Genomic DNA, 115,343 nt, shown 5'->3' on the forward strand with positions numbered 1-115,343 from the left:
CTGCGTGGCTGGCGGCTCGCGATCCTCGTTTGGATGACCCTCTTCTTCGCGCAATCCTTCCTGCTGATGATGGAGGCCGCATATTTTAGGGATAGCTTGCAGATCTCGACAGCCCTGCTTCTTGAAGGGTGCCTGCACGTCCTGATCGGAGGCGCCATGATCGGCGCGGCCGCGGCAATGTTATGGCGGGTGCCAGCAGAACGGTCTACATTCGTCCCCGAACCGAAAACGCTCCCGATCCGCTTGGTGCTCATCGCTGCAATCTACGTGATGTGCTATTTTACCGCAGGCTATTACATCGCCTGGCAGGTAGGCGATGTGCGGCAATATTACAGTTTTGGCGAAGACATCGCGCTGGCGCCCCTGTTGCTGTTTCAGGTGCTGCGCGGTGTGATGTGGGGTTTTCTCGCCTATCTTCTGGTCAGAAACATGGTCGGCAGCGTGAATTCCCGGGCCGTTATCGTTGGCATGTCGTTCTCGGTGCTGGCTGCTGCTCAGCTTCTTTACCCGAACACGATTATGCCTTGGGAAGTGCGCTTTCCGCACCTGATCGAGGTTGGGATCTCAAATTTCGTCTTCGGTTTCGCGGCATCAAAGATACTGTTGGCTTGCAGGGCGGAGGCGGCGGCAGTGTCGTCTACCGATATAGTAGGGCAAGCGACTTAACTGAGCGAAACGGCCGCTCGACTGATACTTTGCTCAAGGCGTTGCGCGATTTCTTACAAGTCAATTGTGGGCGTGCGCCGACATTCGACCGGACGCTAGCGAAAGAGGTGTCACGCGCTCCAGGAAACTAACTGTATCTGCAATCTGGGATATCAAACGGTCCGCTATCCGCGTTCCATCACACGACAGCGGATGCCAGGAGGTACCGGGGAGATACCAGGGCGATTCAGGACCGCGCCCAGCCGTCCGCCATTTGCGCAATGTGCCGCTCGTCGGTTCCGCAACAGCCACCGACAACGCGCAGGTTCGGGACCGAACGGCCCAACTCGGTGTGTCGGTCACCAAGCTCAACCGGGTCGCCTTCATCGAGATCCTCACGGTCGTTCAGCTCCTGGTGACTGAGCTTCGAGGCGTTGGTCCGAAGGCCGCCCAGCCGTTCAAGCCAAGCTGAACCTTCTTCCAAGACTGGCTGGAAATGGCTCGGATGCGCGCAGTTGATCATGTACTGTATCGGCGCAGCGGTTCCGTCTGCATCTACCGCCTCGATTGCATCTTTCAGAGACATGCCTGTCGGCAGGCAGCCATCGGTCTCGACGGTAAAGGAAATCGTGCACGGCAGGCCCGCGTCATGAGCTGCCAACGCCAGGCCACGCGCCTCAGGAGTATTGGTCATGGTGATCGCAGTGATCATGTCGACGCCTTCATCGGCGAAGATTGCCGCTTGGAAAGTGTGATAGCTCCGCGCTTCATCGACCGACATCTCCTTGCCAGGATCGTAGCCATCACCTCGAGGGCCTATGCAGCCGCTGATCAGGATGTGCGGGATACGTTCAACATACTCTTCACGTAGCTTGCGCATCATTGCAATTGCGTCGCGATTGTACTGCGCCAGTTCGTCGCGTGTATAGCCGAGCGGTTCTGCCCAGTCGCTGCTCGCCCGCCATGTCGGGCTTTCGAGCACGAAGCCGACCTGTTTGTCCGCAGCAACCTCCAGATACTTGCGGAAATAGGCTTCAAGGCCAGTACGGCCTTCTTCGTTGCGCATGAGATCGATGGCAGCGAACAGTGGCAGTTCGAAACCACCATGGAAGATCAGATCGGTCTCAATTCCACCGTCGGTCAGATACCGTTCCATCCGAAATGGGGCGTTCATGTCTCTCTCCAAGGAAATGCCGGTGCGGCTTACGGCCGCGATGGTCGGCCCTTTCATAGAAAATTCGAGAGCGTGGATTGTAGGAACCCGTCAACTTGCGTGCATTGATCGAACCCCGTCGCCGTTCTTCGGGTGCCGCATGTGGAGAGCGGCTAACGCCCGACTGACTGCACCACCGACAGCACCATTAGGACTGAAAGGTCGCTGCAACTTTTACCCTTGCCAAAGCGAACATGAATAATTCGCTATGTCGCTCATAGTTCAATTCTGACCCAATCCCTGCGTGAGGAGAACCAGGCACCTTCGGGTGAAACTTAGGTCAGGAAGGGAAACCCATGAAACTTGTCGGCAAGCGAATTCCAAGGAAATCCATGCTCGCCATAGGCGCAAGTGCATTGGCATTTGTGCAGGCGCAACCAGCGTTTGCTCAGGACCAAACGGCGCAATCCGATGAAACCGGCAACAGGAGTTCCGAGATCATCGTGACAGCACAGCGTCGCGCTCAATCGGTCAACGACGTCCCTTACAATATCAGTGCCGTCAGCGCGGAAGCGCTCGAAAAGGCGAACATATCGGATTTTGCCAAGCTGGCGCGCGCCGTACCCGGCCTGGTCTTCACCGAATCCGGGCCGCGCGATAGCGGACTGAACAGCGGGTTGATCATGCGCGGTCTCAATGTCGAGGGGTCGGGCAGCAGCGACTTGCTGTCGATCGCAGCGCCGACGGTCTCAACCTACGTCGGCGAAACACCGATGTTCGTAAACTTGCATCTCAAGGACATCGAACGGGTCGAAATTCTGCGCGGCCCGCAGGGCACGCTCTATGGCTCTGGCTCGCTGGGTGGTACGATCCGCTACATTCCACAAAAGCCCGTGATGGGCGAATTCTCGGTCGAGATATCAAGCCGGATCGGCCACACCCAGCGTTCCAGCGGCGTGAATACGGACACCTACGGCATTGTAAACGTTCCGTTCGGCAACAACCTCGCGCTGCGCGTCGTAGGCGGATATGTCGAGAACAAGGGCTTTGTCGATGTGCACGGCCTCGCAACCTTCAATGACCAGGGCCATGTACTCGACAAGGATGGTGTGGATCGCGTTGCGCAAGGCGATTTTGCCGGACAGACCTGCCTGGGATTTGATTCCAGCAGCTATTGCACTGGCTGGGATATCGGTGGGCTGAACTTCGTAAATGGAGGAGTCGGCCAGAAATATCAGCCGATGTTCCACAGCAAGAAGAACGTCAACCGCAACACAATCACGCATGTTCGCGCCGAACTGGCATGGGAACCCACGGACGATCTCCGCGCCCAGATCACCTATCAGCATCAGAAGGACTTCGTTGGCGGTCGCCAGGTCGTAAATCCCTGGAACGACTATGCTGGCGAATGGGCATATAATGCACATGTCCTCGAGACGCTGGAGCGCAAGGTCGATCTCTATGCGCTGGATCTCGAGGCCGACCTGGGCTTCGCATCGTTGAGTGGGTCCGTTTCCCACTACAGCAATGATGCAAACTTCATTTCCGACCAATCAGGACTCTATGTAAACAACTTCTTCCACGCTTCGGCCTATTACGCGAACATGCCGATGGACGTGATCTGGGGCGATTACAGCCAGCGCGACAAAGGTACTTCGGCCGAATTGCGGCTGGCATCCAACGGCGACGGCCCATTTGAGTACCTGCTCGGTGCATTCTGGCTGCGGCAAAAAACGGCAGCGAACCAGAACGACATGATTCCGGGCGTGTACGAGATTGTCACGGATTACCTGCAGCGGACATGGGGATCGAGTTCGACGGTTTCTCCGCCTGATCCGTCGCTCGGTTTCGGACCGAATCTGGGCTTCGTTCAACACGTAAGGCCCAAATATACCGACAAGGCGATCTTCGGCGAAGTTACCTATCACCTGACCGACGATTGGCAGGTTACCGGTGGCGCACGCGTTTTCGACCAGACTTTCGAAGTCCAGAATGACCTGTTCCTGCTGGCCTGCGGCGCGTTCTGCGATTCGAGTGATCCGGACCGGCCGGTGCCACCAGAATTCGAAGGGACAGGCTATCAGGTCACGCATTCGAAACAGAACTTCAAAGACCAGATTTTCAAGGTCAACACGTCATATAGCTTCGCCCCAAGCCAGATGGTTTATGCCACTTGGTCCCAAGGCTTCAGGCATGGTGGAGCCAATGCGATTGTAGAACAGTATGGCGACGATCCGGCAACGGAAGGCGCCTACAAGTCCGACCGGGCAACCAATTACGAAGTCGGCATCAAGGGAAGCACTGCGGGTCGCTGGCTGGATTACTCGCTGGCCTTGTTCAACATCGAATGGAAGGACATGCAGTTCTTCACTCTAGCGCAGGGTTCCGGCGTGCCGGTCGTGCTGAATGCCAACAAGGCGCACACACGCGGGATCGAGGCGGAAGGCTCATTCTATCTCACAGACAACTTCACCGCCCGTCTCGGCATGACCTATATCGATGCCAAGCTGACCAAAGACACGATCTTGCCGCAACTCGTGGCCTATGCGGGGGACAAATTGCCCGGCGTTCCGGAATTCAGCTGGAATCTGGGAGCCGAATATACCAGGCCGTTGAGCAACAGTCTCGACTTCGGCCTGCTGTTCAACATGGCGCATGTCGGCAAGGTGCAAACCGATTTCAATCCGGATGCCCCGAACTACACGGTCTCAAAAGCCTACACGATTGCGGATATGTCGGCCCGCCTGTCAGCCGAACGTTGGGAACTCTCTCTGTTCGTCGACAATCTGTTCAACAAACGGGCATTGACCAACGCCCGCTCGCCGAATTCCTGGAATGGCGCACCTTACACGCCGGATAACATCCCGTGGAGCGAACATTCCCAAAACGGATATTATCTGTTCGCGAACGTCAACAGGCCGCGAACGTTCGGGCTCTCGGTAAAATACAGATACCGGTAGGCGAAGCGAAGGGAGAGGGGCCGGAAATCCGGTCCTTCTCTGTCTTGCGTTGCAATGTTAGGATCACCCATGCCCACTGTGACCGGTAAACAGGTGGCGCCAGACGCTGCACGCGACGAATTGATGGCGGCCATCGAGGCTGCAATGGCGCGCGAAGACCGGGACGCGACCCTAGGACTCGTGATCGAACTCACGCAGCGGCACCCCGAATTCCAGGACGGGCATTTGTTGTTTTCCCAGATCATGGTCGAACTGGGCCGCAACACACTGGCGCTGGACAGCGCCAGAAAAGCGGTAGCGCTGGACAAGTCGAATGCGCGAGCGATGATGAATTTGAGCCGCGTCTATTTCTTTGCCGGCTTTCTCGAACAGGCGATCCAGGCAGCGGTCAGCGCGACCAATCTCATAGGCGAAGATGCAGAAGGCATCACGGCCCTGGGTGGCCTGTTTTATCGCTACAATGATTTTGAGCAGTCGATCGCAATGCATGAAAGAGCGATTGCGCTGGACCCCGGTAATACGACCTTCTGGTATAATCTTGCGATCAGCGTGCAGGCGGCGGGGGACCTGGACAAAGCGGAGAAGCTTTTTCTCAAAGTGATCGAACTCGATCCCGACAACGCCAAGGCCTACACCAATCTGTCGCGGATCAGGAAACAGACGCCGGACCGCAATCACATTGCCCAAATCGAACGATTGCTGACCCAAGGCAAACCAGATCGCGAGACGGCGATGCATCTGAGCTATGCGCTCGCCAAGGAATACGAAGATATCGAGGATTTCCCGATGTCTTTCGCCTTTCTCAAGGCGGGGGCCGATATCAAGAGGCAGGACCTAGGGTACAGTATCGAGCGCGAATTGCGTTTCGTCGATGATCTGATTGCCTGCTTCCCGCCCGGTTGTTTCGATGATTACCGCTTCGGCCACCTCAGCCAGGAGCCCATCTTCATCGTCGGCATGCCGCGTAGCGGCACGACCCTGACCGAGCAGATCCTGGCCAGCCACAGCGATGTGTTCGCCGCTGGCGAATTGCGCGACTTCGGCATGAATCTGATCCTCCAGTCGGGCAGCAAGAAGCCGCTCGAGGATCTGGGTCAGGATGGCCTCAAGCGCTTGCTGGGTACCTCGGGCGCGCAGGTGGGCGAACGCTACATCGAAAAGACCAGGCCGCGCACCGGACACACCAGGCACTTCATCGACAAGCTACCGCGAAACAGCCATTTGTGCGGCTTAATCCATTGGGCCTTGCCGCAGGCGAAGATGGTATTGCTGGACCGCCATCCGGTGGATGTCTGTTTCAGCAACTACAAGGTGCTGTTCAAAAACGGTTATGAGTATTCATACAGTCTGGAAGAGATTGCTGATTACTACATCGCCTATCGGCGCCTGATGGACCACTGGAAAACAGTCATTCCGGCCGAGAGTTTCTATGAAATCAGCTACGAGAAACTGGTCGCAAACCAGGAAGAGGAGTCTCGCAAGCTGGTCGAGTTCTGCGGCCTCGAATGGCAGGATGCTTGTCTGCAATTCTACAAGAACAAGGAAGGCGTAACCACGGCCAGCCTGGCGCAAGTGCGCCAGCCGATCTACAAGAGCGCCGTCGCGCGCTGGCGAAATTACGAACGGGAACTGCGGCCTCTGACCAGCCGGCTGGAAGCCGCAGGGATCGATTGCTCGTAGGACTGGTTACTCGCTGTCCAGGCGACGGCGTTCCAAAGTGATTTCCTTCACAAGATCGACGAATTTGCTCAGCGCGAGTGACTCTCTGTGGCCTTGCCGGGTGATGAGTGCGTGTTGAGAGTCATAGCTGAATTGATCTTCGCCTAATCGAAACAGCTTGCCTGCATCCACCCATGGCTTTGCATAGTGGCGCGGAAGAAATCCGATGTAGCTGCCGGTCAACAAGAGGATCAACATCGCCTCAATCGTGCTCACGCTTGCTTCCTCGCGAACGGTACCGAACTGGTCGCGATCGAATTCTTGCCGGAACGAGCGCAACACCGCGGGAAAGGCCGAGATATCTGTCTTGGTGATCAGTTTCCGCGATGCATTGAACAACGGATGGCCCTCACCACAGAACAGATCGTGTTGCTCCATGAACAAGGGGATGTAGTTCAGGCTTGATTTGGTCCGCGGAAAGGGGCCGATCGCGGCATGAATTCGGCCGTCAACAACGTCGCTTTCAAGGTCCTGCATCGGCGCCACTGCCAGCTGGAACCGCACTTCATTGGCGCTCTGGTTAAAGCGCCGAACAGCTTCGCTGATTGCGAAGTGTGGATGAGTGACCAATGCATCCGACATTCCGATCACCAATCGCCCTGCGAGCAGGCTCTTTACGCTCGCGATCTTGCCAGCATAGTCATCCAGTGATTTGAGAATCCTCTTCGACTCTTCGTAGACTATCGCTCCTCTTTCGGTGAGCTTGAAGCCGCCGCGTCCACGTTCGCAAAGCCTGATGCCAATCCGCTTTTCCAGGTTGGAAATGTGAATCGAAATCGTTGATGTCGAAACGTTGAGATAGGATTCGGCTGCTGCAAATCCTCGCGCTTCAACCACCACTACGAAGACTCGCAACAAACGAAGGTCGATGTCGGATACCTGCTTCATTCTTCAATCTCTCATCGAGCCTAAGATCATTTGAAATCACTAAAAGTGAATTCGCATGAATCGGCATATAACTTCAAGTGGCGTGAGCGTAGGAGGCATACCTTGGGACGCTGCTGTGTCTTGCAGTCTTCGGACAGCTCCCGAACGGACAAACGCGCTGGAGTAGCAATGCCAAAGATCAAGATCCTGTCCGAAAAGGTATTGCGAGACCTGGTTGGCCTGGAACTGCAAGCCGTCTCCTGTATTGAAGTGGCGTTCAAGACGCTCGCGTCAGGCAATGTCGTGATGCCGCCGATCCTATCCTTGCCGGTAGAGGAGCAAAACGGCGATGTTTGCATCAAGACTGCCTATATCCCCGGGCTGGAATCTTTCGCGATCAAGATTTCGCCAGGCTTCTTCAACAATTCGGCAAAGGGGCTGCCCAGTTCGACCGGATTGATGGTGGTGCACTCCTCAACAACGGGCTTCGTCGAAGCCTTGCTGCTCGATAACGGCTATCTGACAGACATACGAACTGCGGCAGCCGGTGCCGTCGCAGCGCGTCATCTATCGAACGAAGGTTCGACCAGCGCGTGTATAGTCGGCGCTGGCGTCCAGGCGCGGATGCAGCTTGAAGCACTCTTGCTGGTGAGGCCGATCACCCGGGCGACAATCCATGGTCGGACGCTTGAAAAGGCGATTGTCGCGGCAGAGGAAATGAGCGAACGCCTCGGAATCGAAGTTTCCGCCTCCGACGATCTCGAAGCCGGAGTTTCGCAAGCCGACATTGTGATTACAACCACGCCCTCCAAAGCTCCCCTGATCAAGCCGGAGTGGCTGCGTAAGGGCCAACTTGTAATCGCGATGGGATCGGACCAGAAATCGAAGGTCGAACTCGAGGCGGAATGCATCAGACGTGCGGATCTCTTCGTTGTCGACCGCCTGTCGCAATCGCAGGCCCAAGGCGAATTGCGCCATGCAATAGAGGAAGGCATCGTTCGAGAGGACGAGATCTTTCCGGAGCTTGGCGAGATCGTGGCCGGCAGGGTGCTGGGACGGCACGCACAGGAAGATATCGTAATCTGTGACCTGACCGGAACCGGTATTCAAGACACAGCGATCGCCAATCTTGCCTGCGAACTCGCCGAGAAAAAGAATGTCGGCGAAATTATCGAAACCTGATCCCCGGAGCTACGAGGAATTGCAATGACCGGCCCAACTCAGTCGACGAGTTCTCGCTTTTCCCGGAGTGACGTTTTCTCCCTTTTGGCGATTGCTGCCGCTGTCTTCATCGGGTGGCACGGCGTCATGGCAGTGCCGATTCAGATCGGTGCGACCATCGAAGGCCTTGGCCTGTCCGAGCAATCCAGCGGGACTTTGGGGACGGCCGAAATTACCACGGTCGCCTTGGTGGCAATGCTGCTTGCGACGGGAATAGATCGTTGGTCAAAACCCAAGGTGGCGATGATCGGACTGGCCCTGGTCATACCGGCACAACTTCTTTCTACCCTTGCGCCCGGCTTCGCTGTCCTGTTGCCCTTGCGCTTGCTTGTGGGCTTCGGAGCAGGCCTTATCTACGGTGCCGCTTGCGCATCGATTGCCGGCCATCCTCAAGGTGACAGGCTTTATGCCTGGGGCATGTCGTTGGGTCAGGTTGCGCTTGCGACCATGCTGTTCTTTCTCCCCTCTATTGCCGATCACTATGACCAACAGCGGGGTGTATTCGCCACGCTTGCCATCCTGAGCCTACTTGCCGGCGCGTTCCTGCTCAGGCTCCGCAATCCCAGCCGGTCAGCGCCGCAAGTGATCGCTGCGGTTGAAACCGATACGAAGAGGGTTGCCTGGGCTACGATCATTTTGTTCTTCGTTGCCCTGACATTGTTCAATATCGCGATCGGAATGGTCTGGGGCTTCGTTGAACGCCGGGCAGAGGAGCTGGAAATGGCCGCAACGCAAGTTGGCCTGCTTCTTGCCGCTCTGCCATTTGGCGGTGTGCTCGGAAGCCTGATCGCCGGCCTGATTGGTGGGCGCTTTGGTCGAATGTTGCCATTCGTCGTCGCATTGACATTCTGCACGCTGGCCTGCTTCACTTTCGCATATTCGGAAAATCACATGGTCCTGCTCGGCGCTATGTTGGCCTTGGGCGTGTTCGAACTCTTCGTAGTGGCGTTCTTCATCGGAACGGCTTCGGTTATGGACGACGTTGGCCGCATCGCGACTACGGCGGGTGGGGCGACTTTACTGACCTACGGATTTGGCCCGGGAATAGGAGGATTCCTGTCCCCCTATTTCACAGTATCGGAAATTTGCGTGATTGCCGGCATATTCTGCCTTGCTGCAGCAGCTGTATCCTTGCCGCTGGGACTTGCGCTGAACAAATCGGAACGGCGGGTTGCTGCCTAGCAGTTTGGGCCAATCAGGCAGGGCCGACCATCTTCCCTTCGAGATTGATCGGGCGTCCAGCCATTACGTTGGAAAACTGCTGCATATCGACATTGGCGCCAGAGATGATCATGGCAGCCGGACCATCGAGTTTGAGCTTGTCCGAAATCAGCGCGCCATGCCCAACCGCCGATGCGCCCTCGGCCACCAGCCGATCATCGAAGAAGAGCGAGCGCATCCCGGCATAGATCTCTTCCTCGCTGAGCAGGATCACATCATCGACATGACGCTGACAGAGCGTGAATGTGTGGCGATTGTCGAGCCCGATTCCACCACCAAGCGAGTCCGCCAGCGATGCAACTTCCTCGACCTCGACCGGCTTTCCCGCGGCAAGGCTTTCGGCCATGGCGGCGCCTCGATCCATGCTCACACCGACGACCCGGATGGCCGGATTGATCGATTTAGCTGCCATGGCGATGCCGGCGATCAAACCGCCACCCGAAAGCGGGACGACGATGGTTCCGAGATCCGGGTGATCTTCCAGTAGCTCGAGCGCGATCGTACCCTGGCCGGAGATGACATACGGGTGATCGAAAGGCGGGATATTGATCATGCCCTGATCTTCGACGAGCCGCTGCGCTTCCTCACCGGCTTCGTCTTGCGACTTTCCGATCCGGACCACTTCGGCACCCAGCGCTTCGATGGCCGCAACCTTGACCTCGGGAACCAGTTTCGAAAGGCAAACCACCGCGCGTGCGCTGTGCTTCTTCGCGGCATAGGCGACCGCACGGCCGTGATTGCCGGTCGAACAGCACACCACGCCACGCTCGCGTTCCGCCTGCGAAAGCCTGGCGATCGCATTGGCCGCGCCCCTGATCTTGAACGCTCCAATCGGTTGCAGCGTTTCCAGCTTTAGCGCCACCTTGTGGCCGACCCTCGCCGACAAGGCTGAAACTATCGTTGGCGTACGCATGGCGGTGCCAGCGATGCGTTGCCTTGCATCATAAACGTCTTGCAGCGTGAGCGGCATTGCCCTCATGCCCCTTCGGGCTTGCGTTCAACCCGTCTCATGACAGCGAGATCCAGACGGTCTTGGTCTCCAGGAAATGGTCGAGTTGTTCCGGCCCCAGATCCTTGCCTACGCCCGATTGCTTGTAACCACCAAAGGGCAATGCCGGATCGACCTGTCCATCGCGATTGACCTTGACCGATCCCGCCTTGAGCTTTGGCGCGACGCGGAAAACCCGGTCGATATCACGCGTGTAGATGGCCGAAGCGAGACCGTATTCGCTGTCATTCGCCAGCGCGATCGCCTCTTCTTCGGTTTCGAAGCTGGCTGTCGCCAGAACCGGGCCGAAAATCTCTTCCCGCATCACCGCCATGCTGTTGCTGCAATCGGCAAACACAGTCGGTTCGACAAAGGCACTTTCGCCCTGATTGGGCAATCCGCCGCAGATCAGTTCGGCGCCTTCCTCTATCCCTTTCCGAATATAGGAAGTGACCGTCTCGAACTGCTTCTTGCCCACCATGGGACAAATGAAGCTTTCCGGTGCCAGGCCCGGGCCGATCTTGAGGCCCTTCGCATAATCGGCAAGCTCGGCAAGAAACTCGCGGTAGATCGAGCGATGGATATAGGCCCGCGATCCGGCGTCGCAGACCTGCCCTGCATTGAAGAAAATACCCTCAGCCACCGCCGCAGCGGCCTGTTTGATATCGACATCCTCAAAGACAAGGACCGGAGATTTTCCGCCGAGTTCGAGCGTGAGATGCGCCATGTTCTGTATTGCGGAGGTGCCAACCAGCTTGCCCACCGCAGTCGATCCGGTGAAGGTAACCTTGTCGATGCCCGGATGGCTGGCGATCGCCTGGCCAACGGTAGAGCCTGTCCCCGTCACGACATTGATCACGCCATCAGGAATGCCCGCTTGCTGCACCAGTTCGGCGAAGCGAAGTGTCGAAAGCGACGTCAGTTCGGCGGGCTTGATGACCGTGGTGCAACCCGTGGCGAGTGTAGCACCCAATTTCCAGATCATGGTCTGAAGCGGGAAGTTCCACGGCGCAATCGATCCGACCACGCCAACCGGCTCCTTCAGCACCAGCGCCAGATGGCTGCCGGGCAGAGCAGCAGGTTCGGCAGTGCGGCCGGTGATCTTGGTTGCCCAGCCCGCAAAATAGCGCAGGGTATCGATCGCGCCCTGAACGTCGATCTCACGGGCAAGCTCTCTCGGTTTGCCTACGTCGATGGACTCGATCTCTGCCAGCTCGTCGATATTGGCTTCCATCAGATCAGCCAGCCGATTTATCAGGATCTCACGTTCGAGCGGCTTGAGGCGCGACCACTCTCCGTTCTCGAACTGATGACGGGCTGCCTTTACGGCGGCATCCACATCTTCGACTGTCCCCGCGGGAATGTGCGTTATCACACCGCCAGTTGAGAACTCGTGGACTTCATGCGCGTCGCGCTTGCCAGCTGCAATCCATTCGCCGCCAATGAACATGTGCTGTGGCCGTTCAAGAAATGCGCGTGTCGCATCGAGCACGCCGTAGCGATCGAGATAATCGGATACTGCCTGATCCATTGACTCTGTTCCTTGTCCTGCGGTTTGGCCCGACCCTCTGGCTAGGCCCGGCCTGCATGATCCGCCAGCAGCATGTCCGCGCATTTTTCGCCGATCATGATCGTTGGGATGTTGAAGCCACCACTTACACCGCGCGGCATGATCGAAACATCGGCAACGCGCAGGTGCCGCGTTCCGTGGACTTTCAATTGGTGATCTACCACAGCTTGCGGATCGCTCGCCGGGCCCATCTTGTTGGAGCCTGAGGCATGATAGTGGTTGGCGAAATAGCGGCTTGTCAGCTCGTCGATTTCCTCATCGCTTTCACAGGCTGTGCCGGGAGTTTCCTCGCCCGCACTGAAACGTTTGAGCGCTGCGGTCTCCATCATCCTGCGGGCCATGCGGAATGCCCAGCGGTTGATTTTCCGGTCACTTTCGTCGGTGAAAAAGTTGTTCACGATGCGTGGCGGGTCTGAAGGATCACTCGATCTCAGCGTGACTTCACCATTGGATTCCGGATGGATCCGCCCCCAATGGATATTGAAGCCGTGGAACTTCGTGTCATATGTGCTGTCTTCATGGGCGTTAACGCCGACAGGAAAGATGTAGAACTGCACATCGGGCTGTAGCAAGCCGTCTTCAGACCTGAGGAAGGCGCTGCAATTCATCGGAAAGACCGTCAGCGGACCACGCCCCATGACCAGCCATTCCAATCCAGCGGCGACCTGGTTGTGGAGCTTGGTGTATTTGAAATAGGAAATCGGCTGCTTGAGATAATGCTGGACGAAGGTGCCGATCTGGTCCTTGAGGTTCTTGCCTACGCCAGCCCGGTGGTTGATGCATTCGATGCCTACCGCTTCAATCTCGGCTTTCGGTCCAATGCCGGACAGCATCAGCAGCTTTGAGCTCATATAGGCTCCCGCGCAAAGGATCACCTCGCGCGCAGCAAAGGCCTTTTCCAACTGTCCATGTCGCTTGAACTCGGCACCCTTGGCTTCGCCGTTTTCGATGATGAGCCGCTGCACTTCGGCATGTTTCAGAATGGTCAGATTCTTGCGGAAGCGTGCCTTGAGAAGATAGGCGTAAGAAGAAGAACAGCGCAGCAGCGGATATTTGTAGTGGGTGTGCTGGCAGTAGCCGAACCCGTCCAGATCGCCGCTATTGAAGTCTTCGATTTCCTTGTAGCCAAGCTCCTTGCCGCACTCGATGAAGGCGTCCCATAGCGGGTGGGTGTGCGTGCTGCCGATGACCGACAGCGGGCCGCTTCCACCACGCTGCTCGCTTTCACCCCCTTCATAGGTTTCCATCCGTTTGAAAAGCGGCAGTACATCTTCGTAGCTCCAGCCCGGATTTCCCATGCGTTCCCATGCATTGTAATCCTCTGGATGCCCGCGAAAGGCGAGCTGCCCATTGATCGAGGATGAACCACCCAGGCATTTGCCGCGTGACAGGTGCAAGGAGCTGCCGCGTAGCATTGGTTCGGGCTCACCAGGGAAGTTCCAGTCCCATTTGCTCTCGAGCAAGGCCGTTTCTCCAAGCGGTGATGCGACGAAGGGATTGATGTCGCTTCCGCCCGCTTCAAGCAACAGAACCGATATGTTCGGGTTCTCGGTCAGCCTGCTGGCAATTGCGCAGCCGGCCGAACCGGCTCCGATAATGATGTAATCATGCGTTGGTTGAACCATTGCTTTTTACCTTGTTGCCGCTTGGGGTTGCATCTTCTTGGCCATCAGGAAGCTGGCCATTGTGTGAAGCAGCACATTCGCGCCCTTGATGAGCTGTTGCGGATCAGTCCACTCGTCCGGATGGTGGCTCAGACCATTGCTGCTCGGTACGAAGATCATCCCGGCCTTGCATATCCGGGCCATCACCTGCGTGTCGTGGCCGGCACCGGACGGCATCACCATGCTCGTAAGACCAAGCCCCTCGGCTGCGCGTCCGATTTCTTCCATGATGTCTGGCGCAAGAATGGCCGCCCGGTCATGCGAAAGATACTCGACATCGGCGTCGATGCCATAATGCAGCGCAACCTGACGGGCGATGCTCTCTAGCTGGTCGACGATTTTCGCTGTGCGATCGTCATCCAAATCGCGACAATCGAGACGGACTGCGGCTTCGCGCGCGATCACATTACCCATATTGGGCTTCACGTGGATCGCTCCGAAGGTCAGGCGGGCCGTCTGCTCTCCTTCCTCCTCGAACCTGGTATAGGCGCGGGTGATGAATTCCGCTGCGGCGCGGAGTGCATCCTGGCGCATGTCCATCGGAGTGGTGCCCGCATGATTGGATTTGCCGAGAAAACGGAAGTTGAGGTTCCGCATCCCGACAATCCCGTTCACGATCCCGATATCCTGGCCTTGCGTATCGAGCACAGGGCCCTGTTCTATATGCAGTTCGACGAATTTCTGGATAGCGCCCGCAGGATAGGCCGCTTCCCGATAGCGCTCCGGATCAAAGCCATATGCGTCCATCGCCTCGAAAAGCGAAGTGCCTTGCCAATTGCGTGATGTTTCGATTTCCTCGGCTGCCAATCCACCAGCTAGCGCCCGCGATCCGAATAGGCTGAGATACGCCCCCTCTTCGTCGGCAAAGGCAACAACCTCTAACGGTGCAGCAAGTTCGAGCTTGTTCTCCGAGAGTATATGGGCGACTTCCACCCCGGCCAACACGCCATAGGAGCCATCGAGCGGCCCGCCATTCCGGACCGTATCGATATGCGAGCCTGTCATGACAATCGGACCGTTGTCTGGGCCCATCCTGCCAATGACATTGCCGACGGCGTCTATTCGCGTCCGGAGCCCTGCGGCCCTCATGCGATCAATCAGCCACTCAACGGCTTCCTGATATTGTGGCGAGAAGGATGGTCGCGTCCTTTCACCGTTCTCGTCAACTCCGATCCCACCGAGCGAGTCGATATCGCCAAGCAGGCGCTGCGAATTGACTTGCAGGGGCGGATGCAATGTCACGACGACTCCCGTGTGGCTTCTAGGCCGAGAACACTTTTTTCTCGAAGTCGAAGAGTGAGCGACAACCGTCTTCGGTCACGACAATAGTCTCGGTAATTCCGACTCCGCCATGACCGGGTACCTGAACCCAGGGGATGAGGTGGAAGGTCATGTTTTTCTCCAGCGGACGGTCATGCCCGCGCATCATGCTGAGAATATGGCCTTCGCCCCAATCGGGCGGAAAGCCGATGCCGATCGAATAGGCTGTCCGGGCCGCCTGTTCGACCGGAGCCTTGGCGATGATGTCGCGTGCGATGACATCGATATCCGATGCCGGCACACCCGGCTTGATCGCCTCCATTGTCGCCTGCATCGCTTCGAGGCAGACCTGTTCGCCGTCGCGGATGGCTTGTGGTGTTTCACCGATCGAAATCGTCCGCATCATCGCGGTGTGATAGCGATTGTAGCATCCGGCCACTTCGAGGAAGACATAGTCCTGCTGTTCGACCTGGCGGTGTTCCCAGGTCATATGGCCGACCGCACCACGCCAGCCGGTTGCAATAAACGGTGCCATGGCGGGCCATTCCGATCCGGCACGAAGCATTGCGTCGTAGATTGACGCCGCGATTTCGTCTTCATTCGCGCCTGGTACAGACGCTTCGATGCCAGCACGCATACCGGCTTCGGTCGCTCTGGCGGAACGTTCCATCTTGGCGATTTCGAGATCGGATTTTACTACTCGGAGTTGCTCGACGATGCCGGTGCAATTGACGAAGGTCGCGTTGGGGAGTTTCTCCTTGAACCCTTTCTGTTCGAACGAACGGAAGAAATAGGCGTCTTCGTCGATCCCGATCCGGCCTTTGTCGAGCCCGAACTCGCGCATTGCATCGGCCAGCGTTCCGGTAGGATCTCCAAAATCGTCATAGGGACGGCTGATCGTGATCCAGGTCCGGGCCGGAATGTTCGAGGATTCCAGCAAGCGGGTGACCATGAAAGGTTCCTTGGCCAGCGGAACGACGAGAACCTGGAACCAGTAATAACCCGGGGTTTGGTACCCTGTCAGGTAGAAAAGGTCGTGCGGCATAGCCAGGACGACAGCATCAAGCCCACGCTTTTCCATCGATGCACGCAGGTTCGCAATGCGGCGATCATACTCTTCGCGGGGGAAGACGAGATCTCCATGATTCGGCATATTTAGCTCCAGCTGAAACGTTCCTCGGGATCGAGATTTCAGTGGAGCTAGGGGGCTGGAACTTTCGTGTCGATTAGTTCCTCTCACTGTTCACTTTTAAGAAAATCAAAATAGACATGAACGCATTCGCATTGATCCGATAGTGTCTCAGACCCCATTTCCGGCCCATCGCCCATGCAGGTGAGGCGGCGAAATTCGCCTCCCTCAGTGCAAGGGCCATGCTGGCCGATGCGGCGATGTCGCTTGTGCCGAGTGTCCATTTTCGGAGCGCGAAGTGACGATGATTGCCGATCATGCCCAGGACAGCCGCCTTATGCGCGAAGCGTCGTTCATCGACGGCTCGTGGTGCAATAGCGAGGCGGGCGACAGGATCGAGGTTCGCAATCCTTCTGATCTTTCGACCGTTGGGTCCGTAGTGGCCTGTGGCGCGCAGGAAGCACAGGCGGCTGTCGATGCCGCCCAGCGCGCGTTTGGGCTCTGGTCCGGTCTGCTTCCCCAGGAACGATCGGCAATTGTGCGCCGATGGTTCGATCTGATCATTGAGAACAAGGAAAGCCTTGCCCGGATCATGGTCCTGGAACAGGGTAAGCCGATTTCGGAAGCGCGCAGCGAAATCGACTATGCCGCATCCTTTGTCGAATATTACGCGGAAGAGGCGAAGCGTCCCAACATAGAAGGCGTCACATCGCATCTGCACGGAGCGGAAGTCGAAGTATGGCGCGAGCCAATCGGCATCGTGGCGTTGATCACACCGTGGAACTTCCCTTGCGCAATGCTCACTCGCAAGGCGGCGGCGGCTCTCGCCACTGGCTGTACGGTGGTGGCCCATCCTTCGCGCGAAACGCCTTATTCCGCGCTCGCTTTGGCCGAACTGGCCGACCGTGCCGGATTCCCGCCCGGAGTTTTCAATGTCGTTGTCGGCAAGTCGCAGGAAATCGTTCCCGCCTGGACCGCCGACAATCGAGTTCGCGCCCTGTCGTTCACCGGTTCTACCGAAGTGGGCAGGCTGCTTTATCGCCAATCTGCCGACACGGTGAAGACGCTCGTCATGGAACTGGGCGGTCATGCACCGTTCCTTGTCTTCGCCGACGCCGATCTGGATCATGCCGTTGAATGCGCGATTTCCGCAAAATTTGCGACCTCGGGCCAGGATTGCCTGGGTGCCAACCGCTTCCTGATCGAACGAAACGTCTACAACGCTTTTTGCGACAAGTTTGCGGCTCGTAGCCAGGAGTTGACGGTCGGCAACGGGTTCGATGATCCCGATATCGGTCCACTCATGAATGAAGCGGCAGTCGCCAAGCAGATCGAGCATGTCGAAGACGCGCTCGCCAGAGGCGCAAGACTGCTTGCCGGCGGTAAGGGCCATCCGGCTGGGCCGCTGTTCTTCCAGCCGACTGTTCTGGCCGATATCTCGCCCGACGCGGCAATTTTTCACGAAGAAACATTCGGTCCGGTCGCGGCAATCGCGCCCTTCGATGAAGAGGTTGAGGCCGTACGCCGGGCGAATGATACCGAATACGGGCTGGTCGCTTACCTGCATACGAAAGATCCTGATCGAATCTACCGACTGAGCCGCGCGCTCGAATACGGGATGGTCGCGGTCAATCGCACCAAGGTGACAGGTGCTCCGATCCCCTTCGGAGGAGTCAAACAATCGGGTCTGGGCCGCGAAGGTGCGCGCTTGGGCATGGAAGCATTCACGGAGATCAAATATGTCTGTCGCAACTGGTCCTGATGGCGCAACCCAGGCCGGCCTCAACGATCGGCTGGCGGAATGGGATCGCCAGAACTTCTTCCACCCTTCTACCCACGCGCGTACCCATGCGCATGGGGAAAGCCCGGCGCGTATCATCACTTCTGCAGAAGGCGTGTTCATAACGGACCGCGACGGAAAGCGCAGCCTGGATGGTTTTGCCGGCCTCTATTGTGTGAATGCCGGTTATGGCCGCACGGAGGTGACCGATGCGATTGCCGAACAGGCCCGCAAGCTGTCCTATTACCATTCCTATGCCGGTCACGGCAACGAACCGGCTATCACGCTGTCCCATATGATCCTGGAGCGTGCACCGGACCATATGAGCCGCGTCTATTTCGGCCTCTCGGGTTCCGATGCCAACGAAACCAACATCAAGCTGGTCTGGTATCTCAATAACGTCTTGGGCCGTCCGGAGAAGAAGAAGATCATCTCCCGCTGGCGTGGCTATCACGGGTCGGGATTGATGACTGGCTCGCTGACCGGACTGGAGCTGTTCCACAAGGCCTTCGATCTGCCGCTTTACCCGATCCTGCACACCGAAGCGCCCTACTATTTCCGGCGCCCCAACCTCGATCAGACCGAGGAAGAGTTTTCAACCTGGTGTGCTGAAAAGCTCGAGGAGATGATACTCGAAGAAGGACCGGAAACGGTCGCGGCTTTCATCGGTGAACCGGCACTCGGAACAGGGGGGCTTGTTCCGCCGCCAGCAGGCTATTGGGAAAAGATCCAGGCCGTCCTCAAGAAATATGACGTGCTGCTAATCGCCGACGAAGTGATCACCGGCTTCGGTCGCCTGGGGTCGATGTTCGGCAGCCTGCATTACGATATCAAACCGGACATCATCACCATCGCCAAGGGTTTGACTTCGGCATATGCGCCTCTTTCAGGTTCGATCGTATCCAAGGATCTGTGGAAGGTGCTGGAACAGGGAGCAGATGAACTTGGCGTATTTGGCCATGGCTGGACCTATTCCGCACACCCGCTTTGCGCGGCCGCAGGCGTTGCTAATCTCGAGGCTGTCGACAAGCTCGACCTGGTCACCAATGCGCGAGAAACAGGCGCATATATGAAGAAGGCACTGCAGGATGCGCTTGGCGACAATCCGATCGTTGGCGATATTCGCGGCGAAGGCTTGCTGATCGCACTCGAATTCGTTGCCGACAGGAATGACCGGACCTTCTTCGATCCAGAGCTGAAAGTCGGGCCACGGATTGCAGCTGCCGCGCTACAGCGGGGACTGATTGGTCGTGCCATGCCGCAAGGCGACATCTTCGGCCTCGCGCCCCCGCTTTGCATTACGCCAAGCGAGGTAGACGAGCTCGTCACCGCCGCAACCGCGGCGGTTGAGGCCGTTGCCAGCGAACTCGCTTAGTGCCCATGCGTGAAGGGCTGTCGTGTGTGGATGGAGGAGTGTTGCGCCACGCGAAGAGCAGTTAGCGCCCGACTGACAGCAACCATCAAGGTTGATGGAGTGCAGCGTGTGCAAGCGACAGGCTGCCCACTACCCCGGAGTTTTCACCGAGCGCCGGTGCGACGATCGACTGACGCTCGCGGCCCGGGAGGTAACTGGCGCCAATTTCGCCAACCAGTTCCTTGATCTTCCCGAATAGCCCAGGGGCCTTGGTCACGCCGCCGCCAAGCACGATGACTTCCACCGCGAGCATGGCGAACAAATTGTGGCAAAGCTGTGCGAGATATCCCGCAACCAGCGCGTGGGCTTCGTGGCCGGGGGGAAGCTCTGAAAGCGAAGCGCCCCAGCGCGCAATGATGGCGGGTCCGCTGGACAGCCCTTCGAGGCAGGCACCGTGATGTGGGCAATTGCCCGGCCAATCGTCTCCCGGCCCGGATCGGCGAACGAAAATGTGGCCCATTTCGGGGTGTGCCGTCCCATGCACAGGCTTGCCGTCAATCACCAGACCGCCGCCTATGCCTGTGCCGATGGTTATATAGACGAGAGAAGTGGCGGTCCGTCCGGCACCATAGGTCGCCTCAGCCAGTGCTGCTGCGTTCACATCGGTGTCGAAACCGACCGGCACGCCCAGTCGGCGGCCGAAATATCCCGCTATGTCGCATTGCGCCCAACCAGGCTTGGGAGTGTTGGTGATATGGCCCCATCCTGACGAGGCCGGGTCGAGGTCAACCGGGCCGAAGCTGCCTATCCCAAGCGCGCTGATCGCACCTTGCTGCGCGAACCAGTCGGCAGCCTGGGCCAAAGTTTCTTCCGGCGCTCGCGTCTGGATGACATGGCGCGCAGTGATGTCCGTGGGACTGGTACCCGTGACAAGGACAAACTTGGTCCCGCCCGCCTCGATCCCGCCGATCAGGGCGCTCATACGAAAGGCGGATCGGCGAGAATGCAGCGGTCGCCATCGATCACAAGTTGCAGCAGTGGGGCCGGAACGCCGCCGAAGTGGCCGTTGGCCTCTGCAGGATCAGCGGGGACAGGCCTTCCTTGCAAGCCCCAGAAGTCGATGAAGCTCGATACTTCGAGGTCGGCCGTCACAAACCAGCTATAGGTCTGGAACGGCTCACTGTCGGGATTGCCGATTACCAGCCCGCTGTCATTGAGCGGGCGGTATTCACCGAAGAGCGTGTCCGATACCATGCCGTAAAGCCCGTTTGGAGCTTGCCGCAGTCCAGGGGCGAATGTGCGGCGCTGTGTCGCCCAGAATGCGTAATAGCGGCCTGCATGGAACACGACATGCGCACGTTCCAGTTCGTTGTTCAAGCCATCGGCATGGATCAGTGGCGGCAAGAGCTGCCAGCTGTCGGCTTGCTTCTTTGCGATGCCAACCGCGCCATTGTATTCGCTCACGGAATTGGCGAGCGATGCGGTGAAGATCAGATATTCTGCGCCGTCGGCCGGATCGCGAAACCAGGCCGGATCGCGGAAAGCCTTGATCTTGCCGGCTTCGCCTTCATGGGCATCGGCAGGCATGTAATCTGTCGTTATCGACCGGAGCGATGGGCGCGGGGGGCTCCAGCTTTGCGGAAGTCCATCTGGCCCGATCTTGCCATGCGCTTCGTACAGCGCCTGCTGGTAGCCGCCCGGACGTCTGGAAGTGCCTGCCGCGGTGAAATAGAGCGTCACATATTGCCCGTCCGTGGTGCAAGAGCCCGCCCATTCGCGTTCGTAGGGAACGGTGAAAGAGGGGAGCACCGGGCCCCTGTCCGCCCAGCCATCGGCAAGCCGTTCGAGCAAGCGGATTTTCGCTTCAAAATGGCGCAGCGAGGGAGCCTGGCGGTCAGGCGCGGTAAGCGCCATCCAGAATTCGCGGCCCATTATCCGGGCCGGACGACCATCAGCATCCTGGACAGGCCACATGTCCCAGTAGATGTTGCCTGCAGCAAGTCCTGTACGGTCGATACCAGTGACGAGCGGAGTTCGCGACGCTGCCTGAAGGTCGAGCTTGTCGAGGTGCCGAGAAGTCCAGGCGGTGGTCATCTTCGCATCCATTCAAATCGCAAACATTCAATTCAACTGGCCAGAATGCCAGACGAAAGAAAAGGGCCAACCGAGACGGGAGGAGCATAGATCCCCGGTCGGCCCTTTCCTGTCGCGTCAGAAGTCGAAACGGACCGAAGCCGAAACGGTACGGCCGTTGATTGAGCGAGCGCGAATGTAGTTATTCGCGCCGGAGACAATCGAACCTTCCTCAGCCTCTGTGATGCCCTTGGCGTTGAAGAGGTTGTTGGCGTTGAGCGACAACTCGACACTGTCGACCGGGCGGAAGGTCACGAAGGCGTTGACCTGACGATAGCCGGGGAAGATCAGCTCGTTGCTGTCCTGGGCATAGGCCTTGGTCGTGCCAACGATGTTCAGGCCAACGCGTGCAACGTCGAAGTCGAGCGCAGGCGTAAGCTGGTAGACAAACCTTGCCTGGCGGCGCGGGGTGTTGCCTTCATTTGCCGGGGTGATGTTGTCCTTCGAAATTTCCGCATCGGTCCAGGTGGCACCGGCGCGCAAATCGAAGATGCCACGGCGATAGGCTGCCTCGAGCTCTAGGCCCTTCGCCTTGTAGGTGCGGTCGAAGAAGCGCTGCGAGGTTGCTTCGAAGTTCTGCTCCTGTGTCCTGGCATAGAAGCCGGTGAGGAACAGGCCGAAGCCGCCCGCACGATACTTCAGGCCCAGTTCGTACTGGTCGACATAGTCGATCGCATCGGCCTTGCGCACAGAACCATCGGGCTGAACGACCCCGAACAGCAGGCGGTCGGCATTGGCACGGCCACCTCGGCTGGCGCGGGCAAAGACTGCCGCATTGTCGCTGAACTGGTAGTTTGCGCCGATCGACCATGACCAATAGCTGACATCGTAGTTGATCGGCATCGGGTTACCATTGTCGATCAGCGAGACGCTCTGTTCGACGGGCTGGATCGTGCCGTCACCATTGACGTCGAAACCACTGGCCTGCAGCGGACCGGCGTAGGAGCCGCGTGCCGAAACATTGTCATAGCGAATGCTGCCATCGACGGTCAGCGCATCCAGCTCGAAGCCAACGGCTACATAGGGAGCGTTGATGTCATATGTGGCGTCATAGCTGCGCTGGCAGCAATTACCCCAGAAGGGAACGCCGTAGGCATAGAGGCCATTGCTCGTGAGCGCGTTGCCGGAAACCGGGTCAACCACATCGACCAGCGCGGCGTTGTTGCCATTCACTTCCATCAGGAAGCTGTCCCAGATCCAGTCCATGTCGATATTCTGGCGGGCCTTGTAGAAACCGGCGGTTACGGTCGCACTGCCCAGTTCCTTCGACAGCTTGATGTCGTTGGTGAAGCCACCGAAATCGTTGATGTCCACATTGAACAAATGGGTGCGCATCAGCAGGCCATTGGCAGGGTTGAAGGCCTGGCCGGCTTTGGCGCCATTGGCATAGACCAGGTCATAGCTCCCCGCAGTGCCAGTCAGGAGTTCGCCGACCGAGTTGCCGATGGCTGCCGCGCCGCCCACTTCGGACGGGAAAGGAGAAACGAAGCGGCCCGAGATATCTGACCAGCGGAAGCGCTCTTCCAGCTTCAGCCCGTCAGCCAGCTCGAACTCGGCTTCAAGGCCGACCGTCGTGACAAGCGGGTGCATGCCGTCCCTGATGTCGGTCGTGCGTGTGTTGTTCTGGCCATCGAGGCCGAAGGCACTGGTGAAAAGCGCGCTCTGCGGAGCATCAGAAAGGATGTTGAAGTTGGTGAAGGATTGGAACTTTGGATCGGAGTTCGATCCGGTCACCAGCATCGGCATCGGCAAATAGCCGACCGCGCGGTCGTTCAGATGCCTGGCATATATACGGATGTAGCCACTGTCGAACTCCTGCGTCAGGTTCGCCTTGATCTGGTAGCCGCTGTTTCCGTTGTAGCCGACCCGGCGCGGACCTTCGCCTTCGCGCCAGAAGCCCCCGATATTGAAACGGGTGTTCTCTCCCAGTGAGGCTCCATAGTTGAAGTCAAGGCGGTAGTCTTCGTAATCAAGGCCGACGGTGGCCATAATGGTGCCGCCTTCCTTGCTGCCGTTCTTCGAAATGAAGTTGATTACACCGCCCGGCGCGTTCGACGCCAGGGTTGAAGCCGAGCCACCGCGCACAGCCTGGATTGACTGTACGGTCTGGTCGGCACGCAGGAAAATGTCGGCATTACCGAACGCAATATCGCCGAATTGCATAACCGGCAGCCCGTCCTCCTGAAGCTGGAGGAACTTTGCGCCGCCTGATGCGACCGGCAAGCCGCGCACCGCAATGTTGGCATTGCCGTCGCCGCCTGTGGATTCCGAACGGACACCGGGAATCTGGCGAAAAATCTCTGCGGTAGTGCGGGGCGCCGCGTCGGCGATCGCCTCCGCACCCAGCGCGCTAACGGAAACGGATGACTGCAGCTTGTTGGCAGGACGCGGCGACGCGGTAACGATGATCTCGTTGAATCCGAGTGCATCGTCTTCGGCGGCTACTTCGCTGGAATCGCTCTGGGCTTCCTCTTGCGCAAGAGCCTGAGTCGAGAAGGCCGACAGTGCGACACCGAAGGCCAGGGCGTGACGAAACTTCATTGAAACTCTCCCACTCTGTCGCGTCTATCACGCGATTCGCCTATTAGGCATACGCCGACTGCAAACGTTTGCAACAGTAAAAATGCAAACGTTTGCAAAAAATCCGTTTCTGTGTCACCAAGACTGCAAGGCGGCCCTTCGGATGCGCGCCAGTGAGAGGATCAGACCTATGCAGACAGCTGGGAAACCGCGGCTTTCGTTGCTGCGAATCATCGAAATGAACATCGGTTTCTTTGGCCTGCAGTTCAGTTTTGGACTTCAGCAAGCGAACATGGGGCCGATCTACGGCTTCCTGGGTGCCGACGAGGCGACCATGCCGTTGCTGTGGCTTGCGGGGCCAATGACCGGGTTGATTGTTCAGCCGATCATTGGGGCGATGAGCGACCGCACGCATTCGCGCCTGGGCAGGCGAACGCCCTATTTCCTCGTCGGAGCGATCATCTGTTCGATCAGCCTCTTCCTGATGCCCTATTCCAGCGCGCTCTGGATGGCCGCGTCGCTGCTGTGGATTCTCGATGCCGGCAACAACATCACTATGGAGCCGTATCGCGCCTATGTCGCCGACCGCCTGCTTCCGGCGCAACGTTCGGTGGGCTTCCTGACGCAGAGCGCGTTTACCGGCCTGGCCCAGACGCTGTCTTATCTCGCTCCTACCTTGCTGACAGCCTTCTTCGCCAAGGATGTGCTCGATGCCAACGGCATTCCGGTAATTGTACGGATTGCCTTCATCATCGGTGCAATTCTATCGATCAGCACCATCGTCTGGTCGGTGTGGCGCGTTCCCGAATTGCCGCTGAATGAGAAGGAGAAGGCCGAATTGGCCGCAAAGCCGCTCACCGTTTCCGCAACGCTGGCGGAAATCGCCAGCGCGATCCGCGAAATGCCTAAACCGATGCGCCAGCTTGCCTTGGCGATGTTGTGCCAATGGTATGCGATGTTTGCCTATTGGCAGTACATCACCTTTGCGGTGGGCCGGGCGATCTACGATACCAGCGACCCTTCCAGCGCCGCATTCCGTGAGGCCACGCTGACCACTCAGCAGGCCGGCGCGCTTTATAACTTCATCGCTTTCCTCGGCGCATTGCTGTTGATCCCAACCGTTGCGAAACTGGGCGCCCGGATGGTCCATGCGGCCTGCCTCACCGCTTCGGGCGCAGCAATGCTGTTGATCCCAGGCGTCGAATCCCCCCTGGGGTTATTCGCGCTGATGGCCGGAATCGGGATTGGCTGGGCGGGTATGATGGGCAACACCTATGTCATGCTGGCCGACAGCATCCCGGCAGAAAGGAACGGGATCTATATGGGCATATTCAACATGTTCATCGTCATCCCAATGCTGATCCAGACATTGACGATGCCACTGATTTATCACCCGGTCCTGGGCGGCGATCCACGCAATGTGTTGATGTTAGGCGGGGGGCTGATGATACTTGGTGCATTGGCCACCCTGGCGGTCGATGCAGGCCATCCTGTGCGGAACGGCATTGCGGCAGCCTGATCAGGAGGTCTAACTGTACTTGTGACCATGACTGACAAGCCTATCCGCACCATTACCGATCTGGCTCGATTGGCAGGGGTGTCTCCCGGCACCGTTTCGCGTGCACTCGCGGGCAAGTCTCTCGTCAATGCAAAGACGAAGGAGCGGATCCAGGCGCTAGCGCGTGAGCACGGTTTCCAGCTCAACCAGATGGCCAGCAAGTTGCGCCGCCAGAAGACCGGGGTGATCGGAGTGGCCATTCCGCTGGGGCATGACCATCGCCAGCATATTTCCGACTCTTTCTTCATGACGTTGCTCGGCCATCTTGCTGACGAACTGACCGAGAGGGGTTACGATCTCATGCTGCGGCGGGTGATCCCCGAAAACAACGAAGACTGGCTCGACCAGTTCATCGGGTCAGGTATGATCGACGGTCTCATCGTCATCGGTCAGTCGGATCAGTTCGACCGGATCGAGGATGTAGCAGACGGCTATTTGCCCATGGTCGTCTGGGGCAACCACCAGGAAGGGCAGCGTCACTGCGTGGTCGGCACCGACAATCGCTTGGGCGGTAAACTCGCAGCAGAGCGGCTTATTGCGGCCGGGGTCACGAGTATCGCGTTCCTGGGCGATGTCGGCGCGATGGAATTTGCCGCTCGTTATGCCGGAGCTCAGGAAGCCGCCGGCAGGCTTGCAGTACCGATCAAGAACTTTACCATCCATCTTTCACCTGACCGCATCAGTAGTGAAATTGCTTCGCAACTCGACGAGGTGCTCAGCAATTCAGATGGCGTGTTTGCTGCAACCGATACCATTGCTTTCGCCTTGCTGCGGGAACTCCAGACGCGCAAGGTCGCGGTTCCTGACAATGTGAAGGTAGTTGGCTTTGACGATCTTCCGATTGCCAGCCAGACCAGCCCCCGCCTGACGACAATCCACCAGGACATTGCCGCTGGTGCCAGGGGAATGGTGGATTTGCTGCTTAGGCGACTGGACGGGAATTCTTCCGAGAGTCTTATTCTGCCTCCGAAGCTGGTCATCAGGGAAACGGCGTAACGATTGGCAAAGCCGGCTAAGTCAGAGCAAGCGCACCCCCAAAAATTTCATCTATTTGCAGCGGACGCGACGTGCCGCTCAGCAAATGCGCGGTCTCGAAATTTTCGCATGGTCTTTCGTGAGACGGGCAACGCTCTAAATTGAATCTGTTGCAGGATGCCGAGTGGGTCGAGACGAAACGCAGAGCCTGACCTTGGGCTTTGAAAGTCCGATTTTGGGCCGTCAACGAACTGACCCGGATCTGGCGTCCCAATCGCGATTATGCACCAGGCACTTGCCCGCTCGATATTGGTGGCAACCCTTCTGCCCTGAGCACGGGGAACTGTCGGACTATCGATTTACCGCGACGCGCTCCAGATCAATCAGTTCCGGAACTGGATCAGAGCTCACCTCTTTCCGGCGCCGTTCCTCGGCGTTCTCGACACAGTTACGGCCCCCTGACTTCGCTCGGTAGAGCGCCTCATCGGCCCGTGCGAAGAGTTGCTCATAGGTTTCCCCTTTGTGCGCCGTTGCCACGCCAAAGCTTGCAGTCAGGCGGATATCGTCATTCAGGCCGGAATGTTTGAGGCCAGCGAATGCCAGCCTGATGCGCTCGGCCAACCGATGGGCCGGTTCATTATCGCAATTCCAGACCGCGATGCAGAATTCTTCTCCGCCGATCCGGCCGGCCGTGTCGCACCCACGCACCATATTTCCAATGAGCTCGCCAAAGCCCGAGATCGCCTGGTCGCCTGCCTGGTGCCCCCAAATGTCATTCACCTGCTTGAAGTGATCGATATCGGCGACCACCAGGCTGAGCGAGCGTCCTTCGATCTGTGCACGTGTAAGCAGGCTGCGCATGACCTGTTCGAACGAACCCCTGTTCCGCAATCCGGTCAAGGCATCGCGCTCGCTGCTTTCGCGCAATTCTGTAGTCCATTCGGCGATCGACGCACCGATCAATACCAGCGCCAAGCTCACGCCTTTCACTCCGAGCGCGAGACCAATCAGGGAGTAATAGATCGAATCGCGATAGACCTCCGCCGGGATGGACCGTTCGAACAGCAAGCTCACAGTGGGCCTCGCCAGAAAATCGAGGGCCTGATACGCTATGATCGCGATGATCCCCATGTCGATGAGCGTTCGACGCCGAGCTGTAAGGAGCGTCGTCACGCCCATGGCGAACATGACGCCGTAGCCAATATTGACGATGACCAGTCGCGGGGCAACGTCGCTGGAAAGGTGAACGGCCAATGCCAGCACCAAGGCGCTGATCAGGTAAATGACCGCCATGCTCCACAAATGAAGTCGTTGCCCTGCGCGTTCGCAGACGGATGCCAGCATGACCACCGAGGCAAGGCTGTAGAATACCTGCGTCGTATGAAACACGTAGAATGTGTCGGCAGGCAGTAAATGGGTAAACAGGAATCCAAGCGCAGACAGAAGATAGGCAATGGCATAGCCGAGCACGTGGCGCCTCAGCCGACCTGCCTTCCAGAGCACTGCGAATGTCGCTGCGAAGGACAGCGCCATCAACGGTGCCAATAGTCCAAGAATTTGCGTCTGCATCGACCCCTGTCGCTCCTGTTCCAGGCTGGATAGGACGATAAGGTTAAGTCGGTCTTTACGTTGCGCCCGCCAGTGACGAATTTTTCCAAGACCTCACAAGTGTTTGACCCTGCCGCCAGTCTTGCCCTTCCTCGTGCTTCGGCGGTCTCCCATTCGTCCTAAACTGGCAATTAACCATTCATAGGTAGCCGATGGAGACGGAACGCGAGGCCTCTTGCCGATGCGTGTGTAGGGGGCATCACAATGCAGCTATGGGGCCGTTCGCCTCCACAGGTTGGATCGGAGAACACTGATTCCGAGGCATGGACGGGCGGCTATGTCGCCGACGGGTTCGAGCCGGTGGCACACGCCTTCCAGGCTTCGATCTTGTCCGGTCAAGCGCTCGGTGCGGCCTGCACTATCATGCATCGGGGCGAAACACTGGTAGATCTGCATGGCGGTTGGAAGGATCGGTCGCTTGAGCGCCTATGGGGCGCCAACGATATCGCGTTGGTCTATTCGTTGACAAAGGGCCTGACCGGAATGGCCGCAGCAGTCGCGGTCTCGCGCGGGCTGTTCGCCTATGACGAAACCGTTGCTCAGATTTGGCCCGAGTTTGCTGCACATGGCAAAGATACAGTTTCAGTGGGGGAGGCCTTGTCTGAACAGGCCGGTCTTGCGGCGATCGATTACAAGCTCAGCCTTGAGAATATTGGCGACGAAGCGGCGATCTGCGCGGCCATCGCCGGCCAGAAACCCAATTGGACGCCGGGCGACTTCGCCGGGAACCACGCCTATACGCTAGGCTGGATTGTCAGCGAGCTGATTCATCGCCGCGATCCCAAGGGACGCCGCCTGCCTCAATTCTTCGCCGAAGAAATTGCCGGCCCGCTTGGGCAAGACGTATTCATCGGCCTGCCCGACACTTTCGACCGTAATCGTATCGCGCGGATTGAGGGGTTCGGGATGCAGGATCTCTACATCCATCACACCACAATGCCCTGGCCGCTCACGTTCGAGATGTGCCTGCCCGGAACGCTTCCATTCCGAACGCTGAACAATCCGCTGATCCTTGAAGGACCAGGTGCGCTCGATTGTGAAGCCTTCTGGCGGGCCGGGCAGGGTGCGGCTGGCGGTATGGCCTCGGCGCGCGGGTTGGCCGCGCTATACAACGTGTTTGCTGGAGGCGGCGAAAGGTTGGGCATCAAGCCCGAAGTCATGGCGAACCTTGCCGAAGGCCATCGCTTTCCGCGCAAAGGGCTGAAGGACCAGGTCCTGACCGCCGAGATGTATTATTCCTACGGCTTTGAAAAACCTTTTGACGCCTGGAAATATGCCCGCACGCGCAGTGCCTTCGGCAGCTTCGCCGTGGGCGGCTCGCTCGCCTTTTGCGACCCGGAGGATGGCGTCGCCTACGCCTGGATCACCAACAGGCTGGGCACCGGAAAATGGGACGACCCGCGCGAGAAGCTCGTCCGCGATGCATTTTACTCATGTCTGGAGAATCACTCGTGAGCATTCGCCACGTCATTCTGTCCGATCTTCACCTTGGCGCGCGCGACAGCCTGCTGACCCATGTCCATGGCAATGGCGCAATCGCCGATGGCCCGTCGGAAGTGTTGGCGGCCTTTGCCAATGGTCTGCGCGAAACACTGGCCGGTCAGGCCAAGCCGCAATTGGTGCTGCTAGGCGATGCGCTTGACCTGGGCCTGTCGCCATTCGGGGACGTTTCCAGGAGCTTTCTCCAGCTTCTGGACGCTTTCTACCCTGTTGGCGGCCCCGACCTGTTTGACCGCGAGATCATCTATATCGCGGGCAATCATGACCATCATTTGTGGCGCATGGCGCAGGACCATGGCTTCATTTCGGCCCTTCAGAACGGAGCGATTCCCGGTGATCTCGATGCGGTGACAAACATCTTCGGAACGCCGTCACTCCATTGCCGCCTGGTGGAATCACTCATCGCTCACCGTCCGCACTTGCAGGGGGCGTCGGTCAGAATGGCCTACCCCAACTGGGGACTTTCGGACAGCGCGAGCGGGCGCGCCGTCGTCATGCATCACGGGCACTATCTCGATGGGATGTATCGCGCGCTTTCCAATATGCGGGCCTTCCTCGGCGACGGCGAGCCGCTTCCCGGCACCATGCGGCAGTTGGAGCAGGAGAACGGCCCGTGGATCGATTTCCTGTGGTCTGACCTTGGCAGTGCGGGCGATATCGGCAGCGAGGCGGGATCGCTTTACGAGGCGATGCTGAGCGCCGGGGCGAGCCATGACTTGGCTGAAAGCATCGCGCGGCGCATCACTGGCGGCCTTCACGCAAAGCTTGGTATCAATCCCGCTATGCCTCTCAAATACGGGGTTACGCTGGACAATATGATCCGTGCCGCCGTCGATCTGACGGCAGGGCGTGCCGCCGAACGGCAACGCTACGGCTATGGGCAGGTGCTGGGAGAGGCCGAGATCGACGATCTGTGCTGGTATCTCGGCACACCACTGGCGCGCGAACTGCAAAACGAGCTGGCAGCGATGCCGCGCGAACTGTCATTCATTTTCGGACATACCCACAAACCGTTTCAGGACGAGCTGTTGGTGGATGGCTACGAAGTACCCGTCGGCATTTTCAATACGGGCGGCTGGGTGCTGGACGAGCCGACCCTGATGCCGGTGCAAGGCTGTGCAGCCATGCTTGTGTCGGACGAGTTGGAAGTCGCTTCGTTGCGGCTGTTCAACGATCCGACCGATGGTGAAATGGTTCCGGTGCATGTCGAAGGCAGCGGGCGCTTGAATTGTCTTGCCGCCACGGCCGCCGAAGCGGTGGAGCGCGCATCCACCCACTGGGCCGATTTCTCGCGCATCGTCCACGCCCGCATTGTTGAAGAAGCCGATAAACGCGTGCGTCAGATGCTTGATCGCTCCAATACCGAGCGGCGGGAGGCAGCATGATGACCCAGCAACAGCCTTTCGTGCATCAGCGCATCGCACGTAATCTTGACCAGGCGAAATCGCATTACACTGTGCTCGTCGTCGGCTCCGGCTATGGCGCGGGTGTCGCCGCTTCACGCCTGGCACGGGCGGGACAGGACGTATGCGTCCTCGAGCGCGGCAAGGAAATACTGCCCGGCGAATTTCCGAACAAACTATCGGACGCACGCGGGGCCATGCAGTTCAACGTCAAGGGCGGGCGCATCGGATCGCCGGATGCGCTGTTTGAAGTGCATGTGAATGACGATCAGTATGCGCTGGTGGGCTGCGGCCTAGGCGGAACGTCGCTTATAAACGCCAATGTCTCGCTGGAGCTGGACAAGCGCTTACTGGATCAGGCCCATTGGCCCGCTGTCTTCAGGGATGATCCGCACGCCATCGATCCGTATTACGAGCGTGCGCGCGAAATGCTCGCGCCAAACGCTTATCCCGATGCGCACCCCAAGCTGGGCAAGCTTGAAGCGCTGGAACATTCGGCCAAGACCATGGGTCGGCGGTTTTACAAGACACCGATCAACGTCACGTTCGAGGACAAGACCAACCGGTTCGGCGTTCCGCAGCCCGCCTGCAACAATTGCGGCGATTGCGTTTCGGGCTGCAATATCGGCGCCAAGAACACCACCTTGATGAATTACCTGCCCGATGCCGCCAATCACGGGGCTGAGATCTTCACCGGCGCAAAAGTGCTGTGGATCGAGCGGGTCGAGGGTGATAGGGGAGATGTCTGGCGCGTTCACATTGCGCGCAATGGTGAGGATACATCGGACAAGCCGCTTTGCATCACCGCTGACCATGTGGTGCTGGGCGCAGGCGCGTTGGGATCGACCGAGATCCTGCTGCGCTCGCGTGAAAAAGGGCTGTCCGTATCTGACAGGCTGGGAACCGGCTTTTCGGGCAATGGCGATGCGCTCGGCTTCGCCTATGACAGCTATCTCAAGGCCGAAAAGGACAGTGACAATGTCACCGCCGGGCCGATTTACGCCATGGGTGTCGGCACATCGGATGTCTCGCCAGAGGTCTATCCCGGCCCCTGCATCACCGGCATTATCGACATGCGCGACAGTGACGATCCGGCCAAGGGGCGAGTGATCGAGGAAGGCGTCGCGCCCGGTATCCTCGCAACCGCACTGGCCCCGGCGTTCTTCTTCGGAGAGGCGCTGGCAGATGGCTTTACCCGTTTCGGGTTTGATCAGGTCAAGCCGCGCCTGCTCGATGCCAAGGCAATGGGCGAAGCACTGCAGACCAATCCCGCGAGCATAGCGGACTGGGCCTACAAGGGGCCAATGGCGCGCACGCAGACCTATCTGGTGATGAGTGTGGATGATGCCGGGGGTTCACTCGCGCTGGAGGATGACCGGATCGCCATTCACTGGCCCAAGGTGGGCGAACAGCGGACCTTCCGCCGTGATGACGACAGCATGTGCGAGGCGGCAGAGGCGATCGAGGCACAATATTTCTCTAACCCGTTGTGGTCTGACCAGATGGGCCGCAAACTCCTGACGGTACATCCGATCGGCGGCTGCGGCATGGGTGACGATGCCACTTCGGGCGTCGTCGATGACAGCTGCCGCGTCTTCGCGGGCAAGAACGGCACCGAAGTCCATCATGGCCTCTATGTCTGCGATGGTGCCGCGATCCCCGGTGCAGTGGGCGTCAATCCCTTGCTGACGATCACCGCCGTGGCCGAACGCGCGGTGGAAATGCTGGCGCAGCGCGAAGGTTGGACGATCGACTACACTCTGGGCGAGGAAACGCAGCTGCCGCAAGAGGTGCCCGTAGAAGAGGCAGCGGCTGAAGCGCAGGCCATTCCGCATGTCGACCATCTGAAACTGTCGGTGGCCAAATGGGTTGGCGGCCACGCCATCGGGCCTATCGCCAACGCCGTTGTCGATGCGGCGAAGCACTTCGAAAGCGGGGCCATTGAAGATGGCGCAGCCGCCATCCGCAAGCTGGTGAAAGAACATCCCGAGGCGATGAGCCCGGGCCTTTCCTTTACCGAGACAATGGCGGGCCATATTAGCGCTACCGGCTGCCACCACCGACCCTGTGGCCATGCCGAACGCATCCGCGACGATTACGTCAACGGCGCGGCCTGGGGGCAGGCCGAGCACGGCGCGTGCAGCTTCAAGCTCACCGTCACGACAGACAACCTTCACCGCATGATCGACGATCCGCAACACCGCGCTCGCATCACCGGTGAGGTGAGTGTGAGCGCCATTTCGCCCGATCCGCTGCCGGTTCGCGAAGGCACTTTCAGCCTGCTGATCGCCGATCCGGACCGGGCAGAAAGCTGGAAGATGCTCTATGACATGGTGTTGGAAGGGCCGGACGGCCCGATCCATTTCCATGGCTTCAAGACTCTGGAACAGCGCGGAAAATCCGATCCCTGGACCGATCTGACGACTCTATTCGTCACTTTGCGCCATGGCGAGGACGAGAGCGGCGCGCTGATCGGGCGCGGCGTGCTGAAGCTGGGAATAGAGGCGTTCATGCACCAGCTGAACACCATCGCCGTGCACGATGCGGATACGTTGGTGGGCCATATCGTCAATCTCGTCCCGCGCGCACGCAAGGCGATCGAAACCTATTTCGTGGCCAAATTCGCAGGGTTCTTCGCGATGACGGTTTTTCGCGCTTATGGCGGAATGCTGGCCACGCTGAACGATTTTGCGGGCAAGGAGGCGAAGTCCCTATGCTTGCGCGAATTGCGCCTGCCGCCGCCCGAACGATATGTCGTTCCAACCGCTGACGGGGTAAATGTGGGCCTCACCCGCTATCGCGGCGGCGCGCGCGGCCCCCTGGTTCTGGCACCGGGTTTCTCTGTCCGGGCATCGAGCTTTGCCACCCCCACGGTGGACGAGAACCTGGCCGAAAGCCTGGTTGCGCAAGGGTATGATGTGTGGCTGTTCGATTATCGCGCCAGCGCGGATTCGGGCAATGACACTGAACACCCGCCGGAATTCACCATAGACGACATCGCTCGCTACGATTGGCCCGCGGCGGTTTCGAAAATCCGTTCTGTCACCGGTGCAGACAGCGTACAGGCGCTCGCGCATTGCGTCGGCTCGATGAGCCTGCTGATGGGCATTGGCGCTGGCTGGGTCCAGCACGTCCGGTCGCTGATCAGTTCGCAGCTCACTCTCCATCCGGTGACCGATTGGCTCAACTACATGAAGGCCGATCTTGGCGTTGCAGACATGCTTGGTCAGATTTCCCTGCTGGACGGGCATATCGACTTTGTGAGCCAGGGAACCGAGGCCGACTACGAGATCGATGCCGTCGCCTATCAGATTCCCGTCCCGGAAGGTCAGGCCTGCAAGAACCCGACCTGCCGCCGTGTATTCGGCGTCTTCGGCCCCAGCTGGGACCATCGCCAATTGGGCCATGACACGCATCTGGCGCTGGGCAGCATGTTCAGCCGCGTCTCGCTTACGCCGTTCAAACAGCTCGGGGCGATCATGCACAAGGGGCTGGCGGTCAATGCGGATGGTCAATCCGTCTATACCGATGAAGCCGCCGCGCACCGCCTGGCCCTGCCGATCACATTCCTGTCTGGTGCGACCAACCAGATATTCTATCCCGAAAGCGGCCAGCGCACGCGGGTGTGGCTGTCGGATCACAATGGCAGTTCGCTATACCGACAGCGGATTATTCCCGGTTATGGCCATATGGACCTGTTCATCGGCCGCAACGCCCATCGCGACGTGACACCGTGCATCCTGGAAGAGCTGGAAAGGCTTGATCGACATGCGGGGGTTGGAACTGATCGAGAGATCGCTTGAGGTTGGAGAGGTATCTCGCCTGCCTTTTCGACGGCCCGCCACCTGTGCACGCGCTTCTTGCGAATCTTGGCTCTAATCCGAGCTGAGGAAGAGGCCACGGCTCATGTCGCTATGAATCCTTCCTGTTATACTGAGGGTAATAGTGAGCCGCTCGCCAGAAGCACAATGCGGACAGGACCGGCGTCACCGCAATGCCCAGCATGGAATAGCGGATTGCCAGATCACCGTAGTGCGGCGAGAGAAGATCGTTGAGAATCCCGACCGCGCTAGGGCCAACAATATTGCCGACCAGGCTTGCCCCCAGAAGGATAACCGCAATTGCCAGCGCGCGTCGGCGTTGCCCCACGATATTGACGGTTGCGGCGTAGATCGGACCCTGGTGTATCAAGGTAAAGAAGCTGGTGAGGGCAAATCCCAGGAACCACATTGACGTAGTATCGCCTAGCAGGAAAAGGGCTTCTGCGGGGCCGACCAGGAAACAGGCGATGGCAGGCACGCCGATGCGCCAAGGCAGGTGAGCAGAGGAAATCCGATCGACCAGGATCCCGCCGATCAGAATGCCGGCAGCCCCTAGAATTCCCCTTGCCGGACCGATGATGGCTGAGGCTTGGCCCATGCCCATATCGTGGACGCGCGCAAAGAAAGTCGGCGTCCAGGCACCCGCTGCCCAGACATTCGCTCCCATGAATGTCACGCCCGCGAAGATCCAGACGAAGCAGCGGTTGGAGAACAATCCGGCCAAATCGTTCCCCATTGAACTGAAGGCAGAAACCTTCTTCGTTTCAGGCTTGGCAATCCGAGGCGGTTCGCGCACCGTCAGAACGAACATGATCGCGATGACTATGCCTGGTGCGCCAGCAGCCATGAACATGGTTCGCCAGCCATAGTTTTCCGTGATCCAGCCCGCGACCGGAAAGAAGATGGCGTAGGCAATGGTCGCCGCAGTTCCATAGATCGCGAGGGCAAGCGGGCGGCGGTCTGCCGGAAAATAGTCGGCGATGACCGAATTGGCCGGAGCGGTGCTGGTCGCTTCGCCAGCGCCCATCAGGAAACGCGTGATCGCCAATTGCCAGATGTTGCTGACCAGCCCGGTGACTGCGGTCATGATGCTCCAGAACGCCAGACCGGCGGCAATGATATTGCGTCGGTTATAGCGGTCGGCAGCCCAGGCGATTGGTATTCCAACGAGGGAGTAAATCACCACGAATGCAAGGCCAGAAACCAGCCCCAACGCTGTATCCGAAACTTCCATTTCCTGTTTGATCGCCGGGAGCGCCAGGCCAAGCAGCGAACGGTCGAGGTAATTGAAGACCGAGACCAGCGTCAGGATTGCGAGCGGCCAGCTGGCCGCCCAAGGCCAGGCTGAATGCCCTTGCTGTTCCTCACAAGCGACCACGCTGTCAGATGCGGCTTGCACGCTTTTCCTTCCCAGTGATGAACTCGAGGAGTGCCGGTGTCCCGCTTTTGACGGCGGCAATCCCGCGGCGGATAGCCGGGATTATGTCCTCTGGCTTTTCAATGCGTTCGCCGTACCCGCCAAGCGACTGGGCGAAAGCTGCATAGTCGCCCGAAATATCCGTGACGCGGAATCGTTCGGTTGCTTCGGGCATCACATCAAGTTCGATCGCCATTGCCGAATTGTTGAGCAGGATTGAAAGAATGGGCAATCTTTCGCGCGCGGCAGTCTCGAAGTCCATGCCGGTAAAGCCGATTGCGGCGTCACCCCAAACGTTTATGCAAAGCTTATCCGGGCAGGCGAGTTTTGCTCCCATTGCCAACCCCAGACCATAGCCGAGTTGTGTCGATTTTCCCCAGCCGATGTATGTTAGCGGCTGCGTACATTTCCAGAATGGGCTGAGTTGGTCGCGCGGGCTGCCGGCATCATGGGTGATTATCGTGTTTGCGACATCGACAGTGTGCTGGAGGTCCCAAAGCACGCGATAAGGGGAGAGAGGCGCGTCCTCCGCTTCGAGCAGAGGCAGCCAGTCTTTCATCCATTGCGTTTCGACGTCTGCAATTTCCGCAGCGACTTCGGTAGCGTCACGGGTCGCGGCCAGACGGCTGCGTACCGCCTGGACCAGTGCGGCCAGGGTCAGCTTGGCATCGCCTGCCAGTGCCACTGTGCACTCGACACCACGATTGAAATCACGGGGATCAAGCGTTGCGTGGATCACGCATTTTCCCTGTGGCATGGAGACGCCGAATGCAGTTTCAGCAAATGAACAGCCGATCCCGAGGATGACATCGGAACGATCGAGGAAATGGCGCAATTGGCCGGGTATTGCCGCTCCGCCGGATCCGATCGAAAGCGGATGGGTCTCGTCGAATGCGCTCTTGCCCTCGAGGCTGGTCGAAACGGGTGCGGCCAGAAGCTCGGCCAGTTGCTTGAGCTCTGAATAGGCTTCGGCCCAGTGCACGCCCTGTCCCGCATGGATCACAGGGCGTTTTGCCTCGACCAGCAATCGTGCGGCTTCATCGATAGATTGCGGGTCGGGCGCACAGCGCGACGTCGCAACCGGTCGGTAGTCGACATCGTCGCCAACGTCTTCTGCCAGCACGTCCCAGGGCAGCTCAACTATAGCCGGACCGCCGCGCCCGTTGCGCAAAGCGGTAAAGGCGCGCCGAAGCACAGGTGCAACCTCGGACGCCAAATTCAGTGCCTCGCAACTCTTGGAGATGTCGAGCATCGATCGCGCGGCATTATAGTTTCCGGGAACATGCGCGAGGCGCCGCGCATACCCCATCGGCATCACCAGGATCGGCACACTTTCGGAAAAGGCCTGGGCTACTCCGCCATATGCGTTCTCGGTTCCGGGGCCGTGTTGCATGGCAAAAGCACCAAGACGCCTGCCGCGCGTCATTCGACTTAGGGCATCGGCCATATGCAGGCCGGTCCTTTCCTGCCGCACGATGATCGGTCGGATGCCCGCCTTGGCAGCATCTTCAATCACCGCATTGCGTGGATAGGCAAACAGAGTATCGATTCCCTCCCGGCGCAGAATTTCGGCGATCGCCTCGCTCGTCTTCATTCCGGCCGCCTCAGTCTTTGGGGCCGATTGGACGTTCGCCGATAACAGTGGTGCGGATGAGGTGGCGACGCTCGTTGGCATAATCGTGCACGCCGCGATGCAAGGTGAAGCGATTGTCCCAGACGATCAGCGTATCCTTCTCCCATTTTACCCGGCAATGGTAATGGAGCCGCTGGAACAGGCCCTGCAGATGATCGAGCAGGACCCGGCTTTCTTCCTGCGACCAGCCGACGAACCTCTGAAAATAGGAAGTGGTGGCGAAGAGGCCCTTGCGCCCTGTTTCCGGGTTGACCCTTACGACAGGATGCGCGCTTTCGAGCTGGTCCTCTGTAAACTGGTGGTGATCGCGGAGCCGAAGCCTTCGTTCGGGTGGCAACTTCTCGTTATTGGCCCAGATGTGCTTGCCCGAATAGACAACCTGAAGCCCTTCGAGCAGTTCCTTCATCGCGTCGGACAAATCTTCATAGACGAGATACGCGTTTGAGAACGCGGTGTCGCCGCCGAAGCGTGGGACGTCGAGCGCACGCATGATAATGCACTTGGGCGGGCGCGGCAGGAATGGGCTGTCCACATGGAAGGTCTCGAAGCTCGGCACGACGCTGTCGGGCTCGTCCGCCTCGCGGCGTACTTCCTGCATGTCCTCGTGATTGCCATAGGTTGGAGCCTGCGGCAGTTCGGTGAGTTCGCCGAAGTATCTGGAGAAGGCCTTGTGTTGTTCGGGAGTGATGTCCTGGTGGCGAAAGACAATCACCCCGAAATGGTTGAACGCTTGCATCACCTCTTCGAGCACGGAATCGGATAGCGGTTCGCGCAAATCGACGCCCGATATCTCGCAACCGCATGCGCCGGTCATTGGCTGGACGGCAATGTGCCGGAACTCAGGAAATGGCAGACCGGCGACGATCGTGCCGCCGGTCCTGATTTGAGTGGTCGTGGTCATAGCGATTTCTTTGTCCTCACCGGCCGAAGAGATACTTCAGCGTCACCGCAAAAGTCCGTGGCATGCCGGGCGTGCCCTGGATGGACTGCGTCGAGCCGCGATTGTCGAAGACATCGGTGTAGTAGAGCTTGTCGGTGAGGTTCTTTCCTTCGAGAGAGATCTCCCAATCCTCGCCCGGTGAACGATAGCTCAGCCTTGCATTGACAAGCACCCGGCTGTCGATGTGCCCGAAGATGTCCTTTGAACCAGTCGCCGCGTCCACATTGTTCGCGTTGCGATCGAAATCGTCTTCGAAGGTGACATCGATGCGCGGCGTCAATGTTCCTGAATCGCCAAGATCAAGGACATATTGCGCGCCGATCGACCACTGCCACTGCTGGATGTACTGGCCGTTGTCTTCAATTCCGATACCGGACGTCGCCGCGACCTCGTTGATGTTCTTGTAGTCGAAATCGAGATAGGCGAGCGAAGCATCCAGCAAGAAGCCGTCGACCGGCTCGGCATTCAACTCCAGCTCAAAGCCCTTTACGTCCGCCTTGCCCGCGTTAAGCGGCAGGGCGCATGGTGCAGGCGGTGCGCCAGGCAAAGGGCAGACATTGGTTGTAACCAATATGTCGCTATATTTGTTGAGAAACGCGGCGGCGTTCAATCGCAACCTGCGGTCGAACAGGCTGCTCTTCAAGCCGACTTCATAGGCATCGAGGGTTTCCGGGTTGTGCGGCAAAGCCTGAGCCGGGAAGAAGGGGCGGGGGTTGATGCCTCCTCCCTTGAAGCCGGTCGAGAACTGTACATAGCCCATCATATCGTCGGTGAACCGGTATTGAGCCACCGCGCGATAGTCGAAGCGATCTCCCTTGAAAGTTTCTTCGCGTCCGTTGAGCGGGGCCACCTGGAATGGAGCGGCACCATCGGTTCCGGGGGAGCCGGGAGGGAAGCCCGATCCGTTGAGCGTACCGTCAGACCCGGGCACGCCGAAGCGACCGTATTTGAAGGTCTTCTCCTGATCCGTATAGCGAACGCCGCCAACCAGTGTCAGGCTGTCAGTGGGCCGAATTTCGACATTGGCAAAGGCTGCGATCGTCTCTGCCGGAATGTGATTTTCTTCGGTGAACGCGAAACTTGAGAGGCCAATGTAAGATGCATTGCGGCTCTTCTTGTCAAAATAGAAGCCACCGATGGTGAAATTGAACGCGTCGCCGATCTCTCCGGACAGGCGCAGTTCCTGACTGAATTGTTCGTTGAAGATGCGATTTATCTGGCTGGTGTTGGTGAAGGGTGAACCTTCGCCAGTGGAATAAAGCCCGTCATACTCGCGATATCCCGTGATCGACGTCAGGTTGAGGCTGTCGCTCAACTCTATAGCGACGTTGAGTGACAGCCCCCAACTGTCGACTGCCGCAGTGAGTGGTGCCTGATAGGGAGGGCTGCCATCTCGAGGGCTGAGGTCAGCAAAATTCTCGTAGTTGATGTACGGACTACTGCTGAAGCTATCGAGCGCATAGTTCCCGTAAGGGGAATATGAGATGAATGGTGACCCGGCGGCTGTGCCGTATTGTACACCATTCAGGACATATGCTGGAGCGGTGGTGGAGCCGGGGAGATCCGTACCCGGAGCGGCCGATCTTCCGACATAGAGCAAGGTGCTGGCGCTCGTCTCGCTATCGTCTTCGACGATATCGCCGACCAGATCCACGGTGACGCTGCTGCTAGGTTCCCAGCGCAACGCGAGCCGCCCGGCCAGATATTCCTTGCCGCCGCTGGTCCCCAGCTTGCAGTTGTCGCTCGGCGTCTTGATGCTCGTCGGGATCGGAGTGCCCGGATGCGAGCAGGCATAATCATAGCGCTTGATGTAACCATCACTTTGCGCACCAGTGCCTGAGATGCGCGCGAACAATCCATCGGCCAGAGCAAAGTCGGCCGCTGCGCGCAGTTCCATCCGGTTGTAAGAACCGTAGGTCGCTTGCACGTATCCTTCGCCCGACCCCGTCGGCTTTTTCGAGTAGAGTTTGATTGCGCCGCCGATCGAATTCTGGCCCGCCAGCGTTCCCTGTGGGCCGCGCAGGATTTCGGCCCGTTCGAGGTCGACAAGTTGGATCATCGATCCGTGCAGTGTCGGGAAATAGATGTCGTCGATGTAGATTCCGACACCGGGTTCCAGCGCAAATGTCGTGTCGCGCTGACCGACTCCGCGGATGTATGCGACAACAGCCGGGCCGTAGGTGGCAGGCGCTTCGCGCAGCGTCACATTGGGGGCAGAAGTGCCAATTTCATCGAGCGCCTCCTGTCCACGTGCTTCAATCATTTCAGCATTGAGCGCGGTAATTGCAATCGGCGTATCCTGAAGATTTTGCTCACGGAATTGTGCCGTTACAATGATCTCGCTTGCACGGTCATCATCGGTCTCGTCTGTCTGTGCCAGCGTGGGCGCAGCGAACGCCAAAGCAACCGAAGACACAGTCCAATGCAATGCGGATGTCGAAAAACGCATTCGTAATCCTCCCCTAAGATTCGAACTTTGGATCGTTGTCGCGCGATTGGACATGTTGATAGATCAACAGTCAACTTGATTCCGATTTATCGAAAGACAATTCCATAATACGGAATTGTAACGACTGGAGGCAGTCGTCCTAGCTGTAGCAAATCCTCGCCATCTCGCTCAGTTTGCGGGCGGCTTCCCGGACTGATCGGGCCTGTTCGTCTTCCAGATCCGGCTGGAAGCGGCTGCTTGGCATTGTCATGCCTATGCAACCCAAGACTTCATCGTCAGCACCGAAAATTGGGGCAGCTACACCAGCGATATCGAACCCCCCGTCGAAATATCGCGCATATCCGTCGCGCCGTATTTCCTCGAGGATATCTTGCATCTCTTCCCTCCGCGGCCGCGGTTTCCCGCTCAGCGGGCCGGTCTTGACCTCGCGCAGGATTGCCTCGACCTCGCCGGAAGAAAGGAAGGCCAGCATGGAGCGACCCAATGCGCCCCAGGCAAGTTCGAACCGCGAGCCTTGTTCGACAGCAAAGCGAAGCGGGTGGTCGGTTTGTACGGTGCGAAGAATGGTCGCCAGATGGTCGGCGGGGCTGTAGGCGCAAACTACGGCGGTCTCCTGCCACTTCTCCACCAGCGCATGAAGGAAGGGCTGGGCGCTGCGCGCGAGGTCGAAGCGACTTACAAGCTGGGAGGCGAGAAGATAGAGTTCACGGCCCGGGCGATAGCTCTGGCCGCGGCCCCGTTCGACAAGGCCCGTCTGGACAAGGTTTTGTAGTAGGCGGTGCAGAGTGCTCTTTGGCAGCTTCGTCGACTCGGCCAGTTCCGCAAGCAAGAAATGGTGCGGCCCGGAAGCGATCGTTTTGAGCAGGAATATGAGCCGCAATGCGGAGCCTCGTGGGCTGTCAGACATAGCTCTTTCACCTTCGTGTTGGCCCATCAACAAAACCATTGATCTTAGCCGAGGTCTAGGTGGGTGACATCGGGAATGTCATTGGATGACACGTCCGGTGCTGCAATCGGCAAGGCTCGTCATGCGCCTTCCTGTGGCGGTACGAATGGCAGGCAGAGGCGGGAGGGATGCCGGCCACCGCTTCGCAATATGGTCACGCCCTTGTTGCGCGTATTCTCGTGCAGTGGGAAGGGTAGCATCACACCTTCTTCCGGGCGATAGATATCGCTTCCCGCTACCACTAGGCGCAGCGTTTCCCCGGGCTTGAAGGTGGTGGAAAAGGGCCAGATTTCCACTGCGACCTCCACACATTCTCCTGGTTCGAGCAATTGCTCTCGATCATGGGGATGGATTGGTCTTTCGGGTGTTGATGCCAAGTCGTCGAGCGCTCGATGGCTCGCACGCTGCCATCCAAGCGCGATCGGCCCGTTTTCGTAGAACGCGTAGAAGGTGAAGCCGACTTCATTCCCTCGCTCATCGAGCTTCTGCAGTGCGACAAACAGATCCATGTCGTTGCTGCTTTCAGTTTCGACCCAGAGGGTCAGCGCAGCATGTCCAGTGATCTCGGTTTCCTGGTCGAAGCGCAGATCGAATGTGGTAACGCCTTCGACTGCATCCATGCGCAACTCGGAGGGTGCGGCAGGTTCGATGGAAAGCGTCCCCCTGGCAGTGTCGAGATAGAACTCACGGTAGATAGTGCGCGCCAGCGGCCATTCGGATTCCGCGCGTTCGCAGGCAGTGCCGTGGCTGTCCCGGACTTCGATCCGGACTTTTGGCCAGCTTTCGACCGTCGTTGGTCTGTCGCGCATAAAATGTTCGAAGAATGCAAATCTGCGTTTGCGACTTTGGTCGAGGTAATAGTGCGCCCATTTTTTTTGACCGTGGATGTCCAGCCATTTGTCTTTGCTTGCCATCCGCCGCCAGGCTTCAATGCTGCCGCGCAGATGCAATCCCTGGTCCGACCAACTCGCCACCACATAGGCAGGCTGGACGATCGCTTCGAGCAACGGTTCTTTCGATTGCCAGAAATGATCGAACAGCGGGTGCGCTTGGGCGTTTTCCCATGTGTCCTCGGTCCGGTTGAGCGAAAAACGGATGTTGTCGGATGCGCGCGGCAGGAAGTTCGTTTCGGGTATCCCGCCATGATAGGCAAACTCGCGGTACCAGTCGGAGAAACCTTCCCACGGGTTCAGCGCTGCAAGGGGTTCGGGTCGCAATGGCGCGACATAGTACTGGATCGCTGCGAGATAGGAGACACCACTCATTCCCACACGCCCATTGCCCCAGGGCAAGCAACCTAGCCATTCGATCGTATCGGCGCAGTCTTGCGCTTCCTGGGCACCATTGTGATGGAAGTTGCCTCCTGAAAGCCACGCCCCACGCGGATCGACAACGGCCACACCGTAGCCTCTTGCGCCCCACCACACTGGATCTGGTCCTTCGAAAGGAGTGAGCGTTGAAAGCCAAGACGGATCGACGCCAGATCGCGGCCAAAAGACGTCGTTGCTCAGCGCGTGCTTTCCATAGGGGCCCCATGCCAGGAGGATTGGAACATCGCGTTGAGCATCCATCGGCCGATAGAGATCGCAGTATATCTCGGTCCCGTCGCGAAGGGTGATGCTTCGATTGCGCTCGATCATCAGGCCCTGTTCGATCCGCCGATCGTATTCGGCAGGGGGCAATGGAGGCTTGCGAGGTGCGCTGAACGGATCGACACCTGGGCGAGTGATCCATTCGTGGCGATCCGCGGGCATTACAACACGACGAAGTAGTGGATGCGATTGGCGCCCGGCAATTTCTCCGCCACGCCCACAAAGACGTGTTTGGACATCCACTCGTGCGGACCAGCCGGTGCGTCAAATTTCGGCGTGACGCGCATGTAGTAGTCGTTGAAGGCAGTGTCTTCATTGCGGCGCATGGCTTCCGCAATCTCCGTATTGCGTGCCCAGCGATAGCCGCGATTTTCAAGGTAGATGATTGCGCCATCGTCGGCTTCGAGCAGATAGCGTGCGTCGAAATCGATCACGCCGTTGTCACGCGTCAGCGGGAAGTCGCCGCCTGACATCGGGATCACTCGGCCATTGAGTCTCGGGCCTTCGACTACCCCCGATGAAGCGTAAATCGCAGCACGCGTTTCTCCCCTGCTGGTCGGCTTGACCCAGAATGGGCGCGACAATTCGATCGAGATCGAAAAGGCGTGTTCCAGTCGAGGCATGAAGGGATGCTGCTCGGTCATTGCATGCCTATGCGCCGATAAGAGTTGATTAGTCAACACTATCCGGCTTGCTTTTTGATCTCGCGGGAGTCACCCCAGCGAAATGGATTTGCCAGAGAGTTGGAATGCTTTCTCGACCGAGCACTTGTCGCACCGCCTCCTGTTGCTCGCGAAGATGATCGACCGCGACACTGCGCGCATGCTGGGCGAGGAGTTTGGCATCTCACTTGCCGAGTGGCGAGTAATGGCCTTCATCGGCATTTCAGGACCATGCACCGCCAGCATGATCGGCCGTGCGGCCGAGATTGACCGGGCGGAAATCAGCCGTGCGGTTGGGAAGCTAGAGGATGCGAAGTTTGTTTCCCGCGAAGCTGACAAGAACCACAAGAGGCGGTTTATTCTTAACTTGACGGCTCATGGAACAGGCATGTTTGAAACGATCCGCGAGAAGCGCAGGGAATATCTTCAAGCGATCCTCGAAGATATCGGTGTCGAGCAGCAGGAGCTTCTGGGAACTGTTCTCGACCAGATAGTTCGCAACGTGCTAATTCAGAGGGAAAGAAGGGCTGAGTAAGATCAGCCCAGGGCACTTTTCAGACGATGGCCGGTCTGCCGGAAAATAGTCGGCGATGACCGAATTGGCCGGAGCGGTGCTGGTCGCTTCGCCAGCGCCCATCAGGAAGCGCGTGATCGCCAATTGCCAGATGTTGCTGACCAGCCCTGCAAATGGCCCAGGAGGTGTACCTTCTGAAGTCGCTGAAGTTCCTTCGTGGGTTGCTTGCCGCTCTGTGTTATGCTCATGCAACACAGTTATGAAGAGATTTCGTCAGCTTGCAGCCATCTTGTTCGGTCTCCTCGCGTGGTACGCAGTGGCGATCGCGGCAGATTTTTTTCTGGTTGGTGTATGGGGACTGACCTCGGGGACACGTTTCGCAATGCTTGGCGCGGCGGAGCTCATCCTCGGCGGCGGCGTCATTATTCTGGCACTTCGACTCGCGGGTATTCGCCCTGCGGAGATAGGGTGGACTTCGCATTGCATCCGGTCGGATGTCCTCGTCGGGCTGATGATTGCCGTCCTGTTTGCAGTAGTGCAGTTTGCCGTGATCATTCCGGCGACTGGCGGAGCGGGGCGAAGCGACATCGTGGCGAATGCCGCACAGATCGGCGAGACCTACCCGGGACTTTTCGGCATGTTGCTGCTCGCGCTGCTCGGTTCGACCAGCGAAGAACTGTTGTTCCGCGGGCTGCTGCTCGGCGGTATCGCGATTGCCTTTAAAGCGGGCACGACGGCTCGCGTACTTGCCACCGCCATCGTGATCGTACTGTTCGCCCTCAGCCATGGCTATCAGGGCTGGGCCGGCATCGTCGATACCGGGTTCTTCGGCGGGCTGCTGTTGAGCGCGATCTACTGGTGGCGGGATATGCGTCTCGCAGGTCCTATAGCCGCGCATGTCGGTTGGAACATAATTGCCTCAATCATCATATTCTCGATCTACTGATTGCAAGGCTGTTCGTCTTGCAGGCTGCAAGTTTGCAGCACCCATCGCCGGTGTCGATTGTATTGATTGTCAATTCATGCGGCAGGGTTGCTCGAGCGCCGTAAAGCCAAGCAAGGCCCGGATGGTCCTGGCGGTGTCGCGCATGATCGCGTCAGTATCCTGTCCGTCCTCGTCAAACACCATTTCGATGGCAGCATAGCCGAACTCGACTGCCAGTCGCGCGCGCCGTTCAGCAGTGGCGCGGCCCAGCGAGGGATCGCGTTCCAGGAGCGTCTCAGCAAGCTGAGATGAAACGGCGTGGTGCGAAGCCAGACGCACCTTCGCCAGTTGCGGCACAGCTCGCAACATCCGCATCACCCATGGACCGCCCGGATGCGCCAGCGTGACCCGCACATGCTCGACCAGCGATTCCGCCAGCGCTGCCTCATCCTGTTCAGGATCGAGCAGCACCAGCGCGTTCTGTTGCTCCATCAGCCGCGCACCAAGTGCGGCCAGCAGGTCATATTTATCGGAAAAGTAGTTGTAGAGTGTCGGCGGACTTACCCCGGCGCGTTCGGCGACAAGATTGGTCGAAATCCGCTCTACACCCAGTTCTTCCAACAGCACCCCGGCGGCATCGAGAAGCCGTTCATAGGTGGCGATTGCTCGCTTTTGGGTGGGTTTTCGCGCCATCTGAATTGCCGTTGACTTAAAATATAGCGATGACTATAAAACTGCAAGAGGTTTTTGGAGGGATTCTACGATGCGTGCATGCGCACCCTTGCTGGCAATGGCACTCGCGGCCTGCGGGGATACCGAAATGCCGCCGCCACCGCTGACCGAAGCGGAAAGCGCAGCCCTCAACCCGTCCGACCCGCGCGTTGCCGCACTCTACGAAGGTTCTTGCAAGGCCTGCCACACGGTCAAGGACGCGCAAGCTCCGCTCACCGGGGACCTGGCAGCCTGGAACCCGCGCTGGGCCAAGGGTGAGGACGCGTTGCTCGCCAGCGCCATGGGCGGGATCAAGGGTATGCCTGCGGGCGGACAATGCTTCGAATGCACGCCAGAGGATCTCAAGGCGCTCATCCGCTTCATGGCAGGGCATGAGCAATGACGACGCGGCGCAATATCCTGCTCGGTTCGGCTGCAGCGATTGCGGTGGGTGCCGGTGGCTTGGCTGGCCGTGTGGCATGGCGTGATCGCGAACCCGCTTCCCTTCCGCCAATCGATAGCCAAGGCCGCGCCCTCTGGAGCAATTGGTCGGGCCTTGAGCACGCCTATCCCGCGCGCCGCGCCGCACCCGCTGACGAAGCGGAACTGGCGATGCTGCTACCTGGCGTCCCAACACCGATCCGCCCTGTCGGCGCGGGTCACAGCTTTACAGCCATCGTCCCGACCGAAGGTACGTTGCTATCGCTGGACCATCTGAGTGGTATCGCCGAAAGCGACGGCGAGTCCGTTACCGCCACTGTCGGCGCGGGCACCAGGCTTTCCGCCCTTGGCCCCGCGCTGGCGGGCATCGGGCAGGAGATGATCAACCTTCCCGATATCGACAAGCAGACGCTTGGCGGGGCGCTGGCAACGGGGACACACGGCACCGGCAAGGGGGTGCCTGCGCTTCATGGCCGCGTCATAGCCATGCGACTGGTCGGACCTGACGGCTCCGTGATCGAATGCAGCCCTGACGAGCGGCCAGAGGTATTCAACGCCGCCCGCGTCGGGCTTGGCGCATTTGGCGTGCTGAGCCAGGTAACATTGCAGAACTGGCCTCTCAGCCGGGTGAAGAAGACGGTCCGCGTGGTTGATACAGAGACCATGCTCAATGATTGGCCCACACTCGCCAGCGAGCATCGCAATGCCGAATTCCTTGTTCTTCCTTTCACCGGCAAGTCGGCGCTGGTGACCCATGATGTCACGACCGAGCCGGTCATGCCGCGCGGCCCCGATGCTGATACCGACGTGCTGATGGAGCTGAAAAGCCTGCGCGACATGTTCGAGTTCACCCCGGCGCTGCGCCGCCGCTTTGCTGCGCATTTCCTTGACCAGACCCCGCCTGAAATCGCCATCGACGAGGGTTGGAAACTGCTCGCCAATTCGCGGCCAGTGCGGTTCAAGGAAATGGAATATCACTTGCCGATCGAGCATCAGGTTGCTGCACTGCGCGAAGTAATCGCGCGGATCGAGCATGAGGCGAAGGATGTTTTCTTCCCGATCGAAGCGCGTATCATCGCGCCTGACGATGCCTGGCTCTCACCTTTTTATGGGCGGGAATGCGGGTCGATTGCGGTCCATGCCTATTACAAGGAAGCGCATGACTGGATGTTCCGCCTGATCGAACCGGTGTTTCGCGAGGCGGGCGGAAGGCCGCATTGGGGCAAGCTCCATTCGCTCGCTGCGCCCGAACTGGCCGCACTTTATCCGATGTTCGGAGAGGCGATGGCGGTGCGCAAATCGCTCGACCCGCATGGCCGGATGCTCAACCCCTTCCTTTTGAAGGTATTCGGCAATGCCTAAGCTCTCACGCAGGACCATGCTGATCGGTGGCGGCACTCTTGCTGTCGCAGGGATAGGTACGATGCTGGCACGTCCAGCAATGGGAGGCGGAATGCACGATCCCTATTTCTCCGGGCTGGCGAAGGCGCTGCGCGAGGCCGACCTTATGCGGCCGACACTGGTAATCGACCGTGCGCGTCTCGATGCCAATATCGCCGCAATTCGAAAGACCACCGATGCATCCAGGCTGCCGCTAAGAGTGGTCGCCAAATCGCTACCCTCTCCGCAACTGCTTGCCCATGTGATGCAGGGCATGGGGCATGACCGGATGATGGTGTTCAGCGCTGAAATGCTGCTCCAGCTCGCTCCGCTTCATCCCCGGGCGAGCTATCTCATGGGCAAGCCGCTGCCGGTCAGCGAGTTTGTCCGCGTCGTCGAAGGTGTCGGGGCCGAAACTGCGGGCCGCGTCCAATGGCTGATCGACACCCCGCTGCGGCTCAGAGAATATACCGCTGCCGCCAGGACGCGCAGCGTACCGCTGAAGGTGAGCTTCGAGATTGACGTCGGCCTTCATCGCGGCGGTTTCGCCGAAACCGCTGTGCTGGCAGATGCAGCGCGCAAGGCACAGGCCGAAGACGTCAGTATTGCCGGGCTGATGGGATATGATCCGCATGTCCCCAAGATGCCTTCGCCCGACAGTGCCTATGAAGCGTCGCAAGGCGCCTATTCCAACGCCATTGCAGCACTGGCCGATGCCGGAGTGGTTGACCCGCGCTCGCTGACGCTCAATGCCGCGGGCAGCCCGACCTTCCGTCGCCATTGCAGGGGGACCGTAGCGAACGAAGTCTCGGTCGGCTCTGCCTTCGTAAAGCCGGGCGATTTCGATTATGATGAGTTGGCTGATCTCACCGCCGCGGCCTTCATCGCTACGCCCGTTCTGAAGCGTGACGGCGATATGAAACTGCCAGGGATCGAACCGCTGTCAGGCCCGATGCATTGGTTCGACCGTAACACGGAGCGCGGGTTCTTCGTTCATGGCGGCCATTGGTTGGCGCAACCCGTCTCCCCTCCGGGGCTGCAATATTCCTCGCTGTTCGGTCGTTCATCGAACCAGGAACTGCTGACCGGATCGCACCGGATTGATCTCCAGCCCGGCGACACGGTGTTCTATCGCCCCGACCAGAGCGAGGCGCTGCTGCTGCAGTTTGGCGATATCGCGATCTATGAAGGCGGCACCATCAGCGAGCGTTGGCCCACCTTGCCTATCAGCGCCTGACAGGTACAATTTTCACGAATTATCAATGCTATGGAACTGCCGGCAACGATCCGGGCTAGCCTGATCCCGAATTTGCCTGAGGGGCTTCCGCTTTGATCCGCCTGTCCGCTACCGGCCCGATCTTTGGCCATCCAAGATAGAGAAACCGCAAAACCATTGGCGAGATGCCCATTGTGAGCTCGAACCGCACCAACTCGGCATATTGCAGTCATTAACCGGTCATCCAACCGAGACTGCGCAGTAACACTGTCACTAAACATTTATTGCACCGCAACAACGCCTTCGCATTCGCACAATAGTGGCGGCCCCTGAAACACAAGATGAGGGGTTTCCAAAATGCGATCTGTACCCAAAGGAAAATCGGCGCTGTTCGGCGCCAGCCTGGCCATTCTGACCTTCCATGCTCCTTTGCATGCCGAAGATTCGGAGACCGACGAAGCAGCAGTGGATGCCGGAACAACGATCATCGTTACCGGCGTCAAGGCGGCTTACACCAACAACGTCACCACAGAGCCGATGATGTTGCAGCAGACTCCGCTCACGTCGCCGCTGTCCATGATCGACAACCTGCCCGGCGTGCAGGTGCAGGAAGGCGATACATTCGGGTTCGACGATTGGTCGACGACGGTCGCGCTGCGAGGATTCCAGACCAATCTGGACGAGCAGCAAGTCGGCATCACGATCGATGGCCTTCCCAACGGCGGCTCCAACTATGGCGGCGGCTCGAAGGCGAACCGCTATATCGACACGATGAACATCGGTTCGGTCGCGGTCAGCCAGGGCACTGCGGACATCGGCTCGCTTTCAAACGAGGCGCTGGGCGGAACGCTTGACTTCCGCACCTCCGATCCGCTCGATGACAGCCGCATCCGATTTTCGACTTCACTTGGCGAAAACGATGCGAAGCGATTCTATGTGCGAGCAGACACGGGCGATCTGGGCGGTGTGAAGGCGTGGGTCTCCGCTTCGCACCAGGAAGCGACCGACTGGATCAACAACGCGGCGGAAAACGAGCGCGATCATATCGCGGCCAAATTCGTCGCCGAGCCGGGCCTGGTTCGAATTTCGGGCTATGCGAGCTATGACGACACGCAAGAAGACAACTACCAGCGCGTCTTCAGCGCAGCCGATTTCGCGGCCTATCCCGAGTGGGACCAACTGACTGCCGAATGGTCGGGTATCCCCTATATCGACCAGAGCTATCGCAAGGGCTGGTCCACGCTGCGGGAGAACGCATTTACCTATCTCAAGGCGGAAGCAGATCTCGACGCGGTCGAACTTAGTGCGGCGGCCTATTATCATCACAACAAGGGGCGCGGCGACTGGGTCCCGCCCTATATCGTCGACGTCGTGGACGACATGGGCGGAGCGGAAAGCGAGATCACCGGCAACAGCACGATCATGGGCGGCAGCCCGATTGGCCGCATCTACTTCATCGACGGCAATGGCGTCGCGCTCACCGCCACGCCCGGTTGCGTCTCTTCGATTACCTTCCCCTATGGCGGAGCCGGCCCCGAGTACGATCCGGCCTGCTACGCTGCAGGTGCGATCGGCGCTCAGTCGTATCGCCACACGCATTACGAGAAGGACCGCTATGGTTTCACTGCCAATGCCTCGTGGACGGCGAGTTTTGGCGGCGTCGACAACCAGCTGCGCGGCGGCATTTGGTACGAAGACGGGAAGCGCAAGGAGCATCGCGACTGGCACCAGATCGTCGATACGCGGGTCGGGTTCGAATATGAAAACCCCGCCTATTGGCGCCAATACGACCGCGAATACCCGCAAAGCACTTTCAAGTGGTTCGCGGAAGACGAGGTCACCTTTGGTCCGGTCACCGCAACCTTCGGCATCAAGCAGTTCCATAACGAAGTTGAGCGCGAAGACAATTTCGGCGCCTCGCCGAACGTCTCACTCAGCAAGACATCCGACATCCTGCTGTCTGGCGGTGTCCAGATCGAAGCCATGCCCGGTCTCGACCTGTTTGCCGGCTATGCCGAAAACTACAAGGCGCTGGGTGACGAGATCCTGGAGCGGCCCAATGCGGACCTCGACCTGCTTGAGCCAGAAACGAGCGAAAACTGGGAAGCCGGCGTGCGATATAGCAGCGGCCGTGTTCAGGCTTCGGCGGTCTATTTCAACACCAAGTTCGACAACCGGATCATCTTCCTGGCCGCCAACACCGATGCGGGACCGGACTATCTGATCGGCACCAACGGTACATATTTCAACGCGGGTGGTATCGATTCCGAAGGGTTCGAACTGCTGGTCAATGCTGAGATTGTTCCCGGTCTCTCCGGCTTTGCCAGCTATACCTATATCGATGCCACCTATAAGGGCACGGGCGATCCGCTGGTCGATGCGGCTGTCGGGATCATCCCGGGCAATCGTGTGACGGGCATCGCCAAGAACATGTTTGTTGCCGGGCTCGACTACAACTACGGACCATTCCGCGCAGGCATCTCGGGCAAGCAGACAGGCGATCGTTTCGTCAATATCGCCAACAGCTTTGTCGCCGAAGGCTACTTCACTGTAGATGCCTACATTGGCGTGCGCGGCGAAGAAATTGCCGACATGCTCAAAGGGATCGATCTCAGTCTCGTCGTCAACAATATCTTCGACGAAGACTATCTTGGTGGCATTTCGGGTGGTGGTGCGTGGATCGGCGCGCCGCGCACGGTGGTCTTCACCGCGACGCTCGATTTCTGATTGGACTTTGGGCGCGGGGGCGGTCCGGATTTTCGGGCCGCCCTTCGCCTATCCGCAACTTTTCTAGCGCATCAATCCTAGCGCATTTCATGCGAGGGAGACCTGACCATGTCTTCATTTGCCGCGGATCGCCGCCGTGTCATTGCCGGGCTTGCTGCTTCTTCCGCTGCTGCCGCGTTTCCCTTTCGAACCAATGCGAGTGAAGCAACAGGCAGCCCTGTCTTCCAGCACGGCGTGGCGAGCGGCGATCCCGATGCAACATCGGTCGTTCTATGGACCCGGATTACGGCTGAGGGTCAGCAGGACGTCGTCTGGGAAGTGGCGAGCGACTTGGGATTTCGCGAAGTGGTGGTGAGCGGATCCTACGCTACCGGGCCGGACCGCGACCACACTGTGAAGCTGCTCGCAACCGGGCTGAATTCCGGTGCAACCTATTACTACCGCTTCCGGCTTGGCAACGCGGTTTCGATCGTCGGATGCACGCGCACCTTGCCAGTGGGAAAGCTTGACCGGTTGGGCATCGCTCTTGTCTCCTGCTCCAACTACCCATTCGGCTACTTCAACGCCTATGACGCCATCGCGAGCGATGCCAGCGTGGAATATGTGCTGCACACTGGCGATTATATCTACGAATATGGCGCAGGCGGCTGGGGTGGAGATCTTGGTGCCAAGATCGGGCGTGTGCATGAACCCGCGAACGAGATCGTCAGCCTCGCCGACTACCGTCAACGCCATGCCCAGTACAAGACAGATGCCGGAGCGCAGGCGATGCACGCAGCGCATCCCTTGCTCGCATGTTGGGACGACCATGAGAGCGCCAACAACCCCTGGACGGGCGGTGCCCAAAACCACCAACCCGAAACGGAGGGGGACTGGCATTCCCGCCGTAGGGCATCGATCCAGGCCTATTACGAATGGATGCCCGTGCGAGAGCCGGAGTGGCTCGATCGCAAGGGAGGCAGCCGTAAGCAGTTCTGGCGCTGCTACAATTTCGGCGACCTGGCCATGCTGCATACACTTGAAACCCGCCACACGGCGCGTGCCAGGCAAATCGACTACGCCGATTTCTCGGACCATGGCCATGCAACGCATGATGCGGTCATGGCGGCTGTGAATGAACCGGGCCGCCGCATGCTGGCCTCTGAACTGGAGAGAGACCTATCCGCTGCGCTCAGATCGTCAGTTGACGCAGGGCAGCCCTGGCGCCTGATTGGCAATCCCATGCCGATTGCGCGTACCGAGGTCCCAGATGTCGTCGCTCTGGGATTGGTCGGAGATCCGGAGGCTACGCCCGGCCTGCCTGAGGCAGCGCAGACGCTGGCATGGAAAGGCAAGCACAGGCTGCCCTTCTATCCTGACACGTGGGATGGCTATGGCTGGGCCCGCGAGCGGCTCTATGACCTCAGCCGGAAAGCAGGTGCAGGCGATCTCCTGTTCCTGACCGGCGACAGCCACAGTTTCTGGGCCAATCGGCTGGGCGATGGCGAGGGCAGGCTGGTCGGCATCGAGTTGGGCACCGCAGGCGTTTCCTCGCCAGGCGATTTTGTGGGCAGCGGGTTCGATGCGTTGACGTCCGCCCAACTCGACAAGGCCTTCGCGGATTTCAACCCAGAGATCGAGTGGACCGACAATCTTCACCAGGGCTATGTTCGGCTTGAACTGTCGCATGGCAGTGCAACGGCCAGCTTTATCGCGGTGGACACAGTCCTATCACCGCAATATCGGACTGATATTCTTCAGCGAATCAACATCTTGCGACGAAACAATTCGGTCGATCTGGCGATTGCATAGTCACCGGGGATACGGTGATGCGATCCCTGCAAAGACTGACAGATCCGTACCCGTCACTTGGCGAACCGCAAGACCGTTGCACGCCCGTCATAGGTGATTGTCCGCGCTGCCGGCGCTTCCGCTATTCCGCCGGGCTGTTTGCTGTCGACTAGGACGATGTTGAGCTTGCGCTGCTGAACCATACCAGGGAAGCTGCCCTCGCGTTCGCCGATCGAAAGGACCCGCTTGGCATCGTTCCAGCGCAGTTCGTAGCGCGCGGACTGGCCGCGCTCATAGGCATAAGTCTCGTTGTCGTCTTCATAGATGATGAAACTGCCATCCGCGCCGGGATAGATTCGGATCTCCAGCGGCGCGTCGGGTTTCTCGGTCGCATATTGCACCACCGGGCCCATCGGGATGATCGATCCGGCGCGGACATATAGCGGAATGACGTCCAGCGGCGTTTCGCGCGTGACCGTCTGTCCTCCCGCATGGCGTTGGTTCGTCCAGAAATCATACCATTCCGCCCCCTTTGGCAGATAGGTGGTCATCGACAGGTCACGCGTGGGTTTGGCGGCCGCCAAGGCCTGGAACTCGCTTGGCGTACGCCACGCCAGCTGCAGCGATCGGCCACCCCCGCTTTGATAGTATTCGATCCGGATGGGGACGCGTTGCCCCTTGCGCAGCGTGCGCTTCACGCCGGCATAGCGATTGCCGCCGTCTTTCCAGTCCTCAAGGACTTTCTCGCCGTCCAGACAGAGGCGATACCCGTCATCGCCCGAAAGACCGATTTCGTACTCTCCATCCTCGGGCGCGAGCAATTCACCTTCCCAACGCGCCGAGAAGTCAGTGAGGGCCGTGAGCCCGGCCGGCATTTCCGCCAGCGGCGGCCCGGGCCAGATATGGTCGACCCGCTCGTCGACCGACCGGGCACCCCTTGGCTCGTCAAAGTTGCGGCCCTGAAAATACTGGACGCTCAGGCCCTGCTTTCCGTCGCTGGTTTGCAGATACGCGGCGGGTATCGTTGCGGGCGGCGGCGGCAGGATGTGGTACATGGGCCGGGTCACGGGGTGGACCAGCATGGAAGAGCCGAACATGAAGCTGTCGTTGATGTCGTAGGTCGCCGGGTCCGCAGCGAAATCCATCGGCAGCGGTCGCATCAGCGTATATCCGTCAGAGGTCACCTTTGCGCTGAGGCTGTAGATATAGGGCAGCAGGCGGTAGCGTAGATGGACTGTATCCAGCAGCGATTTGTACATCGCCGGGTCCATGTCCTTGAAGATATAGGGTTCGCGCTCGATGCTGGTGCCGTGCACCCGCATCAGCGGATTGAACGCACCGAACTGGAACCAGCGAGCGAACAGTTCGCGGTAGGCTGGGTTCCTTTCGCCACCCTGGAAATCGTCGACGAAAAAGCCGCCAATGTCCTGCGTCCAATAGGGATTGCCTGTGACGGTGACGTTGACGCCCCCCGCAACCTGCTTCTTCAGCGTATCCCAACTGGCAATTGTATCGCCCGACCAGGATGCGGCCGCCGTCCGCTGCGCTCCCGCCCAGGCCGATCGCGTCAGTGTCAGTACGCGATTGTCGCTCGTCGCCCGCTGTCCGTCATAGGTGCCCTGTGTCGTCAGCAGGGTGTAGGGGTTCAGATAGCGCGAAAAATCGCCCATGACGTTGCGGCCCAGCGCTTTGGTATCGACGACATTGGAGTGCGGATCCCACATGGCGGAGCTGGCCTCCACCTCGGTTCCATCCATCCACAGGGCATCCACGCCCTTGTCGAGCAGCCCCGATTTGACGTGCTTGAAGTAGATTTCGCGCCCTTTGGGGCTGTATGCGTCATAGACGCGGGCCTTCTTTGAAATCCAGTGCAGCGGCTCGAAGCGCAGTCCATGCTCGTCCAGTTCCTTTGCCAGCGGCGTGTCGTTGCCCACTGACGGCCAGATAGAGATCATGAGCTTCATGTTGAGGTCGTGGACGGCGCGCGTCATCCCCTCCGGATCGGGATAGCGTTCGGGGTTCCAGATCATCCCCGACCAGGTGCCATCCTTGTCGCTTCCCCAATATTGCCAATCCTGCACGATGTAATCGAGCGGGAAGCCTTCCTTGCGGAAGGTGCGGGCTACCTCGACCAGCCGGTCCTGGGTCGGATAGCGTTCCTTGCTCATGAACAGCCCGAACGCCTGTTTGGGATACATGGGCGCCTGCCCCGTCAGCCGGCGATAGGCGCCGACCACATCGTCCATCCTTTCGCCAGCCATCAGATAATAATCGACCCCGCCCGGCGCGTCTTCGGCCCACAGGCGCGCACCCTCGGCATCGTCGGTAAAGCGCATCTGCGAATAGGTGTCCCACATCACGCCATAGCCCTCGGTCGACAGCATGACGGGAATGATGATGCCGATATTGGTCTGGACCAGTAGCAGGTCCTTGCCGCGCCGGTTCACCTCTTCATCGTCGGTAAAACCGAACCCGTAGATTGCCTCCTCCGGCTTCAGCGTGAAGCTGTTCTCGACTTCATAAGTGGGGGTGTCTGAAACCGTTTTGGGCGTGATCTTTTGCGGCACGCCAGCCTTCTCACGGGTCAGCAACTTGCCACCGGCACCGAAGAAGCTGATGGCGCCGTCACGCTTGTCGATGGTTACCCGCAATTTTTCGCTCTTGAGGGTCACCGTGGAAGCGGTTTCGTTTACGGAAAAGCGCGTTTCTGCCGGTTTATCGGTCACGACCAGGCTAGGCTGGTTCCAGTACGAACGACCCAGGCTGGCATTCACGCGAACTGTGTCGGGGGCATAGAAGAGGACGGTCTTCACGGTGCCGTCGAGCTGGTACTGGACGCCGTTCTCCAATCGCACGGATTGGAAGTCTGAACGCGCCGAAACCTTGCCATCCGCAATCTGACCGTTGGCGGTCAGCCCGCTCGGGGGAGCTTTGGCCAGGGCTGGAGCCACTTGCATCGTGGCAAGCGCCAAGGCCACTGATCCGAAACAAAGCCCAACCCTCATCCCTTTACCTCTCTATTTGTCTGAGTAAAGGCTATATGCTCGCTCTTGATGACCTTGTCAAAGCGATGGTCCAGATGGAGGATCAGGCTGACCGGCGTCGAACTGGGCCGATGCCTCGATTCACAATCAATGTGACCTTGGCCACCAGTCAGGTGCTCGACAGACCTGCAATTTCTAAGGTTCGGCCGCTCAGGTCTGATGGCAAGCCCCAATGGCCTGAGGCACAGGGCGGGTAGGAGGCCGCTCCGCCTGGAGGAGACGAGTAGTAGTTGGATTCAGGGCAACGCTCTTATTGGGCTGCCCTTCCTGCAGGCTAGATTGATGCCCAAAAAGCGCGAATTTCGCGCCGCGGGTCATCTTCCACGCGTGGCTCGCGATCGAGAATAAGTGTGCTGCGCTTTTCTTGCGTATAGGCCGGCCAGCTCGGCAGTAATTCGTTATTCGGGTCGCCCGTTGCCGCAAAGCTGGACCAGATTGACGCCGCGCGTTGCATCATCTTCCGCGCTTCGGGTCCAGATCCATTCAGGCCCGACCGCAGTGAGTGGAGGCCAGGCCCGACATCAATGCCATGCACAGCCCCGAATACGCCACCCAAAGCTGGGCTTGGCCACGTCCAAAGATATGTCCACACCGGGGCACGACCTTGGGCGGATTTGCGTTCTGCCATTGCGAAGGCGCCGGGCCGGAATATCCGGTCGCTGTCCATGCGCGCGGCGAGCAGGAATGGCTTCGCATCAGGATCCTCATCTCGGTAGAGTTTGACCGCTTCGGCAGCTCGCTCAGCGGCACGCTCTTTGGCAAAGGCGAGCAGTCCGGCCTCATCCATCCCGAAATCCATCATGCGATAGGCGCGCTCGTCGAGAGCAGTCGATACGATCATGGGAACATCGGCAGAAGTGTCGGGCGCATCCGGATCGAACGGGTGGCGAGGGATGACATTGCCCTCGACCACCGGCGCAAAGGAACCCGGAGCTTCACCCTTGGCGCGTGCAGCCGCTTCAGCCGCGGCCTGAGCTTCCAGAATCGCAAGGAAGGGAACCTCCTGCAGCTTCCGAACGTCCGATATGTTCAATTCCTTGAGCAATTCCGCCGTTCGCTTCGCTGCGACTTCTTCAGGCATCAGTCTCAATGCAGAACCGCTCATGACGCCCGCGCGATGCATCAGTCCCTTCGCGGAAGGCATGGCAAGGAGCGTGCTGGTCTTCGCGCCCCCGCCTGATTGCCCATAAACAAGGACACGCGAAGGGTCTCCGCCAAATTGCTCGACATTATCCCGAATCCATTGAAGCGCGGCAACGATGTCCTGCATGCCGACTGTTCCGGAGGAAGCGAAGTCCGCCCCTCCCAGTTCTGCGAGATGGAGAAAACCGAATGCGCCCAGCCGATGGTTCACGGCGATAACCACGCATTGACCGTGGCGCGCCTGCGATTCCCCGTCCATGCCGACATTGTTTCCCGATCCGCCATAGAATCCGCCTCCATGGAGAGTCACGATCACTGGCAGCTTTGCATCGGATGAAAGATCGGGAGACCATAGGTTCAGCGAGAGACAATCTTCGCCGATACCGCCAGGTTGAACATCGAACTGTATCAAGTCCGCATAGGGACTGCGCCTGTCGGCAGGTACCTGCGGCGTGACGTCCGAATAGGTCAATGCGTCACGGACACCGCTCCATGGGACAACCGGCTGCGGCGGCATGAAGCGGTTACGTCCGCCTGTCGGCGCGCCGTACCGAATGCCCAGGAACTTGGCGACGTCGCCAGGCTTCGCGCCACGGAGCCTGCCGTCTGCCGTTTCCACCACCGGAAACAGGTCTGACGCGAAGACCGGCCGGGAGGTTGCTGCAATTCCGGCAGCCAGGCCGCCCGCCATAATCCCTCGCCTGCTGATACCGACCTGCTCAGACATCGCTATTTCTCCTTTAAGCTCGCTTCCCATTGGGCTTGCGGACTTGACATTAGAACAATTTTGGATGGAATAAAGAGACAAATTTGAAAATAGGGTATGTGATGGGCGCGATATCCCGCACTACTCTGCAAGGTAGGAGGTAGCATATGCCATTCGAAGCTGGGGCGATCGTCCGACACCAGTTGAGTTGGCTTGTGCCGATCATAGGCCTATGTTTTTCTGTCTGTACACCTGTTGCTGGCAGTGAACTGGACGATACGACTCCGGCGGCCAAACTCGATCCCGTTCTTGTTACGAATCTTGGTCCGGTCCGCGGCACGAGTGAAGGCGATTCGGGCGGAGTGCATGTTTTTCGCGGAGTGCGGTATGCTGCATCAACCGAGCGGCGAAGGTTCCAGCGTGCCGCTGATGCGGTTCCCTGGCAAGAAGTGGTAGAGGCCACCAGGTTCGGGAACGATTGCCCGCAATCGGGCGGCGGAAATGTTCCGGTATTCGCCAGTTGGGCAAATCCTCAGCCAAAGAGCGAGGACTGTCTCTTCCTGAATGTGTGGACGCGGGGGCTTGCCGATGATGGCAAACGGCCTGTGATGGTTTGGTTCCATGGCGGCGGATATGTCGCAGGGTCCGGGTCAAGCCACGGTTATGACGGGGCCCGATTGGCAGAGCGCGGAGATGTGGTGGTCATCACGGTCAACCACAGGCTCAACGCATTTGGATATAGCTATTTGGGGGGCTTAACCGACGATCCGCGATATGCCGATTCTGGCAATATCGGTAGCTTGGATATGGTGAAGGCACTTGAATGGGTACGCGACAATGCCGCAGCCTTCGGAGGAGATCCCGAAAACGTAACCATCTTTGGGGAGTCGGGAGGAGCGGCAAAGGTCTCCACTCTCATGGCCATGGAAGAGGCGCAAGGCCTGTTCCATCGCGTCATCGCACAGTCGGGCTCAATGTCTCTTGCCGGTCTGACGCCCAGGATTGCAACGCCATTGGCCGAGAACCTCATTGAAACGGCGGGTTTGCAGCCGGGAGATGTCAAAGGTTTGGCTTCTATGCCAATGACTGACCTGCTCAAGGCCATGTACGCCTCGCGCAGCAGAGGGGCATTCTACCGCCCGGTCGTCGACGGCCGATCCTTGAAACGGCAACCTTTCACGCCCGATGCACCCCCGGTTTCGGCAAAGGTTCCCCTTCTTGTCGGTACCAACCGTACCGAAATGAGGTTGCAGGCCGGGCTGGCTGATCCTTCCGCATTTGACCTGGATTGGGATGAGCTATCCGGGAAGATTGCGCCATATATTGGGAAGGCTGATCCTGAAGAGATCATTGGAGGTATGCGCGCAGCCTATCCGGACGCGAACGCCAGCGAAATCTACTTCCAGATTGCCACTTTCCGAAACTATCGCGGAACCGCGATCCGCCAGGCAGAACGAAAAAGCTCCCAGCCCGCGCCGGTCTATATGTACCGTATGGATTGGGAGAGCCCGGTCGAGGGAGGGCGCCTCAAAGCCGCACACGCCCTTGAGATCGGCTTTGTCTTCGACAATGTGGCTAAGTCGGTAAGCTACACTGGAGAAGGAGAAGCTCAGCAGCGAATGGCAGATTTGATGGCGGACGCCTGGATCGCATTTGCGCGCAAGGGTGATCCAAATACTGCTTCGCTGCCGAATTGGCCAACCTATGAGCCAATCAATCGCGCCACGATGATATTCGATGTCGAGCCCAAGGTTCTAAACGACCCCGACCCTGAACGCGATTTGTTGCAGAGATTGCTGCCTGATGGGCGAGGAAATTGATATGCGTGATCCTGTCGCCCCCAACCCATGGGGCCTTAGTCTGCGCCCGGATCTGCCGTAGGACCCAGGGATGGTGCCGATCAACAGCCGGTCGGATATCCCTTCCATTGCTTGATCGTGCGGATCGCAAAACTGGAGCGCATCGCGCTCACACCTGGTAGACGCGCCAGGCATTCGCGGTGGATTCTGTCGAATTGCTCAAGGTCCTGGGCCGCAATGCGCAGAATGTAATCGGCGTTTCCGGAAGTGAGATGGCATTCCAGGATATCGTCGAACCCAGAAACCGCTTCCTCGAAACTCTCCATCGCGCTTCTGCTCTGGCTCTCAAGTGTGATTTCAACGAAGGCCTGCAGTTTCAGGCCAAGTCGATGCGGGTCTAGCAGCGCGGAATATCCAACGATCAGTCCTGCGGCTTCGAGCGATTTGATGCGCCGGTGGCAACTGGACGATGAAGCACCGACAAATTCCGCCAGTTCGGCGATCGATCGCGACGAATCCAGTTGCAGAGCCTTCAAAATGGATCGATCAATATGGTCCATAAAAATCCCACTATACCATCAAAAACCGGGACAGTATCCCAACTTTTGCGGAAACTCTGCTAACTATAGCAGGATTTTGCAGAATATGAACGGTATATATCCCGGAAGGATACCAGTGGGGATTTGCCATGCGCGTCGGTACAGTCAAGGAAATCAAGAATCACGAATATCGCGTCGGTCTGACGCCTGAAAGCGTCAACGAACTGGTCGTGAATGGCCATGAGGTGTGGGTCGAAGCACGGGCCGGCGAAGGCATCGGTGCCAGCGACGAGGACTACGCTGCGTCTGGTGCGACGATCAAGGAAACGGCCGCAGAAATCTTCGCCGAATGCGAGATGATCGTGAAGGTCAAGGAGCCGCAGGCGGTTGAGCGTGCGCAACTGCGCAAGGGCCAGATATTGTACACCTATCTGCACCTCGCTCCCGATCCGGAGCAGACTGCCGATCTGGTGAAGTCGGGCGTGACCGCGATCGCCTATGAAACCGTGACCGGCCCAGGCAATTCGCTGCCCCTGCTGAAGCCGATGAGCCAGGTCGCCGGGCGTATGTCGATCCAGGCGGGTGCGACCGCATTGCAAAAGGCCCAGGGCGGGCGCGGAGTGTTGCTGGGCGGGGTACCGGGTGTGCTGCCGGGCAAGGTCGTGGTGATCGGTGGCGGTGTGGTCGGGCTTAATGCCGCGCAAATGGCGGTTGGCATGGGCGCAAGCGTGACCATTCTGGATCGTGATCCCTCGGTGCTCGAACGGCTGGACAATCATTTCGAAGGTCGGGCGCAGACGCTGTTCTCGAGCCACGCGTCACTCGCTGCCGAGATCGCCGAGGCCGATCTCATCGTCGGAGCCGTTCTGGTCCCTGGCGCTGCGGCACCCAAACTCGTGACGCGCGAAATGCTCGGGACCATGCAACCGGGCGCAGTCCTTGTCGACGTCGCCATCGACCAGGGCGGTTGCTTTGAAACCTCGAAAGCGACCACGCATGCCGAACCGACATATGTGGTGGACGGGATCGTGCACTATTGCGTGGCCAACATGCCGGGAGCCGTCGCGCGCACCAGCACCTATGCGCTCAACAATGTGACGCTGCCCCATGCTCTGCGGATCGCCAACAGGGGCTGGAAGGCAGCGCTCAAGGCCGATCCTCATCTGGCGGAAGGTCTGAACGTCCACGAGGGGCAAGTGACCTATGAAGCGGTCGCAAAGGATCTGGGATATGACTATGTGCCGGTGGAAGCGTTGCTCGACTGAGTTGGGCAACCTCACCGATGCATTTCACCGGACCTGGCGCCGATCTGAATGCGTCAACGGCCCAGCTATTTTCTGACGAAACCGATTGTGATTGGTTAAACAGTGCCCTCGTGGCCTGAACGGGGGCATTTGGGGCAGCATTGTCGCGCGTAAAGCGGCTGGCTCAGATTGACGGCGCGCCACCGTGCAATGCAAAAAATTGTTATGTCATATACCAAATGGTTCATGCGCCGCTTTTGCGCATGACTAAACATCTGCCCGGAGTCGGCCCTTAGAGGTCAGACTGCAGGGAGATGGACGAACATGAAATTTGCGCTTCGCCTGCTCGGGGGCACGATCGCCAGCCTGCTGGTTGTGACTACCACGGTTCAGGCCCAGCAGCAACTTCCAGCACAGCTCCGGGAAGGTGCCAGTTCTGACGTGCCGGTGGCAACGCAGATCATGCGCTTGCGCATGAATGACGCTGACGTGAATGCCTACACCTTCCGCATAATGGACCAGCTGTTCACCACGCGCACCGTGGCCCATTCTGGCGCGCCTTGGCAATTTCCCAAGGTCGAGCGGCCAATGGACTTCACCTATTCGTTCAACGGTAAGACCCACACTGCCGAAGAAGCGCTTGAGCGGACCTATACCAACGCCCTGCTGATCATGAAGGACGGGCGGATCGTCACTGAAATCTATCGCAACGGGATGAATGAGCGCACGCGCCACATGGGATGGTCGATGACTAAATCGGTCACATCGGTGCTGATCGGCGCGGCGCTGGAAGAGGGGCTGATAGCCTCCCTCGATGACCAGATCACCCGCTACCTGCCGGAACTGAAGAGCAGCGGATATGACGGCGTGACTATCCGCCAGATCCTGGAAATGCGATCTGGTGTAGATTACGAGGAACGCTACGATTTTGCCAATCCGGGTGTCGCGGCGAGCAACCACATCAACGCGCTGGTCAAGAATGTCTCGCGTTTTGCTGACGTCGCTCGCACGCTGAAGCGAAAGTCCAAACCGGGCGATGTCTTCGCCTACAAGACCATCGACACCGCAGTTCTGGGCTGGCTGATCGAACGCGTCAGCGGCGAAACGGTAGCTGCCTATACCACGCGCAAGCTGTGGGAGCCGCTCGGTACCGAGGCGGATGGATTCTACATCATGGATGGTGAGCCGGGCATTGGCCGCGAGTTCAGCGGCGCAGGCTTCAACGCCACATTGCGCGACTGGGCACGGTTTGGCCAGATGATGCTCGACGAGGGCGTGGCCAACGGCAAGCGGGTAGTCAGCGCCAATTGGGTCAAGATATCGCAGGCCCCAGTCGGTTCTGAGGAGGCCATGCGTGGGGGCTATGGCTACCAATGGTGGACCATGCCGAACTCGCCTGCCTACTCGGCGATCGGGCTGCAGGGACAATATGTCTACATCGATCCGGCCAGCCGCACAGTCGTGGTCAAACTCAGCTATTTTCCGCTGCAGCAAGACAGCGCGGCCCAGGAAACGGCGGCATTCCTTGCTGCAGCTTCGGCGTGGGCGCCGGCGCACTAATCAAGAACATCGGGAGGATAACATGAAGATTCAACTCGTGATGGGAAGCGCAATGGCGCTGATCCTGGCAACTCACACTGGCACTGCCCTGGCGCAATCGCAGGATGCGAGTGCAACCGCAGATACCGGCGCGGAGAGCGGCGTCGGCGATATCATCGTCACAGCGCAGCGCCGCAAAGAGAAGCTGCAGGACGTGGCGGTTTCCGCAACGGCTTTCGACGCCAACGCTCTTGCTGACAAGGCTGTGGTCAATCTTGCCGATCTACAGAATGCCAGCCCGGCTCTTTCGATTTCGGATGGCGGCATCACCCAGTCGATCAACATTCGCGGCATCGGCCTTGCCAGCAATTCGCCCAGCGTCACGGCTGGTGTCGCGACCTATGTTGACGGGCTTTTCCAGCCACCGATCGTGCAGGCCAACAGCTTCTATGATCTTGCCAGCGTGGAAGTGCTGCGCGGCCCGCAAGGTACGCTGGTCGGCTCGAACTCCACCGGCGGTGCAATCTTCATCAACACGCAAAACCCGCAGCTGTTCGACGGTGTGGGCGGCTATGCCATGTTCGGCGTGGGCAATTACGATTCAATCCAGTCCGAAGCAGCCTTGAATCTGCCTGTCTCCGATACATTCGGCTTCCGTGCAGCGGGCTTCTATCGCCGTCATGACAGCTACTTCAAGAGTGTCGGTCCGGTGGATACGAAGGCGGGCAAGCTGGATGAAGGAGGCGGGCGCCTGACCGCGATGTGGGATCCCGGTTCCTTCCAGGCGGTGGCCAAGGTCTCGTTCAACGATCGCGACACCGGCGGCTATGCCTATCGCCCGATCCTCGGCACGCCTTATGAAGCGTACCGAGTTGGCGATATCCGTACGCTCAGCTTCGATACGCCCGTCGCCAATCGGGAAAAGGCGTTCCAGGCCAGCCTGGAGCTCAAGCAGGAGCTGGCCAGCGGCATCGTGCTTCGCACTGTCACCGGCTACCAGCACAAGCGCATCAATGCGCTGAATGATGTCGACGCTTCTGCCGGGCCGGATGGAATCGCGGAAGACTATTTTGCGGGAGAGAAGGAGTACACGCAGGAAATCAACATCATCTCGCCGACCGACGGCCCGTTCGACTGGATCCTCGGCGGCTATTTCCAGCGCAATGACATCGCGATCCGTATTCTGGATGATCAGGGCGGTTTCCCGACCGATATCATCGGCGGCAACCAGCGCACCACGACCGGCCTGTTCGCGCAGGGCAATTACGAGCTCGTACCCGGCTTGGAAGCACAGCTGGGCGCCCGATATTCGACCTACAAGGCCACCGGCTATGGCGATGTGACGATCGGCCGGGATATTCCGGGCTTTCCTCCCGACGGCCTCGCTGTGGCCTCGCTGGCCGGCAGGCACAAGGATTCGCTGGCCACCGGCAAATTCGCACTCAACTGGAAGGTTGATCCCGACAATCTGCTCTACGCGCTCGTTGCACGCGGGTACAAGCCGGGCGGCTTCAATTCGCCGACGTCGAATTTCGAGAAGGAGCGCGTGATCAGCTATGAAGCGGGATGGAAATCTGCCTTCCTGAACAACCGTATCCGTACCCAGGTCAGCGCGTTCTATAACAAATATGCCAATTTCCAATTCAACGTGGTTGAGCCGAGCACAGGATTTGCGGGCGTGGAGAACATCTCCACGGTCGAGATCAAGGGTGTCGAAGCGCAGGTTCAGGGGCGCTTCGGCGGCTTCGGTTTCGATGCCAATGTAGCCTTCGTCGATTCCGATCTTGCGAGCGTTACCTTCGTCAATACGCGCACGTTCGGCGGCGCTACCCTTGGGCCGCAGTGCCCTGCCGGAGTGCCCTCATCGCCACCAATATGTTTCGACTATACTCCATTTATCCAGACCACCGGGGGCGGGCCCAATCTTTACGCACCTCGCTGGACCTTTGGCGGCGGCGTGGAATACGAGTTCCTGCTTGGCGGCGAAGCAACTCTCACACCGCGTCTGAACTACGCTTACGTTGGCGAGCAGTTCACCTACATCGGCTATTCGCCGTTGTCTGACCGGCTCAATCCGCGTGGGCTTCTTTCGGCAATCGTTACGCTTCAGCTCAACGACAATCTGAAGGTCGAGGCCTGGGGCACCAATCTGACGAACAAGGACTACATCACCGGGCAACTGAACTCGAACGAGTTCTACGGTGCTCCGCGTGAATACGGCATCAAGCTGGGTGTCACCTTCTGATAGGCAGGGCCGGGGCGGATTGGTTCTTCCCCGGTCGCCTACAGTCGCGCGAGCGATTGGCAGATCTGTCTTACCAAATCAGCTTGGCGACTCACCTCTGCCTTGGCCAATGCGCTTTTCAGCTGCATGCGCGCGGTGCCCTCTGCAATGCCGCGATGGGCAGCATAGTCCTTGACCGTCATGCCTCCCACAAGATGCGTGGCCAAAGTTGCCTCTGCTGTGGTCAGACCGAACAGTTCGGTAACTTCGCCGGGATCGATTTGCGGTGCCGTGCCCGGCGAACACAATGCAAAGAGTGTGAGATTGCGACCCCAGCGCTGGCGGCCGGCCGCTTCGCGCTTCAGTACTCGCAGATGGAGAACCTGAGCCGGCTCATCGCCCATGATGCGGCAGGTGTCTCCGCCTTCGCCCGCGATGACCGCCCTGACAGCAGCCCTTGCATCCGATGAGCGGAAGCAAAGCCTGTCGCGGACAAGCGACAATTGCGGAAGATCGGCGACGAGCGCTTCGGCAGCCCGGTTGATCCAGTGGATGCCAAGATTACGGTTGCACGTGACAAGCGCAAGGCTTGTCGAGTCCATGAAGGCTTCGGTGACCGATAGCCGGGCCTTGTAATCGGCCATCGTAGCTATGAGGCCGGACAGTTGTTGGAAATGGGGCTGCAGCTGCCGGAGGAACTCCATGTCCGCGTCGGTCATGTCGCGGTCATCGCCGGCGTGGCGATGAAGAACCATCGATATGTGTTCATCAGGCGCCGTTCTGTAGCCAAGCCAGAATCCCGCGCCCAGTCCGCATGTTGCCAGCCCGATCCTGAGAGCTTCGCGGTCGGCCGGGGAGAAGTGGATGTTGCGGTGATCGCTGTCGATCTCGAACAGGTCGCGCGGTTCGGTATCGCGCCGGAAGCGTGGATTGTGCAGGGAGTTTGCCCAGGCATCGTGACGAGGTGCTTCCCGTGTTGACCAGGAATCGCGCTGGGAGATCACCGGCACCAGAACGTCCTTGTCGGCGACCAGGCGCTGAAAAACGGCGCTGGCAACGCCGAGACGCAACTTTATCGCATCGAGCACTTCGGTCCAGCGCGCTTCCTCTCCGACCGCACCATACATCTCGGCAATCAGGTTGTTGTCCTGCACTGTCGGATGCCACTCCTCTCTGCCCTGGCGCTGCTTCGTGGCAACGTCCATGCGCATCCATAGCCGATTTGGGCAATAACAGCGAGTTTCAATGAGCGGGGCAGCTTTGCCCGAGAAAACGGGCTGTTCAGGTCTGACTTTCGTCTTGCGATGCAGCCAGGAGATCCATGAAGTTGCGCGCTGCTTCGCGATCTTCTTCCTTCTCGAACACTGCGTCCAGCTCTGGCGCGGCCCCTAGCATATGGAGCAGGGCCCACAGGGCAAAGCGCTTTGGCCCGTCGTGTTCCAATCCAAGTTCGACCTGACAGCGTTCGATCCCTGCAATAAGCACTTCGGGATGGAGCGCTTCAGGATCGGTGGTGCCGAAGTAGCGAAACAATAGGCTGTCGAGGTCCATACCATCGCCATAGGCCAAGGCTTTGGACCGTCAAAGTCGGGATACGATATGGGTGCCAGCGGATGGGATGAACGATTTGCAAAAATTTTGCACTGTTTGACATTTGTCAATTGCAGCGGTGGATCTTGATGCCAGTCTTTTTGGCATAGAGATGTTCCCTGAAGGGCAGCATTGATACACGGACTTCAACTATTGCCCCGCAGTCTCCTCCCTGCTGCGGGGCAATTCTTGCAAGCTTTCAATCATCAGGTTCGCGATGCGTGAAGCCTTGCTTTCCGCTCGATTCATTTCCCCGCACAAAGCTGGTTCACGCGGGCCAAATCTGGGCCGTCATTGCCGCGTGCGCGCGTCACAAGCATTGCCTTACAGACCGCTGAACCGCCGGTTCAGGCTGGATTGCCGCCGCTTCGGCCATGACACATCCCATACAGAGCGTAGGCTGGAGGCGCGCGTGGACGAACGACAGATCTTCAGGAAAACCCGTGAGCAATTGGGGTTGAGCCAGCAGGCACTTGCACAAAAAGCCGGCATCTGCCGGTCGACGGTGCGCAATTTTGAGCTGGGCAAGGGGCGCATATCGATCCGGAGTATTCTGGCAATTTCAAACGCCCTCGCGACCGAACATCTTTCGCAGTATGGATCCCTGGCTGACTTCCCGCCAGATGAACTCGTCTCGGACCACCCGCAAAACCGGGCCAGCGAGCGCCAACTCTCAGAATTGCACTGACCATCGGCAACAGGGATCAAACCGCCCGGTCTTTGCTTGTCACTACTACGAAGCCCAAATTCTCCTTAAATCACAACCTCAAATCTGTGCCATAGGTGCTGACGGGGGACAGCTCGCCTTGGACTGACAATTCAATCGTAAAATCTATTCCTGGGTTCGGACATAGGCCTTCAGCGATTCCGCGACCATTCGTTCCGACAGTTCCTCGGGCTTCAGATCGCCGCCTTGGCGATACCAGACAGCCATCCAGTTGAGCGCGCCCATGATGTGGAAATAGGCGATCGGCAGGTCTTCGATGCCATACATCTGTCCGGCTTCGACGCAGTCCACAATGAACTGGCGGATACGGCTGTCGACTTCATCGCGCTGGGTCTGGAGGAACTGAGTCTCATCGCCTTCCAGCACAATCCGGGCGTCGCGCCACAGGAATTGATAATCGCCCGCGATCGCATGCAAGCCGTACTCGCGCAGGACGAAGCGGAGTCTATCCAAGGGCGATGCGTCCATTGCGTCCGCTTCGTCCAGCTTGCCGATGATGAGTTCCATGAACTGGCGATAGCAATCGAACAGCAGCTGCTTCTTGTTCGGAACGTAGTGATAGAGCGCCGTCTTTGTGACGCCCAATTCCTTGGCGATCTGGTCGAGCGAGGTCCCTTCATACCCCCTCTCGCTGAAGCGGCGGGCCGCGCAGCGAAGTATTTCGAGCCGTTTCAATTCCCGCAATTCTGCGGTCGATGGGAATGCGCTGAGTTTGGTCACATCGCGCAAACTGCACGAATTTGAACTTGTGTCAACTTATCTGAACGCGTGGTCAATTGACAAACCAATGGGAAAGTATATTGTCCAATAGTTCAAATTTGCGGCCGGGAGAGGCTGGATCCGAGGCGGTATTCCTTTCGCGCCGAGGTTCTGGGCACATCGTGCCTTGCAGCGTGTGTTATAGGAGTCTCGCGGATCGACTCCGCCAAGGGCCGCTGTGACAACAGGAAAGAAAGCCAGTGCGCGGAATATTGATCGCAAACCGGGGAGAGATAGCAATCCGCATCGCGCGGGCTGCGCGGAAGTTGTCTGTGAAATCGGTTGCCGTGCACGCCATTGACGATAGCGATTCACTCCATCTTCGTATTGCGGATGAAGTTGCCGCACTGCCCGGTAGCGGCACTGCGGCCTATCTGGATCAGGACGCAATCATAGAGGCCGCCCGATCGTGCGGGTGCGATGCGATCCACCCTGGTTACGGCTTCTTGAGCGAGAACGCCGAATTCGCGCGTCTATGCGCCAAGAACGGAATTCGCTTCATCGGACCTGCACCCGAGATGCTCGATCTGTTCGGAGACAAGGCGCAAGCCCGTTCGCTCGCACAGGAACTCGGCGTGCCGATCATGCCCGGCACAGAGCAGGCGACCAGCCTGGAAGAGGCGCAAGACTTCGCCAAGGCGCACGGCGCGGTAATGCTGAAGGCGCTTGCTGGCGGAGGCGGCCGCGGGATGCGCGCAGTCACCAACCTGCAGGACCTGGCGGACTCCTATGCCCGATGCCAGTCGGAGGCGATGAAGGCCTTCGGCATTGGCGACCTCTACGTCGAGAAGCTATTGACCTCGGCGCGGCATATTGAAGTGCAGGTCGTGGGCGATGGCTCCGGTGCGATATGCCATTTGTGGGAACGCGATTGCACGGTGCAGCGCCGCCATCAGAAGGTGGTCGAAATTGCGCCCAGCCCGGTGCTCGAACCGTCGCTGAGGGACAGGATCATTGCAGCCGCAACAGAAATGGCAGCCCATGTTCAATACGAAAGCTTGGGCACGTTCGAATTCCTGGTTGGCGGTGACGAGTTCTGGTTCATGGAAGCGAACCCGCGCTTGCAGGTCGAGCATACGATCACCGAAGAGGTGACGGGAGTTGACCTGGTCACCACGCAGATTGCCATTGCTGATGGGGCGACGCTTGCCGAAGTGGGCCTTGCCGAGACACCGAAACTTCGCGGATTTGCAATCCAGGCTCGTGTCAATCTCGAAGCCATCGAGAGTGACGGTTCGGTGGTGCCGCAATCGGGTACCATCACGGCGATGCACACCCCGAGCGGACCCGGCATTCGCTTCGATCACTGTGCCTATGCGGGCTACAAGACAAGCCTGCGATATGACTCATTGCTGGGCAAAGTCATTGCTCATGCAGAGAATTTTGTATCTGCCAGCTCGCTGCTGTCTCAGGCCTTGCGCGAATTGCGCGTAAACGGAGTCACGACCAACGTTCCCTTGCTGCGCAATATCCTGGTGCACCCCGATTTCATCGCCGGCGGCTATGACACCCGCTTCATCGGCGACAATCTCCCGCGGCTGCTAGAACCTCTCGGCGATGAACTTGCGCTCGACCTGCCGGAAAGTGCCGACAGTCCCGGAACTGGCAGTCCAAACGGGCCGGACATCGCCGATGGCGCGGGCGACGCCGTTTCTGCGCCCATGTCAGGCATTGTCGTTTCCCTTTCGGTCGAAGTGGGTTCGGTGGTTAGTGCGGGTGAGACTCTCGCTGTCCTCGAAGCGATGAAGATGGAACATGTCGTGCGCGCCGAGCAGGCGGGGCGGGTCACTGTCCTGGCCGTGACAGAAGGTTCATCGATCGAAAAGGGGCAGGGTATGCTCCGTATCGATCCGAGCGATGGCGATGATGCCCGCGCTGAGAATGGGGGCAGAGCTTCAGCTAGCGGAGCGGAGCAAGCCGCCGATCCTGGTTGGCAGGCCGAGGTCGACGAGATTGCGCAGCGACGGGCGCTGGCTCACGCATTGGGCGGTAGCGACAAGGTCGATCGGCAAAAAGCATCAGGCAAGATGCATGCGCGTGAGCGTATCGACCACCTGCTCGATTCCGGTTCTTTCAGCGAGATCGGAGCGCTCACCGGTTTCGGTGTCTATGACGAAAACGGCGATCTGATCGACTTCACGCCTGCCAATTTCGTTGCCGGAGTGGGCGCGATCGACGGGCGGACCGTGATGGTGGGTGCAGACGATTTCACGATCCGCGCCGGTTCAGGTGACGCCGCGATCCATGACAAGCAGATTTTCGCCGAGCGTCACGCCTGCGAGATGAGAATGCCCGTCATCCGGCTGCTTGACGGTGCTAGCGGCGGCGGAAGCGTGAAGATCGCACAGGAAAAGGGATACAACTACCTGCCGGTCAATCCCGGGTGGGATGCTGTCGTCGATCTGCTGTCGGTCACGCCTGTGGTCGCCGCAGCCCTGGGGCCCACCGTAGGGCTCGGCGCTGCACGGCTCGCCATGTCGCATCTGGCGATTCTGGTGGATCCGATCGGGCAGGTCTTCACAGCCGGCCCGCCGATTGTGCATGGCGCAACGGGCGAGCAAGTGGACAAGCACGAGCTTGGCGGCGCGGAAGTCCATCGCGAAAGCGGCGTGGTCGAACGGATCGTAGCGAGCGAAGAAGACGCTTTCGCGCTGATTCACAGGTTCCTGTCATACCTGCCTTCCAGCGTTTACGAATTGCCGCCGGTGATCGCTTGCGATGACCCCGCAGATCGGCGCGAAGACGCCCTGCTGTCCGCTGTGCCGCGCAATGAGCGCCGCGCCTATGAACTCGAGCCGATATTGGAAGCCATCTTCGATCGCGGCTCGATTTTTCCCTATGCCGAATATGGCGGCGGTACCTACACGGCACTGGCCCGACTGGATGGCCATCCGGTGGGCGTTATCGCGACGGATCCGCAGACTGGGCCGACTATGTCGGTCGAAGGCGCGCAGGCGATGGTCCGGCTTGTCGATCTGTGCGAAACGTTCCATCTGCCGATCGTCAGCCTGACCGATCAGGGCGGGGTTTCGATTGGTCGCGCTGCCGAGCTTCGCGGGTCTATCCGCCATGGCGTGCGGGCGATCGCGGCAGTCTATCAGGCGCAGGTGCCGCAGGCCGAAATCATCCTGCGCCGGGTATTCGGCGTGGGCGGAGCTGGCATGATCGACCGCCATCGCGCCAGCCGCAGCTGGGCCTGGCCTTCGGGAAGCTGGGGTTCGCTGCCTGCGAAAGGCGGTATCGAAGCTGCCTTCCGCCGACAGCTTGACGAAGCGGAGGATCGAGAAGCTGAGATCGCCCGCATTCGCCGCGAGCTTGAGCACATCGCCTCGCCGTTCCGCACTGCAGAGAAGTTCGGCATTCAGGATATTATCGATCCAAGAGAAAGCAGGCCATTGCTCTGCGCGTGGGTGCGCGATGCATACAGGGTCCTGCCCCAGCAAATTGGCCGCCCATCGTTCGGAATGCGGCCCTAAAGCACAGGAAAGGTTGATTGACGATGACCGAGAACGAATTGGCGCAGTTGCTCGGCGCTGACGGTGAATTAGTCACCGAGCAGCTCGATCGTTGGTCCCGTGAACGAGGAAGCAACACCTTCCTGTTCTATGGCGAAACGGGAACGGAGATGAGCTTCGCCGACGTCGCACAGCGCACCGATGCGATTTCAGGCAATCTCCAACGCCTGGGTATCGGGAAGGGCGATCATGTCAGCGTCTTCTGCACCAATTCACTGCTGGCGGCGCTTTCCATGTTCGGAATCTGGAAGGCGGGAGCGGTCTATTGCCCGATCAACTTCTCCTACACAGGGCGACTGCTGGAATATCAGTTGAATGACACCAGCCCGCGACTGGTCATTACCGAGCCGGACCTGCTCCCTGCACTGAACGAAGTCGCCTCACTGCTGGAAGATGCGCCGAAGGTGAGCGTATGTGCTGACCCTATCAACCCCAACGACGCAGACGTGCCTTCCATCGATGGAACCTACGGAAGCATCGCGTGGTCGGAGCTGACATCGGATTGTTCGCCAGCCGATGTGAAACTGGATCCCAGTGACGCAGCCAATTTGATCTACACTTCGGGAACGACCGGTCCGGCCAAGGGCGTCCTGCTGCCTCATCGCTGGATGGCGCAGTACACCTTTCTCAGTCGCAAGCTGTGCAATGAAAACGACGTCATCTACAACGATCTTCCGATGTATCACGTCGGCGGCGCGGTCTTTAACATCTGTCGCGCGGCCTGGCTGGGATGCGAAGTCGCGATCTGGAACCGTTTCAGCCCGGACTCATTCTGGTCCCGCATTGCCGAGCGCAAAGCGACCACTGCGGTATTGCTCGATGTCATGATTCCCTGGCTGATGAAAGCGCCGGCCGGCGCTGACGATCGGCGCAACACGCTCAACAAGGTTCATATGCAGCCTTTACCGCTCGACCATGCGGTATTCGCGGACCGGTTTGGCATCGATCACGTGACGGCTGGTTTTGGCCAGACTGAAACCGGCAACGGCTTGATAGTGATGATCCGGCAATCCGGCGAGGGTGAGGGTACGCCGTCCGATCTGTATTTCGGCCCTTCACATGCGGAAATCGCTCAGACCATGCAGGAAATCAATGTGCCGGTCATTTCGCCTGAGCAGGCGGAGCGCAAAGGCATAATGGGGGTGCCGAGCCCATTTGTGGAGGTCTCCGTTCGGCGAGAGGATGACAGCTTGTGCGACACGGGGGAGATCGGCCATCTCACGCTACGCCCGAAATTGCCCAACATCTTCCTGCAGACCTATTGGCGAAAGCCGGAGGCGACTGCCGATGCATTGCGCAACCTCTGGTTCCATACGGGCGATGCTGCCTTCCTCGGAGAGGACGGCTTCTACTACTACAATGATCGCCTGGGCGACCGCATTCGGGTGCGGGGTGAGAATCTCTCGTCCTTCCAGGTCGAGGATCTGCTGAACCGCCATCCGGGCGTAAGAATGAGCGCTGTTGTCGGTGTTCCCAGCGAGGAAGGCAATGAAGACGACATCGCCGCCTTTGTCATCGCCACTTCACCGGACGCGCTAAGCGAGGACATCGTTCGGGCCTACGCCACGGAAAACATGCCGAAATACATGCGCCCGCGGTTCATCCGGATTGTGGATGACTTGCCGCGTACTCCGACCAACAAGGTCGAGAAATACAAGCTCCGCAAACTCATCGTGGAGGGGTAGATTCGCCTTTGAACGCGTTCCCGAAAGGGCATCCAGCCAAACGATTGGAGAGCCGGCTTTGGGCCTGTCTTCCATTCTTGGGAGCAGTTCTTGCCGGGCCCCGCACAGATAGAGTCTCGACCTGAGGGCACCAAAATCTGGCGCAGCCCCTTCGATGCCCGCTTGCTTGAATGCGGCCCAGGCCGTGTAGACATAGCGCAGGTTCCAAGCTTGGCATTCCAAATCGGGGCGCTATTGCAGGGCGGCTTCTGTTTTTGAGCCAAAATGGCTGGCGAGAATCGAAGTTCTGGAACTAGCATTTTATCGAGCGAGAGCTCCCTTCTATCCCTAGGTGCACAAATGTCTGACGGTCACGGTCCTTCCCTTTCTAGCTTCGATGCGGTCGATCCCTTTCTGCTGGAGGAGCAGCTAACGGAAGACGAGCGGATGCTGCGCGACGCCGCGCGAGAGTTCGCGCAGAGCGAGTTGCAGCCGCGTGTTATCGACGCTTATCGGGAGGAAACGGTTGCCCCCGAACTCTTCCCGCTGATGGGGCAGGCCGGTTTGCTTGGCGTCACTATCCCTGAGGAGCTGGGCGGGCTCGGTGCCGGTTACGTAACCTATGGTCTGGTGGCGCGAGAGATCGAGCGCGTCGATTCCGGCTATCGTTCGATGATGAGCGTTCAGTCGAGCCTCGTGATGTATCCCATCCATGCCTATGGCTCGCCCGAGCAGCACCGGAAATACCTTCCTGGCCTTGCCAGCGGAGAATTGATCGGCTGTTTCGGCCTGACCGAGCCCGATGCGGGTTCCGACCCGGCGGGAATGCGTACAGTCGCGCGCAAGATTGAAGGCGGCTACGTCCTCAATGGCAGCAAGATGTGGATCTCCAACGCGCCGATTGCCGACGTGTTTGTCGTCTGGGCGAAATCGGAAGCGCATGGTGGTGCAATCCGGGGCTTCGTGCTGGAAAAGGGCATGAAGGGGCTCTCCGCACCCAAGGTTGCGGGTAAGCTCTCGCTGCGCGCATCTGTCACCGGTGAAATCGTGATGGACGATGTCGAGGTTGGTGAAGACGCGCTTCTGCCTGGTGTCAGCGGGCTCAAGGGGCCGTTCGGTTGCCTTAATCGTGCGCGCTTCGGCATTGCCTGGGGTGCAATGGGCGCGGCGGAGTTCTGCTGGCAGGCAGCGCTGCAATATGGGCTCGATCGCAAACAGTTCGGCAAGCCGCTCGCCGGGACCCAACTGTTCCAGCTCAAGCTGGCCAATATGCAGACCGAAATCACCCTGGGATTGCAGGCGGCGCTGCGTGTCGGGCGTTTGCTCGAAGAAGGCAAGGCCGCGCCGGAAATGATTTCGCTGATCAAGCGCAACAATTGCGGCAAGGCGCTCGAGATCACTCGAAATGCCCGCGACATGCATGGCGGCAACGGCATTTCCGAGGAATTCCAGGTGATCCGCCACATGATAAATCTTGAGACGGTCAATACCTATGAAGGTACGCATGATGTTCACGCGCTGATCCTCGGGCGCGCGCAGACCGGGATACAGGCGTTCTTCTGATGGCGCAGGCGATGGACCGCGTTACGGTTGTTCATGAGAACTTCCTGCGCCGGGTCAGCGAAGGTGATCTTCCACAGGGGCGGCCTGCCACCGGTCCGCTTGACGAACGACTGGCTCTGTCGATCTTCCGCTCGGCCTGTCTGACGCGCGCACTCGATCGGGAAAGCCGCAAGATGCAGGCGGCAGGGCAGGGCTATTACTCGATCGGGCCTTCGGGTCATGAAGGGATCGCTGCCGTGGCGGCGGCGCTGCGCCCGACCGACATGGCCTTCCTCCACTACCGCGACGCTGCTTTCCAGATCCAGCGCGCCGAACAGGTGCCCGGCCAGACGATCGCATGGGACATGCTGCTGTCCTATGCCTGTTCTGTCGAGGATCCGATTTCGGGCGGCAGGCACAAGGTGCTGGGTTCGAAGACGCTAAACATTCCGCCGCAGACATCGACCATCGCCAGCCATTTGCCCAAGGCAGTGGGCGCTGCCTATTCACTGGGTTTGGCGAAGCGGGAGTCGCCCCAGTTCAAGACGATGCCTGACGATGCGATCGTCTATTGTTCCTTCGGCGATGCCTCGGTGAACCACTCCACCGCACAGGGCGCCTTCAACACAGCACAGTGGACCAGCTACCAATCGGTGCCGCTGCCGCTGCTGTTTGTGTGCGAGGATAATGGCATCGGCATCTCGACCAAGACCCCGAGAGGCTGGATCAAGGCGACGTTCGAGCACCGACCGGGTCTGAAGTATTTCGAATGCGACGGTCTCGACATCTACGAGACATTCCGCGTCGCTCAGGAAGCCGCAGAATACGTCCGCAACCGGCGCAAGCCCGCGTTTCTCCATGTCCGCACCATCAGGCTTTACGGCCACGCAGGCGCGGATGTCGCGATGGCCTATCTCTCGCGCCAGGAGGTCGAGGCCGAAGAGGCGCAGGATCCACTGCTGCATATGGTCCGCCAGCTTGACGAAGCGGAGGTGATCGATCCTGCAGGCGCACTCGGCATCTACCAAGACACGGCTGCGCGGGTTGCGCGCATCGCAAGGGAAGTGGTGACGCGCGACCGGCTCAAGACAGCCGAGCAGGTCATGGCCAGCCTCATTCCTCCGAAACGCAAATGCGCCGCGACCAATGGCCCTGCGCCGGAGCAACGTGCAAATGTGTTCGGGTCCGACATGGCGGCGATGTCCAAGCCGCAACCGATGGGCAAACTTGTCAATATGGCGCTGACCGACCTGATGCTTGAGCATCGCGAAATCGTGATGATGGGCGAGGATATAGGCCGAAAGGGCGGCAATTACGGCGTCACCCAGCGGCTCTCGACGCGCTTCGGACGGGCGCGGGTGATCGATACGCTGCTGGACGAGCAATCGATCCTCGGTCTTGCAATCGGCATGGCGCAGAATGGTTTCATCCCGCTGCCGGAGATCCAGTTCCTCGCCTATCTCCACAATGCGGAGGATCAACTGCGCGGCGAAGCGGCGACGCTGCCGTTTTTCTCCGACGGGCAATATTCAAACCCGATGGTCGTGCGGATTTCCGGGCTTGGGTATCAGAAGGGCTTTGGCGGGCACTTCCATAATGACAATTCGCTGGCCGTCCTGCGCGACATTCCGGGCCTGATCCTCGCTTGCCCGTCGAACGGGCGCGATGCGGCAATGATGCTGCGCGAATGCGTGCGTCTGGCGCGCGAGGAACAGCGGCTGGTGGCGTTTCTGGAGCCCATTGCGCTCTACCAGATGCGGGACCTTCACGAGGCTGGCGATGGTGGATGGATGCAGCTCTACCCCGAACCGTGCGAGAGGATTGGTTTCGGGGAGGTCGGCGTGCATGGGAAGGGCACCGATCTCGCTATCGTCACCTTTGCCAATGGCACCCATCTTTCGCATCAGGCATTGCCGATTCTCGCAAACAAAGGCGTGAATGCCCGTATTGTCGACATCCGCTGGCTCTCGCCGCTGCCCGAACAGGCAATCGCCGATGCTGTCGCGGATTGCGGTTCTGTCCTGATCGTCGATGAGACGCGGCGCACGGGCGGGGTGGCCGAGGCGCTGATGGCTACTCTGGCCGAGCACACCAACCTGCCGCATGCCCGCCTGACGGCAGAGGACAGCTTCATTCCAACCGGCCCGGCCTATGCGGCAACCATGCCGTCAAGGGACAGCATTGTCGAAGCCGCGCTTGCGCTAGCCGGAGGTGCAAAATGAACGGCGAAAGGAAGTCCGCTGTCGTCATTTGCCCGGGGCGCGGGACCTACAATTCGGCTGAACTCGGCTACCTCGCGCGGCACTTCCCCGATGCAGGGCTGCTTGCGCGCTTCGATGCCATTAGAGGTGAGGGCAATCAGGAGACGCTGAGCGCACTCGACGGGGCCGATCGCTTCTCGATGGCGAAGCATACCCGCGGCGACAATGCTTCGGGCCTGATCTTTGCCGCATCCTACGGCGATTTCTGCGTCATCGATCGCGATCTGGTGGAGATCGTGGCGGTCTCCGGAAACTCGATGGGCTGGTACACCGCACTGGCTTGCGGCGGAGCGCTATCGGCGGAGAATGGGTTCGTCGTCGCCAACACCATGGGCACGCTGATGCAGCAATCGCTGATCGGCGGACAATTGATCTATCCCTGGGTCGATGAAGACTGGGTGCCCAACCCCGCACGCAAGGCGGAACTGCTTGCGCTGGTGGAGGAGGTTGGAGCGCGTGAAGAGGTTGAACTCTACCTCTCGATCGATCTCGGCGGAATGCTGGTGCTGGCGGGCAATGCGGCGGGACTCGACGCCTTTGAGAAGGCTGTCGAGCCGGTCCAGGGCCGCTTCCCCATGCGTTTGGCCAATCATGCCGCCTTCCACACGCCGATGCAGGAGCCGGTTGCCGCGCAGGGCAGGTCAAGGCTCGATCCAGGTCTGTTCGGTCAGCCGGGCTTGCCTCTGATCGATGGCCATGGCCAGATCTGGTGGCCCGGTGCAACCGATGCCGAGGCGCTGTACGGCTACACCTTGGGGGCGCAGGTCACGCAGCCCTATAACCTCACGCGGGCGATCACCGTTGCCGCGCGCGAGTTTGCGCCCGACCTGTTCATCATTCTCGGCCCCGGAACGACGCTGGGCGGAGCCGTCGCGCAATCGCTGATCTGTGCTGACTGGCGCGGCATGGCAGACAAGGCGGGATTCCAGGACTTGCAGGCGCGCGAGCCCGTTCTTGCGTCCATGGGCATGGCCGACCAGCGCGAGCTGGTGTCGCGCGGCTGAACGTAACAATTGGCGCCCTATGGCGGCATTTCATGGGAACGGAAGCTCGGCGATTCTGCTGATTATGCGCCGGCAGAAGGAGAACCCGCGTCGACAGTATCCTTCGTGGCTGGCTTGCGTTTCTGGTGTTGAATGAAGCTGCCGAATGGCCGCCGGATTGTGGCCCAATTTTCGAACATCATCGAGTTGAGAGCGCTATGGCTGACGAGAATGCCGAGCCAGGACACTTTCGAAATCTTCCCTTTTTCAACCCAAAAGATTGTATTTGATCGATTTTGTATTTTCGGACAGTTGCCGCGCCCGACACCTTGATAAGCGGGCCGAGGGGGAAGCAAGTTGACGCATGAAGATCCAATCGTGGATCGGTCGACCTGCCTTGGCCCTCCGTTGGACGAATGGGTTGAAGCGCGAAACTATCGTGTATCGCGCGCACGTCCGACCTGAATGAACTCAAATGCGTTGAGCGCAAGATCGGCCCACCGCCGCGTCTTTCCGCTCGGTTGCGGCACTCTTGGAACATGGTCTTGCGCCTGGCGCATGACGCCTGAAGACAAGAAATGAGGGTGAATAGATGTCAGACAAAGGGAAGCGGCTCAATCCGCGTATCGCGGTCAACAAAGAGGCCATACTCGCCGACGAGATGGGTGGAGAGGTCGCCTGCACATTGCTCGACCTATCGAGCGATGGATTTCGGGCCAAACTTGGATCTCCTCATAACCCTACCACGCTGGTCAAGCTGGTTTGCGGCGATGAGACCTATGACATTGAGATCCGCTGGGCGACCGGTCTCGAGATAGGTGGTCGCATACTCTAGCTTTCGCGTCCTGGTTTGGCCGATCCGATTCGGTCGACCGGTCAATTCCGGTTCCATGCTTCAGGCTGTGAGATGGGCAGGCCGCAATGGCGGCTCATCCTGTATCTGGAACGGTGCAACCTTCAGTCAATTCGCGGAATTTCTGCCAGTCCGGTCTGGCGCACCGGCCACCGATTGAGGGGTGCCCGGACGCGAACTTGTGTCATTTTCGCAAGTGGGGGCGCCAATAACGGAGAACCCTATGCGTAAGCCAAACTTGCCCGTCAGCCTTGCAGCCGTAGTGATCGGATTGGCGTTTGCCACTTCGGTTGCGGCGCAATCGAAGGGAGAGCCTCAACGTTCATCGCAGATACCGCCTGGATTGGAGAAGGCCCTGTCGAAAGCAATGCCTGGCATATCCCGGGCGATAATTGCGAGCGAAGGTTCGAACAGCCGGTTGCAGGATTTACCGGTCAGTCCCTGAAATTTGGACTTCTGGCGATGGGCTCCGCTTAGGTGGAGCCCATTTCGCATGTTAGACTGAGCCCGGGCAAAGCGGCCTTCGCGACAGATCGAACCGGTAGCAAGTCGTGTCGAGTCAAGCGTTTAGCAGGTTTTAACTTCGCAATGCTGAACTGAAGCATGGAGATTGTCTATGCTTCCAAAGGCCGCTTACATATCGCCAGTTGAACCCTCTGCCGAAAGGCGAGGTGCAGTAAGACGTGTCGTCACACTTGGTCTCGACGTTGCGGAGACGCGGGGCAATACACGCGTCCTGATCCTCAATCTGTCGCGGACGGGATTGCTTCTGCAAACGTCCGCCGAGCTTGAAGTGGGCGAAACGATCCAGATCGATGTTCCCGAAGCGGGGCAGGTCGAAGCGAAGATCGTGAGGCAAAACGGCGACCAGTTTGGCGCAATGTTTGACAATCCAATCAAACAGGCCGCCATCAGCGCAGTCCTTCTGGCGGCTCCTGCCCGGCCCGAGCCGCTTGCAAGGGAAGAGATAGCGGCAGCGCATCGGTCGCATCCCAGCTACGAACCCGTTCCCGATTGGCTCCCCCTGGCAATTCTGGCGGTGACTGCGTGCGCTACGGCTTTCTTTGTCTATGCATTGTCCTTCCTGCCGATCACCGGCTGACCCCTCTGGTCCTGAGCGATACAGAGCCGGATCCGGGACAAATGCGCATCCTGGCGCGAATGGAATGCACCAGCTGCAATTGGCCCAGCATAATTTTTCTCGCTCGGTCGGATTAAAGCCGGTCGCAAGCTCGTTTCCCTTCTGACCGGCCGGAATCCCGGCCAGGATTTGAAGGAGAACGACGTTGAACAAATTTGCAATTCTCACCGGCCTTGCCGCGCTGGCATCCAGCGCCATCGTGCATGCGGCGGCACCGACTCTGCCGGAAGAGTCCTATGCTCGCGAACAGGAGAAGCTGATCTTCAACGCACCCATTGCCGGAATCCAGAACAGCCTGTGGTTCGATTATCGCATCGATGTGATGGAGGCGCAGAAGGAACTTGCCAGCGATCTTCGCCGCGCGAGCGACCTGGAAGATCAGCGTGACGCGTGGGAAGAATATGGCGATGAGCTGCGCAAAGAGCGCAAGCACTATGTCAAGCAGATGGCCAAGCGCGGCTATCGGCAGGGGACAGTGACCGTCGGTTCATAGCTCCAGGGCAGGGCGGGCGGACCTCTCGACTCCCTCTGCATCCGTACCCGTTTTGCCTGGAAGGGCCGGTCTTCGCACCGGCCCTTTTTTTGGCGAGATGAGTGGAGGCATGGCGAGAGCGCCGTTTGCACAGTTCAGTCGCGCCAGCCGTTATCGCGAGCAGCGACTTCATCCTCGGAAGTGAGTGCTGGCCCGTCGGCCATGTCTTGGGCAATTGCCATCAATTCACCATCGCTGCCCGCCATGCGATATTCGCTGCCGCCGCTGGAACTGCCGCTGCCGACAGCCTGGTAGCGCCAGCCTCGATCGTCGCGGCAAGCGATTCCGCTGCCGTCGCTTGAAGTGAAGGCGCGGCATAGCTCGTTCGAACCATTGCGGAAGCTGAGCAATATACGCGTTCCCGCATCGGTGGGCTGGGTAGCAACCAGCTGAGTCTCGAGCGCCGATGCGATATTCGCTCCGGCATAACTCGGACGGTCGCGATCTCCGACTGTAAACACCAGCGCCGCGACGAGCGATGCGGCAATCGCTCCACCAGCCCAACCCCAGGCGGGCAGTACGCGCTTGGCCTGGCGCTTGTCACGGGCCTTGGCGAGATCGACAACGCCGCCATCGCCGTCATGCTCGTCCGCACCTGCAAGCAATTGTGTCAGCCGGTCGGGCACGTCCTGCTCAAGGATCGGCGCAAAATGGCTCGCCAGCTTTGCCTTGAGCGCCCGATGCGCTTCGACCTGACGGGCAAGCTCAGGGTCAGCGGCTATCGCTTCGGCGACGCGCGCTTCGGCTTCGCCCGACAATTCGCCATCTGCAAAGGCGGCCAGTTCTTCAGGCGAAATGCTCATGCTTCAGCCTCCAGGATTTCCATCAGCGCATCGCGCCCGCGCACCAGGCGCGAATTGAGCGTTCCCACCGGGCAATCGACGATCGCTGCGGCTTCCTTGTAGGAATAGCCTTCGACCATCACCAGCAGCACAGCCTCGCGCTGCTCATCGGGCAGCCGCTGCATGGCGCGGTCAATATCGTTCAATGCGATGCTCGCCTCTTGCGCACCGTCAGCGCCGACCGCAAACCCGGCCTCCTCATCGACGAAGGTTTCGGATCGGCGCGAGCGCGCCCTGCTTTCGTCGATCCAGATATTGCGCATGATGCGATACATCCAGCTATCGAGCCGCGTGCCCTGCTGGAACTGGTCCTTTCGGGTCAGCGCGCGCTCGATCGTCATCTGGCAAAGGTCGTCGCCGTCGGCAGGATGGCCCGCCAGCCCGATCGCGAAACGGCGCAATCGGGGCAGCAGCTCCAACACATTATGCTCGAACGACGTGCTCAGTGCCTTTGCCTTCCATGGATTAAACGAACGACCTCGCCCGTTTCATCCATGCTTAATGCGAGATAGTGAAGGGGCACCATATGCACGTGCGGATTTTCCTCATTTCACTGGGCCTGGCCTTGCTGGCGGCGCCGCTTTCGGCGCAGCTCGGGCTGCCGCAGGTGGAATTGCCGCAGACCGGCACAGTGCTCGATCCCGTCACGGGGAGCGTGCTCGATCCGGTCTTGGACGTGAGCGAGGATGTGACGCGGAAGGCCGCAAGACTGGCAGACCTGCGAGAGCGGCGGTTGGACCGGCTGGTGCGGCGCAATCGCGATATCCTCGAACTTGATGCGGCGGGCGCTCCTGCGCGCAAGGGGACGCTGCTGTTGATTGATGCCAGCGCACAAGACATTGCCACGGCTCAATCGCTCGGATTTGAAGCCAATGGCATCGAGCGGATCGACGGTCTGGAGCTTGTCGTGACCAGGCTCGCCTTGCCGGAAGGGCTTACGCTCGCCGGGGCGCAACGCAAACTTCAGGAAGTCTTGCCTCAGGCAGAGATCAGCGCCGACAACCTTCACTTTCGCAGCGGCCCGGCGGCCGCCCTGCCATTGATGGCGCAGCCGGTTGCAAGATCGATTGCAACGCCTGTGGGAATTATCGACGGTGCACCGGGCGATGGGATTGCGGTCCAGGCGGTTCGCGGCTTCGCCGATGGCGCACCCTATCCCAGCAATCACGGCAGCGCAGTGACCTCGCTCTTGCGTTACGCCGGAGTGCGCACAATCCGCGTTGCCGATGTCTATGGAACCGACAAGGCCGGCGGCAATGCGCTTGCCATCGCCAGGGCCCTTGGCTGGTTGGTAGAAAGTGGAAGCAAGGTCATCAATATCAGCCTGGTTGGCCCGCAAAACGCGCTGCTTCAACGGGCCGTGGCAAGCGCACAGGCCAAGGGCGTCGTCGTGGTTGCGGCTGTGGGGAATGACGGTCCTGCATCGCCGCCCTCCTATCCCGCATCCTACAGCAAGGTGTTGGCGGTGACTGCGGTCGACAGGCACGATCGGGCCCTGATCGAAGCGGGAAGGGCGCTTCATCTCGACTATGCTGCGCCAGGCGCGGATATCTATGCGCGCAATGCGAAAGGCGGGCGCATGAAGTTGCGTGGAACCTCTTTTGCGACGCCGCTGGTTGCTGCGCGGCTCGCGGCCGCGCTCGACCATGGGGGCGGCTGGCGCCAGCGGCTTGATGCCGAAGCGCGCGATCTCGGCAAGAAAGGCCCCGACGGGGTTTATGGCCGCGGCCTTCTTTGCGGCGCATGTCGCCCATCCCGATAAAATTCGCGGCTGTGATGAATTAAACCGGCGCGGCCACTCGTTTTGTCCTTGAGCGGGCGGAAATCCTGCTTGCAGACAATTGAAAGGACGAAACGATGAAAAAGCTCCTTATTGCCACAACGGCATTCACTCTCGCGGCGATGCCCGCACAGGCCCAACTGCTCGGTGGAGGCGGTGGGCTGACTGGCGGGCTGGCCGGCGGTATCGGTTCGGGTCTCGACCTGGGCAGCACGATCTCGCGCACCACTGACACCGTCAACAGCACCACGCGCGGCGCCGTTCGCGGCAATGCCGCAACCGATGGCAGCCAATCGGTCGATCGCCGCTCGGGCCGGGTCGAAGCGCGCCGAAGCGCCGACGTTGCAGGTGCGGCCAATGTGGCCCAGCTGGTCAACACCCCGATCGCCCCGATAGGGGCGAATGCAAACGGAAGCGGCAATGCATCGGGCAGTGGCGAGGCCCAGGCGCAGTTGATCGGCACAGACGCCGTTCAATCCCTCACCGGCAGCGCGACCGGCCAGGCGAGCGCAACTGTGAACTCTGCGCAATCCGTAGCTACGCAGGCTGTCGCTCAGACCCACGGCGCTGTCGCTTCGATACCCACCGGGCTCCCAGCTACGAGTGGTTCGGCGAACGGCGAGGGTTCGGCAGAGGGACAAGGCTCGGCCGGATTGACCTCTTCGCCCCTCGCAGTCGCGGGTTCGGCTGCAGGCGCGGCGCAGGGCGCTGCTGCGATTGCGCCGGGAATGCCGGTGGTATCGCCTGAAGGCATGCCGATAGGCGAAGTCCGGCAGATCGTAGCCAATTCGCGCGGCGAGGTCGAAGAAGTGGTCGTCTCGAATGGCGATGCCATGCACACGATCCCGGCTGCCGACCTGACGGCAAATGGTGGCGCGCTCGTCACCGGTGAAGGCAGTGCAGCAGCCAATGCGTCAGACTCCGGCAGTTAAGCCGGTTGAACTTGCCATCGACGGGGTTGCCGGAAGCCAGAGGGTCCAATGTGGCCCTCTGGCTTTCGCGTGCGAGCCGTCCGGTTTGGCGTGTCTCGCCTAGGCTCCCTGCATGAGCAGTTTCGATACCGCCTTGCGTGCAGGCGCCAGGCGCGCGGCGCGCAAGCCCAGTCCTCGAGCCAGGCGACCCGGTGCGCGATCATCGGTATAGAGGCCGACGATGGCGTTGGTGGCTGCATAGAGCGGCCAGGTCGCTGCACGGTGACCCGCTTCGTAGCGACGCAAGGTAACGGGATGACCAGGATCCCCGTGAAGACGGCACCCAGCCGCAACCAGACGCGCAAGGCGTTCCGTCCCGGCTATGCCGAGATTGAAACCATGCGCTGTGACGGGGTGCATGCCGACCGCAGCATCGCCTGCAAGCGCGGCCCGCTTGGTAATGAAACGATGCGAATAGCTGGTAGTGAGCGGATAGTTGTGCATCGGCGTGAGCATGCGCATTTGCCCGAACTTGCGGGCGAAACGCCGCGTCAATTCGTCGCCCAAGGCCCCGGGATCCATTGCCGCGAGCCGCTCCGCATCCCCATCGGGCAGCGTCACCACTGCGGATGCCTGGCGTTCGCCCAGCGGCAGCAGGGCCAGCGTCTGCCCATTGTCGAACCACTCGGTTGCGGCATTGTCATGGTGGCGCTCCAGTTCGACCCGCCCCACCAGCATCGATTTGCCGAGCCGGTTCATCCGCGCGGAAATGCCCAGCTTCCCGCGAATGGTGGAGAAGCGAGAGTCCGCGGCGACCAGAAGACTCCCGACATGTTCCGCGCCGTTGCTCAGGCTCACCTGTGCCGCATGGTCGCTGGTCGAAACTTCCTCGACGCTGACCCCGGCGATCAGTTCGATGCCCGAATGCTCGATCGCGCTTGCGAACAGCGCGCGGCGAATGTCGCAATTGGACACCAGCGAGCCAAGCTGTGCGGTGCTGCGCCGCCCCGCATCGAAAGAGAGTGCGAGCGGTGACTTGCCGTTGAGAACCCTTGCTTCGGCCAGCGGGTGGATATTGCCCGGTGCGATCTTCTCCCACGCGCCAAGCCGTTTGAGCGCAGCAATCGAACTGTGCGTCAGCGCGATTTCACGTCCGTCAAAGGCAGGATCGGAGAGCATGTCTTCCTCCTGTCGTTCGACCAGTAAAATCCGCAGGCCGGTTTGTGCAAGGCCGATTGCCAGAGCGAGGCCGGCCGGGCCTGCACCCGCGATAATGACTGGCTTGGTCATCTTGATAGATCCTTGTTGAGTAGTTGAGATTACCGGAACTGCAATTCCAGCGGGCTTTGCGCGGTTAGTCGTGCAACGTTGATCGATTTCGGGTTGGCTTGGAGATCGCCCAGTGTGGGCCGGTCGGGGCCGGAGATCGCCTGCTGGAGTGCGTATTGGCCGCGATAGCCGCGACGCGAAAGGTCGCTGGCCATCGCCAGCAAGTCGTCTTCTTCGAGGAGATCGGCGTGTACCGTTGTGCGCACTTCGAAAGGCACCCGTTCCTGCTTGCAGAGCAGGTCGAGCGTGCGTTCGAAACGGGAAAAAGCGCTTGTAGCTGTGACCTTCTGAAATTTTGAACGAGGCGCCTTGTAGTCGAGCGCCACGCGGTCGAGCAGACCTTCGCAAAGCAGGCTTTCGACCACATCGGGCCGCAAGCCATTCGTATCGAGCTTGATCGCGAAACCCATCGCCCGGACCTGCCGAATGAAGCCCGCAAGGCCACTCCAGGTCGTTGCCTCTCCGCCTGAGAAAACGACCCCTTCGAGCAAGCCTTTGCGTGACCTGAGGAAATCGAACGCCTGCTCCGTCCCGATGGTCCCTTTGCCCAGCACGATTTGCGGATTGTGGCAGTAACCGCAGCGCATGTTGCAACCGGCGATCCACAATATGCAGGCGATATGCTCGGGAAAATCGAGCATGGTGAAGGGCGTGATGGCGTGAAAGGGAGCTGACTTCCGATGGGGGACACCATGCCCCCCATGCGGTTGCTCATATGCCGTCACGGCCAGTCAGCCCCTTCCAGAGAACAGATCGCCGACCATCGCAGCGTCTTCAGTAAAGTGCCGCCTTTCGCGGTGTTCGCCCTGTTTGCCGCGATTGAAGCTGTCGACCGGGCGGAAGTAACCCATCACCCGCGTCCATACCTTGGTGCGGCTGCCGCATTCGGGGCATTCGGGTTGCTCGCCGTCGAGATAGCCATGCGTGTCACAGACCGAGAACACCGGGGTTAGCGTGACATATGGCAGGCGATAATTGGTCAGCACCTTCTTGAGGAAGGAGCGGGCCGCATTCGCGCTCGACAGCTTCTCGCTCATATAGAGATGCAACACGGTTCCGCCGGTATATTTGCACTGCAAATCGTTCTGCAGTTCCAGCGCTTCGAACGGATCGTCGGTGAGGCCGACCGGGATCTGCGAGGAGTTGGTGTAATAGATGTTCTCGCCGCTGCCCGCCTGGATGATATCGGGGAAGCGCTTCAGATCTTCCTTGGCGAAACGATAGGTTGTCCCTTCCGCGGGCGTTGCCTCAAGATTGTAAAGATTGCCGGTCCGCTCCTGATATCCAAGCAGCCGCTCGCGCATGTGATCGAGAACGGTCAGCGCCATGGCGATGCCCTCCTGATCCGCGAGATCGGCTTCGTCGCCGGTGAAATTGCGGACCATTTCGTTCATTCCGTTGACGCCGATTGTCGAGAAGTGATTGCGCAGGAACGGCAGGTAGCGCGCGGTGTAGGGATAGAGGCCGCGGTCATACATCTGCTGGATGAAGGCGCGCTTCTTCTCGAGCGTCGAGCTGGCAAGGTCCATCAGCCGGTCGATCTCGCGCATCATCCCTTCGAGATCACCTTTGAAACGATACCCCAGCGCGGCCATGTTGATGGTCACCACGCCCAGCGATCCGGTCATTTCGGCCGATCCGAACAGCCCGTTGCCGCGTTTGAGCAGCTCGCGAAGGTCCAGCTGCAGGCGGCAGCACATCGAACGCACCGCGCCGGGCGCATAGGCCTCTGGATTGCGCCGCTTCTCCCCCGTTTCAGGATCGCGGATGAACTGGCTGCCAATGAAGTTCTGGAAATAGGAAGAGCCGACCTTGGCGGCGTTCTCGAAAATCGCGGTTGCCACCTTGCTGTCCCAATCGAAATCCTCGGTGATGTTCACGGTTGGGATCGGGAAGGTGAAGGGCTGGCCGGTCGCGTCGCCCTCGGTCATCACCTCGTAATAGGCGATGTTGATCATCTCCATTTCCGGCGCGAAATGGCTGAAGGTCAGGTCCTCCAGACTACGAATCCCCATGTCGCGCGCCTGGGCACGGGCGAGCAGGGCGTCGTCGTCGATCGCGTGGAACAGGTGCCGGTCGCGATAGGTCGGATAGAGATCCTGCAAGTCCTCCGGCACGACGATGTCGAGCGTGATATTGGTGAAGGGCGACTGGCCCCAGCGTGCCGGGACGTTGAGATTATAGACGAACTGCCGGATCGCCTTCTTGACCTCGGCAAAGCTTAGATCGTCATAGAAGACATAGGGCGCGAGATAGGTGTCGAAGCTGGAAAACGCCTGGGCGCCTGCCCACTCCGACTGGAGGATTCCCAGGAAATTGCTCATCTGGCCGAGCGCTTCGCGGAAGTGGCGCGGCGGGCGGGACGAAACGCGGCCGGGCACTCCGTTGAAACCGTCATTGAGCAGCGCACGCAGCGACCAGCCGGCGCAATAGCCGGTCAGGCAATCGAGGTCGTGAATATGGATGTCGGCCTGGCGATGAGCGAGCCCTTCGGCGGGAGAATAGATTTCGTCGAGCCAGAAATTGGCGATGACCTTTCCTGCAACATTGCTGACCAGGCCGGCATGCGAATATCCCACATTGGCATTGGCCTTGATCCGCCAGTCGGCCCCAGTAATGTATTCGCCTACAGTCTCCGAACAATCGATATTGCGACCATTCCAGAGCGTTGTGGCGTCGGTTAGGTACTCGTCGGTACCCGTGCAATCGGCCAGTGTCTTGCGTTGCAGTTCTGTCGTCATGATCCCTCCTTACCCAAAGAGTGGCCTGGTATGCCTGGAGGCATTAGCCACTAGATGTTGTGCATGGAGGTATTTCTAAGCACAAAATGCAGAGAGCCATTTGACAAATGTCAAATGAGTGGAAATTCCTTCTGCAGGCGAGGCCTCGGGACCTCGCCGCTATGCTTTCAGTTCAGATTTGGCTGGCGTGTCGATCGTTATGCTGGACCAGCGCACCATCGACATAGAGCAGCGGGCTGACTTCGTTGCGCACAAGGACGTCGATCACTTCGCCGATGACGATCGTGTGACTGGAATGTTCGATACGGTCGCCAATCTTGCATACCAGCGATGCCTGCGACCCATCGATGACGGGGACGTCTTCCTCGTGAAGGTGCCAGTCAAATCCGTCAAAGCGCATTTCCCTCAGGCTCGGATCGAGAAACCGTTGAACGACTCCCTCCTGCTCCACTGCAAGGATATTGACACCAAAAACCGGAGCGCGCGCAAAGACCGGGTGCATGAAGGCCGATCGGTTGATGCAGGCAAGAACACTCGGCGGTTCGAGGGATAGCGAACATACGGCAGTGGCGACGATTCCCAGCGGCTGTCCTTTGTCGAATGCAGTCAGGATCGTCACTGTCGACGCGAAACGCCGCATTGCTTTGAGAAAATCGGCTTCAATAGCGATTTCAGCCATCACTCTGTCCCTTTGCCCCCGTCATTCGCCAGTCGTCAGATTGTCGCTCCCCCGTCGACCACTACCATCTGGCCTGTCGTCCATCTTGCTGCAGGCGAAGCAAGGTAGACCGCTGCACCGGCAATATCGCGCGGTTCACCGATCCGGCGCATGGGTAGCTGGGCTTCCACGTTTTCACGCGCCTTTGGGTTTTCCCAGAGTGCGCGTGCAAAATCGGTCTTCACCAGGCCCGGTGCGATCGCATTGACCCGCACACCATATTTCCCGTTCTCGACCGCGTAGTTTCGCACAAGCTGGAAATCCGCAGCCTTGGAGATGTTGTAGGCGCCGATCATGGAGGTTCCGCGCAACCCTCCTATGGAGCTGATTACGATGATCGCTCCGTCCTTCTTCTCCCGCATCCTGGGGAGGGCGAGTTGCATCAGCCAATGGTTCGACAGGATGTTGTTATCCAATACCTTGCGGAACTGTTCATCTTCGATCGTATCCAACGATCCGTAGTGCGGATTGCTTGCCGCATTGCAGACGAGGATATCGACTGCCCCAAGCCGTGCCTCGGTCCGTTCGAAGAGATCCTTGAGCTGCGCCTTGTCGGAGATGCTGGCAGCGATCGCGATGGCTCGCTCGTCATCATACTTCGCATTGATTGCAGAGGCGGTTTCGTCGCAAGCTTCCTGCTTGCGGCTGGATATGACCACTCGCGCGCCGTGTGCAGCGAGTTCTTCCGCGATAGCTCTACCAATTCCCCGGCTTGATCCTGTTATGATCGCGGTCTTTCCCGTCAGGTCGAACAATTCCATTCTGCTTTACTCCCTAGCCGCTACAACTTTGCTTGGTCCGCAAATGCGCAGGCCTGCTTCGCAAGCGGAAGAATGCGAGAGACGGCCGCTTCGGCATTTGCGCTTGAAGCATTACCCTCGATCGCGCGCTTCTTGATGCCCTGGATGATTCCAACCAACCTGAACAGGTTGTAGGCGAAATACCAGTTGAGGTCCGGCACGGAATCTCGTCCGGTTAGTTCGCAGTACTGTTCCGTCGCTTCGTCCAGCGTAGGAATGCCAAGTTCCTTTAGGTCGAGCCCGCCGAGCTGCGCGCCGCGCACTCCGTGCGGCATGGCCCAGTTCATGGCAAAATAGGCGAAATCGGCCAAGGGGTCGCCAAGTGTGGAGAGTTCCCAATCGATGATGGCGAGAATTCTTGCACGATCCGGCGCGAAAATCATGTTGTCCAAACGGTAATCGCCATGGATTATCGACACCCGCTCTTGCCTGGGAAGCGTAGAGGGTAGCCATTCGATCAATCGTTCGATTTCTGCGATGTCGTCGGTCTGCGACGCGCGATACTGCTTCGTCCAACGGCCGACCTGACGTTCAAAATAGTTGCCGGGCGCCCCGAAATCGCCAAGGCCGACTTTGTCAGGCACTATGGCGTGCAGGCGCGCCAGAACACCGATCAACTCTCTGTATGTTTCACGCCCTTGATCGGTTGTGCATTCGGGCAAGTCGCCCTTCCAAAAAATCCGCCCTTCAACCATCTGCATGATGAAGAAGGGTGCGCCGATGATCTCTCGATCCTCGCACAACGCAATTGCTTCTGGGACTGGTACCGGTGTGGAACGAAGCGCTGCCATGAGGCGATACTCTCTTTCCACCGCGTGGGCCGATGGGAGGAGTTTGCCGAATGGCTTTCTGCGCAAGACAAGCTTCCTGCTATCGGTCTCCAGCAGATAGGTCGGGTTGGATTGGCCGCCTGGAAACTTTGTGATGGAGCGCAGGATTGCAGGTTCGTTGAGCTCGCGAGAAAGCCACGACTGAAGGCTGCGGTGATCCAGATCCGCGAAGCGATCTCCATTCATCGAGCTGCATCCGCCAGTTTTCCCTCGTCAGTTCGTGGCGCTAGGGGACGCATCAGATTTTCCTGGGCAACGGTTGCGACCAGCCTTCCGTCTTCGGCAAAGAAGTGACCGCGATTGAGGCCCCGTGCAGAACCCGCCCAGGGGCTATCGGTGGCAAACAGATGCCATCGATTGAAGTCGGGAGTTTCATGAAACCAGATCGCGTGATCGAGCGACGCAGCCTGAAGCTGGTTGCTGCCTGGCCTTATGCTGTGCGGAAGCAAGGCGTTTCGCAAGAACATCATGTCCGAGGCATATGCCAGCAGGGCCCGATGCATCAGGGGACCCGAAGCAGTCTCCGAACGCATCCGCATCCAGCACCCCGTGCGAGGTTCCCGGGACCTTGTACCGAAGATAGAGCCGGGATCGAGGGGCACAATCTCGATCGGCCGACCTTGCAGCCTTTCGACGATCGGCGATTTACCGGCATCCTTGTTATGCGTTTTCCAGCTTTGGAGCGCAGCCAGTGAAGCAGCTATATCGAGCGGGTAGGGCGAGTCTTGCTGGTGGGAATATCCAGGCTCGTTGATATGAAACGATACGGTAGCCGTGAATATGAGCAGTTCGCCCTGCCTTGCATCAATCCGGCGCGTTGCGAAGCTGCGACCTTCCGCCAAGGTCGTGACCTGATAGTTCACTGGCTCTGCAGCCGATCCGGCCTTGAGGAAATGTGCGTGCAGTGAGTGAGGGAGGCGGTCCCCGCATTCTTCTCCCGCAGCCGACAGCAATGCCTGTGCCACCGCCTGACCGCCGAACAGGCGAGGCCCCATCGCGGGCCCCGGGCGGCCATTCCACCTCCCCTCGGACTCGCATGTAGGCGTCAAGATCTCGCCCAGATCGATTTCCATTCCCACCCCCTAAACTCGCCATACCGAGTATTCAAAAAAATCCCATCACGCAACATTCAGAGTCTGAATATGTGACAGAAGCAGCGGAAACGACGGTATTCCGAGATCGAGCGCGTCCCACCGCTACCGAACTTAATGTTCGAATCGATTGACAAGATAACCAATAAGAGAAATATGGGGAAGCAGAACATGGAGGAGAAAAATTGTGACCTATGTCAAAGGCCGCATCGTGAACGACGCAGATTCGCACACAATGGAAACGCAGAACTGGCTCGCGCCCTATCTGGAAGGCGAGTACAAAGAGATGTATTCGGAAGTATATTCCAAGCGTGAAGGTGGTGAGCGGATCACCAAGATGATCGATGCCGCCAAGGCACGCAAAGACGACCCCGAAGCACGCGCAAAAGCGGCTGCCAATCCGATCGAAGGCGCCAAGGGTTGGCTCGGCTATGGCGGGTTCGACAAGGAAGAGCGTGTCGAAGCGCTCGACTGGCTCGGTTTCGAAAGCCAACTCGTCTTCCCGACATTTGGTCTCGGCGCAATCACCAAGGCCAAATCCGACGATCAACGTTATGCCGCCGCGCGCGCGCTGAATCAGGCGCAGCAGGACTTCTGCGATGCGGATCCTCGAATGCTTTGCGTCGCTTTCACTCCGCTGGACGATCCCGAACGGGCGCTGGAGGAAGCAAGGTTCGCAATTGGGAATGGCGCAGGAGCGGTCATGTTCTCTGCAGGTCCGGCCGGCGACAAGAGTCCGGGGCATCCGGCCTTCGATCCGTTCTGGCAGTATTTGCAGGACAATCGGATACCGTTCATGCTCCACATCGGTCCGGGCACGAAACGCCAGCCGTCAAAGTTCATGAACAATGGCCGCGAGCGCGCTCCCGACCTTCATGGCGGAGGCGAGAATCTGCGCTTTGCCGATTTCCTCTGCCTTTGGTACGCGCCGCAGGAATTTCTCACAGCAATGATCTATGATGGTGTGTTCCAGCGGTTCCCAGATCTGCGCGGTGGCGTGATCGAAAGCGGCGCGGGATGGGTGCCTGAATTTTTGCGGATGCTGGACCATGGCTGGTTCTCGTTCCAGAGGACAGATCCCTATCTCCAATCCATGGATCTGAAGCCGTCCGAATACATCCGGCGCGCGGTTCGCTTCACGCCGTTCCCAAATGAAGATGTCGGCCGCATGATCCGGGACAGCGCGCCAGAACTCTATCTCTTTTCGAGCGATTATCCTCACCCAGAAGGGACCAAGGATCCGTTCGGCAAATTCGAAGCTTCGCTCGATGGGTTCGATGAAGCGGTGAAGGACATGTTCTATCGCTCGAACTACGACCACATGATGTACCGCGAAGACGAGGCGGTGGCGGAAGCGGCCGAGTAGCCAGGAAAATCTTGCCAATGATGGTTCCGGCCTGTCCGGGCCATCATTGGTCAGAGTTCTTGGTGCACCAATTTCACTTGCCAAGACCTTGCTGCGGATATGTAGACACCGCCCCCGCACGGCATAGTTGCCAAGCTGCGCTTCCCAAGCGATACGGAGTTCAATGGAGCGACTTCGAGATGATATTGACCGGCGCGAGCAGGTGCTCGATGCGGCGAGGCAGTGCATTCTCGAAACGGGTACATTGCCAGTATCCATGAACGACGTTGCGGAGAAAATGGGAGTGAGCCGCTCGCTCCTGTATTTCTACTTTGAAGGCGTACCGCAAATGGCGGACTGCCTGTTCCAAAGATATGCCGTTGAAATTTCCGGCCTGGTCGAACAAAGCGCCCGGTCCGAAGGCGATTTCGGCGAGCGTTTGCGGTTCCTCTTTCGAGCGTATTTGGCGCACATCATCGAACATGGTCCGCTGATCAATATCATGCTGCGCGAACGCAATATGGATAGCCCCCTGGGCGAAGAAAGCCGGGCAGCATTCAGGAGCGTCCTGAGAATGCTCTCGCAAGATGTGTCTCAATCGCTTGAAGTCACTGCCCGGGAAGCCTTCGTTTTGTTGGAGCTGCTATCTTCGATACCCGAAGGCTTGGCGCGATTGCAGCGCGCTGAGGGCCTGCCCGTTGCGATTGCGGAAGAGACCTGCGATCGGCTTGTCCTCGCGGCAATTGACGAGATGCGCGTCCGTCAGGATTAGGATTGGTTTCGGGAAGCAAGCTCGTCATCGCTGGCAACGCCGGCCATGATGATAGTGAGGCAAATCTGTTCGACCATCGGAAAGGGCGCTCGCCGGGCCGCCACGATTCCCCCGGCCTTGAGCGAAACGGCGGTGAGGGCCGCGGTTGAGGCCTTGGCGGTTTGCCAATCCATTCCACCGCCGCTGGTCAGTTTGCGCAAAATGGGTGCGCGAGCCGAAGTGGCGGCTTCGATCCGCTCTTCCCGCAGGGCCGACTTGACCTCGGGCACACGCAGAAGAATCTTCAGGAGCGGGCCGCGCGCGGCCGCTTCGTGCAAATAGCCGATGGTGGAAAGTGCGACCCGCAAGCGGTGATCGCTACTGCGAGATACGCGTTTTTGCCTGCGCGTCTCGATCGCCGCGATCTCACGCCTGGCCATCGAGCAAAGCAGGTCCGTGCGGCTGCCCATGCTGTTGTTGACCTGAGTCTCGCTGATGCCGATCTCTTTCGCAAGGCGTCGCAAGGTCAATGCCTTCAGGCCTTCGGATAATACTATCCGCTCTGCCAGCTTCATCAATTGTTCGCGGCGTTGAACGGGCCCCATTCGCGTGCGTTGACCGGGAGGGAGGCGAGTTCCCCGCTTTCCAATCGCTACACCCTCGCTCAAACCCAGGGGAGGTGCTGGCAGGGGCGGTTGTGTTGCTCGCGTATCCGGGTTTCGGGTCCAGTGAGAGCGCGGCGGCCTGGGTATGTTGAGCCGGTCGCAAATCTTGGCAAGGCCATTGCCTGTGAGGCCGTAGCGGTCCGCCACCTTGCCAATGGGTTCAGCCCAGATTTGGTCAAAAAGCTGCTTCCGGGATAATTCCATACCGGAAGCATAGCGTTTGCGCTCCAAGGCTGTCCACTCGAAGATTCTCGCAGATTCACGATCATTCTCCACGGCAAGACGTGTCATACCGCAATTTCAAAAAACTTCCTTGTTAGATTGTCAATTTCACGTTATCCATTCAATCGGGAATCAAGGAGGGGATGGTATGCGTGGCCAAAAGTGCACCGCCATCATACTGGCAACTGCGCTAGTTTTGGGCGTAAGCGCTCAAGCGCAAATGCCTGCCGAGATTGAGTCGGTGCAGGTCGAAACTCAGACCGGAACGCTCTCTGGGGAACGGAATTCGGGCGTACTCATATTTCGAGGAGTACCGTATGCCGCACCACCAGTCGGAAGTTTGCGCTGGCGTGCGCCCCAACCTGTGGAGTCCTGGCCAGGTGTCCGGGCCGCGACCGCGCATGAGCCGCCATGTGTGCAGCCGGTCGATCTCGATACCAGGATTGCCAATCCCGGCGGGGTTGTCGGGGCGCAATCTGAAGATTGCCTCTACCTGACAGTTTTTGCGCCAGAGAAGGTGCAGAATGCCCCGGTTCTAGTCTGGTTCCACGGGGGCGCGTTCTTCCTGGGGGCCGGGCATCTCGGTTCTTATGACGGGAGCGCGAATGCTCGCCAGGGTGTTATCACGATCGGGGTGAATTATCGCCTCGGGTCCCTGGCGAACTTCCTGCATCCGTCGTTGGCGGCGGAGCATCCAGACGAACCCCACGGCAACTATGCGCTCCAGGATAGCATTGCAGCGCTGAAGTGGGTGCAGGCCAACATTTCGGCATTTGGTGGTGATCCCGGAAACGTAACCGTCGCTGGTCAATCCGCAGGCGGAGGGATCGTCACCAATCTGCTCAGCCTGCCTGCTGCCAAGGGGCTGTTCGACAAGGCGATCGTTGAATCGGGAAGCCTTCTGCTTCCGGACAAGGCTCCCGCGAAAGCGCAGTCGGAAGCACAGGATGCGCTGGAAGCAATCGGTGTCGACAGAAACGCGAGTGCGGATGAATTGCGAGGCATTTCGGCGCAGACATTCGCTGCGTCGAACGAGCTGCGGCGAGGATTCTTCTTCACGAGCGATCCTGAGTTCAAGCCCTCATCCACGATAGCGGCCTTGATCGCCGGGAATGAATTCGACGTTCCACTACTTGTCGGTGCGAACAAGGGGGAAAGAGGATTTCGGGCCGCCCGCAAGTTTGCCCAGCTGGCCGGGGATGAAGGCGCGCCCGCGTTTCTTTACCGTTTCGACCACGTTCCGGCCTTTCGCAAATCGGAATGGACCTCTGGGCCGATTCATTCGGCGGAACTGATGTTTGCATTCGATTCGATCGACCGATCGAGTTGGGGTGGGGAAAAGGCCGACCAGGTCGACAGAAATCTCGCAAGAACGATGAATGGCTGTTGGGTAGCGTTCTTGAAGATGGCCCCTGGATCGCAGGTTTTGAAATGCGGCGATGGCTTTGAGTGGAAACCGTACCGGGTCGGTGGTGACGCTGCCTTGTTCGACGGAACCGGGCCACACATGGCACCGGCGGATGGTCTGCCTGACGGCCCGGGACAATAATAGGAAACAAGCTGATAATCGAGGGAGAGGAAACTTGAGGCAGAGGTCAAAATTCTTGCTCAACACATGTTTGGGCGCAACAGCTACGATCGCCATGGCTACTCCCGTCTTTGCACAAGACGGATCGGACCCCTCCGACGATGCGGTCATGGAAACGGACACGATTATTGTGACCGGCACCTATATCCGCGGTCAGACGGAAGATGGCCCGCTGCCAGTTGACGTATTTGACACGGAGGAATTGGCGTCTCGTGGCATCGATAGCCCGCTTGAGTTCGTAAGATCTCTGCCATCCGTCGGCATCACTCTCGGTGAATCCAACCAGTATGCGGCAGGCGGTAGCCAGGGTGTGGGGTCACTCAACCTGCGCGGGCTCGGCCGTGAGCGCACGCTTGTGCTGATGAATGGACGTCGCTTCTTTCCAGAACCGGGGGACGGTGCATCGGATACAAACCTTATCCCGATGTTCGCGCTTGAACGGGTTGAAGTTCTTAAGGATGGCGCTTCGACAACCTATGGCTCTGATGCCATTGCCGGTGTGGCAAACTTCGTTACGCGCCGGAATTTCGAGGGTGTTGAGGTCTCGGGTAATTGGCAATTCGTCGATGGCTCGAATGATAATTACCAGGCGAGCATCCTGGCGGGTCACAACTTCGGCAGTGCGAATATTCTCGTCGGTTTCGGCTACCAGCATCGGTCCGAATTGCCGACTGTTGAGCGCGCTTTCACACAGGTGCCCTACTCGGAGAATCCATCGGGTTGGTCGTTCCTGAGCGACGCGGGCACCTATATTCCGCGCGTTGGCACAGTGGCGAGCGGAACATCGGGCACCGCTCTTGGGCTGGCGGTCGATGGACGGCTGGTCAATGCCTGCGAATCAATGGGGGGACTTGACGGAATCTTCCCGGCTGGAGCAGCCGTCTTTCCGGTCTGTCGCTATTCCTACATTCCGTTTGTGAACCTCATCGAAGAGGAGAACCGATACCAGGCCTATGCCAAGCTCGACGTCGACCTGGGCGATAGTGCTCGCTTCGTCGCAGACGTGCTCTATTCACACACTGACGTTCCGCAGCTCGGCTATTCGCCAAGCTATCCTCCGACGCAGGGCCCACGTGGGCCGGGAACTTCGCAAGCGTTCTTCGTGCCCCGCTCCAACCCGGGATATGCAACCTTCCTGGCGCAAACCTTTGATCCGACTGCGCCCGGCGGCGCTTTCCCCTATGCGTCTTTCTCGCAATATTCGAGTATCCTCTTCTCGCGGCCGTTTGCGCTTGGAGGCAACCCTCTCGACAAGCGCGGCGCCGGTCAGGGTGGCGCATTCAATAATGGCTGGAGAATAACGGCCGGGCTCGAGAATGAGTTCAGCGACAATTTCCGTGGTGAGTTCTACGGTACCTATCTTCGCAATCATCGAACGGCATTCAGCTACGACATTATTGGCGACCGCTTGCAGCGGGCCTTGAACGGGCTGGGCGGCGAGGGCTGCGCAGGAACGACACCCGGAGGTGCCGGCTGCGAGTACTTCAACCCCTTCATCAATGGTCGCCCCGGCAATCCGGCCCTGGGTTTGTCCAATCCGGCTTACGTGCAGGGACTTGAGAACAGTCCGACACTTGTCGAATGGCTTCGGGCCAAGAACGGTACGCGAGCCTACGAGGAGCTGTTTGTAGCCGATCTGGTTTTCAGCGGCGAGTTGGAGCTGGGGCTCCCGATTTCTTACGCGTTCGGCGGCCAGTATCGTTCGAGTCACTTTGTGACGCGGCCAATCAACCGGTTCAGCGATCCCAACGCGTTTCCTTGTGCGATCGAGGGCGATTTCAGCTGTCTCGATGATCCGAACGATCTCAACTTTCCGGTCGGCGCCTTCATTTTCCTCGGGCAATATCCCGCGGCCAATCTGACGCAGGACGTCCACGCCCTGTTTGCTGAAGCGAAAATCGAGCCATTCGATGGCTTCGAGCTCAATGTGGCCGTACGCTATGAGGATTACGGCGGGAGAGTTGGATCAACGATCGATCCAAAGGTTTCCGCACGTTGGCAGGTCGCCGACTGGCTGGCCTTGCGCGGTTCGATCGGCGAGACTTTCCGCGGGCCGCTTCCGGGTGATTTGACACCAGGGGGTGCAAGCGCCGTCGCGGGCATTGACGTACTTGGCAACAATTACAAGGCGACCGATTCCGGCGGCAATCCGGACCTCAAACCGGAAACGGCGCTGACCTACAATATCGGTGCGATTCTGGAAGGCGGCGGCTTCACATTTAGCGCCGACTTCTGGACTTATGAATTCGAAGGCCGGTTCACCGATCTGCCGATTCAGGCCATCGCGGCTCAGGTTGCACCTGGAGGGACCGATGGCCAGCAACCGGTAGATTGTGCGAGCCCATTCCTCCAGTTCATCGTCTTGCAAGGCGGCGTCTGCGGGCCGGATACCATTGGTCTGGATATTTCGCGGATCCGCACGCAAACCGTCAACGGGCCGGATATGACATTGCGCGGTCTCGATTTCGCGCTCAACTATGGCAATGATTTCGGTTCGGTTAGCCTCAACGCCGGGGCAAGTGCGACGCACATCCTGAAGTACAGGTTTTCCGACTTTGTCTATCAGGGTCTGACGTTCAGCGAGGGCTATGATGCGGCTGGTTTCTCCAACTACAACCGCGCTCCTGGCACGGTTTCCGATTGGAGAGGCAATGCCTATGCGACGCTTGGTTTTGGCAAGGTCAACGTCACTTACAACTTCACCTATATCGGCGGCGTTACGGATAACCGGTGCGAGCCCAATATTGCCTGTGCATCGACACCGGAGTTCGGCGACACCGATTTCGGTCGGAAGGTCGGCAATTACACGCAGCACGATCTGATCGCGAAAGTCGATCTCGACATGGGCGGATTGGAAGTGACCTTCACCGGCGGCGTCGAGAACATATTCGACAAGGATCCTCCTGCTGCACGTCTTGAATACAGCTACGATCCTTTCATCGGCAGCGCATTGGGACGGACCTTCAGGCTGGGCGCAAAGGCTCGTTTCTGACCTTTCAAGGGAGCAATCACGGCTTTGTAATTGCTTTCCAGGCGGGGCGGTACTTTTCAGAACCGCCCCGTCTTTTTTCGATCAGCGACAGATGAAGGACTGGGGAACGAAACGATGAAGAAGATCATCATTGCGGTGGCGCAAGCTCTGGGGATCATGGCACTGGTGGCGCATGGTCAGGCAGGCGCCCAATCTACGACTCCGGTGGTTGAGACCGACAGGGGCCAGGTGCAAGGATTGGAACAGGACGGTGTCGATGCCTTCCTCGGCATTCGCTATGCGGCGCCCCCGCTCGGGGAGTTGCGGTTCCAGCCTCCGCAACCGGCTGACGCCTGGCGTGGAATTGCTGACGCCACGGGACGCGGTGCGCCTTGCATGCAGCTCTACACTCCAAGTGGAACAAGGACGACTGATCTGACGAGGCAGATCCAGGCTATCTTCCCGACTGGAACTGAAGCCAAGATCGACAATGAGGACTGCCTGTTCCTGAACGTCTGGACGCCAGATGCATCCGCCGGGAAGCGCCCGGTCATGGTGTGGTTCCATGGTGGAGGCTACGTCTATGGGTCAGGCAATTGGCCCGCCTATGACGGTCGCAATCTGGCTGAAAAGGGTGATGTCGTCGTGGTGACGGTAAATCACCGTCTTAATGCGTTCGGCTATCTCAATCTGGCTGAGATATTTGGAGAGGATTTTGCGGCATCAGGTAATGTCGGGAATCTCGATCTGGTGCGATCGCTTGAGTGGGTGCGCGACAATATCGCGGCGTTCGGTGGCGATCCCGACAATGTTACCATCATGGGAGAATCTGGCGGCGGATCGAAGGTTAGCCATCTGATGGCGATGCCAGCTGCCAAGGGATTGTTTCACAAGGCGGTTGTGCAATCTGGCCCCGGCGTCAAAAGCGGCGATCCTGCGAAAGCCACCGACTACGCCAGGAAAATTCTGGAAGCAGCAGGCGTCGCGACGCAGGACGATTTGCGCAACCTTGGTGCTGAGGCGCTGATTACTGCGGTTCGCAAGGCTACTCCGGCATCCCCAGGATTTGGCCAGGGCCCAACGTTCGGCCCGATCGCAGACGGGAATATCGTGCCCCGGGATCCCTTCTTGCCCACGGCGCCCGAACAGTCGCGCGAGGTTCCCTTGTTGATTGGCTACAACAAGGACGAAATGACGATCTTCGTCGCATCGCAACCCTGGTTTGGCGTAATTGACGAAGCGCAGCTTGACGCCATGACCGCAATGATGGGCGATGAGGCGAGCGCTGTCGTTGCTGCATACCGCGAAATGTATCCGGACTATTCCCCTTCGCATCTGGCGGCGATTGCGATGGGCGCACGCTTTGTTCGCGGGACATATTTGCTCGCTGATCAGCAATCGCGATCGGCGAACGCACCTGTCTTTGTTTACCGTTTGACCTGGGAAACGCCGGTGGGAGATGGAATCCTCCGCACTCCCCACACTCTCGATATTCCATTGATGTTCGACAATGCGAAGGAAAGCGCGGCGCTCGTCGGTAGCGGGGAAGATGCGGCGGTCATGGCGGAGATGATGAGCGACGCCTGGATTGCGTTTGCCAAGTCCGGAAGGCCATCGAGCAAGCTCTTGCCCCAATGGGAGCCATATACTCCTGAAGGCCGAATGGTGATGGAACTGGCTCCGACGCCGCGCATTGCCGACGATCCGGAAAGAACGATCAGGACAATCGGACGTTAGCCATCGGGCAATTTGCAGCGTCTGATGAGGGTTCGCAGCCGGTGCCGCAATCCATTGGCACCAGCTGCAAATCAAATTGGAGAATTACGCGGTCAGACGTTGCGCCGACTGGAGCCCGGTCAGCGCCAGCACTACTGCCTGAAACGTCAGTTGAAGCGCTCTCCAGCCTCGGCCTTGCTGCGCAGCGAGGCACTCACTTCGAGGCCGTGGCTGTCAAGTCCGGCGACCACAGCGTCCAGTCCGATCGTATCAGCCCAGAACATCGGTCCGCCCGTGTACAGCGGCCAACCATAGCCATTGATCCAGACGACATCGATGTCGCTGGCACGCTGGGACATTCCCTCTTCAAGGATCTTCGCACCTTCGTTGACCATCGGGTAGAGCAACCTTTCGCGGATCTCGTCCTTGGAGATATCGCGCTGTTCATTGCCTGCCTTGGACGCGAAATCGGCAATAATCTGCTTCACTTCGTCCGACGGAGTGCGGTTGCGCGCTTCATCATAGTCATAGAAGCCCTTGCCGGCCTTCTGTCCGAAACGACCCGCAGCACACAGCGCTTCCCTTACTGTAGTCACTTTTGTGGGATCGCGATGCCAGCCGATGTCTATTCCTGCCAGATCGCCCATCTGGAACGGGCCCATGGGAAAACCGAACTCGAGCAGGACGTCATCGACATCCCAGTAGTTCGCGCCTTCCATTATGAGCTTGTTGGCCTGTTCCTGCCGCTTCGAAAGCATGCGGTTGCCGATAAATCCCGGGCAAACGCCGGAAACCACGGCGACCTTTCCGATCTTCTTGGACAATTTCATTGAAGTAGCCAGCACGTCGTCACGCGTTTCCTTGCCGCGAACCACCTCAAGCAATTTCATGACGTTCGCCGGTGAAAAGAAATGCAAGCCCAGCACATAGCCGGGCCGTTTGGTGGCGGAAGCGATCTCGTCAATGTTGAGATAGCTCGTGTTGGAAGCAAGGATTGCCCCGTCCTTCACTGTCTCATCGAGCTTGGCGAAGACTTCCTTCTTTACATCCATGCTCTCATAGACGGCTTCGATGACGAGATCGCAGTCTGCCAGATCGCCGTAGTCGAGTGTCGGGCTGAGCAGGGCCATGGCACCGTCAACCTGTTCCATTGTCATGCGCCCGCGCTTTGCAGTGTTCTCATAGTTCTTGCGCATGACGCCGGTCCCCCGGTCGAGTGCCTCCTGCTGCATCTCGAGTATTGTCACCGGAATGCCGGCCGACAGGAAGTTCATGGCAATTCCGCCGCCCATAGTGCCGGCACCGATGATCCCCACCTTGTTGATCGGGATCAGGGATGTATCGGCGGAAACGCCATCGATCTTGTTCGCAGCCCGTTCGGCGAAGAAATAGTGCCGCATGGCCCTGGACTGGTTGCCGCTCATCAGCTTCATGAAGAGTTCGCGTTCTTTCGCAGTCCCATCCGCATATGAAAGCTCGCCGGCTGCCTTGACTGCTTCGATGGCAGCGTTTGGCGCATCGAAACCGCGCATCTTGCGGCCATTCTTGGCGCGAAACTCGTCAAAAATGTCGGGATTTTTCACCCCATCCTGGTTCGCAGTCCCTTCACTTGTGCGCGGGATGGATTGCCCGATCTTCGATCTGGCGAAGGCGATCGCGTCCCCAGCCAGACGGCCTTCATCCGCAAGCTGATCGACCAGGCCGATCTTGAGCGCCTTTGCGGCAGGCACTGGATTACCGATCGCAACCATGGGTAGCGCTGCTTCCGCGCCGATCAGGCGCGGCAGGCGCTGTGTGCCTGCGGCCCCGGGAATAAGCCCGAGCTTGACTTCCGGAAGGCCCAGCTTGGCACTGGGAACGGCAATTCGGTAATGGCAGGCAAGGGCGACTTCGCACCCGCCGCCCAGGGCAGTGCCATGAATTGCGGCGACAACCGGCTTGTCGCTCGCTTCGATCGCGTCGCAAACTTCCGGAAGGCTGGGACCTTGAGGGGTTTTGCCAAACTCGGTGATGTCGGCTCCCGCAAAGAATGTTCGGCCATCGCACTTGATCACGACGGCTTCGATGCCGCTTTCTTGCGCTGCAAGTTCGATCCCTTCCTTGAGTCCCTGCCGCACAGCCTGACCCAGCGCGTTGACCGGTGGATTGTCCGATGTGATGACCAGAACATTGCCCTGGATTTCGGTCGAAATGGGGGATGACATTCAGGCTCTCCTTTATGCGTTGCTTTGAGTGAGCGCCGAGTAGATCAGCGTCTTGAGTTGGCGGCGGATTGGATAGGTGGAGGATGGGTACAATTGCGTCATGAAGACCATTGTAATGCGCTCTACCGGATCCACGAAAAAGGCGGTTGAATAGGCGCCGCCCCAATAGAATTCGCCCAGGCTGGCGGGCATCAGGGTCTTGGCAGGATCGATCACCATTGCAAAGCCAAGCCCAAAGCCGGTGCCGGCATTGTTTGCCTCGCTAAACAGGCTCTGGCTCATCTCCGTGAGATCGGCGCCGCCCGGCAAATGGTTCGACGTCATCAGGTCCAACGTCTTGGGCGCGACGATCCTGCTGCCGTCCAGCTCACCCTTGTTTAGCAGCATGGTGCAGAACCGATTGTAGTCTGCAATCGAGCTGACGAGCCCGCCTCCGCCAGAATGGAACGCGGCCTTGCCCAGAAAATCGCTCTCGGTTGCCCTGTCGATCAGGCGCGGCTCCTTCCCTGGCCGGTAGCCATATGCGTCAGCCAGCCGATCGGCCCGGTCCGCCGACACATCGAAACCGGTGTCGGTCATGCCAAGCGGTGCGAAGATGTTCTCCTCGAAATATTCTCCCAGCATTTTGCCGGTGAGGCGTTCTACGGCGATGCCGAGAACGTCGGTCGCAACCGAATAGTTCCATTGCGATCCTGGTTCGAATTCGAGCGGAATGGAGGCTATCGTCCGGACATAGTCGTCCGACGTAATCTGACCACGCGCGAGGTCGAGTTTCGCCTTGCGATAGGCCGCATCGATGCTGCTGCGGTTCTGGAAGCCATAGGTCAGCCCGGACGTGTGGCTCAGCAGATCGACGAACCGCATCGGCTTGCAATGCTTGGCAGGGCCAAAGGGAAGGGACCCACCACCGCCATTATAGACGCCGAGATCGGCGAACTCGGGAAACACGCGCATTACCGGGTCGTCAACGGCAATTTCGCATTGCTCGACGAGTTGCATGAAGGCAATCGAAGTGATCGGCTTTGTCATGCTCGCGATGCGAAACAGGGCATCTTCGCGCATGTCGGTTCCATCGTCGCGAAGCTTTCCGAAATGCGCATAATGCACCGGTTGCCCGTTACGCGAGACCAATAGCTGCGCATTCTTGAGCCGCCCGGTCGCGACATAGTGCTTGTCTAGAAAATCATCGATTCGTGCCAGCCGGCCACGATCGAAACCCAAGTCAAACGGATCACTTACCTCGAACATGATCTCTCCCGCCTATGGCCGCTTTCGGACCATACCATCTATTCTGAAAAATGCTGATACTCACATTTTCATACTTGTAAAACCGCATACCTCAGTTTCGAATCAAATTTCTTCCTGCTTGTATTGCTGTCGATGTTCTGCATAATCGCCTGCAGAAGAATCAACTACAAAGTATGGGAAGGGGATCGGTCCAAAATGCGCGATGCAGTAATTGTGTCTACCGCCCGGACGCCGCTGGCGAAATCCATGCGAGGCGCATTTAACGCCACGCATTCCGTTCAGCTTGGGGCATGGTCAGTCGAAGCCGCTGTCGAGCGAAGCGGCGTGGAAGCTGGCGAAGTCGATGATCTGGTGATGGGCGCTGCAAGCCAGTCTGGGCAACAGAGCTTCAATGTCGGGCGTCAGATTGCGTTGCGAGCGGGGCTTCCGGTCGAGATTGCCGGTATGACCATGGATCGCCAGTGTTCCTCCGGCCTCATGGCAATTGCGACTGCTGCGAAACAGATCGTGGTGGACAGGATGGACATTTGCGTTGCCGGCGGCGTTGAATCCATCAGCGCAATTCGATCAAGCTCGGCCAAGCCTCAGCGCGATGAAGAACTGCTGAAAATGCATCCGGACATCTTCATGCCCATGATCGGGACGGCAGAAGTCGTAGGCAAGCGCTACGGCATCAGCCGCGAAGCGCAGGACGAGTATTCGCTCCAGTCTCAGCAGCGAACGGCTGCAGCGCAGGAGGCTGGCAAATTCGATGACGAGATCATCGAAATCAGCACGATCATGGATGTCGTGGACAAGGAAACCCGTGAAGTTTCAAAGCGGGAAGTGACAATTTCAAGCGACGAGTGCAATCGTCCGGGCACCACACTGGAAGGCCTGGCCAAGCTCGATCCCGTCATGGGAGAGGGCTGTTCGATCACCGCAGGCAATGCCAGCCAGCTTGCTGACGGCTCATCGGCATGTGTTCTGATGGAAGCCAAATTGGCCGAGAGCCGGGGACTGGCACCGCTTGGGCGTTATGTCGGCATGGCAGTTGCCGGTACGAAGCCGGACGAAATGGGCATCGGACCCGTGTTTGCGATTCCAAAGCTGCTCGATCGGTTCGATCTCGGGATCGAGGATATTGGCTTGTGGGAATTGAACGAGGCGTTCGCTGTGCAGGTGATTTACTGCCGCGACAGGCTGGGCATTCCCGATGAAAGGCTGAATGTGAATGGTGGATCGATTTCGATCGGCCATCCCTTCGGGATGACTGGCGCTCGATGCGTTGGCCATGCCTTGCTTGAAGGTAAGCGTCGCGGCGAGAAATACGTGGTGGTGACGATGTGTGTCGGCGGCGGCATGGGCGCGGCCGGATTGTTCGAGGTGCTCTGATCATGGCATCGCAGAAAATGGACATCGCTTCCGCAATCGGTTGGGTCCCGCCCGAAGGCTGGCCTGCGATCAGCCGCGATGAGTGCAAGGCGCGTCTCACGGCTCCGGGTCAAAGATTCGAGATGGAGACGATCGATATCCGCGGCGTGCAAACCCGTGTGTGGAAGAATGCCCCGCCGAACTTGCGCGCGATTGCATTGCTCGCCCGTATGTATGGCGAACGTGAGTTCGTGATCTATCATGACGAACGCGTGACCTATGACGCTTGGTTTCGTGCTGTCGCGGCGTTGGCCCATGAGTTCCAGAAGTGCGGCATAAAGAAGGGCGATCGCGTCGCTTTGGCCATGCGCAATCTCCCGGAATGGCCAGTGGTGTTCTTCGCAGCAGTAACGATCGGTGCCATTTGCGTACCCCTCAACGCCTGGTGGACCAGTGCCGAGCTCGCCTATGGACTCAAGGACTCGGGGACGAAGCTCCTTGTTTGCGATGACGAACGTTGGGAGAGGATTGCTCCACTCCGTGATGAATGCCCGGACCTCGAGACCGTTTTCGTATCGCGGAGGGCTGAGGATGGCGACGGAACGGTATCGCTCGAAACCCTGATCGGTACGCCGAAGGACTACGCATCACTTCCTGAAAACGGGTTGCCGGAAGTGGAGATTGGGCCGGAAGACGATGCCACGATCTTCTACACCAGCGGCACAACCGGGAAACCCAAGGGGGCCCTGGGTACGCATCGCAATCTGTGCACCAATATACTCTCAAGCGGCTACAATGCAGCCTGTGCCGTGCTGCGGCGCGGCGAGCAGATACCCGACCCGGTGAAGAAGACGGGCCTGACGGTCATTCCGCTGTTTCACGTGACCGCTTGTTCGGCAGGCCTGATGGGGAATGTTGCGGCGGGTAACACCATAATTTTCATGCACAAATGGGATCCCGTCGAAGCATTCAAGATTATCGAGCGGGAAAAGGTCAACGCAACCGGAGGCGTGCCAACCATCGCCTGGCAGTTAATCGAGCATCCCGAACGAAAGAACTACGATCTGTCGAGCCTCGAGGCGATTGGGTATGGCGGCGCTCCTTCTGCACCTGAGCTTGTGCGCAAGATACGGGAGGTCTTCGGCGCGCTTCCAGGCAATGGTTGGGGAATGACCGAGACAATGGCCACCGTAACCGGCCATTCATCGGAGGATTACCTGAATCGACCCGATAGCTGTGGGCCGCCTGTCGCCGTAGCCGATCTGAAGATCATGAGTGAAGACGGAACCAGGGAAATGCCGACCGGTGAGATCGGCGAACTGTGGGCGAAAGGTCCGATGGTCGTCAAAGGCTATTGGAACAATCCGGAGGCAACTGCCGAGACCTTTATCGACGGTTGGGTCAAGACCGGAGATCTTGCGCGTTTGGACGAAGAGGGATTCTGCTACATCGCTGATCGGGCCAAGGACATGGTCATTCGCGGTGGAGAGAACATCTACTCGTCGGAAGTCGAGAATGTCCTCTACGATCATCCTGCGGTCATGGACGCGGCCTTGATCGGGTTGCCACACAAACAGCTTGGCGAGGTACCGGCAGCCGTGGTCCATCTGACACCTGGCGAGACCGCGACGGAAGCGGAATTGCAGGCTTGGGTCGGCGCGCGGCTGGCCAGGTTCAAGATTCCCGAGCGAATTGTGTTCAGCGCCGATGTTTTGCCGCGCAACGCCAACGGAAAAATATTGAAGAAGGATCTGGCGCAATTGTTCTGAGGATGGATCAGCAAGTGCAGTAGCGCGAGTTAAGAGACTGATGTAACGATCCGGGAAGTGGGGAACCGTGGTCAGCAAGAACATTGTGACAAAGAAGTTCGGTGAGAAACGTTCGGCAATTGTCCATGCGGCGTCGGTCCTCATTAATGAGGTCGGGCTACAGGCGACGACTCTCTCCGATGTAGCGCGCGCCATCGGGCTGAATGCCACAAGCATAACCTACTACTTTCCCCGCAAGGACTTGCTGGCAGTCGCCGTCTATGAGGAAACGCTGGGATTGATGGAGGCAATGGCGAAGGAAGCCCTTGCCGAACCCGATCCTGAATCCCGTTTACGCAAGTATATTGCGCTGCACGTCGATCTGCGCACGCGCATAAGGAGAGGGGAACGCGGTTTGATCACCGCGTTGTCCGAAATCCGTACGCTGGATCGGGAAGTCCAGGCGCCGCTCCTGGATCGCTACAGCAATGTCGTTGAGCACGTTCGCCAGTTCTTCGGGACGGGCGAAACGCCGGGCGCGCGGGCAATTCTGACCGTGCGCGCTCATGTCCTGCTCGAAGCGATGATGTGGTGGCCGGTCTGGTCGCTGCGTTATTCCTCGCTGGATTTTCCGCGGGTCGAGGAGCGGCTGTTCGATATCCTCGCCAACGGAATACCTGCGCAGCAAGGAGACTGGCACCCACATCCCTTTGAAGCCGGTGACTGGCGAACGGTTGAAGGAGAGGTTCCGTCCCAGAACGAAGAATTCCTGCGGGCCGCCACAGTTCTCATCAACCAGCTGGGCTACCGGGGGGCCTCGGTCAACCGGATTGCAGAAGAGCTGAACGTGACCAAGGGAAGCTTCTACCACCATCATGACGCCAAGGACGAGCTGGTCCTGGCTTGTTTCCAGCGGAGTTATGATCGGCTTTCGGCTGTCCAGATGGCCGGGCTGAGGATGGATGCAAACTACTGGGCGAAGTTCTGCAGCGTTTTTGCAGAGCTGCTCGACCTGCAATTCCATGACCCAATGCCGCTATTGCGAACGACTGCGCTGCAGGCGCTCGCAAGCGAGCAGAAGGTTGACGTGGTCACGCGGTCCAACCGACTCGCTCGACGTTTTGCAGGGATGCTGATTGACGGAATCGCTGACGGTTCGGTGCGTCCAGTCGATCCGCTTGTCGCCAGCCAGGTCATCATGTCGACGCTCAATGCGGCGTACGAAGCGCGCAAGTGGGCGGGGCGCTTCGAAGATAGGGATGCAGCAATCGCAACCTATGCCTCCAGCCTGACAAGAGGGCTGCTGGCAGAAATCGATTTATAGGGGCGTTCGCTGACGCTTGCGTGGTTCTTCAACTCGCAGGACCAATATGCCGAGCGCGAGGCAGACTGCGGCGAGTACGATTGCAAACAGCGGAGCGAAGCCGAAAGTTGCGACCATGAGGCCGGCGAAGATCGGGCCCGTAGCCGCAATCGCTCCTTCGACTGTCGTTACAAGTCCGAGCCGCATGGGCGTATCTTCGAGATTTCCGAATTCGAGCACCATTGTCGCAGATGCCAGCATCCAGCCGGAACCGCCAAACCCCAGCAATATGAAGGCGGTGTAGATCGGAATCTCGCTGCCGCCGAAGATTAGGAACAATATTCCAGCGACTGTGCACAGCAGGGCGCCAGTATAGACCAGCTTGAACCCGTAGCGGTCGCCCAGCGGCCCCCAGAATACATTGGACACGGTGTCGGACCCGAGAAAGACGAAGCTGAGCCCCCCGATCAACGCGCCATCGAGCCCCAAGAGTTGTCCCGCGTAGACAGTCCAGAATGGAGCCCCCACGCGGGCCCCTGTCGAAAAGCTCTGCACCCAAAGGAATGCGGCAAAATCGCGGTCTGAGAGCAGTTCGGGAAACTGCCGAACGCGATCGATCAACCGCATTTCCGGACGGGAGATCGGCGCAGGCGGCTCGCGAATCATGGTCTTCAGGACGACCAGGCCGGCACTTGTCAGTACAAATGCAAACAGGAACGTCGTGGCGTAGCCATTGCCCAGCCATGAATCTGCAATGAAGTAGTTGCCCGCGAACCACGCCAGAACCGCCGCGATCAAACCACCGGCAAAGTTCCGATATCCCTGCAATCGGCCGCGCCTGCTGAGCGGAATGAGCTTGCTCATTAGCATCTGAAAGGCGACGCGCTGTGCACCGGTGAAGAAGCCCAGCAGCAGAAAACAGGCGAAGGTCGCCACCAGCAACAGGTTCCCGGTCAGAAACCAGGCCGACAGGGCAAGGGCGAGGATCATCATTCTCATCAGCGATCCGACCCGGATCGCATAGGGGAGGATATGGCTGCGATGTTCGATCCTCGAGCCGCTTGCGATGGGACTGATTGTCGCACCAAGCTGAAGCAAGGCCGTTCCCAGTCCGACGGCTGCCGTGCTGCCCGTCAAGAGAAGGAGGTAGGCTGGAATGATCGTTGGCGCATAGATCAGGCGAAAGCCTGTCATGCCAAGTACGCCGTGAATGAAATTGGCGCGGAAATTTCGCTTCAGGTTCTCTTCGACAAATTGCGCATGTCTGGCCAGGACGCGCTGTTGCGCGCCTGGCGAGATGTCTGTGCCCTCGGGATCCTCCAGTGGATCCAAGAGATTAGTAGCCGTTGATCTTTGCGAACCGGTCCTTGAGCAGGGAGGTCGATCCCCAGCTCGCTTCGAGCACACGGGACCGTTTGAGGTAGAGGCCGACGTCGTATTCGTCAGTCATACCGATTCCGCCATGAAGCTGGATGCCTTCGCGGCTCAACAGGTGCAGCACACGATTTGCTTCGGCTTTTGCCACCGCTGCTGCCCGCGGGACGCCGAAACCGCTGTCCAGTGCCTGCAGGCCGCCCTCGACTGCCGACCGCATCATGGCCAGGTCGCCAAAGAGGTCAGCCATGCGATGTTGAAGTGCCTGGAACGTCGCCAGTACCTGATTGAATTGAACGCGTTGCTTGAGATAGTCGAGCGTCATGTCGAATATCGCTTGAGCCATGCCGAGCATTTCACAAGCGGTCAGGATACGCGCACGGTCCAGCACTTCGTCCAACAAGGCTTCACCCCCGCTGGCCAGCTTCTCCGCAGCGGCAGATTCGAAGTTGACCTCGGCATGGCTGCGTTGATCGGCCAAGGCGCGGGTCGAAAGGGAGACGCCTTCACCCTTCTCGACGAGATACAGCCCATCTCTTGCCGCGACGACGAACAGGTCTGCCCCATGCGCCTCATGGACGAATGCCTTGGTACCGCTCAACTTGCCATCGCTCGCTTGGGTCGCCAGGTCGCCCCCCCCATGTTTGGCGGTTTCATCGATAGCGAGAGTGGCAATCGTCTCGCCGCTCACGATTCCCGGGAGCCACTTTGCCTTCTGCTCCTCGCTACCGCCAATTAGTATGGCCGAAGCTGCTATGGTCGTCGCAATGAGCGGGCTTGCAGTCAGGGTCTTGCCCAGTTCCTCGATCACAAGCCCAGCGGACAGCCAGCCAAAGTCGGACCCGCCGTATTCCTCGGGCACAATGACGCCGGTCCAGCCCATTTCGGCCATGGCTGCAAAAGCGGACCTGTCGAACGCCTCTGGATCGCCTTTGGCGCGGACCTTGCGAAACTCACTTACCGGACTCTCGTTGGTCGTCCAGTTGCGCGCCATGTCGCGCAGCATTTCCTGCTCTTCATTGAGAACTGCCATGATCCCGCGCCCCCTTACTGATGGTCCAACATGCCAAGCACGCGCTTGGCGATGATATTGTTCTGAATTTCCGTCGACCCGCCATAGATCGTCGTTGCCTTGCCAAAGAGCCATGCCCGCACGCCGGCGAGCTCAGTGGCGGAGAAGCCTTCGCCCTCCCAGCCGAGACCTTGCAAGCCCATGATCTCGATCGTCAATTCGGCTCGCTCCTGGCCGAGCTTTGTGCCGAGTTTTTTCAATACCGAACTGATCTCGGAAACGCCTCCCTGGGCCTTGCTCTCCTCAGTCGCACGACGGGCGGTGAGCAGGAACGCGCTCCAGCGAATCTCGAAATCTGCAATCCGGTCGCGCAGGACCTTGTCCGCAATTTCGCCATCCGAATCTGTTTCCTGATACTTCTTCGCGATGTCGGCCAGGCTCGTGCCCATCATTCGGGCCATGCTTCCGCCGCCGGACAGATTTGTTCGCTCGTGCTGGAGCAGACGTTTTCCGATCGTCCAACCTTGACCTTCCTCGCCAACGAGATTCTCTTTCGGGACTTTCACATCGGTGAAGAAGGTTTCGCAAAATGGGCTCATGCCGCTGATCATCTGGATCGGGCGAACTTCGACCCCCGGCGAGTCCATATCGATCAGCAAGAAACTGATGCCCTTGTGCTTGTCGCTCCTGTCGGTGCGCACAAGGCAGAAGCACTTGTCAGCCCATTGTCCGCCGCTGGTCCAGGTCTTCTGGCCGTTGACGAGGTAGTGGTCTCCCTTGTCTTCCGCGATTGTCTGAAGGTTCGCCAGGTCGGAACCCGCGTTCGGTTCGCTATAGCCCTGGCACCATCGAATCTCGCCTCGGCAGATCGGTGGGATGTGTTGCTGCTTCTGTTCCTCGCTCCCGTATTCGAGAAGCGTTGGACCGAACATCATGACGCCCATTCCGCCAATGGGATTGTAGGCCCCGGCTTTGGCAAATTCTTCATTGAGGATTGCGGCTTCACGTCGGTTCAAACCACCGCCGCCATATTCCTTTGGCCATGTCGGAGTGCCCCAGCCGCGCGATCCGACCGCTTCACGCCAGGCCTTTTCCGCAAGGCCCTCCTTGCTTGGGCCCTCTACGCCGGCGAGGGCATTGCCCTTTCCCTTGAGTTCCGGCGAAAAATTGTCGGCCAGGAACTGGCGGACTTCTTCGCGAAATGCCCCTTCGTCTCCATGCCCCTCGGTGGCGATCTTCGTGGCCATCAATCTCTCCTCAAATGCAATTTTAGCGGGCTGGAGCGCCGAACCCGCCGTCGCGAATTGTTTGCTCACGTGCTTCGGCTTCGGTCGCTCTCAATCGAGCTACATTCTCACGATGCCGGGCCTCGGTAATAGGATAAAAGAGCAGGAACAGGCACCCAATGCTCCATAGCCCTACAGAAACCGGAATATAGTGGATCAGCAAGCTGCGCTCCATTGCAGGCGTTACCAGCGCAGGATCGATCTTTTCCGGGAAACCTGATGCGGTGAGAACGAGCCCTGCGACAAATATGCCCAGCCCGGCCGAGCATTGCTGCATGAAGCTCGATGCGGAAAAGAAGACGCCAGCGCTATGCTTGCCCGAGTTGACTGCGTGATCCTCCACGACGTCTGCAAGCATCGAGCTGGTGTTGATGAGCGAGGTCGCAATCATGGAGCCGTACAAGGCCCCGATGGTGAAAAGCGTTGGCAGCAACAGGGGATGGCCTGGCGGAAAGAACACTCCAAGGAGCGTGAGGACCAGCGGGCTGATTCCCAGGCAGATACCAAAGAACGCCATCGCCATCGAAGTCTTGCGTTTGCCCAGCCAACGCGAAAACACCGGCGCCAATGGCGCTGCGATCGTTGCGGCAACAAGCGAGTCAAATGTGAGTAGAGCAAGCTGACCGGCGGAAAGCTTGAAGACATAGGTCCCGAAATAGAGTGTCGTCGCGCTATAGAGCCCTATCGCAGTGTATTTGAACACTCCGAACGCGAAGATCGCCAGAAAGGCGCGGTGCCGGAATGCAGAGAACATTTCTTTCAAATGGCCCGCAATGCCCAGCGGTACGTCCGGGATCACGGCCTGGCGCATGTCAGCTATGCGGTTTTTCGTCCCAAATCCGCAAACCAGAATTGCCAGCAAGATGAGGATTCCGCCCGCAAAGGCGAACTTCTCGTATCCTGCCGGATTGAGCTGACCGACCGGGTGGTCACTGGTGGCGACAAAAAACACCGCCAGGCTGAATGCGGTGAAGCCAAACGTGCCAGCGTAGCCGAACCAGTATCTTAGCGAGAACAGTTTGGTGCGTTCGGCGTAGTCGGAGGTAAGCTCAGGGTTCATTGCCGAGCTCGGAATCTCGAACGCGCTGATCGACATTCGCGTGAGTGCGGCAAGCGCGAATATCCAGAAGCCCATCTGGATGTCGGTAAGGCCCTGGGGCGGGAACCATGCAAGGACAAAGAATGTCGCTGTGGGCAGGGCCGAGCCAAAGATGAAGGGATGCCGTCGCCCCAGGCGTGAACGCGTCATGTCGGACCATCGCCCGATGAACGGATCCGCGACGGCATCGACAAGCAGCGTCAGTGCGATCGCAGTCGAGACAATCGCGGCCGGTACGC

Annotated in this window: 84 protein-coding genes (1 of these 84 only partly in view); 43 read left to right on the plus strand and 41 right to left on the minus strand. The window is 59.0% G+C overall.

Annotated elements, in window-relative coordinates; genetic code table 11:
* On the plus strand, positions 1–666 hold a 666-nt coding region (locus tag ACQY6C_RS04340), incomplete at its 5' end, for a hypothetical protein (protein WP_427965237.1).
* 226 nt (positions 667–892) lie between these two features.
* On the opposite strand, the gene ACQY6C_RS04345 is transcribed toward ACQY6C_RS04340, so the two are convergent.
* Entirely contained in the window at positions 893–1,819 is a 927-nt protein-coding gene (locus ACQY6C_RS04345) for a homocysteine S-methyltransferase family protein (RefSeq protein ID WP_427965239.1), read from the minus strand.
* 482 nt (positions 1,820–2,301) lie between these two features.
* Here ACQY6C_RS04345 and ACQY6C_RS04350 point away from each other — a divergent pair, with 482 nt between their 5' ends.
* Both ACQY6C_RS04350 and ACQY6C_RS04355 read left to right on the plus strand, forming a co-directional pair.
* A complete protein-coding gene (locus ACQY6C_RS04350) occupies positions 2,302–4,758 on the plus strand; it encodes a TonB-dependent receptor (protein ID WP_427965242.1) in 2,457 nt (818 codons plus the stop codon).
* 78 nt (positions 4,759–4,836) lie between these two features.
* Entirely contained in the window at positions 4,837–6,438 is a 1,602-nt protein-coding gene (locus ACQY6C_RS04355) for a sulfotransferase (protein ID WP_427965246.1), read from the plus strand.
* Between the two features lie 6 nt (positions 6,439–6,444).
* Here the strand turns inward: ACQY6C_RS04355 and ACQY6C_RS04360 are convergent, their stop codons facing one another.
* On the minus strand, positions 6,445–7,365 hold the full coding sequence (locus ACQY6C_RS04360; RefSeq protein ID WP_427965249.1) for a LysR family transcriptional regulator: 921 nt from the start codon (positions 7,363–7,365) through the stop codon (positions 6,445–6,447).
* Between the two features lie 168 nt (positions 7,366–7,533).
* On the opposite strand from ACQY6C_RS04360, the gene ACQY6C_RS04365 reads away from it, so the two are divergent.
* Together ACQY6C_RS04365 and ACQY6C_RS04370 are read left to right on the plus strand one after the other, a co-directional pair.
* Complete coding sequence (locus ACQY6C_RS04365; RefSeq protein WP_427965252.1) at positions 7,534–8,526, plus strand: cyclodeaminase; 993 nt, start codon at positions 7,534–7,536, stop codon at positions 8,524–8,526.
* 126 nt (positions 8,527–8,652) lie between these two features.
* Complete coding sequence (locus tag ACQY6C_RS04370; protein ID WP_427965254.1) at positions 8,653–9,747, plus strand: MFS transporter; 1,095 nt, start codon at positions 8,653–8,655, stop codon at positions 9,745–9,747.
* Positions 9,748–9,760: 13 nt separating this feature from the next.
* Here the strand turns inward: ACQY6C_RS04370 and eutB are convergent, their stop codons facing one another.
* Genes eutB through ACQY6C_RS04395 form a run of 5 tightly spaced genes read right to left on the minus strand, consistent with a single transcriptional unit; the run spans position 9,761 to position 16,421 of the window.
* On the minus strand, positions 9,761–10,756 hold the full coding sequence (eutB, locus tag ACQY6C_RS04375) for a hydroxyectoine utilization dehydratase EutB (RefSeq protein WP_427965257.1): 996 nt from the start codon (positions 10,754–10,756) through the stop codon (positions 9,761–9,763).
* Between the two features lie 37 nt (positions 10,757–10,793).
* Positions 10,794–12,305, minus strand: a complete 1,512-nt coding sequence (locus ACQY6C_RS04380; RefSeq protein ID WP_427965260.1) for an aldehyde dehydrogenase family protein — start codon at positions 12,303–12,305, stop codon at positions 10,794–10,796.
* 41 nt (positions 12,306–12,346) lie between these two features.
* On the minus strand, positions 12,347–13,969 hold the full coding sequence (locus ACQY6C_RS04385) for a GMC family oxidoreductase (RefSeq protein WP_427965262.1): 1,623 nt from the start codon (positions 13,967–13,969) through the stop codon (positions 12,347–12,349).
* 6 nt (positions 13,970–13,975) lie between these two features.
* On the minus strand, positions 13,976–15,250 hold the full coding sequence (locus tag ACQY6C_RS04390) for a Zn-dependent hydrolase (RefSeq protein ID WP_427965265.1): 1,275 nt from the start codon (positions 15,248–15,250) through the stop codon (positions 13,976–13,978).
* A 19-nt stretch (positions 15,251–15,269) separates the two neighbouring features.
* Positions 15,270–16,421 carry a M24 family metallopeptidase gene (locus ACQY6C_RS04395; RefSeq protein WP_427965267.1) on the minus strand — a complete coding sequence of 384 codons (1,152 nt, stop codon included), beginning with the start codon at positions 16,419–16,421 and terminating at the stop codon, positions 15,270–15,272.
* 280 nt (positions 16,422–16,701) lie between these two features.
* On the opposite strand from ACQY6C_RS04395, the gene ACQY6C_RS04400 reads away from it, so the two are divergent.
* Together ACQY6C_RS04400 and ACQY6C_RS04405 are read left to right on the plus strand one after the other, a co-directional pair.
* Positions 16,702–18,159 carry an NAD-dependent succinate-semialdehyde dehydrogenase gene (locus tag ACQY6C_RS04400; protein ID WP_427965533.1) on the plus strand — a complete coding sequence of 486 codons (1,458 nt, stop codon included), beginning with the start codon at positions 16,702–16,704 and terminating at the stop codon, positions 18,157–18,159.
* Entirely contained in the window at positions 18,137–19,552 is a 1,416-nt protein-coding gene (locus ACQY6C_RS04405; protein WP_427965270.1) for an aminotransferase, read from the plus strand. Before ACQY6C_RS04400 ends, ACQY6C_RS04405 begins: the two co-directional genes overlap by 23 nt.
* A gap of 85 nt (positions 19,553–19,637) precedes the next feature.
* Here the strand turns inward: ACQY6C_RS04405 and ACQY6C_RS04410 are convergent, their stop codons facing one another.
* The 3 genes from ACQY6C_RS04410 to ACQY6C_RS04420 form a co-directional block, all read right to left on the minus strand.
* Positions 19,638–20,513, minus strand: a complete 876-nt coding sequence (locus ACQY6C_RS04410) for an ROK family protein (protein ID WP_427965273.1) — start codon at positions 20,511–20,513, stop codon at positions 19,638–19,640.
* Positions 20,510–21,637, minus strand: coding sequence for a glycoside hydrolase family 68 protein (locus ACQY6C_RS04415; protein ID WP_427965276.1), 1,128 nt, complete (start codon positions 21,635–21,637; stop codon positions 20,510–20,512). Before ACQY6C_RS04415 ends, ACQY6C_RS04410 begins: the two co-directional genes overlap by 4 nt.
* A 105-nt stretch (positions 21,638–21,742) precedes the next feature.
* Positions 21,743–24,205, minus strand: coding sequence for a TonB-dependent siderophore receptor (locus ACQY6C_RS04420; RefSeq protein ID WP_427965279.1), 2,463 nt, complete (start codon positions 24,203–24,205; stop codon positions 21,743–21,745).
* A gap of 169 nt (positions 24,206–24,374) precedes the next feature.
* Between ACQY6C_RS04420 and ACQY6C_RS04425 the strand changes: the two genes are divergently transcribed.
* Both ACQY6C_RS04425 and ACQY6C_RS04430 read left to right on the plus strand, forming a co-directional pair.
* Positions 24,375–25,703 (plus strand): MFS transporter, encoded by a 1,329-nt coding sequence (locus tag ACQY6C_RS04425; protein ID WP_427965282.1) that lies wholly within the window; start codon positions 24,375–24,377, stop codon positions 25,701–25,703.
* Positions 25,704–25,730: 27 nt separating this feature from the next.
* Positions 25,731–26,738, plus strand: coding sequence for a LacI family DNA-binding transcriptional regulator (locus ACQY6C_RS04430; protein ID WP_427965285.1), 1,008 nt, complete (start codon positions 25,731–25,733; stop codon positions 26,736–26,738).
* Between the two features lie 330 nt (positions 26,739–27,068).
* On the opposite strand, the gene ACQY6C_RS04435 is transcribed toward ACQY6C_RS04430, so the two are convergent.
* Positions 27,069–28,286: a GGDEF domain-containing protein gene (locus ACQY6C_RS04435; protein ID WP_427965288.1), complete on the minus strand. Its 1,218-nt coding sequence runs from the start codon at positions 28,284–28,286 to the stop codon at positions 27,069–27,071.
* Between the two features lie 243 nt (positions 28,287–28,529).
* Here ACQY6C_RS04435 and ACQY6C_RS04440 point away from each other — a divergent pair, with 243 nt between their 5' ends.
* Genes ACQY6C_RS04440 through ACQY6C_RS04450 form a run of 3 tightly spaced genes read left to right on the plus strand, consistent with a single transcriptional unit; the run spans position 28,530 to position 35,031 of the window.
* Positions 28,530–29,780 (plus strand): serine hydrolase domain-containing protein, encoded by a 1,251-nt coding sequence (locus tag ACQY6C_RS04440; protein ID WP_427965291.1) that lies wholly within the window; start codon positions 28,530–28,532, stop codon positions 29,778–29,780.
* Positions 29,777–31,210: a metallophosphoesterase gene (locus tag ACQY6C_RS04445; protein WP_427965294.1), complete on the plus strand. Its 1,434-nt coding sequence runs from the start codon at positions 29,777–29,779 to the stop codon at positions 31,208–31,210. Before ACQY6C_RS04440 ends, ACQY6C_RS04445 begins: the two co-directional genes overlap by 4 nt.
* Entirely contained in the window at positions 31,207–35,031 is a 3,825-nt protein-coding gene (locus ACQY6C_RS04450; protein ID WP_427965297.1) for a GMC oxidoreductase, read from the plus strand. Before ACQY6C_RS04445 ends, ACQY6C_RS04450 begins: the two co-directional genes overlap by 4 nt.
* A 109-nt stretch (positions 35,032–35,140) precedes the next feature.
* Here the strand turns inward: ACQY6C_RS04450 and ACQY6C_RS04455 are convergent, their stop codons facing one another.
* From ACQY6C_RS04455 to ACQY6C_RS04485, 7 genes are all read right to left on the minus strand, one after another.
* On the minus strand, positions 35,141–36,448 hold the full coding sequence (locus tag ACQY6C_RS04455) for a spinster family MFS transporter (RefSeq protein WP_427965299.1): 1,308 nt from the start codon (positions 36,446–36,448) through the stop codon (positions 35,141–35,143).
* Positions 36,432–38,060 carry a thiamine pyrophosphate-requiring protein gene (locus ACQY6C_RS04460; RefSeq protein ID WP_427965302.1) on the minus strand — a complete coding sequence of 543 codons (1,629 nt, stop codon included), beginning with the start codon at positions 38,058–38,060 and terminating at the stop codon, positions 36,432–36,434. The genes ACQY6C_RS04455 and ACQY6C_RS04460 overlap by 17 nt, the downstream gene beginning before the upstream one ends.
* Positions 38,061–38,070: 10 nt before the next feature.
* Positions 38,071–39,000: a TauD/TfdA dioxygenase family protein gene (locus tag ACQY6C_RS04465; RefSeq protein WP_427965304.1), complete on the minus strand. Its 930-nt coding sequence runs from the start codon at positions 38,998–39,000 to the stop codon at positions 38,071–38,073.
* A gap of 16 nt (positions 39,001–39,016) precedes the next feature.
* On the minus strand, positions 39,017–41,488 hold the full coding sequence (locus tag ACQY6C_RS04470) for a TonB-dependent receptor (protein ID WP_427965307.1): 2,472 nt from the start codon (positions 41,486–41,488) through the stop codon (positions 39,017–39,019).
* Between the two features lie 139 nt (positions 41,489–41,627).
* Positions 41,628–42,395: an IclR family transcriptional regulator gene (locus ACQY6C_RS04475; RefSeq protein WP_427965310.1), complete on the minus strand. Its 768-nt coding sequence runs from the start codon at positions 42,393–42,395 to the stop codon at positions 41,628–41,630.
* Positions 42,396–42,514: 119 nt separating this feature from the next.
* The gene (locus ACQY6C_RS04480) at positions 42,515–44,188 is read right to left on the minus strand and encodes a CocE/NonD family hydrolase (protein WP_427965313.1); all 1,674 of its coding nucleotides are present in this window, start codon (positions 44,186–44,188) and stop codon (positions 42,515–42,517) included.
* Positions 44,188–44,670: a DUF3237 family protein gene (locus ACQY6C_RS04485; RefSeq protein ID WP_427965316.1), complete on the minus strand. Its 483-nt coding sequence runs from the start codon at positions 44,668–44,670 to the stop codon at positions 44,188–44,190. The genes ACQY6C_RS04480 and ACQY6C_RS04485 overlap by 1 nt, the downstream gene beginning before the upstream one ends.
* 82 nt (positions 44,671–44,752) lie before the next feature.
* Here ACQY6C_RS04485 and ACQY6C_RS04490 point away from each other — a divergent pair, with 82 nt between their 5' ends.
* Positions 44,753–45,223: a MarR family winged helix-turn-helix transcriptional regulator gene (locus ACQY6C_RS04490; RefSeq protein WP_427965318.1), complete on the plus strand. Its 471-nt coding sequence runs from the start codon at positions 44,753–44,755 to the stop codon at positions 45,221–45,223.
* Positions 45,224–45,461: 238 nt separating this feature from the next.
* On the plus strand, positions 45,462–46,148 hold the full coding sequence (locus ACQY6C_RS04495) for a CPBP family glutamic-type intramembrane protease (RefSeq protein WP_427965320.1): 687 nt from the start codon (positions 45,462–45,464) through the stop codon (positions 46,146–46,148).
* A 69-nt stretch (positions 46,149–46,217) separates the two neighbouring features.
* On the opposite strand, the gene ACQY6C_RS04500 is transcribed toward ACQY6C_RS04495, so the two are convergent.
* Complete coding sequence (locus ACQY6C_RS04500; protein WP_427965323.1) at positions 46,218–46,820, minus strand: TetR/AcrR family transcriptional regulator; 603 nt, start codon at positions 46,818–46,820, stop codon at positions 46,218–46,220.
* A 70-nt stretch (positions 46,821–46,890) separates the two neighbouring features.
* Here ACQY6C_RS04500 and ACQY6C_RS04505 point away from each other — a divergent pair, with 70 nt between their 5' ends.
* From ACQY6C_RS04505 to ACQY6C_RS04525, 5 genes are all read left to right on the plus strand, one after another.
* Positions 46,891–47,241 carry a c-type cytochrome gene (locus ACQY6C_RS04505; protein ID WP_427965326.1) on the plus strand — a complete coding sequence of 117 codons (351 nt, stop codon included), beginning with the start codon at positions 46,891–46,893 and terminating at the stop codon, positions 47,239–47,241.
* Entirely contained in the window at positions 47,238–48,641 is a 1,404-nt protein-coding gene (locus ACQY6C_RS04510; RefSeq protein ID WP_427965329.1) for a D-arabinono-1,4-lactone oxidase, read from the plus strand. Before ACQY6C_RS04505 ends, ACQY6C_RS04510 begins: the two co-directional genes overlap by 4 nt.
* A complete protein-coding gene (locus ACQY6C_RS04515; protein WP_427965332.1) occupies positions 48,634–49,896 on the plus strand; it encodes an alanine racemase in 1,263 nt (420 codons plus the stop codon). Before ACQY6C_RS04510 ends, ACQY6C_RS04515 begins: the two co-directional genes overlap by 8 nt.
* 336 nt (positions 49,897–50,232) lie before the next feature.
* A complete protein-coding gene (locus tag ACQY6C_RS04520) occupies positions 50,233–52,602 on the plus strand; it encodes a TonB-dependent receptor (RefSeq protein ID WP_427965335.1) in 2,370 nt (789 codons plus the stop codon).
* 108 nt (positions 52,603–52,710) lie between these two features.
* Positions 52,711–54,393, plus strand: a complete 1,683-nt coding sequence (locus tag ACQY6C_RS04525; RefSeq protein WP_427965338.1) for an alkaline phosphatase D family protein — start codon at positions 52,711–52,713, stop codon at positions 54,391–54,393.
* Positions 54,394–54,446: 53 nt separating this feature from the next.
* Here the strand turns inward: ACQY6C_RS04525 and ACQY6C_RS04530 are convergent, their stop codons facing one another.
* Both ACQY6C_RS04530 and ACQY6C_RS04535 read right to left on the minus strand, forming a co-directional pair.
* Positions 54,447–57,329 (minus strand): TIM-barrel domain-containing protein, encoded by a 2,883-nt coding sequence (locus ACQY6C_RS04530; protein WP_427965341.1) that lies wholly within the window; start codon positions 57,327–57,329, stop codon positions 54,447–54,449.
* A 361-nt stretch (positions 57,330–57,690) separates the two neighbouring features.
* Positions 57,691–59,286 (minus strand): carboxylesterase/lipase family protein, encoded by a 1,596-nt coding sequence (locus ACQY6C_RS04535; protein WP_427965344.1) that lies wholly within the window; start codon positions 59,284–59,286, stop codon positions 57,691–57,693.
* A gap of 146 nt (positions 59,287–59,432) precedes the next feature.
* Here ACQY6C_RS04535 and ACQY6C_RS04540 point away from each other — a divergent pair, with 146 nt between their 5' ends.
* A complete protein-coding gene (locus ACQY6C_RS04540) occupies positions 59,433–61,085 on the plus strand; it encodes a carboxylesterase/lipase family protein (RefSeq protein ID WP_427965346.1) in 1,653 nt (550 codons plus the stop codon).
* A gap of 80 nt (positions 61,086–61,165) precedes the next feature.
* On the opposite strand, the gene ACQY6C_RS04545 is transcribed toward ACQY6C_RS04540, so the two are convergent.
* Complete coding sequence (locus ACQY6C_RS04545) at positions 61,166–61,624, minus strand: Lrp/AsnC family transcriptional regulator (protein ID WP_427965348.1); 459 nt, start codon at positions 61,622–61,624, stop codon at positions 61,166–61,168.
* Positions 61,625–61,752: 128 nt separating this feature from the next.
* On the opposite strand from ACQY6C_RS04545, the gene ald reads away from it, so the two are divergent.
* The 3 genes from ald to ACQY6C_RS04560 all read left to right on the plus strand — a co-directional run bounded on the left by ald (position 61,753) and on the right by ACQY6C_RS04560 (position 66,631).
* Positions 61,753–62,868, plus strand: a complete 1,116-nt coding sequence (ald, locus tag ACQY6C_RS04550; protein WP_427965351.1) for an alanine dehydrogenase — start codon at positions 61,753–61,755, stop codon at positions 62,866–62,868.
* Positions 62,869–63,171: 303 nt separating this feature from the next.
* Entirely contained in the window at positions 63,172–64,407 is a 1,236-nt protein-coding gene (locus tag ACQY6C_RS04555) for a serine hydrolase domain-containing protein (protein WP_427965353.1), read from the plus strand.
* 22 nt (positions 64,408–64,429) lie between these two features.
* Positions 64,430–66,631: a TonB-dependent receptor gene (locus ACQY6C_RS04560; protein ID WP_427965356.1), complete on the plus strand. Its 2,202-nt coding sequence runs from the start codon at positions 64,430–64,432 to the stop codon at positions 66,629–66,631.
* A gap of 38 nt (positions 66,632–66,669) precedes the next feature.
* Here the strand turns inward: ACQY6C_RS04560 and ACQY6C_RS04565 are convergent, their stop codons facing one another.
* Both ACQY6C_RS04565 and ACQY6C_RS04570 read right to left on the minus strand, forming a co-directional pair.
* Positions 66,670–67,821 carry a helix-turn-helix transcriptional regulator gene (locus ACQY6C_RS04565; protein ID WP_427965359.1) on the minus strand — a complete coding sequence of 384 codons (1,152 nt, stop codon included), beginning with the start codon at positions 67,819–67,821 and terminating at the stop codon, positions 66,670–66,672.
* Positions 67,822–67,891: 70 nt separating this feature from the next.
* Positions 67,892–68,161: a hypothetical protein gene (locus tag ACQY6C_RS04570; RefSeq protein ID WP_427965362.1), complete on the minus strand. Its 270-nt coding sequence runs from the start codon at positions 68,159–68,161 to the stop codon at positions 67,892–67,894.
* Positions 68,162–68,417: 256 nt separating this feature from the next.
* On the opposite strand from ACQY6C_RS04570, the gene ACQY6C_RS04575 reads away from it, so the two are divergent.
* Entirely contained in the window at positions 68,418–68,888 is a 471-nt protein-coding gene (locus tag ACQY6C_RS04575; RefSeq protein WP_427965365.1) for a helix-turn-helix transcriptional regulator, read from the plus strand.
* Positions 68,889–69,032: 144 nt separating this feature from the next.
* Here the strand turns inward: ACQY6C_RS04575 and ACQY6C_RS04580 are convergent, their stop codons facing one another.
* Positions 69,033–69,647 (minus strand): TetR/AcrR family transcriptional regulator, encoded by a 615-nt coding sequence (locus tag ACQY6C_RS04580; RefSeq protein ID WP_427965367.1) that lies wholly within the window; start codon positions 69,645–69,647, stop codon positions 69,033–69,035.
* A gap of 239 nt (positions 69,648–69,886) precedes the next feature.
* On the opposite strand from ACQY6C_RS04580, the gene ACQY6C_RS04585 reads away from it, so the two are divergent.
* The 9 genes from ACQY6C_RS04585 (at position 69,887) to ACQY6C_RS04625 (ending at position 82,138) form a co-directional block, all read left to right on the plus strand.
* Entirely contained in the window at positions 69,887–73,162 is a 3,276-nt protein-coding gene (locus ACQY6C_RS04585; RefSeq protein ID WP_427965370.1) for a carboxyl transferase domain-containing protein, read from the plus strand.
* Positions 73,163–73,185: 23 nt separating this feature from the next.
* Positions 73,186–74,886: a class I adenylate-forming enzyme family protein gene (locus ACQY6C_RS04590; RefSeq protein ID WP_427965373.1), complete on the plus strand. Its 1,701-nt coding sequence runs from the start codon at positions 73,186–73,188 to the stop codon at positions 74,884–74,886.
* A gap of 339 nt (positions 74,887–75,225) precedes the next feature.
* Positions 75,226–76,428, plus strand: a complete 1,203-nt coding sequence (locus ACQY6C_RS04595) for an acyl-CoA dehydrogenase (RefSeq protein ID WP_427965375.1) — start codon at positions 75,226–75,228, stop codon at positions 76,426–76,428.
* The gene (locus ACQY6C_RS04600) at positions 76,428–78,629 is read left to right on the plus strand and encodes a thiamine pyrophosphate-dependent enzyme (RefSeq protein ID WP_427965378.1); all 2,202 of its coding nucleotides are present in this window, start codon (positions 76,428–76,430) and stop codon (positions 78,627–78,629) included. The genes ACQY6C_RS04595 and ACQY6C_RS04600 overlap by 1 nt, the downstream gene beginning before the upstream one ends.
* Entirely contained in the window at positions 78,626–79,672 is a 1,047-nt protein-coding gene (locus tag ACQY6C_RS04605; RefSeq protein WP_427965381.1) for an ACP S-malonyltransferase, read from the plus strand. The genes ACQY6C_RS04600 and ACQY6C_RS04605 overlap by 4 nt, the downstream gene beginning before the upstream one ends.
* 9 nt (positions 79,673–79,681) lie before the next feature.
* Entirely contained in the window at positions 79,682–79,804 is a 123-nt protein-coding gene (locus ACQY6C_RS04610; RefSeq protein ID WP_427965384.1) for a copper resistance protein B, read from the plus strand.
* Between the two features lie 439 nt (positions 79,805–80,243).
* The gene (locus ACQY6C_RS04615) at positions 80,244–80,486 is read left to right on the plus strand and encodes a hypothetical protein (RefSeq protein WP_427965387.1); all 243 of its coding nucleotides are present in this window, start codon (positions 80,244–80,246) and stop codon (positions 80,484–80,486) included.
* A 634-nt stretch (positions 80,487–81,120) separates the two neighbouring features.
* Complete coding sequence (locus ACQY6C_RS04620) at positions 81,121–81,606, plus strand: PilZ domain-containing protein (protein ID WP_427965390.1); 486 nt, start codon at positions 81,121–81,123, stop codon at positions 81,604–81,606.
* Between the two features lie 184 nt (positions 81,607–81,790).
* The gene (locus ACQY6C_RS04625) at positions 81,791–82,138 is read left to right on the plus strand and encodes a hypothetical protein (RefSeq protein ID WP_427965393.1); all 348 of its coding nucleotides are present in this window, start codon (positions 81,791–81,793) and stop codon (positions 82,136–82,138) included.
* Between the two features lie 134 nt (positions 82,139–82,272).
* On the opposite strand, the gene ACQY6C_RS04630 is transcribed toward ACQY6C_RS04625, so the two are convergent.
* Positions 82,273–82,980, minus strand: a complete 708-nt coding sequence (locus tag ACQY6C_RS04630; protein WP_427965396.1) for an anti-sigma factor family protein — start codon at positions 82,978–82,980, stop codon at positions 82,273–82,275.
* Positions 82,977–83,420 (minus strand): RNA polymerase sigma factor, encoded by a 444-nt coding sequence (locus tag ACQY6C_RS04635; protein ID WP_427965399.1) that lies wholly within the window; start codon positions 83,418–83,420, stop codon positions 82,977–82,979. The genes ACQY6C_RS04630 and ACQY6C_RS04635 overlap by 4 nt, the downstream gene beginning before the upstream one ends.
* A 125-nt stretch (positions 83,421–83,545) precedes the next feature.
* Here ACQY6C_RS04635 and ACQY6C_RS04640 point away from each other — a divergent pair, with 125 nt between their 5' ends.
* Together ACQY6C_RS04640 and ACQY6C_RS04645 are read left to right on the plus strand one after the other, a co-directional pair.
* Positions 83,546–84,781 carry a S8 family serine peptidase gene (locus ACQY6C_RS04640; protein WP_427965402.1) on the plus strand — a complete coding sequence of 412 codons (1,236 nt, stop codon included), beginning with the start codon at positions 83,546–83,548 and terminating at the stop codon, positions 84,779–84,781.
* Positions 84,782–84,876: 95 nt separating this feature from the next.
* Positions 84,877–85,731 carry a hypothetical protein gene (locus ACQY6C_RS04645; RefSeq protein WP_427965405.1) on the plus strand — a complete coding sequence of 285 codons (855 nt, stop codon included), beginning with the start codon at positions 84,877–84,879 and terminating at the stop codon, positions 85,729–85,731.
* A 99-nt stretch (positions 85,732–85,830) separates the two neighbouring features.
* On the opposite strand, the gene ubiM is transcribed toward ACQY6C_RS04645, so the two are convergent.
* The 7 genes from ubiM to ACQY6C_RS04680 all read right to left on the minus strand — a co-directional run bounded on the left by ubiM (position 85,831) and on the right by ACQY6C_RS04680 (position 93,201).
* The gene (gene ubiM / locus ACQY6C_RS04650; RefSeq protein ID WP_427965408.1) at positions 85,831–87,000 is read right to left on the minus strand and encodes a 5-demethoxyubiquinol-8 5-hydroxylase UbiM; all 1,170 of its coding nucleotides are present in this window, start codon (positions 86,998–87,000) and stop codon (positions 85,831–85,833) included.
* A gap of 29 nt (positions 87,001–87,029) precedes the next feature.
* Positions 87,030–87,764 (minus strand): anaerobic ribonucleoside-triphosphate reductase activating protein, encoded by a 735-nt coding sequence (locus ACQY6C_RS04655; RefSeq protein WP_427965411.1) that lies wholly within the window; start codon positions 87,762–87,764, stop codon positions 87,030–87,032.
* A 6-nt stretch (positions 87,765–87,770) separates the two neighbouring features.
* Entirely contained in the window at positions 87,771–89,780 is a 2,010-nt protein-coding gene (locus ACQY6C_RS04660; protein WP_427965414.1) for a ribonucleoside triphosphate reductase, read from the minus strand.
* Between the two features lie 172 nt (positions 89,781–89,952).
* On the minus strand, positions 89,953–90,459 hold the full coding sequence (locus ACQY6C_RS04665; RefSeq protein WP_427965417.1) for a flavin reductase family protein: 507 nt from the start codon (positions 90,457–90,459) through the stop codon (positions 89,953–89,955).
* A 35-nt stretch (positions 90,460–90,494) separates the two neighbouring features.
* Positions 90,495–91,259, minus strand: coding sequence for an SDR family NAD(P)-dependent oxidoreductase (locus ACQY6C_RS04670; RefSeq protein WP_427965420.1), 765 nt, complete (start codon positions 91,257–91,259; stop codon positions 90,495–90,497).
* A gap of 20 nt (positions 91,260–91,279) precedes the next feature.
* Positions 91,280–92,314 carry a phosphotransferase family protein gene (locus ACQY6C_RS04675; RefSeq protein ID WP_427965423.1) on the minus strand — a complete coding sequence of 345 codons (1,035 nt, stop codon included), beginning with the start codon at positions 92,312–92,314 and terminating at the stop codon, positions 91,280–91,282.
* Complete coding sequence (locus ACQY6C_RS04680) at positions 92,311–93,201, minus strand: acyl-CoA thioesterase (protein ID WP_427965426.1); 891 nt, start codon at positions 93,199–93,201, stop codon at positions 92,311–92,313. The genes ACQY6C_RS04675 and ACQY6C_RS04680 overlap by 4 nt, the downstream gene beginning before the upstream one ends.
* Before the next feature lie 205 nt (positions 93,202–93,406).
* Here ACQY6C_RS04680 and ACQY6C_RS04685 point away from each other — a divergent pair, with 205 nt between their 5' ends.
* A complete protein-coding gene (locus tag ACQY6C_RS04685) occupies positions 93,407–94,585 on the plus strand; it encodes an amidohydrolase family protein (RefSeq protein ID WP_427965429.1) in 1,179 nt (392 codons plus the stop codon).
* Between the two features lie 202 nt (positions 94,586–94,787).
* Entirely contained in the window at positions 94,788–95,336 is a 549-nt protein-coding gene (locus ACQY6C_RS04690) for a TetR/AcrR family transcriptional regulator (protein ID WP_427965432.1), read from the plus strand.
* On the opposite strand, the gene ACQY6C_RS04695 is transcribed toward ACQY6C_RS04690, so the two are convergent.
* A complete protein-coding gene (locus tag ACQY6C_RS04695) occupies positions 95,333–95,890 on the minus strand; it encodes a TetR/AcrR family transcriptional regulator (RefSeq protein ID WP_427965435.1) in 558 nt (185 codons plus the stop codon). The two genes, ACQY6C_RS04690 and ACQY6C_RS04695, sit on opposite strands and share 4 nt — an antisense overlap.
* A 310-nt stretch (positions 95,891–96,200) precedes the next feature.
* Between ACQY6C_RS04695 and ACQY6C_RS04700 the strand changes: the two genes are divergently transcribed.
* From ACQY6C_RS04700 to ACQY6C_RS04710, 3 genes are all read left to right on the plus strand, one after another.
* Positions 96,201–97,751 (plus strand): carboxylesterase/lipase family protein, encoded by a 1,551-nt coding sequence (locus ACQY6C_RS04700; RefSeq protein WP_427965437.1) that lies wholly within the window; start codon positions 96,201–96,203, stop codon positions 97,749–97,751.
* 94 nt (positions 97,752–97,845) lie between these two features.
* Positions 97,846–100,782, plus strand: coding sequence for a TonB-dependent receptor domain-containing protein (locus tag ACQY6C_RS04705; protein ID WP_427965440.1), 2,937 nt, complete (start codon positions 97,846–97,848; stop codon positions 100,780–100,782).
* 114 nt (positions 100,783–100,896) lie between these two features.
* Positions 100,897–102,498 carry a carboxylesterase/lipase family protein gene (locus ACQY6C_RS04710; protein ID WP_427965443.1) on the plus strand — a complete coding sequence of 534 codons (1,602 nt, stop codon included), beginning with the start codon at positions 100,897–100,899 and terminating at the stop codon, positions 102,496–102,498.
* 146 nt (positions 102,499–102,644) lie between these two features.
* On the opposite strand, the gene ACQY6C_RS04715 is transcribed toward ACQY6C_RS04710, so the two are convergent.
* Positions 102,645–104,681, minus strand: a complete 2,037-nt coding sequence (locus tag ACQY6C_RS04715) for a 3-hydroxyacyl-CoA dehydrogenase NAD-binding domain-containing protein (protein WP_427965446.1) — start codon at positions 104,679–104,681, stop codon at positions 102,645–102,647.
* A 12-nt stretch (positions 104,682–104,693) separates the two neighbouring features.
* Positions 104,694–105,929, minus strand: a complete 1,236-nt coding sequence (locus tag ACQY6C_RS04720) for a serine hydrolase domain-containing protein (RefSeq protein WP_427965449.1) — start codon at positions 105,927–105,929, stop codon at positions 104,694–104,696.
* Positions 105,930–106,124: 195 nt separating this feature from the next.
* Between ACQY6C_RS04720 and ACQY6C_RS04725 the strand changes: the two genes are divergently transcribed.
* From ACQY6C_RS04725 to ACQY6C_RS04735, 3 genes are all read left to right on the plus strand, one after another.
* On the plus strand, positions 106,125–107,303 hold the full coding sequence (locus tag ACQY6C_RS04725) for an acetyl-CoA C-acyltransferase (protein ID WP_427965452.1): 1,179 nt from the start codon (positions 106,125–106,127) through the stop codon (positions 107,301–107,303).
* 2 nt (positions 107,304–107,305) lie between these two features.
* Entirely contained in the window at positions 107,306–109,051 is a 1,746-nt protein-coding gene (locus tag ACQY6C_RS04730; RefSeq protein WP_427965455.1) for a class I adenylate-forming enzyme family protein, read from the plus strand.
* 85 nt (positions 109,052–109,136) lie between these two features.
* Positions 109,137–110,354 (plus strand): TetR/AcrR family transcriptional regulator, encoded by a 1,218-nt coding sequence (locus tag ACQY6C_RS04735; protein WP_427965458.1) that lies wholly within the window; start codon positions 109,137–109,139, stop codon positions 110,352–110,354.
* Here the strand turns inward: ACQY6C_RS04735 and ACQY6C_RS04740 are convergent.
* The 4 genes in view from ACQY6C_RS04740 to ACQY6C_RS04755 are tightly spaced (at most 22 nt apart) and all read right to left on the minus strand, a layout consistent with a single transcriptional unit that may run on beyond the window.
* Entirely contained in the window at positions 110,349–111,665 is a 1,317-nt protein-coding gene (locus ACQY6C_RS04740) for an MFS transporter (RefSeq protein ID WP_427965461.1), read from the minus strand. The two genes, ACQY6C_RS04735 and ACQY6C_RS04740, sit on opposite strands and share 6 nt — an antisense overlap.
* A 4-nt stretch (positions 111,666–111,669) precedes the next feature.
* A complete protein-coding gene (locus ACQY6C_RS04745) occupies positions 111,670–112,740 on the minus strand; it encodes an acyl-CoA dehydrogenase family protein (protein WP_427965464.1) in 1,071 nt (356 codons plus the stop codon).
* 14 nt (positions 112,741–112,754) lie between these two features.
* Positions 112,755–113,966, minus strand: a complete 1,212-nt coding sequence (locus tag ACQY6C_RS04750; protein WP_427965467.1) for an acyl-CoA dehydrogenase family protein — start codon at positions 113,964–113,966, stop codon at positions 112,755–112,757.
* 22 nt (positions 113,967–113,988) lie between these two features.
* Positions 113,989–115,343: the 3' portion of an MFS transporter gene (locus ACQY6C_RS04755; RefSeq protein WP_427965470.1), read on the minus strand. It continues 157 nt past the right edge of the window; only the last 1,355 of its 1,512 coding nucleotides appear in the window; the start codon falls outside the window, past its right edge; the stop codon is at positions 113,989–113,991.

Origin of the sequence: Altererythrobacter sp. (genome assembly GCF_050299635.1) — a bacterium.
Classification (GTDB): domain Bacteria; phylum Pseudomonadota; class Alphaproteobacteria; order Sphingomonadales; family Sphingomonadaceae; genus Erythrobacter.

Coding starts and splice junctions, on each gene's coding strand:
- ACQY6C_RS04430 (WP_427965285.1), top strand. CDS start 25,731: ATGACTGACAAGCCTATCCGCACCATTACCGATCTGGCTCGATTGGCA.
- ACQY6C_RS04370 (WP_427965254.1), top strand. CDS start 8,653: ATGGCAGTGCCGATTCAGATCGGTGCGACCATCGAAGGCCTTGGCCTG.
- ACQY6C_RS04480 (WP_427965313.1), bottom strand. CDS start 44,188: ATGCCCGCGGATCGCCACGAATGGATCACTCGCCCAGGTGTCGATCCG.
- ACQY6C_RS04485 (WP_427965316.1), bottom strand. CDS start 44,670: ATGACCGAGCAGCATCCCTTCATGCCTCGACTGGAACACGCCTTTTCG.
- ACQY6C_RS04575 (WP_427965365.1), top strand. CDS start 68,418: ATGCGTGAAGCCTTGCTTTCCGCTCGATTCATTTCCCCGCACAAAGCT.
- ACQY6C_RS04415 (WP_427965276.1), bottom strand. CDS start 21,637: ATGGATGCGAAGATGACCACCGCCTGGACTTCTCGGCACCTCGACAAG.
- ACQY6C_RS04630 (WP_427965396.1), bottom strand. CDS start 82,980: ATGAGCATTTCGCCTGAAGAACTGGCCGCCTTTGCAGATGGCGAATTG.
- ubiM (WP_427965408.1), bottom strand. CDS start 87,000: ATGACCAAGCCAGTCATTATCGCGGGTGCAGGCCCGGCCGGCCTCGCT.
- ACQY6C_RS04410 (WP_427965273.1), bottom strand. CDS start 20,513: ATGAGCGCCCTGATCGGCGGGATCGAGGCGGGCGGGACCAAGTTTGTC.
- ACQY6C_RS04345 (WP_427965239.1), bottom strand. CDS start 1,819: ATGAACGCCCCATTTCGGATGGAACGGTATCTGACCGACGGTGGAATT.
- ACQY6C_RS04595 (WP_427965375.1), top strand. CDS start 75,226: ATGTCTGACGGTCACGGTCCTTCCCTTTCTAGCTTCGATGCGGTCGAT.
- ACQY6C_RS04615 (WP_427965387.1), top strand. CDS start 80,244: ATGTCAGACAAAGGGAAGCGGCTCAATCCGCGTATCGCGGTCAACAAA.
- ACQY6C_RS04725 (WP_427965452.1), top strand. CDS start 106,125: ATGCGCGATGCAGTAATTGTGTCTACCGCCCGGACGCCGCTGGCGAAA.
- ACQY6C_RS04715 (WP_427965446.1), bottom strand. CDS start 104,681: ATGTCATCCCCCATTTCGACCGAAATCCAGGGCAATGTTCTGGTCATC.
- ACQY6C_RS04495 (WP_427965320.1), top strand. CDS start 45,462: ATGAAGAGATTTCGTCAGCTTGCAGCCATCTTGTTCGGTCTCCTCGCG.
- ACQY6C_RS04520 (WP_427965335.1), top strand. CDS start 50,233: ATGCGATCTGTACCCAAAGGAAAATCGGCGCTGTTCGGCGCCAGCCTG.
- ACQY6C_RS04730 (WP_427965455.1), top strand. CDS start 107,306: ATGGCATCGCAGAAAATGGACATCGCTTCCGCAATCGGTTGGGTCCCG.
- ACQY6C_RS04505 (WP_427965326.1), top strand. CDS start 46,891: ATGCGTGCATGCGCACCCTTGCTGGCAATGGCACTCGCGGCCTGCGGG.
- ACQY6C_RS04425 (WP_427965282.1), top strand. CDS start 24,375: ATGCAGACAGCTGGGAAACCGCGGCTTTCGTTGCTGCGAATCATCGAA.
- ACQY6C_RS04525 (WP_427965338.1), top strand. CDS start 52,711: ATGTCTTCATTTGCCGCGGATCGCCGCCGTGTCATTGCCGGGCTTGCT.
- eutB (WP_427965257.1), bottom strand. CDS start 10,756: ATGCCGCTCACGCTGCAAGACGTTTATGATGCAAGGCAACGCATCGCT.
- ACQY6C_RS04675 (WP_427965423.1), bottom strand. CDS start 92,314: ATGAATGGAGATCGCTTCGCGGATCTGGATCACCGCAGCCTTCAGTCG.
- ACQY6C_RS04380 (WP_427965260.1), bottom strand. CDS start 12,305: ATGGATCAGGCAGTATCCGATTATCTCGATCGCTACGGCGTGCTCGAT.
- ACQY6C_RS04465 (WP_427965304.1), bottom strand. CDS start 39,000: ATGACCACGACCACTCAAATCAGGACCGGCGGCACGATCGTCGCCGGT.
- ACQY6C_RS04435 (WP_427965288.1), bottom strand. CDS start 28,286: ATGCAGACGCAAATTCTTGGACTATTGGCACCGTTGATGGCGCTGTCC.
- ACQY6C_RS04660 (WP_427965414.1), bottom strand. CDS start 89,780: ATGACGACAGAACTGCAACGCAAGACACTGGCCGATTGCACGGGTACC.
- ACQY6C_RS04500 (WP_427965323.1), bottom strand. CDS start 46,820: ATGGCGCGAAAACCCACCCAAAAGCGAGCAATCGCCACCTATGAACGG.
- ACQY6C_RS04695 (WP_427965435.1), bottom strand. CDS start 95,890: ATGAAGCTGGCAGAGCGGATAGTATTATCCGAAGGCCTGAAGGCATTG.
- ACQY6C_RS04745 (WP_427965464.1), bottom strand. CDS start 112,740: ATGGCAGTTCTCAATGAAGAGCAGGAAATGCTGCGCGACATGGCGCGC.
- ACQY6C_RS04540 (WP_427965346.1), top strand. CDS start 59,433: ATGCCATTCGAAGCTGGGGCGATCGTCCGACACCAGTTGAGTTGGCTT.
- ACQY6C_RS04710 (WP_427965443.1), top strand. CDS start 100,897: ATGAAGAAGATCATCATTGCGGTGGCGCAAGCTCTGGGGATCATGGCA.
- ACQY6C_RS04450 (WP_427965297.1), top strand. CDS start 31,207: ATGATGACCCAGCAACAGCCTTTCGTGCATCAGCGCATCGCACGTAAT.
- ACQY6C_RS04750 (WP_427965467.1), bottom strand. CDS start 113,966: ATGGCCACGAAGATCGCCACCGAGGGGCATGGAGACGAAGGGGCATTT.
- ACQY6C_RS04705 (WP_427965440.1), top strand. CDS start 97,846: ATGGCTACTCCCGTCTTTGCACAAGACGGATCGGACCCCTCCGACGAT.
- ACQY6C_RS04645 (WP_427965405.1), top strand. CDS start 84,877: ATGAAAAAGCTCCTTATTGCCACAACGGCATTCACTCTCGCGGCGATG.
- ACQY6C_RS04400 (WP_427965533.1), top strand. CDS start 16,702: ATGATTGCCGATCATGCCCAGGACAGCCGCCTTATGCGCGAAGCGTCG.
- ACQY6C_RS04605 (WP_427965381.1), top strand. CDS start 78,626: ATGAACGGCGAAAGGAAGTCCGCTGTCGTCATTTGCCCGGGGCGCGGG.
- ACQY6C_RS04510 (WP_427965329.1), top strand. CDS start 47,238: ATGACGACGCGGCGCAATATCCTGCTCGGTTCGGCTGCAGCGATTGCG.
- ACQY6C_RS04460 (WP_427965302.1), bottom strand. CDS start 38,060: ATGAAGACGAGCGAGGCGATCGCCGAAATTCTGCGCCGGGAGGGAATC.
- ACQY6C_RS04530 (WP_427965341.1), bottom strand. CDS start 57,329: ATGCAAGTGGCTCCAGCCCTGGCCAAAGCTCCCCCGAGCGGGCTGACC.
- ACQY6C_RS04405 (WP_427965270.1), top strand. CDS start 18,137: ATGTCTGTCGCAACTGGTCCTGATGGCGCAACCCAGGCCGGCCTCAAC.
- ACQY6C_RS04385 (WP_427965262.1), bottom strand. CDS start 13,969: ATGGTTCAACCAACGCATGATTACATCATTATCGGAGCCGGTTCGGCC.
- ACQY6C_RS04475 (WP_427965310.1), bottom strand. CDS start 42,395: ATGTCTGACAGCCCACGAGGCTCCGCATTGCGGCTCATATTCCTGCTC.
- ACQY6C_RS04490 (WP_427965318.1), top strand. CDS start 44,753: ATGGATTTGCCAGAGAGTTGGAATGCTTTCTCGACCGAGCACTTGTCG.
- ACQY6C_RS04680 (WP_427965426.1), bottom strand. CDS start 93,201: ATGGAAATCGATCTGGGCGAGATCTTGACGCCTACATGCGAGTCCGAG.
- ACQY6C_RS04535 (WP_427965344.1), bottom strand. CDS start 59,286: ATGTCTGAGCAGGTCGGTATCAGCAGGCGAGGGATTATGGCGGGCGGC.
- ACQY6C_RS04470 (WP_427965307.1), bottom strand. CDS start 41,488: ATGCGTTTTTCGACATCCGCATTGCATTGGACTGTGTCTTCGGTTGCT.
- ACQY6C_RS04720 (WP_427965449.1), bottom strand. CDS start 105,929: ATGTTCGAGGTAAGTGATCCGTTTGACTTGGGTTTCGATCGTGGCCGG.
- ACQY6C_RS04640 (WP_427965402.1), top strand. CDS start 83,546: ATGCACGTGCGGATTTTCCTCATTTCACTGGGCCTGGCCTTGCTGGCG.
- ACQY6C_RS04395 (WP_427965267.1), bottom strand. CDS start 16,421: ATGCCGAATCATGGAGATCTCGTCTTCCCCCGCGAAGAGTATGATCGC.
- ACQY6C_RS04420 (WP_427965279.1), bottom strand. CDS start 24,205: ATGAAGTTTCGTCACGCCCTGGCCTTCGGTGTCGCACTGTCGGCCTTC.
- ACQY6C_RS04600 (WP_427965378.1), top strand. CDS start 76,428: ATGGCGCAGGCGATGGACCGCGTTACGGTTGTTCATGAGAACTTCCTG.
- ACQY6C_RS04440 (WP_427965291.1), top strand. CDS start 28,530: ATGCAGCTATGGGGCCGTTCGCCTCCACAGGTTGGATCGGAGAACACT.
- ald (WP_427965351.1), top strand. CDS start 61,753: ATGCGCGTCGGTACAGTCAAGGAAATCAAGAATCACGAATATCGCGTC.
- ACQY6C_RS04555 (WP_427965353.1), top strand. CDS start 63,172: ATGAAATTTGCGCTTCGCCTGCTCGGGGGCACGATCGCCAGCCTGCTG.
- ACQY6C_RS04365 (WP_427965252.1), top strand. CDS start 7,534: ATGCCAAAGATCAAGATCCTGTCCGAAAAGGTATTGCGAGACCTGGTT.
- ACQY6C_RS04670 (WP_427965420.1), bottom strand. CDS start 91,259: ATGGAATTGTTCGACCTGACGGGAAAGACCGCGATCATAACAGGATCA.
- ACQY6C_RS04590 (WP_427965373.1), top strand. CDS start 73,186: ATGACCGAGAACGAATTGGCGCAGTTGCTCGGCGCTGACGGTGAATTA.
- ACQY6C_RS04360 (WP_427965249.1), bottom strand. CDS start 7,365: ATGAAGCAGGTATCCGACATCGACCTTCGTTTGTTGCGAGTCTTCGTA.
- ACQY6C_RS04665 (WP_427965417.1), bottom strand. CDS start 90,459: ATGGCTGAAATCGCTATTGAAGCCGATTTTCTCAAAGCAATGCGGCGT.
- ACQY6C_RS04570 (WP_427965362.1), bottom strand. CDS start 68,161: ATGGACCTCGACAGCCTATTGTTTCGCTACTTCGGCACCACCGATCCT.
- ACQY6C_RS04565 (WP_427965359.1), bottom strand. CDS start 67,821: ATGCGCATGGACGTTGCCACGAAGCAGCGCCAGGGCAGAGAGGAGTGG.
- ACQY6C_RS04545 (WP_427965348.1), bottom strand. CDS start 61,624: ATGGACCATATTGATCGATCCATTTTGAAGGCTCTGCAACTGGATTCG.
- ACQY6C_RS04515 (WP_427965332.1), top strand. CDS start 48,634: ATGCCTAAGCTCTCACGCAGGACCATGCTGATCGGTGGCGGCACTCTT.
- ACQY6C_RS04560 (WP_427965356.1), top strand. CDS start 64,430: ATGAAGATTCAACTCGTGATGGGAAGCGCAATGGCGCTGATCCTGGCA.
- ACQY6C_RS04620 (WP_427965390.1), top strand. CDS start 81,121: ATGCTTCCAAAGGCCGCTTACATATCGCCAGTTGAACCCTCTGCCGAA.